The sequence below is a fragment of the Streptomyces flavalbus genome, from assembly GCF_042674625.1.
GTDB lineage: Bacteria > Actinomycetota > Actinomycetes > Streptomycetales > Streptomycetaceae > Streptomyces > Streptomyces flavalbus.
This window is the reverse complement of record NZ_JBHTEB010000001.1, coordinates 3,178,996-3,293,239: the sequence shown is the minus strand read 5'-3', so window position 1 is coordinate 3,293,239 and position 114,244 is coordinate 3,178,996. Positions and strand designations below refer to the sequence as shown.

Sequence of the window (114,244 nt, the reverse complement as noted above, 5' to 3'; positions counted from 1 at the left end):
AACCAGATGGCGGCGCACGGCTTCGCGTTCCTGCATGAGCAGATGCTGGATGGGGCTGTGGGCCCGGTCCTGGTCGTCCTCGACGACGGAGTGGTTGCTGGCGCCATCGGCCCGATGGAGACGATGGGCGACGCCGCCGGGCGGCTGCGGCTGCTGCCGCAGTACTTCGGGGTCCTGCCGCAGTACCGGGGCCGCGGGTACGGGCGCGCGCTGTGGCGGGCGGCCATGCACTGGGGGCATGACCACGGGGCCTCGTACCAGCTCCTACAGACCGAGGTGGGCGGGGCGTCCGACCGGCTGTGCGCGGCCGAAGGGCTGACGTCCCTCGGGTTCGTGAATCAGACGACAGTCTGAAGGGCCGCCGCAGATCGCCCCCACCCGGAGGTTCTGATTCAGGGCTGCCACGAAGCGTGGCCAGTCCCACTCTTTCTGCACCCGGACCCCGTAGGGATGCGCTCCGACGGCGCCTGACCTGCCTCGCGGCCGGTTGGCGCCGTCGCTCGTCCGGGGCCCGGCCTTCCCCGGGCCCGGGACTCACATGCGGTGGGCCATCGGCAGGGCGAAGAGGTAGGTGTTCAGCGCGCCGAAGAGGGCCACCAGGACGGCGTACGGCAGCAGGGTGGCCGTCTTCCGGGGAGCCGTCCCGCCGTCGGGTGCGCGGGCGATGCGCCAGGCCGTGTACGCCGAGCCCGCCACCCCGAGGGCGACCAGGGCGTACTGCAGGACCTGGATGGTGCCGGTGGAGACGAGCGCGGTGGACGTGCCGTGGGCGTCGTGGCCCACCGCCGTGAGGGCGGTGTAGAGCACCGACTTGCCCTCGGCCAGCAGGTGGAACAGGTTGTGCGCCAGGTGCCCGGCGACGTCCAGCGGGATCAGCGCGTACCCGAACCGGGCGAAGTCGCTCCAGAGCGTGCCGCCCGCCGTCCGTGACGCGACGAACGAGGCGGCGGCCAGCAGCGCGGCCGGGGCGCCGATGGCCACCGCGAAGGCGGCGGTGAAGATGACCGCGTAGCTGGTGACTCCGGAAACGTCGGAGATCCGGTCTAGGACGTCGTCCCACACCGAGAGCATGGTGACGTTCTGGAGGAAGACGATGCCCATGATCGCCACGGCGAGGAAGGACTCCTCGATCTTCGGCGGGCGGACGAACCACAGCTCCTTCGTGGGCGGGCGCAGCGTCAGCGTGAGGGCGTCGTTGGGACAGTTCTTGACGCAGTTGGCGCACAGGTTGCAGTTGGCGGAGGAGTCCATGGTGCGGGGGAACTCGAACAGCGGGCAGGCGGGGGCCGCCGTACCGCCGTTGAAGCACACCGCGCGGGCGGTGCAGGTGGCGCAGACGTCCGTGTCGGCGCGCAGGGCCACGGCGCCGGTGCGGGCGTAGTTGCCGGACAGGCCGCCGAGGAAGCACAGGTACCGGCAGAAGGTGCGGCGGGTGAAGAACGCGCCGGAGACGACCACGGCGGTGCTGAGCAGCAGGAGCAGCATCGCCGTGCCCCACGGCGACTCCACCACGCCGAAGACGTGGTCGGCCCAGGTGATGGCGATGAACTGGGCGTCGATGATCCAGATGCCGTACCGCTTGAGGAAACGGGGCACCGGACGGTCGACGCCGACCAGCCGCCGCACCAGGTCGGACAGCTTGCCGAACGGGCAGACGGTGCACCAGGCGCGGCCCACGGCGACGAACATCACCGGGATCAGCGGCCACCACAGCACCCACACCAGGGCGGTGCCGAGGTTGTCGTGTGCGGTCTGCGGGCCGACGAGGAGCTGGTGGACGACGACGGCGAAGACCGCCATGGCCGCCCACTGCAACGCCCCGGGGTACCAGCGGCTGCGGGCGACCGCGGCCACCGGCCGCAGCTCCAGGAGGTCGCGGCCACGGGGCGGGGTGGGGGTGAGGGTCATCGGGGCGCTCCCTTCCGCCGGGCGCGCGAGCGTCGGCGTACGACCGCCGCGGACCCGAGCACCCCGGCGTTGACCGTGCCGAAGACGGTCAGGACGGCGGCCCGGGGGCGCTCGACCTCGGGAGCGTCGTGGGTGTGGGTGTGCGCGCCGTCGGTGTGCGCGTCGTGGAGGCTCCTCCAGCCGTCCACGTCATGGAGGTCGTGGAGGTCATGGGCGGACGGGGACGGTACGGCGTCGGCCCGGGCCGTGGGCGTGCCGAGGAACGTGAGCGCCGGTACGGCCACGGCGGCCACGGCGATCCGTGCGAGGGCGGGTCTCATCGGGTCGTCCCCCCTCACGCCGACATCGGCAGACGCCGCTCGAACGTCCGGCCGCCGTCGCGGGATTCGTAGACCCCGCCCGCGGTGGCGGCCAGCAGCCGTTCCGGGCTGACGGCCGTCAGGGCCTGGGGCTGCCCGCCGGGTACGGTGCCGGTCCGCCGCCAGGTGCGGCCCGCGTCCGCGCTGCGGTGGAGGCCGCCGGACGGGTCGACGCCGTACAGGGCGTCGGCCGTGGGCCAGGACAGGTACGCCAGCAGGTGGCCGTTCCCGGCGCCGAAGGTCCGGCCGCCGTCGGCGCTGGTGGCGACGCCGTCCTCGGTGGTGGCCAGCACGCGGTCGGGCTCCTCGGGGCTGACCGCGAGGTCCAGGGCGGCGAGCCGGGCGCGGCTGTCCCAGGTGCGGAGGTCGGTGCTGACGCGGAGGGTGCCGGTGGTGCTGTCGTAGCCGTAGACCGTCTGGTGCGCGTAGGTGAGGGAGTGGAAGTCGGTGGTGCCGCCCAGGGAGAGCGTCTGCCAGGTCCGGCCGGAGTCGGTGGAGCGGATCAGGCCGCGGTTGCCGTGGTCGGCGCTGTCCGCGGCGGGGTGGCCGCTGCCGAGGAAGGTCTTCGGGCCGATGACGGTGAACCCCATGTAGTCGGCGGTGTCACCGACCCGCCGCGCCGAGCCGTCCGGCGCCACGGCGACGACGCCCTCGTGGGTGGCGACGTACAGGCGCCCGTCGGCCGGGTCGACGCCGAGGCCGTGCACGTGGCTGATGGTGGGCGAGGTGGCGGAACCGGGGTCGGCGCCGGAGCCGGTGGCTTCGGCCGAGCAGGCGGTCAGTACGGCGGCGAGAACGGCCGCGGCGACGGCGGCGGCCGGACGGGAGTGCTTCTTCATGACGGTCTCTCAGGTGTCTCACTGCGGAGGGCGCCGGGGAGGCGCGGGGCATGACCGTGCGCCGAGGACCCCCGTCGCGGTGGCGCGGCGGAGGTGCGGCGGGGTCCTGTCCTAGACCCGCAGGAGCTGGAGCTGGGCCAGTGAGGGCGGCGCGGGGCCGCTCTCCGGCGAGAGGACCGGTGCGAGGGGGCCGCCGACCCGGGCCTGCGCGTGCGCGTCGGGGCCGGGCAGCGGGACGGGCAGGAGCGGGCCGTCGCCGAGCGCGCCGGAGGCGCAGTTCACGTCGGCGTGCCGGGCGTGCCCGGCGTCGGTGCCGCCGCCGTGGCAGGTGGACGCCCCTTCGGCGTCCCCGGCGTCCCCGGCGTCCCCGGCGTCCCCGGCGTCCGGGGCGGCCACCGCGTGCGCGGCGGGGGCGTGGGCGGCGTGCTGGCCGGGGGGAGCGGTCATGCCGCCGGGGCCGAGGCCGTGCATCCCGAACAGCCCGACGAGCAGCCCGAACACCAGCAGCGCGGACCACCGCGACGGTGGCGCCGACGCGCGGTGGAACCGGGCACGGGCTGACATGGCGGTCATGCTACGCCCGTTGAAAGGGCCCGGATCACGGCGGAAACTCAGCGGAGCGAAGTGAAGGATAGTTCACTGAACGAACTACGCGAACAGGCGCTCATCCGCACGGAGAACTCGCCGAAGGGGACGCCCGATGCGCACCACCGTCGGCATCATCGGAGCCGGTCCGGCCGGACTGCCGCTCGCGCGGCTCCTGCGCAACGCGGGCGTCGACTGATCGGGGCCCTGGGGCATGGGAGCCGCCGGTGGCGGGAATCACTCGTGCGCGTAGCGTGTTCACCACCATGGCGAGGGAAAGATCCTTCCCAGGCACTAGGGTCAATCCTTTGCCTTTCCATTACGCTTGACGCCAAGGCCGCGCAGCGCGGCCATGGAGGAGTGAAATGAGGAGCAGCAACCCGGTCTTCTCGCGACGGGGGTTCAGCCGCGACAACGGCTACGCGGGCTTCAACACCGCGCCGCAGGCCGGGGGAGCAGCTGTCGGCACGCAGGGCAACCCCTACGCCCAGCCGCAGACCGGCAACCCGTACGCGCAGAACCCCTACGCACAGCAGGGCCTCCAGCCCGGCGTCCCGCCGCAGGCCCCGGCCACCACCGGCCGCATGACGATGGACGACGTCGTCATGCGCACCGCCACCACGCTCGGCCTCCTGGTCGTGACGGCCGCCCTCTCCTGGGCGCTGCTGCCGGTCGACGACGCCAACATCGGCCGCTCGTACGGCATCGCCATCGGCGCCGCCCTGCTCGGCATGGTGCTGGCGCTGGTGCAGTCCTTCAAGCGCACGGCGTCGCCCGCGCTGATCCTGTCGTACGCCGCCCTGGAGGGCGTCTTCCTCGGCGTCGTCTCCAGCGTCGTGGACAACCGCATCGCCGACGGCGCGGCCATGCAGGCCGTGATCGGCACGCTCGCCGTCTTCACCGCCGTACTGGTCGCCTACAAGGCGGGCTGGATCCGCGTCAACCGGCGCTTCTACGGCTTCGTGATGGCCGCGGCGCTCGGCTTCGTGCTGCTGATGGCGGTCAACCTGCTGTTCGCCGTGTTCGGCGGCGGTGACGGCCTCGGCTTCCGCAGCGGCGGCCTCGGCATCGCCTTCGGCATCATCGGCATCCTGCTCGGCGCCGCGTTCCTCGCCCTGGACTTCAAGCAGGTCGAGGACGGCATCACCTACGGCGCCCCGCGCGAGGAGGCGTGGCTCGCCGCGTTCGGCCTCACGATGACGTTGGTCTGGATCTACCTGGAGTTCCTGCGGCTCATCGCGATCCTCAACAGCAGCGACTGACCTCCGACGGTCGGGACCGGCCTCCGACGGTCGTGAACGAAGGGCCCCGGGCACTGTGCCCGGGGCCCTTCGGCGTGTCCCAGCAGACAGATGCGCGCTCAGAGCAGTTTGCGCGCGGCCCTCCTCAGGTCGTACTCATGGATGATCGCTTTGGCGTGGCCGTACGCGAGGTTGTGCTCGTGGCGCAGCCAGCTGACCTTCTCCTCGAAGCGGAAGAGACTGGGGCCTTCCTCGACGGTGCGCAACCAGTCGGAGACTTCACGGCCGGTGCAGTGAGGGATGCGGGCGAGCAGATTGCGATGGGTCTCCTCGGAGAAGACTTGGGACATCGGCGCCTCCGGACGCAGGGGATGTAAGCCGGTCCTTCAGGTCACCGTGCCTGAGCGTTCGCCCGTTGGCAACAGTCCGGGTGGGGTGCGTAGGCTCGCGCCGTGGTGGATACGACGTCTTTGATCCATGCGGTCGATCATTTCGCCGACCGGCTGCGGGCCGCGCCGCAGAGTCGGCTCCAGCGGGGTGCCGCGGCGGAGGCGCTGGCGCTGGCGCGGGAGTTGGCGCGCTGGTCGCAGGTCCTTGAGGCGCCCGGGGTGGAGCCCCGGGTGATGCCGGACGCGGGGATGTTCGCGGCGGCGGACCAGGTCACGGTCGCCGGGCGGGATCTGGCGGTGGTGCTGACCAGCGACGAGGAGGTCGCCGAGGCGGTGCGGGTGGTGGAGGAGGCGCAGAAGCGGGCGGGGGTGTGAGGCCGTAGGGCGGGGGGTGAGGCCGTAGGGCCGTCACAGGGACGCTATGACCCGGTCCGCCAGGATGTAGACCTTCTCCTCGCCGCACGCGAAGGTGAGCGTGTACGCGCCCGAGATGCCCGAGCCGCCCAGCAGCACCGGCGTCTGGCCCGCGCGCAGCGCGGCGGCGAGGCGTTCGGCGGTCTCGCGGTGGCCGGGGGTCATGCACAGGGTGGTGCCGTCGGCGAAGACGTAGACGTCGAGGGTGCCCAGCGGGCCGGGGCGGACGTCGGTCAGCTCGGTGTGGGAGGCGGCGAGTTCCTCCAGGGTGGCGACCGTGCGCTCGTGGTCGTTCACCACCGGTGACGGGTTCGGTACGAAGTCGGGGTGCGAGGGGTGGCGGCGGCGGGCCGCGGCCAGCTCGGGGGAGTCCCCGGCGAAGTCGTCGGGCTCGGGGCCGGGCTCCGTGACGGGCTCCAGCGACTCCAGGCCAGCGAAGTCGGCCTGCCGGGGCAGGAACAGCTCGCCGTCGGGCAGGCCGCCCAGCAGGGTCGGGCCGTCCGAGGCGTCGCGGGCCTCCTGGGCGGCCCAGAAGGCGCGGGCCTCGGCCAGTTCGCGCTCGCGTTCCTCGGCGAGGGCCTCGGCGACGGCGGCGCGTATCTCGTCGGTGTCGGCGGCCTGGCGGGCCGCGGGTACCACGGTGCGGGCGGCGCGGTTAGCGACCAGCTCGGTGTGCAGGGCCGTGAACTGCCGCCTGAGCTGCAACAGGGTGCGCAGGACGGCGACGCCCACGGCGCCCGTGGCGGCCGTGGTGACCAGCAAGGCGATCGGCATGGCGCTCACTGACGTACTCCCGGTTCAAGGTCGACCCCCGACTTCCTACATCAGCTTGATGGGTGAACTAACCCGCTGTCAGTGCGTAACGTCACGAATCGGACAGGGGGGTGGGTCGGCTGTTACCCCGTGGACTGCGCTGACCTGCGTGGTTACTGGGCTGAGGGAGATAGGTCACATCCTGGGGGAGATTGCATCACAAAGCGGCCCGGCGTCCAGGGGTGTCCCGGACTCCGGGCCGCTGCGTGACGCAACGTTTCAGCGCGGTTACCCAAGTGTTCCCGCGTTGTTGGCCGTACCGGACGGCTCAGGGGTGACGGCCGGGGAGCCGACCGCTCAGCTCAGGCGCTCGATGACCATCGCCATGCCCTGGCCGCCGCCGACGCACATGGTCTCCAGGCCGAACTGCTTGTCGTGCCACTGCAGGGAGTTGATCAGCGTGCCGGTGATCCGGGCGCCGGTCATGCCGAAGGGGTGGCCTACGGCGATGGCGCCGCCGTTGACGTTCAGCTTCTCCAGCGGGATGCCGAGGTCGCGGTAGGAGGGGATGACCTGCGCGGCGAACGCCTCGTTGATCTCGACCAGGTCGATGTCGCCGATGGTGAGACCGGCGCGGGCCAGCGCCTGCTGCGACGCCTCGACGGGGCCGTAGCCCATGATCTCCGGGGAGAGGCCGGAGACGCCGGTGGAGACGATCCGGGCCAGCGGGGTCAGGCCCAGCTCGCGCGCCTTGGTGTCGGACATGATCACCAGGGCGGCGGCGCCGTCGTTGAGGGGGCAGCAGTTGCCCGCGGTGACCAGGCCGTCGGGGCGGAAGACGGGCTTCAGGCCCGCGACGCCCTCCATGGTGACCCCGGCCCGGGGGCCGTCGTCCTTGCTGACCACGGTGCCGTCGGGCAGCGTGACCGGGGTGATCTCGCGCTCCCAGAAGCCGTTCTTGATGGCCTCCTCGGCGAGGTTCTGGGAGCGGACGCCGAACTCGTCCATGTCCTGGCGGGTGACGCCCTTGAGGCGGGCGAGGTTCTCGGCGGTCTGGCCCATCGCGATGTACGGGTCGGGCAGCAGGCCGTCCTCGCGCGGGTCGTGCCAGGAGGAGCCCTCGGACTGCGCGACCTCGGCGGTGCGGGCCTCGGCGTCGGCGAAGAGCGGGTTGTGGGTGTCGGGCATACCGTCGCTGGTGCCCTTGACGCTGCGCGAGACCATCTCCACACCGGCGGAGATGAACACGTCGCCCTCGCCCGCCTTGATGGCGTGCAGCGCCATCCGCGAGGTCTGCAGGGACGAGGAGCAGTACCGGGTGATGGTGCAGCCCGGCAGGTGGTCCATGCCCATCTGCACGGCGACGATCCGGCCGAGGTTGTGCCCCTGCTCACCACCGGGCAGACCGCAGCCCAGCATCAGGTCGTCGATGTCCTTCGGGTCCAGCCCGGGCACCTTGTCCAGCGCCGCCTGGATGATCGTGGCGGTCAGGTCGTCGGGACGCAGGTCCTTGAGGGAGCCCTTGAAGGCACGGCCGATGGGGGAACGGGCGGCAGAGACGATCACGGCTTCGGGCATCACGGCTCCAGACGACGACGGTAGGGCGTACGGGCGAAATTACCGGGAGGTAAGCGCTCGGTCACTGCCATTGTGATGTGACACGGACCTCTTTTCCAAGCGCTTGCTTAGACGCTCCGACTGGGCCCGCCCCGACGCGCTCACACTCCCGCCGGTCCGGAGTCCACCGCGTCCAGGTCCTCCTGTGGTACCCGGCGACGTCGGCGGCGTTTGAGGAGGGCCCAGGGGCCTCGGGGGCCCGTGGGGAGGGCCGCGGCGACCTCCGTGCCCGCCTCCGAGGCGGCCTCGGCGGCGGCGCGGGCGACGGGGAGGAAGCCCTCGCGGCGGGCGGCGTCGGGGCGTTCCTCCTCCGCGGGCCACAGGCCCAGCGCGGCGCACACCGTCGGCAGGACGGCCATCGCGGCGGTGGCGTAGCCCTCGGCGGAGGGGTGGTAGTTGTCGGGGCCGAACAGCTCGCGCGGGTTGGCCGCGAACTCCGGGCCCAGCAGGTCGCCCAGCGACACCGTGCGCCCGCCCTGCTCCACCACGCCGATCGTCTGCGCCGCCGCCAACTGCCGCGAGGCCCGGCGCGCCAGCCAGCGCAGCGGCTGCTGCACCGGCTCGATGGTGCCCAGGTCCGGACAGGTGCCGACGACCACCTCGGCACCGGCGGTGCGCAGCCGCCGTACCGCCGTGGCCAGGCAGCGCACCGAACGGGTCGGCGGCATCCGGTGGGTGACGTCGTTGGCGCCGATCATGATCACGCAGATGTCGGGCACCCGCGCCTGGTCCGCCAGCGCCAGCGACACCTGCCGTTCCAGGTCGTCGGACTGGGCGCCGGGCAGCGCCACGTTCCGCAGCCGCACCGGGCGTTCCGCGACCGCCGCGAGCCCCGACGCCAGCAGGGCGCCCGGCGTCTGTCCGGCCCGGTGCACGCCCTGGCCCGCGGCCGTGGAGTCGCCCAGCAGGGTCAGCAGCAGGGGAGGCTCACCGGAGGTGGTGTAGGGATGGCCGTACAGCCCGTCCGCGTTCGGTACGTGGACCTCGGTACCGTTGCCGTTGCCCACCTGCCGCTTCGCCAGCCGCACCTCGGCGAGTACCAGTCCGACGGCCGCCGCACCGGCCAGTCCGACACCGCCACCGCCGTAGGCCGCGCCGGCGGCGATGCGCCGGGCCACCCGCGCCCTCGACATCCTCGTCATGGGTCGGTGACACCTCCCTCCATAGCCGTACACCCACTGCTTGCCCCGTACCGACGGTGCGTCAATCTCAACAGGGAGTGAACGGGCCCTTCGGCCCGTAGGCTGGCGGAACCAATCACAACCACTTCTTATGCGGCGACCGGAGACAACGGTGCAGTTCCACGACTCGATGATCAGCCTCGTCGGCAACACCCCGCTGGTGCGGCTCAACCACGTCACCCAGGGCATCCGGGCGACCGTGCTGGCCAAGGTGGAGTACTTCAACCCGGGCGGGTCGGTGAAGGACCGCATCGCCCTGCGCATGATCGAGGCGGCCGAGCAGAGCGGCGAGCTGAAGCCGGGCGGCACGATCGTCGAGCCGACCAGCGGGAACACCGGCGTCGGGCTGGCCATCGTGGCCCAGCAGAAGGGGTACAAGTGCGTCTTCGTGTGCCCCGACAAGGTCTCCACGGACAAGATCAACGTGCTGCGCGCGTACGGCGCCGAAGTGGTCGTCTGCCCGACCGCCGTCGCCCCCGAGCACCCCGACTCCTACTACAACGTCTCCGACCGGCTGGTCCGCGAGACGCCCGGCGCCTGGAAGCCCGACCAGTACTCCAACCCGCACAACCCGCTCTCCCACTACCACTCCACCGGTCCCGAGCTGTGGGAGCAGACCGAGGGGAGGATCACCCACTTCGTGGCGGGCGTCGGCACCGGCGGCACCATCTCCGGCACCGGCCGCTACCTGAAGGAGGTCAGCGAGGGGCGCGTGCGGGTCGTCGGCGCCGACCCCGAGGGCTCCGTCTACTCCGGCGGCTCCGGGCGGCCGTACCTCGTCGAGGGCGTCGGTGAGGACTTCTGGCCCACCGCCTACGACCGCACCGTCGCGGACGAGATCGTCGCCGTCTCCGACAAGGACTCCTTCCAGATGACCCGCCGCCTCGCCAAGGAGGAGGGCCTCCTCGTCGGCGGCTCCTGCGGCATGGCCGTCGTCGCCGCGCTGGAGGTCGCCGAGCGGCTCGGCGAGGACGACGTGGTCGTCGTCCTCCTCCCGGACAGCGGGCGCGGCTACCTCAGCAAGATCTTCAACGACGAGTGGATGGCCGACTACGGCTTCCTGGAGGACGCCGGACCCAGCGCCCGCGTCGCGGACGTCCTCAACGACAAGGCGGGCGGCGCCATGCCCTCCCTCGTCCACATGCACCCCGAGGAGACCGTCGGCCAGGCCATCGAGGTGCTGCGCGAGTACGGCGTCTCCCAGATGCCCGTCGTCAAGCCGGGCGCCGGGCACCCCGACGTGATGGCCGCCGAGGTCGTCGGGTCGATCGTCGAACGCGAACTGCTCGACGCGCTGTTCACCAAGCGGGCCTCCCTCGACGACCCGCTGGAGAAGCACATGTCCGCCCCGCTGCCGCAGGTCGGCTCCGGTGAGCCGGTCGCGGACCTGATGTCGGTGCTCGGCACCGCCGACGCCGCGATCGTCCTCGTCGAGGGCAAGCCCACCGGCGTCATCAGCCGCCAGGACCTGCTGGCCTTCCTCGCGAAGACGGGTAAGTAGCGGCGAACGTGCGGTGAACGGGGCGCTCCGGCGGCGGACTTGCGGCGCCCGCGCCCCGTCTCGTCTTCGCGGAAGTGGTACGAGCGCGTCACGTCCGCGCAGCACCCGCTTAACACGCGTCCGGCAGATTGGTGGGTGTCGGCAGGGCGGGAGCGGCTCCCCGCCCCGGCCGACGCCGAACGGCGCCAAGGACCTCCGGAGCGGCTCCCGGACCTCCATGGACGCCTAGGACGCGAAGCCTGGCCTGACCCGGCCGCGTCCCTCGCGGGGACCGCCGTCGTCCCGCCCCCCGGCAACGGGGGTGCGGCGGTCCCCGCGCACACCCCCTTCGCGCCCTTTGCGGCTAAACCGCCGCCGCTTTCCAACTCCCCAGCATCGTCAGGCGTTCCGCCGTCTCCGTGTCCGGCTCGGGCACGTAGGTGACGATCGTCTGGTCCGGGGACGACGGGATCGTCAGGGTCTCGTAGGGGAGCGTCAGCAGGCCCGTGACCGGGTGGTGGAGGCGTTTGACTCCCGTGTCGCAGGGGCGGACCAGGTGGTCGTCCCACATGCGGCGGAACTCCGTACTGCGCGCCGAGACTTCGGTGACCAGGTCGGCCACCTCCGGGTCCCCGGGATGGTGGCCCGCCTTCAGGCGCAGGTGGGCGACCGTCTGCTCGGCGATCTCCGTCCAGTCCGGGTACAGCTCCCGCGCCCCGGGGTCGAGGAACGCGCGGCGCACCAGGTTGCGGTCGGCGGGCGCGGCGCCGGAGAAGCCGAGCAGGGCGTCCGCCAGCGGGTTCCAGGCGAGGGCGTTCATCCGGTGGTCCAGGACGTACGCCGGGACGCTCCCCATGCCGTCGAGGAGCCGCTGTACAGCGGGCCGTACCGGCGCGGGCTCCGGGGCCGGGTCGGCCGTACGGCGGGGCGGGCGGGCCACCGCGCGCAGGTACTCGTGCTCGGCCGCGTCCAGCCGCAGCACCCGCGCCACCGCGTCCAGCACGGCGTCGGAGACACCGTCCGGCGCGCGGCCCTGTTCGAGGCGGACGTAGTAGTCGACGCTGACCCCCGCGAGCTGGGCCACCTCCTCCCGGCGCAGCCCGGGGACGCGGCGGCGGCCGTACGAGGGCAGCCCCACCTCCTCCGGGCGGATGCGGGCGCGGCGCGAGCGCAGGAAGTCTCCGAGGTCCCCGTCCATGCCACCGAGCATAGGCGGGGCCGCCAGGCTGGTACTGGCAGACCCAGGAACAGCGCAGCCCTGGGTAGCGCGGCGCGCGGCGCCGAGGGTGGTGGACGTGACAGGGAGCGGCCGGGGAATCGCCCCGGCCCGTCACCACCGAGGGAGCACTTCATGTCGTACGAGAACCTGTCCGGCCGGATCGCCGTCGTGACCGGGGCCGCGAGCGGGATCGGTGAGGCCGTCGCCGTGGCGCTCGCCGGGAACGGGGCGCGGGTGGCGCTGCTCGCCCGGCGCGGCGAGCGGCTCGCGGCGATCGCCGGGAAGATCCGCGCCGACGGCGGCGAGGCCCTGCCGGTCGTCACCGACGTCACCGACGACGCGTCCGTGGCCGCCGCGGTGGCGGCGGTCCGCGCCGCGTACGGGGCCGCCGACCTGGTCGTCAACGCGGCGGGCGTGATGCTGCCGCACCCGGTGGCCGACCAGCGCGTGGACGAGTGGCAGCGGATGCTGGACACCAACGTCACCGGGCTGCTGCGGGTCACCGGCGCGTTCAGCGAGGACCTGGTGCGCGCCGCGGCGGACGGCCGGACCGCGGACATCGTCAACGTGTCGTCCATCGGCGCGCACATCGTCTTCCCCGACTACGCCGTCTACAGCGCCTCGAAGGCCGCCGTGACCCACCTCTCGCAGGTCCTGCGCACCGAGTACGGGCCGCGGGACGTGCGGGTCACCAACGTGGAGCCGGGGTTCGTCGAGAGCGAGCTGATCGACCGGATCGACGACGAGCGGCTGGCCGGGGAGGTCGGCGCCATGCGGGACGCCGTCGGCGCGCTGTCCGCCGAGGAACTCGCCGACGTCGTCGCGTACACGGTGAGCAGGCCGCGCCGGGTCAACCTGCGGCAGATCGTGGTCCTGCCGACCCGCCAGGTGTGAGACCCGCCCGGTGTGAGACCGGGGACGCGCGGGGGGACGACCCGGCGAGGTCAGTCCTCCCAGGCGTCGTCGTTCCGGCGGGCGGTGCGGTGGCGGCCGAACAGGCCCGGCGTCGTACGGGCCGCCTGTACGGCGTTGACGCCCACGATGCCCGCCCAGGCCACCAGCAGACCGGGCAGGCCCGCGACGCCGCCGCCGATGCCGGACAGCGGGATGGCCAGCACCAGCGAGACGATGCCGAAGCCGAACCGCTCGCCCCAACTGTCCGTCGACTTCGGTGACCGCGCGTCGCGGGCCACCACCATCTGCTGCTCGGCGAGCTGCCGCCGTACCCGGCGCTCCACCGCGGTGTCCATGCGCTGGTCGATCTTCTCCAGGAAGGACTCGACCAGCGCGGAGTCGTAGTCGTCGCCGAGGTCCCTGCGGGCCCGCAGGGTGGCGTCGAGTTCCTTCTTCAGCTCGGTGTCCCGCGCGTCTGTTCCGCTCATACCCCCACGGTAGGAACCGGCGCCGGGGGCCGCACTGGGGTTAGCCCCCGTGTTCGGCTGGGGTCACCTGCCGTAGCGGCGCTCCCGGGCGGCGTACGAGCGCAGCGCGCGCAGCAGGTCCACCTGGCGGAAGGCGGGCCACAGCACGTCCACGAAGTGCACCTCCGCGTACGCCGACTGCCAGAGCAGGAAGCCGGACAGCCGCTGCTCGCCGGAGGTGCGGATGATGAAGTCGGCGTCGTGGCGGGACGAGTACAGGTTGTCGGAGATGTGCTGGAGGTCGAAGACCTCGGCCAGTTCGCGCGGGTCGCCACCGGAGGCGATGTGCTTGTCGAAGGCGGCCCGGACCGCGTCGATGATCTCGCGCCGCCCGCCGTAGCCGACCGCCACGTCGACCTTGAGGCCGCCGCGGCCGGTGGTGCGGGACGCGGCGGACTTCAGGGCCCGCGCGGTGTCGTCGGGCAGCAGGTCGGCGGCGCCGATGATCTCCACCCGCCAGTCCTCGTCGGCGGCACAGACGCTCGCCACGGTCTCCTCGATGATGCCGAGCAGCGGTCCGAGCTGGTCCGGCGGCCGGTGCAGGTTGTCGTCGGAGAGCATCCACAGGGTGACGTGCTCGATGCCCGCCGCGTCGCACCAGCGCAGGAACTCACCGACCTTGGCGCCGCCGACCCGGTAGCCCTCCCGGACGTCGTCGTGCCCGGTGCCGCGCGCCCACCGGCGGTTGCCGTCCAGCATGATGGCGACGTGCCGGGGACGCGGCCTGCCCTCCAGCGCGCGGGTCAGGCGCCTGACGTACAGGGCCTCAAGTGCCGAGCGAAGCGCCGTCAGTGCCACTGCCAGCTCCCTTCCACCCCGTGCGACGGTGCGTCAGCGTCACGGTAACCTCCGCTGCCCGCCCCGGTGTTGGGGCGGTCACGGGCTCAAGCGGAGCTGCGGCGCTTCTCCAGCCGGACGCCAGGGGATGACGACGATCCGGGCGCGAGGAAGGGAACCCAGGGTGGACAGCGTCAAGGTCTCGATCATCTACTACAGCGCCACGGGGAACGTGCACGCCCTGGCGCGGGCCGCCGTGGAGGGCGCGGAGAAGGCGGGTGCCGAGGTACGGCTGCGCAAGGCCGCGGAGACGGCGCCGCAGGAGGCCGTCAACAGCCGCCCCGAGTGGGCCCAGCACCTGAAGGACACCGCCGACATCCCCCGGCCCAGCCTCGACGACCTGGAGTGGGCCGACGTGGTGCTGCTCGGCACGCCCACCCGCTTCGGCAACCCGGCCAGCCAGCTCCGGGCGTTCATGGAGACCACCGGGCCGCTGTGGTTCAGGGGCGAGCTCGCGGGCAAGGTGTACTCGGCGTTCACCGCCTCCAACACCGCCCACGGCGGCCAGGAGTCGACCATCCTGGCGCTGGCGAACACCTTCTACCACTGGGGCGGCATCATCGTGCCCCCCGGTTACACCGACCCCATCCAGTTCAAGTCGGGCAACCCCTACGGCACCTCGCACGTCGCGGGCGAGGGCGCGCCCGGCGACGTCGCCCTGGAGGCGGCCCGTCACCAGGCCCGCCGCGCGGTGGAGATCGCGGCGGCGCTGAAGGCGGGCCGCACGGCCTGACCCGGCCCCCGCGCGAGCACCCCCGGCGCGGAGTGTCCTCCTCCGCTTGCTCGGCTGCATGACTCCATGCAGAGTTCTGCTGGAGTGAATGGGGCGTGCGGGCGGAGAGGGGCTGCGGGCTGTGTCTCAGGTGGTGCGTGCGGTGGGCGGGGCCGGGGTGCCCGCGGCGCGGGTTCCGGGGGGCGTCGTCGTGCTCGACGGGGCCGGGCTCACCGCCGCCGACGTCGTACGGCTCGCCGACGGGACCGCGCGCCCGGTCCCCGCGCCGGACGGGATGCGCCGCGCCGAGGTCTCCTGGCACACCGCCCGGCGGCTCGCCGCCACCGGCCGGGTCTACGGCCGCTCCACCGGTGTCGGCGCCAACCGCTCCGTGCCCGTGCCCACCGAGGCCGCCGCAGGACACGGACTGCGGCTGCTGCGCAGCCACGCCGGGGCCATCGGGGAGGAACTGCCCGCCCGGCAGGTCCGCGCCATGCTCGCCATCCGCGCCAACCAGATCCTCGCGGGCGGCGCCGGACTGCGGCCCAGCGTCGTCACCGCCCTGTGCGAGGCGCTGGTGAACGGCGCCCACCCCGCCGTCAACGAGTACGGCTCCGTCGGCACCGGCGACATCGCCGCCCTCGCCCAGGCGGGCCTCGCCCTCGCCGGTGAACACCCCTGGCGCGGCACCGGCGCCCCGCCGCCCCAGCCCCTCGACAACAACGACGCCCTCGCCCTGATCAGCAGCAACGCCCTCACCCTCGGCCAGGCCGCGCTCGCCCTGCACGAACTGCGCGGCCTGCTCGCCGCCACCGAGGTCGTCGCCGCGCTGTCCCTGCTCGCCGTCGACGGCTCCCACGAGCCCTACGCCGCCCCCGTGCACACCGCCCGCCCGCACCGCGGCAGCACCGAGGCCGCCCGCCGGATGCGCGCCCTGATCGGCGCCCCCGACCGCCCGCAGCCGCCGCTCGGCCGCATCCAGGACCCCTACGGCTTCCGCTGCCTGCCCCAGATACACGGCCCCGCCCTCGACGCCGCCGACACCCTGGACGACGTCATCGCCGTCGAGATCAACGCCGCCGCCGAGAACCCCCTGATCTCCGCCGAGGACCAGGCCGCCTACCACCACGGCGGCTTCTACCAGGCACAACTCGCCCTCGCCCTGGACCACTTCCGGCTCGCCCTGATGCAGGTCGCCCGGCTGTCCACCGCCCGGCTCTCCACCCTCAACGAGCCCGCCTTCACCCGGCTGCGGCCCTTCCTCGCCGACCACGAGCCCGCCGCGTCCGGCGTGATGATCCTGGAGTACTCGGCCGCCGCCGCCCTCGGAGACCTGCGCGCCTGCTCCGCGCCCGCCTCCCTCGGCCACGCCGTGCTCTCCCGGGGCGTCGAGGAACAGGCCAGCTTCGCCTCCCTCGCCGCCCGCCAGACCCTGCGCGCCTGCGCCGCCTTCCGGCTCGTCGTCGGCTGCGAACTCGTCACCGCCGTACGGGCCGTGCGCCAGCGCGAGCTGCGGCCCGACCCGGAGCTGCCGGTAGGGCGGGCGCTGGCGCTCGCCGAGCAGGTCCTCGACGCGGACTGGGCCGACCGGCCGCTCACGGACGACGTGACGGCGGCGGCCCGGCTACTGGACCGGTTCACCGACATCCACGCGGACACCCACGACGGGCACCTTCCACGAGATACCCACAGGGGGAGCGGTACCTCATGACCGGCATCGACAACCGTGGTGACGGCGGTCCCGTGGACAGCCCGGCCGCGCGGCTCCAGACGCTCTTCGAAGGGCACCGGCTCACCCCCACCCAGCGGCGCATCGCCCACAGCATGGTGCGCCGGGCCGCCGACGTGCCCTTCCTGTCCAGCGTGGAGCTGGCCGAACTCGCCGGGGTCAGCCAGCCGTCCGTGACCCGCTTCGCCGTCGCCCTCGGCTTCGACGGCTACCCCGCGCTCCGCCGACACCTGCGCGAGGTCGCGCCCGCCGAGCAGACGGCACCGGCCGCGCCGTTCAACGAGTACCAGCAGGCCGTCGAGTCCGAGATCGAGAACCTGCGCCACCTCGCCGAACTCCTCGCCGACCCGCGCCCGGTGCGCCGCGCGGGCGCGCTGCTCGCCGCCTCCCGCCCGCTGCCGGTGCTCGGACTGCGCGCGGCGGCGGCCCAGGCGTACGGGTTCGCCTACTTCGCCGCAAAGGTCCACCCCGACGTCCGGCTGTTCAACGAGGGCGGCACGATGATCCACGACCGGATCGACGGCGCCGTCCGCGCGGGCGCCTCCGCGCTGCTCTGCTTCGCCCTGCCCCGGCACCCGCGCGAGGTCCTCGACACCCTCGGCTACGCCAAGGAGGCCGGGCTGACCGTGGTCACCGTCGCGGACTCGGCGTTCGCGCCGGTCGCCAAGGTCTCCGACCTGCTGCTGCCCGCCGCCGTCGGCACCGGCCTCGCCTTCGACACCGCCTGCGCCCCGATGCTGCTCGGCCGGGTCCTGCTGGAGGCGATGTGCGACGACCTGCCCGAGGCGCAGGCCCGCCTGGAGGAGTTCGACGCACGGGCGGCGGCGCGGGGGTTGTTCGTGGAGTAGCGGGTGGAGTAAATCGTGGGGTAGGCCGTGGGCTGGCGGGGCGTGCCGGGTGCGACGTCCGGGGCGCGCGTCTTTCTCAGACGGGTCTCACGTTCGCTCGTTAACCTGCCCGCCCGACAGGACTGCGCACATGACGGATGTACGGATGTGCCAAGGCGACGAGGAGGCGGAACGTGGCGCGCGGAGGTCAGGGACTGGCTCGGGTGGCGGTCGTCGTACGGGCCGGGGCGGCCCCGATGTGGTGGCTCGGCGTGGCCGCCGCCGGGATCGGCGTGGCGGTGCCGGGGATCACCGGGCGCCGGATCGGGGTGCTCGCCGGGGCGGCCCTCTTCATCCTGGTGATGGTCGCGGTCGCCCTGCCGCGCCGCAAGCGGTACGCCACCCTCGCCCGCGGCGCCGCCCGCGCGGGCCGCAACGACGTCCTCCAGGACCGGGCGGTCACCGCCCGCAACTGGCGCCGGGGGCACCGCTGGTGGCTGGCGCTCGCCTTCCTCGCCGCCCTCGGCAGCGCCCTCGCGGTGCCCGCGGCGGGCGGCATGGTGCTGGCGGGCGCCGGGGCCGGACTGTGGCTGAAGGCCGCCTGGCTCGGCCGCCGCGAGCGCGCCGTGGAGGAACTCCTCTGGGTCCGCGTCGACTGGCTCGACCGCCGCGGCGGCAACCCCGCGGGCAAGCCGGTCAGGGCCTACCGCAGCACCGGCATCGCGGCGGGCGACGCGACCCCGGGCGGCCGGAGGCGCAAGCCCGCGGCGGCGTTGGTCTGACGGAGACGCCGGGGGTGCGGTGAGGGCGTGCGGGGGCATCCCGGGGCGCGGCGGGGATGCGGTGGGGTGCCTTGGGGCTGGGGTGTCTTGGGGCGGGGTGCCTTGGTGACGCGGACGCCCGAAGGCTCCCTAGGGGCGCGGGGAACTGCGCGACCAGCCACGACGAACCCGCACCCGACAACCGCGCCCGCGCCCCGCCCCGCGCCCCGCTACCCCAACCCCGTGAGCGCGTCCCCGTGCGCCCCGCCCGCCTCCGCCACGATCTCCCGCACCGACTGCTCCTCCCGAACCACCGCGAACGCCACCCGCCCGCCGCCCGCGTCCGGCCCGAACCCGTAGATCCCCGGCCGCGCCAGCGAGTTGTACGCGTAGTGGTGCGCGAAGTAGTACGCCCCCGTGTCCAGCGCCGTCACATAGTCCCCCGGCTCCAGCAACGGCAGCGCACGCCCCTCCGCCAGCAGGTCCCCGGCGAAACAGGCGGGCCCCGCCACGTCCTGCACGACGTCCGGCCCCGCCTTCGGCCGCCCCTTGTCGTCGTACGCGCCGATCCGCAGCGGCCACGCCCCCGGCACGTACACCGTCCGCGTGGCGACCTGCACGCCCGCGTGCGTGACGGCGACCGGCCGCCCGCCCGCGCTCTTGGTGTACTCGACCCGCGCCACCACCGTGCCGTGCTTCGCCAGCAGCGACCGCCCGAACTCGGTCACCAGCCCGTACCGCCCGTCGAACAGCCCCGGCACCGTCTCCCGCAGCAGCCGCGCGTAGTCGGCGTACGTCGGTGCCGTCGCCTCCGAGGAGAAGTTCACCGGCAGCCCGCCGCCGATGTCGATGGTGTCGATCTGCGGCCGACCGAGCCGCTGGTTGATCTCCTCGGCGAGTTCGTACGTCCGCGCCACCCCCTGCGCCATCAGCGGCAGCGCGATGCCCTGCGACCCGGTGTGCGCGTGCAGCCGCCGCAGCCAGGGCCGCTCCTGGTACGCCCGTACGACCCACTCCCGCGCGCCCTCGTCCCGCAGCGCCACCCCGAACTTCGAGGTCGCCGTCGCCGTCGAAAGCGCCTCGATGGAACCGCCCCCGACCTGCGGGTTCACCCGCAGCCCGATCGGGGAGCGGCTCGGCGCGGACCCGCATCAGGGCGTCGATACGGTCCAGCTCCTGCGGGTTGTCCGCGTTGACCGCGATGCCCAGCGCCAGCGCCTCCCGCAGCTCGGCCGGGGTCTTCGCGGGCGAGTCCAGCACCGTCCGCTCCGGCGGCAGCCCCGCCGCGCGGGCCAGCGCCAGCTCCCCGGGGCTCGCCACCTCCGCGCCCAGGCCCGTGTCGCGCAGCAGCCGCAGCACCGGCACCAGCGGGGTCGCCTTCACCGCGAAGGCGTGCAGCACCGGCGTGCCCGGCGCGGTGACCTCGTCGAACGCCGCCCGCAGCGCCGCCGCCGAGGCGCGGATGCCGGTGACGTCGAGCAGTCCCACGATCGGATTGCCCGGCCCGACCAGCCCCTGTTCCACGGCGGCCCGCACCGCCTCGTCGCGCCGGGCCGCCCGCTCGGCTGCTTCCACGTCCGTGCCTGTTTCGTGCGTCATGCGTTCAGCCAAACATCCACGGTGAACCGGGCGCCGCACCACCCCTCGTATTGACTAGCTCTATTCATGCGACCAGGATGTGAATGGAATCCGCAACAAGCATCCCGGGAGGCAGTTCATGTCAGGACCCCGACCCGTCCGAGCCCCGCGCGGTACGGAACCGAGCGCCCTGGGATGGCAGCAGGAGGCCGCCCTGCGGATGCTCCAGAACAACCTGGACCCGGAGGTCGCCGAGCACCCCGACAAGCTCGTCGTCTACGGCGGCACCGGCAAGGCCGCCCGCGACTGGCGCTCCTTCGACGCGATGGTGCGCACCCTGCGGACCCTCAAGCAGGACGAGACCATGCTCGTCCAGTCCGGCCGCCCCGTCGGCGTCATGCAGACCCACGAGTGGGCCCCGCGCGTCCTCATCGCCAACTCCAACCTCGTCGGCGACTGGGCCAACTGGGAGGAGTTCCGCCGCCTGGAGGCCCTCGGCCTGACCATGTACGGGCAGATGACCGCCGGTTCCTGGATCTACATCGGCACCCAGGGCATCCTCCAGGGCACCTACGAGACGTTCGCCGCCGTCGCCGCCAAGAAGTTCGGCGGCACCCTCGCCGGGACGATCACCCTCACCGCCGGACTCGGCGGCATGGGCGGCGCCCAGCCGCTCGCCGTCACCATGAACGACGGCGTCGCGATCTGCGTCGACTGCGACCCCCGCGCCATCGAGCGCCGCATCGAGCACCGCTACCTCGACGTGAAGGCCGACTCCCTCGACGAGGCCCTGCGGCTGGCGGTGGAGGCCCGCGACGCCCGGCGCCCGCTCTCCATCGGCGTCCTCGGCAACGCCGCCGAACTGGTGCCCCAGCTCCTCGCCATGGACGCCCCCATCGACATCGTCACCGACCAGACCTCCGCCCACGACCCGCTGTCCTACCTGCCGCTCGGCACCGCCTTCGAGGACATGGCCGACGCCGCGACCAAGGACCCCGCCGGGTTCACCGTGCGCGCCCGGGAGTCCATGGCGCGGCACGTCGAGGCGATGGTCGGCTTCCAGGACGCCGGTGCCGAGGTCTTCGACTACGGCAACTCCCTCCGCGGTGAGGCCCAACTCGCCGGGTACGACCGCGCCTTCGCCTTCCCCGGCTTCGTCCCCGCCTACATCCGGCCCCTGTTCTGCGAGGGCAAGGGCCCCTTCCGGTGGGCCGCGCTCTCCGGCGACCCGGCCGACATCCACAAGACCGACCGGGCCGTCCTCGACCTCTTCCCGGAGAACGAGTCCCTGGCCCGCTGGATCAAGATGGCGGGCGAACGCGTCCACTTCCAGGGCCTGCCCGCGCGCATCTGCTGGCTCGGCTACGGGGAGCGGGACCGGGCCGGTGAACGCTTCAACGACATGGTCGCCTCCGGTGAGCTGGCCGCGCCGATCGTCATCGGCCGCGACCACCTCGACTGCGGCTCCGTCGCCTCCCCCTACCGGGAGACCGAGGCCATGCTCGACGGCTCCGACGCGATCGCCGACTGGCCGCTGCTGAACGCCATGGTCAACGTGGCGTCGGGGGCGTCGTGGGTGTCCATCCACCACGGCGGCGGTGTGGGGATGGGGCGGTCCATCCACGCCGGGCAGGTGACCGTGGCCGACGGGACGGCGCTGGCGGGCGAGAAGATCCGGCGCGTGCTGACCAACGACCCCGGAATGGGCGTCATCCGGCATGTCGACGCCGGGTACGACATCGCGGAGTCGGTGGCGGGGGAGCGGGGCGTGCGGGTGCCGATGCGGGAAGGCGACTCGGCGTGAGGGGGAGCGGCGACTCTCCGGTGGGGGCCGTTTCGCCGCCGGGCGCGGGTTCGGCTCCCTCCTTCCACCGCATGTGGCAGGAGCTGCTGCCGATCGGCCTGCACCCCGGCTCCGGTGGTTACCGGCGCTACGCCTGGACCGGCGCCGACGGCGAATGCCGGGCCTGGTTCCGGGAGCAGGCCGAGGCACGGGGGCTGGTCCACGAGGTGGACCGGAACGGCAACCAGTGGGCCTGGGCCGGGGACCCGGCCGCCGGGGGCGCCGTCGTCACCGGGTCGCACCTGGACTCCGTGCCGGACGGTGGGGCCTTCGACGGGCCGCTCGGCGTCGTGTCCGCGTTCGCCGCGCTGGACGAACTGCGCCGCAGGGGAGCGCGGTTCGGCAGGCCCTTCGGCATCGTCAACTTCGGGGACGAGGAAGGCGCCCGCTTCGGCCTCGCCTGCGTCGGCTCCCGCCTCGCCGCCGGACAGCTCACCGTCGAGCAGGCGCACCGGCTCACCGACGGCGACGGCGTGACCCTGCCGCGCGCCATGGAGGCCGCCGGGTACGACCCCGACGCCATCGGACCCGACCCGGAACGGCTGGCCCGCATCGGCGCGTTCGTCGAACTCCACGTCGAGCAGGGCCGCGCGCTGGACCTGTCCGGCGACCAGGTCGGCCTGGCCAGCGCCATCTGGCCGCACGGTCGGTGGCGGTTCGACTTCCGGGGCGAGGCCAACCACGCCGGGACGACCCGCCTCCAGGACCGCCGCGACCCGATGCCGCCGTACGCTGAGACCGTGCTCGCCGCGCGGCGCGAGGCGCGGCTCGCCGGTGCCGTCGCCACCTTCGGCAAGATCGCCGTCGAGCCGAACGGCGTCAACGCCATCCCCTCCCTGGTGCGCGGCTGGCTCGACTCCCGCGCCGCCGACCAGACCACCCTGGACACCGTGGTCACCGGCGTCGAGGAGGCCGCCCGCGACCACGCCGCGGCACACGGCGTCGACCTGGACGTGGTCCGCGAGTCCTTCACCCCCGTCGTCGAGTTCGACCACGCCCTGCGCGAGGAACTGGCCCGCATCCTCGGCCGGGACACCGACCTCAAGGTCCCCGTCCTCGGCACGGGCGCCGGACACGACGCCGGAATCCTCTCCGGCACCGTCCCGACCGCCATGCTGTTCGTACGCAACCCCACCGGCGTCTCCCACTCCCCGGCCGAGCACGCGACCGAGGACGACTGCGTCGCCGGGGTACTCGCCCTCGCCGACGCACTGGAAGGACTGCTCCGCACGTGACCACAGGGACGGCCCACGCGGCCAAGGGCACCTACTGGCTGGAGCACGCCTGGCTCGGCACCCACGTGGAGCCCGGGGTGGTGGTGGAGGTCGACGCCGGTCGCGTCACCGCCGTGCGCCGGGAGCGGCCCGCCCCGCCTCCCGGCGCCGAGGTCCTGCGCGGCCTCACCCTCCCCGGGCTCGCCAACGCCCACTCCCACGCCTTCCACCGCGCCCTGCGCGGCACCGTCCAGGTCGGCTCCGGCACCTTCTGGACCTGGCGCGAGGTCATGTACGCCACCGCCGACCGGCTCACCCCCGACAGCTACCGCGCGCTGGCCCGCGCGGTGTACGCCGAGATGGCCCTCGCCGGGATCACCGCCGTAGGCGAGTTCCACTACCTCCACCACGCCCCCGGCGGCACCCCCTACGCCGATCCCAACGCCATGGGCGAGGCACTCGTCGAGGCCGCCGCCGACGCCGGGATCCGGATCACCCTCCTCGACACCTGTTACCTGTCCTCCGGCTTCGGGCAGCCGCCCAGCACCCACCAGCTCCGCTTCTCCGACGGCACCGCCGACGCCTGGGCGCAACGCTGTTCAGTTCTCAAGGAACGGGATCACGCACGGATCGGGGCGGCGATCCACTCCGTGCGGGCCGTGCCCGCCGAGCAGCTCGCCACCGTCGCCCGCTGGGCGGAGGAACGCGGGGCCCCGCTGCACGTGCACCTGTCCGAGCAGACCGCCGAGAACGACGCCTGCCAGGCCGCCCACGGCCGCACCCCGGCCCAGCTCCTCGCCGACCACGGCGTCCTCGGACCGCGCACCACCGGCGTCCACAACACGCACCTCACCAGCGAGGACATCGCCCTGATCGGCGGCAGCGGCACCGGCACCTGCATGTGCCCGACGACCGAACGGGACCTCGCGGACGGCATCGGACCGGCCGCCGCCCTCCAGCGGGCGGGCTCACCGCTCTCCCTCGGCTCCGACAGCCACGCCGTCATCGACCTGCTCGAAGAGGCCCGCGCCATGGAGCTGAACGAGCGCCTGCGCACCCGCACCCGGGGTCACTGGACCGCGGCGGCCCTGCTGCGCGCCGCCTCCGCCGACGGCCACGCCGCCCTCGGCTGGCCGGACGCCGGGACCATCGAACCGGGCGCCCGGGCCGACCTGACGACCATCGCCCTCGACTCGGTCAGGACAGCGGGGCCAGCGCCACGGCTCGGCGCCGAGACCGCCGTATTCGCCGCGGCGGCAGCGGACGTACGGCACACGGTCGTGGGCGGGCGGCACGTCGTACGCGACGGGGTCCACACCCTCGTACCCGATGTGCCGCAGGCCCTCGCGCGGGCCGTCGAGGCCCTGCACCCCTGACGACGACCGACTCCGCCCCCCACGAGGACGCCATGAGCAGCAGCACCGTCATCAGCAACATCGCGACGCTGGTCACCAACGATCCCTCCCTCGGCGACGGTTCACCCCTCGGACTCGTCCAGGACGCGGCCGTCGTCATCGAGGGCGACCGCGTCGTGTGGACCGGTGAGACAAGCAAAGCACCCGCCACTGACAATCAGGTCGACGCGGGCGGCCGGGCCGTCCTCCCCGGCTTCGTCGACTCCCACTCCCACCTGCTGTTCGCGGGCGACCGCACCGCCGAGTTCAACGCCCGGATGTCCGGTCGCCCCTACAGCGCGGGCGGCATCCGCACCACCGTCGCCGCCACCCGCGCCGCCAGCGACGCGGAGCTGGAAGCCAACCTCACCCGCCACCTCACCGAGGCACTCCGGCAGGGCACCACGACCTTCGAGACCAAGTCCGGCTACGGCCTGACCGTCGCGGACGAGGCCCGCGCCCTGCGGATCGCCGCCGCGCACACCGACGAGGTCACCTACCTCGGCGCGCACATCGTCGCCCCCGACCTCGCCGACGACCCCGCCGCCTACGTCGCCCTGGTCACCGGCGAGATGCTCGACGCCTGCGCGCCGTACGCCCGTTGGATCGACGTGTTCTGCGAGAAGGGCGCCTTCGACGGCGAGCAGGCCCGCGCCGTCCTCACCGCGGGGAAGGCGAAGGGCCTCACCCCGCGCATCCACGCCAACCAGCTCTCCTACGGCCCCGGCGTGCGGCTCGCCGTCGAACTCGACGCCGCCAGCGCCGACCACTGCACCCACCTCACCGACGCCGACGTGGACGCCCTGGCCCACAGCCGTACCGTCGCCACCCTGCTGCCCGGCGCGGAGTTCTCCACCCGCGCCGAGTGGCCGGACGCCCGGCGCCTGCTTGACGCGGGCGTCACCGTCGCGCTGTCGACCGACTGCAACCCGGGGTCGTCGTACACCTCGTCGGTGCCGTTCTGCGTCGCGCTGGCCGTGCGGGACATGGGGATGACGCCCGACGAGGCCGTCTGGTCGGCCACCGCGGGCGGCGCCGCGGCGCTGCGGCGCGACGACGTCGGACGGCTGAGCCCCGGCGCCCGCGCCGACCTCGTCGTCCTCGACGCGCCGAGCCACGTCCACCTCGCCTACCGGCCGGGGGTGCCGCTGGTCACGCAGGTGTGGCGGGCGGGACGCCGCGCGGTCTGACGTCTGTGCCCTGGGGCACACCAGGGCACAGACGTCAGACCGTCAGCCCGGGAGGACCAGAGGACCGGGTCACCGGGTCAACGGGTCACCGGGTGACCGGGTGACCGGGTCAACGGGTCACTCCTCGACCGTCAACCCCTTGCGCAGCCGTACCAGCGTCCGCGACAGCAGCCGGGACACGTGCATCTGGGAGATGCCCAGTTCCTCGCCGATCTCCGACTGGGTCATGTTGGCGACGAAGCGCAGGGACAGGATCCTGCGGTCCCTGGAGGGCAGTTCGGCGATCAGCGGCTTCAACGACTCGACGTACTCGATGCCTTCGAGGCCGTGGTCCTCGTAGCCGATGCGGTCCGCGAGGGCGCCCTCGGAGTCGTCCTCCTCGGGCTGGGCGTCCAGCGAGCTGGCGGTGTACGCGTTGGACGCCGCCATGCCCTCCACGACCTCGTCCTCGGAGAGGCCGAGCCGCTCGGCCAGTTCACCGACCGTCGGGGCGCGGTCGAGCTTCTGGGCCAGTTCGTCACCGGCCTTGGCCAGGTCGAGCCGGAGTTCCTGGAGGCGCCGCGGGACGCGCACGGACCACGAGGTGTCGCGGAAGAAGCGCTTGATCTCGCCGATGATGGTTGGCATCGCGAAGGTCGGGAACTCGACGCCGCGACTGAGTTCGAAGCGGTCGATGGCCTTGATCAGACCGATCGTGCCGACCTGGATGATGTCCTCCATCGGCTCGCTGCGGGAGCGGAAGCGGGAGGCGGCGAACTTGACCAGGGCGAGGTTGAGTTCGACGAGCGTGTTACGGACGTACGAGTACTCGTGGGTGCCTTCCTCGAGGGACTCCAGCCGCTCGAAGAGGGTCTTGGAAAGGGCCCGCGCGTCGCCGGGAGCCACTTCGTCGTACGGGGGGATCTCCGGGAGACCGGCGAGTACGTCGTCGTCGGAGGGGACGAGGGCCGGATGGTCCGAAGAGGATGCCGACGTCGCCCTCTGGGTATGCGATGCGTCGAGCCGGGGTGACATGATGTCCTCCATCGTTCTCGGCATATGGCTGCCGAAGCCAATACGTGCACTGCGGTGTGCGGCGCCTCCAAAGCCGGCCGTGTTGGTTACGTGTCCTTACTAGCCCTACCCGTTTCACGGAGCCCACCGCAAGTGCGTTCTGTGTAGAAATGTCCGATTCTGGGCGGATGTTCGGTGGTCGGAGTCGGTGGAGAAGGCGTAGTGTTCGAGGGCATTGGACAAGCAGCCACGACCTCGGGAGAGAGACGGCATGGACCACGGGACGGTCGGCAGCGCACAGTCGGGCCGACTTCTGGTGGAGGTGCGGGAAGCAGGCTCTAGTGCCGTCGTGACCCCGGCGGGTGAGTTGGATCACCACACCGCCGACCTGTTGCGCGAGCCGCTCGACGACTGCCTCGCCAAAGGGCTCAGCCGCCTCGTCATCGACTGCTCGCGGCTGGAGTTCTGCGACTCCACGGGGCTCAACGTGTTGCTCGGCGCCCGGCTGAAGGCGGAGGCCGCCGGTGGCGGGGTCCATCTGGCGGGAATGCTGCCCGTGGTGGCCCGGGTGTTCGAGATCACCGGGGCGGACGCGGTCTTCACGGTGCACGACACCGTGGAGGACGCCCTCCCCGGCGACGCTGGCTGACCCCGTGCGCCGGGCCCGCCCCGCGCCGCCGCGACCGTGCCGTCCGCGCGGCCCGCACCGGCACCCGGCCGCGCTGACCGACCCTCGACGCCCGCGGTGGCCTGCGCTTTTCGGCCGTAGCGGGGTTCCGGGCGGAAGGGGGGTGTTCCCCCGGTCCGCTCGGGCAGGAGACAACCTGACACTGGGCGGTGACCGAACCCGGACCCCGGGCGCCGACACTGGGCAGTGGCGACGGAACAGTGGCTACGTCGTGGTGACGACCGTGACTGCCCCGTAGCGACCGAGTAGTGACTTTTGACACATGAACTGGTGAATCGGTGAGGTGAAGCGCTGATGAGCACCACCCGGCCCTTTCCGCCGGGCGACCGCGGCCCCGAGCCCAGCGGCGCTTCCGGGGCGTCCGCGGGGCGCCAGGTCCGCAGGCTGAGCCTCGACGGCGAGAGCGGTGTCGTCCCCATGGCCCGCGACTTCGCCCGGCAGGCGCTGCACGCGTGGGGCTGGCTGCCCGCCGCCTCCGCCGACCAGCGGGCCGTCGCCGAGGACGTGCTGCTCGTCGTCTCCGAGCTGGTCACCAACGCCTGTCTGCACGCGGAGGGGCCGGAAGGGCTCCAGATCACCTGCGACAACAAGGTGATCCGCATCGAGGTCTCCGACCGCGGCACGGGCCAGCCGTCACCGCGCACCCCGCACCGCGCGGGGCGGCCCGGCGGCCACGGCATGTTCATCGTGCAGCGGCTCTGCCTGGACTGGGGCGTCGTCCGCGCCCCCGGCGTCACGGGCAAGACGGTGTGGGCGGAACTGGCGGCACCGGCGTAGGTCTCCGAAGGCCCCGCCCTCTCATCCCCTAGGTGTTCTGTCCACGGAGGTTGGCGACAGCGATCACTGATGTGTGATCTTGAAATGGGTGAGGGCCTTCTGGCTCGGTGTGGATTGCGAGATCTGCACCGGCGACCAGAGAGGCCCTCGTGCCCCACCGTAATGCACCCCTGACCGAGACCGGACGACTGCGCCTGGCCCGCTGCGTCGTGGACGACCACTGGCCCCTGCGGCGGGCCGCGGAACGCTTCCAAGTCTCCGTGAGCACCGCCAAGCGATGGGCCGACCGCTACCGGCAGCACGGCGAGGCGGGCATGGCCGACCGGTCCAGCCGCCCGCACACCAGCCCACGGCGGACCCCGACCCGCACCGAGCGGCGGATCATCAAGGTCCGTGTGCTGCGCCGCTGGGGACCTGCGCGGATCGCGGCCTGCTGCGGCTGGTTCCTTCCACCGTCCACCGGGTGCTCACCCGCTTCGGCCTGGCCCGCCTCACGCACCTGGACCGGGCCACCGGCCACGTCATACGCCGCTACGAACGGGAACGTCCCGGCGAGCTGGTGCATGTGGACATCAAGAAGCTCGGCAACATCCCCGACGGCGGCGGCCACAAGGTCCTGGGGCGCCAGGCGGGCCGAAGGAGGCGTTGCGGGGCTGGCTACAGCTACCTGCACACCGCCGTCGACGACCACTCCCGCCTGGCCTACAGCGAAATCCTCACTGACGAGAGGAAGGAAACCGCCGTCGCCTTCTGGGGGCGGGCGCAGGCGTTCTTCGCCTCGTGCGGGGTCACCGTCGAGCGCGTGCTGACCGACAACGGTTCCTGCTACAAGTCCCGTCTGTGGCGCGATGCCCTGGCCGCAGCCGGCATCACGCACAAGCGCACGCGCGCCTACCGGCCCCAGACCAACGGCAAGGTCGAACGGTTCAACCGCACCCTGCTCGACGAATGGGCCTATGCCCGCCCCTACCGCTCGGAACAGGAACGACGCGACGCCTTCCCCAACTGGCTGCACACCTACAATCACCACCGCGGACACACCGCGCTGAGAGGTCAGCCACCCGCCAGCCGCGTTCCCAACCTCACGGGCCAATACACCTAGGGCGCCGCCCCGTCCTCACGCTTCCCCCGCGCCCCGTGTCTTCCTTCCTCTGGTGCCCGGGCGTACCTTGACGGCCGATCTGATGCGCCGTCAGGAAGTCAGGGGGCGGAGGGACGACCGTGTCCTACCGGACGAACCGCAACCACACCGCCGCGCTCGCATCCGTCGTGGCCCTGGCGGGAGCGGCGGTACTGACGGCGCGCCGAGGTCGTCGACGTCGACTACCAGTGCAAGACGCCCATCGGTGACAAGAGCGCCGTTCGCACGCCGTACGCGCTGAACGCACGGGACGCCGTACGCGCTGAACAAGCCGAAGGGCCGCCGCATCCCCCTCGGATGCGGCGGCCCCGTAGGCACACGCGTCAGCGCACGCTGCCCATCAGCCCCTTGACCTTCCCCCGGTACATCCAGACCGCGACACCGGCGACCACGGCGAGCGTGGCCTCCATGGCGACGATGCCGGTCTTGTTGAGGTCGACGCCCGCGATGGAGAGCAGACCGGTCGTGGCGTCACCGGCGGTGACGGCCAGGAACCAGACGCCCATCATCTGGGAGGCGTACTTGGCGGGCGCCATCTTCGTGGTGACGGACAGACCGACGGGGGAGAGCAGCAGCTCACCGACGGTCTGCGTGAAGTAGATCGCGACCAGCCACATCGCCGCCGCCTTCTGACCGCCCTCGGCGATCGACAGCGGGGCGAGGAAGAGGAAGAAGGACACGCCGACCAGCACCAGGCCGGAGGCGAACTTCACGATCGTGCTGGGCTCCTTGCCGCGGCGGTTCAGCGCCAGCCAGATCCAGGCGAAGACCGGGGCCAGCGCCATGATCAGGACCGGGTTGACCGACTGGTACCAGGAGACCGGGAACTCCCAGCCGAGGACGCTGTTGTCGGCGGAGGAGTCCGCGAAGATCGACAGGGTCGAGCCGCCCTGGTCGTAGATCATCCAGAAGACGGCCGCGGCGACGAAGAACCAGATGTACGCGGACATCTTCGACTGCTCGGCGCGGTCCAGCTCCTTGTCGCGCTTGATGTTGACCAGCACCATCACCGGGATGATCACACCGAGCAGGGTCAGCGGGACCAGGATCCAGTTCAGGGTGTAGACGCCGGAGAAGCCGACGATGGCGTAGAAGACGACCGCGACACCGGCCCAGATGGCCGCCTTGCGCAGGGTGCTGGACTTCTCGGCGTCCGACAGCGGCTTCGGGACGACGCTGGAGCGGTCGGCCAGGTGGCGGCTGCCGAGCAGGAACTGCACGAGGCCGAGCGCCATGCCGAGCGCGGCGAGCGCGAAGCCGAGGTGCCAGTTGACGTTCTCACCGATGGTGCCGATCACCAGCGGCGCGGCGAACGCGCCGAGGTTGATGCCCATGTAGAACACGGTGAAGCCACCGTCGCGGCGCGGGTCGTCCGGGCCGTCGTAGAGGTGGCCGACCATCGTGGAGATGTTGGCCTTCAGCAGACCGGAGCCGATGGCGACCAGGCCGAGACCGGCGTAGAAGGTGCCGGAGGCGGGCAGCGCCAGCGTGAGGTGGCCGAGCATGATGACCGCACCGGCCACGGCGACGGTCTTGCGCGGGCCCCAGACCCGGTCGCCGAACCAGCCGCCCGGCATCGCCAGCAGGTACACCAGCGACACGTAGACGGAGTAGATCGCGGTCGCGGTGGCCGCGTTGAGGTTCAGCCCGCCGTCCGCGACGAGGTACAGCGGGAGCAGGGCCCTCATGCCGTAGTAGGAGAAACGCTCCCACATCTCGGTCATGAAGAGGGTGGCCAGTCCGCGGGGGTGGCCGAAGAAGGTCTTGTCGGTGCCGGGGGTGCCCGGGGTGACCGAGTCCTTCGTCAGGCTGGACGCCATGGTCGTTCCTTGCTGTCAAGACGCGCGGAGTGGCGTGCGCGCTCGGTGGGGGGTCGTTTCCTTCCAGCACACAAAGAAGACCCTCAGCGCGGGTAGGGGTGCCTACAACGCTGAAGGTCCTTCACGATGCTACAGGCGTGCGATCACCATACGGCAGGACACGGGACGAAATGGAAGGACTTGAGAGATGGATCACAGGAATTGATGGAACCGTAGATCGCTTTCCAAGGGTCTCCCTGTGATCCACCTTATAGACGCAGGTTCGCGTCAGGGACACGCGAAGGGGGAGGGGGCGCGCGGGGCCGGTGCGGACCCGAGGTACGCGATCACTGCCCGGCCGCTGTCGGCGGCGGACTACCATCACCCCATGACCCGTGTACTGCTCGCCGAGGATGACGCGTCCATCTCGGAGCCGCTGGCCCGCGCCCTGCGCAGGGAGGGTTACGAGGTCGAGGTGCGCGAGGACGGACCCACCGCGCTGGACGCGGGGATGCAGGGCGGTGTCGACCTGGTCGTGCTCGACCTCGGACTGCCCGGCATGGACGGCCTGGAGGTGGCGCGCCGACTGCGGGCCGAGGGGCACACCGTGCCGATACTGATCCTCACCGCGCGCGCCGACGAGGTGGACACCGTCGTCGGCCTCGACGCGGGCGCCGACGACTACGTCACCAAGCCGTTCCGCCTCGCCGAGCTGCTCGCCCGGGTCCGGGCCCTGCTGCGGCGCGGCGCCGCCGAGCCCCAGCAGCCGCCCGCCACGCACGGCGTGCGCATCGACGTCGAGTCGCACCGCGCCTGGATGGGCGAGGAGGAGCTCCAGCTCACCGCGAAGGAGTTCGACCTGCTGCGGGTCCTGGTGCGGGACGCGGGCCGGGTCGTCACCCGCGACCAACTGATGCGGGAGGTCTGGGACACCACCTGGTGGTCGTCGACGAAGACCCTCGACATGCACATCTCCTGGCTGCGCAAGAAGCTGGGCGACGACGCGGCGAACCCCCGCTACATCGCCACCGTGCGCGGCGTGGGCTTCCGCTTCGAGAAGAGCTAGCACCGAGCCGGTAAGAGGACATGCGCCGCCGACTGATCCAGTCCACGCTCGCTGTGGTGCTCGTGGTGATCGCCGTGTTCGGCGTCTCCCTCGTCATCGTGGAGACCCGCACCATCACCGCCAGCGCCCAGGAGCGCGTGGAGTCGGAGGCGGTCCGGCTGGCCAGCATCGTCGACAGCCGCATCCTCGCCGCCGAGCGGATCACCGCCGACCTCCTCGGAGACCAGTTCGGCGGCGACCAGTACGCCGTCATCCGCATCCCCGGCCGCGCCCCCATCGAGGTCGGAGAGCGGCCGGACGGCGACGTCATCGAGGCCACCCGCACCGGCGAGGAGGGCGAGACGGTCACCGTCCAGGAGCCCCGCTCGGCGGTGACGAAGGAGGTCGCCCGCACCCTGCTGATCATCGGCGCGGTGGCGCTGCTCGCCGTGATCGCCGCCGTGCTGCTCGCCGTACGGCAGGCCAACCGGCTGGCGTCGCCGCTGACCGACCTCGCGGAGACCGCCGAACGTCTCGGCTCCGGCGACCCGCGCCCCCGCCACAAGCGGTACGCCGTCCCCGAGCTGGACCGGGTCGCGGACGTCCTGGACGCTTCCGCCGAGCGCATCGCCCGGATGCTCACCGCCGAGCGACGGCTCGCCGCCGACGCCTCCCACCAGCTCCGCACCCCGCTCACCGCGCTGTCGATGCGGCTTGAGGAGATCACCCTCACCGACGACCCGGACACCGTGAAGGAGGAGGCGACCATCGCGCTCGCGCAGGTGGAACGCCTCACGGACGTCGTGCAGCGGCTGCTGACCAACTCCCGCGACCCGCGCACCGGTTCCGCCGTCACCTTCGACATCGACGAGGTGATCCAGCAGCAGCTCGCCGAGTGGCGCCCCGCCTACCGCAGCGCGGGCCGCGCCATCGTCAGCTCCGGCAAACGGCACCTGCACGCGGTCGGCACCCCGGGCGCGGTCGCGCAGGTGCTGGCGGCGCTGATCGAGAACTCCCTGATGCACGGCGGCGGCACGGTCGCCCTGCGCACCCGGGTCACCGGCAACCAGGCCGTCATCGAGGTCACCGACGAGGGCCCCGGCGTCCCCGCCGACCTGGGCTCACGGATCTTCGAGCGGGCGATCAGCGGCCGCAACTCCACCGGCATCGGCCTCGCCGTCGCCCGCGACCTCGCGGAGGCGGACGGTGGACGCCTGGAGATGCTCCAGGCCGCACCGCCGGTCTTCGGACTGTTCCTGTCGCGTACGCCGGTCAGGAAGGAGTCACCGGAGGAGCGCCGCACCGTACGGTGACCGGGCGGGGGCCGGTCTCAGACCTGGGCGCGCTGCGAGGGCCGTACCCGCTCGGCGGCGCCGAGCTGCTCCGGCAGGGGCACGGGCACCGCTATCGGCCCCGCCTCCGCCTCCTCCGCGGGCGCGACCTGCGGCAGCGCCCGGAACACCCACGTCCGGTACGACCAGAACCGGAACAGCGTCGCGATCCCGATGCCGAGGAACTTGAAGACGTTGTTCTGCAGCGGGCTGTCCCAGCCGAACCCGTACGTCGCCAGGAACAGCACCCCGTTCTCGATCACCAGCCCCGCCCCGCTGAACAGCAGGAACAGGGTCATCTCCCGGGTCCGGCGGTTCTTGTCCCGGTCGCGGTAGGTGAAGTAGCGGAAGCCCAGGTAGTTGGAGACGATCGCGACGACGGTGGCGATGACGCTGGCCCGCACCACGGGCAGCTCGGTCACCGCGCGCACCAGGTTGAACACGAGGAGGTTGACGAGCAGGCCCGCACCGCCCACGGCGCCGAACTTCGCGACCTCGCGCCAGAGCCGTTCGAGGCGCGGTCGCAGTGCACGTCCCATGGTCGTGCGGCCCCCATCCGTCGGGTTCGTCAACTCGGCCATGCTAACCATCCCCCCTGAGTGATCGCTCGCGGATGCGGGATCGCTCGCGGACGGGGAGGGGAGGGGGGAGCGGCCGGGGAGTGGACGGGGGAGCGGCCGGGGAGTGGACGGGGGAGCGGCCGGGGGAGAGGTCCGCGATCCGGCCACGATGGCGCGCCGGATACCCTGGGGGCGTGACGTTCCCGGTAGTCGGCATGGTCGGCGGTGGCCAGCTCGCTCGTATGACACACGAGGCGGGCATCCCGCTCGGCATCAGGTTCAAGCTCCTCAGTGACACTCCCCAGGACTCGGCGGCGCAGGTCGTGAACGAGGTCGTCGTCGGCGACTATCGCGACCTGGACACGCTGCGCGCCTTCGCACGCGGCTGCGACGTGATCACCTTCGATCACGAGCACGTCCCGACCGAGCACCTGCGGGCCCTGGAGGCGGACGGCATCCCCGTCCGCCCCGGCCCCGACGCGCTGGTGCACGCCCAGGACAAGGGCGTGATGCGGGCGCGGCTCGACGCGATCGGTGTGCCCTGCCCACGGCACCGCATCGTCGCCGACCCCGCGGACGTGGCCGCGTTCGCCGCGGAGGGGGACGGCTTCCCGGTGGTCCTCAAGACCGTCCGCGGCGGCTACGACGGCAAGGGCGTGTGGGTCGTCGACTCCGTCGAGGAGGCCGAGGCCCCGTTCCGCGCCGGGGTGCCGGTGCTGGCCGAGGAGAAGGTCGACTTCGTACGGGAACTCGCGGCGAACGTCGTCCGCTCCCCGCACGGCCAGGCCGTCGCCTACCCGGTCGTCGAGTCCCAGCAGGTCGACGGCGTCTGCGACACGGTCATCGCCCCCGCCCCCGACCTGGACGAGTCCCTCGCCCTGCACGCCGAGGAGATGGCGCTGCGCATCGCCAAGGAACTCGACGTCGTCGGCCACCTCGCCGTGGAGCTGTTCCAGACCCGCGACGGCCGCGTCCTCGTCAACGAACTCGCGATGCGCCCGCACAACTCCGGCCACTGGACCATGGACGGCGCGGTCACCAGCCAGTTCGCCAACCACGTGCGCGCCGTCCTGGACCTGCCCCTCGGCGACCCGCGCCCGCGCGCCCCGTGGACGGTCATGGTCAACGTCCTCGGCGGCGACTACCCGGACATGTACTCCGCGTACCTGCACTGCATGGCCCGCGACCCCCAGTTGAAGATCCACATGTACGGCAAGGACGTGAAGCCCGGCCGCAAGGTCGGCCACGTCAACACCTACGGCGACCACCTGGACGACGTACTGGAACGCGCCCGCCACGCGGCTGGCTACCTGAGAGGGACGATCACCGAATGAGCACCGCCGCAGGCCCCGTCGTAGGCATCGTCATGGGGTCGGACTCCGACTGGCCCGTCATGGAAGGCGCCGCGAAGGCCCTCGACGAGTTCGAGGTCGGCTACGAGGTCGACGTCGTCTCCGCGCACCGGATGCCGCGCGAGATGATCGCCTACGGCGAGCGGGCCGCCGACCGCGGACTCAAGATGATCATCGCCGGTGCGGGCGGCGCCGCCCACCTGCCCGGCATGTTGGCCTCCGTCACCCCGCTGCCGGTGATCGGTGTGCCGGTGCCGCTGAAGTACCTCGACGGCATGGACTCCCTGCTCTCCATCGTGCAGATGCCCGCCGGTGTCCCGGTCGCCACGGTCTCCGTCGCCGGGGCCCGCAACGCCGGACTCCTCGCCGCCCGCATCCTCGCCGCGCACGACGAGGACCTCCTCGCCCGGATGCGGGAGTTCCAGCAGGAACTGAACGACCAGGCCACCGAGAAGGGCAAGCGGCTGCGCGCCAAGGTGGACGGCCCGGCGGGCTTCGGCTTCGGCGCCGCCAAGTGACGGCCGGGGACGCCCCGGACCAGGGCATGACCGCACTGGACCAGGCCCGGCACCTGCTGCGGGAGTTCCCCGTCGTCGACGGCCACAACGACCTGCCCTGGGCGCTGCGCGAACAGGTCCGCTACGACCTCGACGCCCGCGACATCGCCACCGACCAGCACGCTCACCTGCACACCGACATCCCCCGGCTGCGGGCGGGCGGCGTCGGCGCGCAGTACTGGTCGGTGTACGTCCGCGCGGACTCGCGCGACCCGGTGGCGGCGACGCTGGAGCAGATCGACTGCGTACGGCAACTGCTCGACCGCTACCCGCGTGACCTGCGCCCGGCGCTCACCGCCGCCGACCTGGAGGCCGCGCGCGCCGAGGGCCGGATCGCCTCCCTGATGGGCGCCGAGGGCGGCCACTCCATCGCGAACTCCCTCGCCACGCTCCGCGCGCTGTACGCCCTCGGCGTGCGCTACATGACCCTCACCCACAACGACAACGTGGCGTGGGCGGACTCCGCGACCGACGCCCCGGCGGTCGGCGGCCTGTCCGCGTTCGGCCGTACGGTCGTCCGCGAGATGAACCGCGAGGGGATGCTCGTGGACCTGTCGCACGTCGCGGCGACGACGATGCGGGACGCGCTGGACACCTCCACCGCGCCGGTGATCTTCTCGCACTCCTCCGCGCGGGCCGTCTGCGACCACCCCCGCAACATCCCGGACGACGTCCTGGAGCGGCTGCCCGCCAACGGCGGCGTCGCGATGGTCACCTTCGTCCCGAAGTTCGTCCTCCAGGCCGCCGTCGACTGGACCGCCGCGGCCGACGACAACATGCGCGCCCACGGCTTCCACCACCTCGACACCACCCCCGAGGCGATGAAGGTGCACCGCGCCTTCGAGGAACGGCACCCGCGCCCGGTCGCCACCGCCGCCACGGTCGCCGACCACCTGGACCACATGCGCGAGGTCGCGGGCGTCGACCACCTCGGCATCGGCGGCGACTACGACGGCACGGCGTTCACCCCGCACGGCCTGGACGACGTCTCCGGCTACCCGAACCTGATCGCGGAACTCCTCGACCGCGGCTGGTCCAAGGCCGACCTGGCCAAGCTGACCTGGCAGAACGCGGTCCGCGTCCTGGACGCGGCGGAGTCGGTCGCCCGGGACCTGAGGTCCAGCCGGGGCCCGTCCAACGCGACGCTGGAAGAGCTGGACGACTGACACGGGTGCGTTCGGGGGCCGTACCCCGAACGGCCCCGTACCTCCGGACGGCCCCGTACCCCCGAACGCCCCGTCCACCAGGAAGCCCTCCGTGCCGCGTGGGACGGTGGCCGTACAGCGATCACCGCGTACGCACGGAGGGCCGCCATGGCAGAACTCCAGGACGATCTGCACCCCACCACCGAGGCCACCGCACTCGATGAGCTGCCCCTGGACGACTCCCTCCCCACCACCGCCACCCCGGCCACGGACACGTCCCTGCTCGACCGCGCACACGCCCTGCTGACCGCCCACCCCGTCGCCGACGGCTACAGCGGACTGCCCTGGGCGCTGCGGCTGCTCCCCTGGTACGACCTGGAGGAGGGGGAGAGCGCCGTGCACACGGACGTACCCCGGCTGCGCCAGGGCCACGTCCGCGCGCTGTTCTGCTCGCTGCACCTGCCGGAGGGGCTGGTCGCCAACCGGGCGGTGGCCGCCACCCTGGAGCAACTGGACCTCGTCCGCACGGTGGTCGCGGCGCACCCCGAGGGCCTACGGCTCGCCCACAGCGCCGGGCAGGTCATCGACGCCGCGCACTGCGGACGCGTCGCCGTGCTCCTCGGCCCCGCCACGGCCGCCGCCGTGGACGACTCCCTGGGCATCCTGCGCGCCCTGCACAGCCTCGGCCTGCGCGTGCTCACCCTCACCGGCACGTCCTGGGCGAGCGAGGCGGGTCTGACCCGGTTCGGGGAGGAGGTGGTGCGGGAGATGAACCGGCTCGGTGTGCTGGCCGACCTCTCCGGCGCCTCGGAGCAGACGAGCGCCCGGGTCCTGGCCACCTCCAAGACGCCGGTCCTCTTCACCCGCTCGGCGGCCCGCGCCCTGCGCCCGCACCCCGCCAACCTGCCCGACGACCTGCTGGCCGAGCTGGGTGCCGTACAGGGCCTGTGCATGGTCCCGCTGACGGCCGAGCAGACCGGACCGACGGTCCGGGACGTGGCCGACCACCTGGACCACGTGCGCGCGGTGGCGGGCCCCGGCTGTGTGGGCCTGTCCGGCACCTACGACGCCGGGACGGCCCACCCGCAGGAGCTGGGCGACACCTCCTGCTACCCCAACCTGATCGCGGAACTCCTCCGCCGCGGCTGGAACGAGACCGACCTGGCCCTGCTCACCTGGGGCAACATGCAGCGGGTCCTGCGCACCGCCGACTTCACGGCACGCGCGGCGCAGGAGCGCCGGGAGCCGTCGACGGCCCGGATCGCGGACCTGGACGGATAGCCGCCGGGGGACTTCAGTGATCGATACGGCAGAGGCAGAAGGGGTGCCCGGCGGGGTCGGCGTACACCCGGAAGCCCTTCTCCTCGTAGTCCTCGGTGTCCAGCACCCGCGCGCCGAGCGCGAGCACCCGCTTCTCCGCGAGGTCGATCTCCTCCCAGGTCGCCCCGCCGTCGAGGTCGATGTGGAACTGCTGGCCGTTGCGGTCGGCGCGCGGCCACTCCGGCGGCACGTACCCCTCGGCCTCCTGGAAGGCGAGCCGGGGCCCGCCCGGCACCTGGAGGACGACCCAGTCGGCGTCCTCGCCCTCGGGCTCACCGCCGACGATCTCGGCGTAGAACCGCGCGAGGGCACGCGGGTCGGGGCAGTCGAGGACGACGGAACGGAAACGGGCGACGCGTGGCATGGGTGTGTCTCCTCCCGTACTCGTAGGGATGCGGTGCTCAGCTTGCGCAGAGGCAGAACGGGTGCCCCGCCGGATCGGCGTACACCCGCCAGGTCCGCGACCGGTCCTCGGCGTCCAGCACCTTCGCGCCCAGCTCCAGCACGCCCCGCTCGGCCTCGTCCAGGTCCGGGACGGTGAGGTCCAGGTGGAGCTGCTGGGAGTTGCGGTCGGCGCGCGGCCACTCCGGCGGGGTGTACCCGTCGACCTTCTGGAACGCCAGGTCCTGCCCGTCCGGCACCTTCAGTACGACCCACCCCTCGTCCTCGGTTTCCACCTCGCCGCCGAGGACACCCGCGTAGAACCCGGCCAGCGCGCGCGGGTCGGCACAGTCCAGGGCGACGACGTCCAGCTTGGCGAGAGCCATGACTTCCTCCGTTAACCAGATGGGGGACGGATACCGCGGTCGGTTACCGGATAAGCCCCGCCAACCGGTAACGCGGTTACTGCATGATCCCGTATAGCCGGTAACCTCGCAACCATGAATGACAGAGCGCCCGCACCGGGCGGTCTAGCCCTGATCGAGGCGCTGGTGAACACGGTGGACCTGGCCTCGGGCGCCGACACCCTGGACACGGCTGAGGGCCGCGCCCGCTTCGGCGTGGCGGAACGGGACCTGCCGGACGTGCGCCGCCTGCGGGAGTCCCTGCGCGCGGTCTGCCTGGCCCACGCGGGCCACCCCCCGCACGCCCCGGTCACCCCGCTGGGCGACCTGCTGGCGACGGCCCCGCTGTACGTGACGGTGGACGCAGCGGACGGCGCGGCGCGCCTGGAACCACCTGGTGACGATCTGCGCTCCCGCGTCGCGGCGGCCGTCGCCGAGGCCCTCACCGCGGGCACCTGGCTGCGCCTGAAGGCGTGCGAGCTGCCGGAGTGCCACTGGGCGTACTACGACCGCAGCCCCGCGGGGCGGGGCCGCTGGTGCTCCATGTCGGTCTGCGGCGCCCGCGCCAAGATGCGCCGCTACCGGGCGAAGGGGACGTGAGGCACAGCTTGGTGGTGCAGAATGCGTGCAGACGCCGGTTCGGCCGACTGAGCCTCGGCCGAACCGGCGTCGCCGGTCACGACTACGCGGTGGGCCGCCCCATGGCGCGGTACGTCCACCCGGCCCGCCGCCACAGCTCCGGGTCGAGGGCGTTGCGCCCGTCGAGGACGACCCGGGCGGCGGCGACCTCACCGAGCGCGGCCGGGTCCAGCTCGCGGAACTCCCGCCACTCGGTCAGGTGGAGTACGACATCGGCGCCGCGTACGGCGTCCAGGGCGGAGTCGGCGTAGCCGAGGGTGGGGAAGATCCGGCGGGCGTTCTCCATGCCCTTGGGGTCGTAGACGGTGACCTGGCCGCCCTGGAGGTGGATCTGACCGGCGACGTTCAGGGCGGGGGAGTCGCGGACGTCGTCGGAGTCGGGCTTGAAGGTGGCCCCGAGCACCGCGACCCGCTTCCCCAGGAACGGCCCGCCGCCGAGGGCCTGCCGGGCCAGCTCGACCATCTGCCCGCGCTGGCGCATGTTGATGGAGTCGATCTCCCGCAGGAAGGTCAGCGCCTGGTCGGCGCCCAGCTCACCGGCGCGCGCCATGAACGCCCGGATGTCCTTGGGCAGGCAGCCGCCCCCGAACCCGATCCCGGCGCGCAGGAACTTCCGCCCGATCCGGTCGTCGTACCCGATGGCCTCGGCCAGCTTGGCGACGTCACCGCCCGCGGCCTCGCACACCTCGGCCATGGCGTTGATGAAGGAGATCTTGGTGGCGAGGAAGGAGTTGGCGGAGGTCTTCACCAGCTCGGCGGTGGGGAAGTCGGTGACGACGAACGGCGACCCTTCCTCGACGGGCGTCGCGTAGACCTCCCGCAACAGCTTCTCGGCACGCTCACTGCGCACGCCCACGACGATCCGGTCGGGACGCAGGGTGTCCTCGACGGCGAACCCCTCCCGCAGGAACTCGGGGTTCCAGGCCAGCTCGACGGCGTCCCCCGCGGGCGCGTGCTCGGCGAGGTAGTCGGCGAGCCGCTCGGCGGACCCGACGGGCACGGTGGACTTCCCGACGACGAGGGCGGCCCCGTTCAGGTGCGGCGCGAGCGAGGCGAAGGCGGCCTCGACGTACGACATGTCACACGCGTACTCCCCGTGCCGCTGCGGAGTGTTCACACAGACGAAGTGGACGTCACCGAAAGCGGCGACTTCGGCGTAATCGGTGGTGAACCGCAGTCGCCCACTGGCCCCCTCGATCCCGGCCACGTGCTTGCGGAGCAGCTCCTCGAGGCCCGGCTCGTACATCGGGACCTCGCCGCGCTGGAGCATCTTGATCTTCTCCGGCACCACGTCCAGCCCCAGCACCTCGAACCCCAGCTCGGCCATGGCCGCCGCGTGGGTCGCGCCGAGGTAGCCGGTACCGATCACGGTGATCTTGAGGGCCATGGTTGCTCCTGGGAAAACGGCGTGGATGCGCTGGTCGAGCATAGCCCTCGGACACCTTGGGCAGCTTTCCCGCTGTCGCCTAACTCACGTATCCCTGGGCACGGGGCGACCTCTAAAATTCGTGTTACTTAACGGTAGTTAGCAACGCTAGTAAGTGAGCGCCACCACCGCATCGTTCTGGAGCGTGAGAGACCTTGGCCGGATCGGCTGACTTCGACCTGTACCGCCCGTCCGAGGAGCACGACATGCTCCGCGACGCCGTCCGCGCGCTGGCCGAGGCGAAGATCGCGCCGTTCGCCGCCGCGGTGGACGAGGAGGCGCGCTTCCCGCAGGAGGCGCACGACGCCCTGGTGGCGAACGACCTGCACGCCGTGCACGTCCCCGAGTCCTACGGCGGCGCGGGCGCCGACGCGCTGGCCACGGTGATCGTGATCGAGGAGGTGGCCCGCGTCTGCGCCTCCTCCTCCCTCATCCCCGCGGTGAACAAGCTGGGCTCCCTCCCGGTGATCCTCTCCGGCTCGGAGGAGCTGAAGAAGAGGTACATGACCCCGCTGGCCAAGGGCGAGGGCATGTTCTCGTACTGCCTGTCGGAGCCGGACGCGGGCTCGGACGCGGCGGGCATGAAGACGAAGGCGGTCCGAGACGGCGACCACTGGATTCTGAACGGCGTGAAGCGCTGGATCACGAACGCGGGCGTCTCGGAGTTCTACACGGTCATGGCGGTCACGGACCCCACGAAGCGCTCGAAGGGCATCTCGGCGTTCGTCGTCGAGAAGTCCGACGAGGGCGTCTCCTTCGGCGCCCCCGAGAAGAAGCTGGGCATCAAGGGCTCGCCCACCCGCGAGGTCTACCTGGACAACGTCCGCATCCCCGCGGACCGCATGATCGGCGCCGAGGGCACCGGCTTCGCCACGGCCATGAAGACCCTGGACCACACCCGCATCACCATCGCCGCCCAGGCCCTCGGCATCGCCCAGGGCGCCCTCGACTACGCCAAGGGCTACGTCCAGGAGCGCAAGCAGTTCGGCAAGCCGATCGCCGACTTCCAGGGCATCCAGTTCATGCTCGCCGACATGGCCATGAAGATCTCCGCCGCCCGGGCCCTGACCTACCAGGCCGCCGCCGCCTCGGAACGCGGCGACGCGGACCTCACCTACCTGGGCGCGGCAGCCAAGTGCTTCGCCTCGGACACCGCCATGGAGGTCACCACGGACGCCGTCCAACTCCTCGGCGGCTACGGCTACACCCGCGACTACCCGGTCGAGCGCATGATGCGCGACGCCAAGATCACCCAGATCTACGAGGGCACGAACCAGGTCCAGCGCATCGTGATGGCCCGCAACCTGCCGTAACCACTGGCGCACGTGGAGCCCTCCGCCTTCCTGGCCGGGGGCTCCTTCACTTTCTTGGCTACACGCGGAAGGTCCATCCCCGTGGGTGGGGGGAGCGGCGCAGTAACTGGGTCAGGGCCTGAAACAGCGTCGTGCGGGCTTGCGACGACGATGCACCGCAGCCGCTGGCGTCCCCTGGGCAGTCTGATTGGCCCCTTCGACTCACAGGTCTCCCGGTCGGGAGCGGCGAGACGGTACGTCCGGCAGGAGAGCCACGGAGGGCGCTGAGTCAAAGGCGCCAATTAGGTGGGCGGCGTGCCGCGACGCGCCCGGGGGGAGTTGAGAGTGCGTACGAACTCCGACCAAGCGGCGGGCGGGACGGCGAGGTGGGGGCCGGTCGGGTGCTTGGAGTCGCGGATGCGGATGGTGGTGGGGGTGGGGGATATCTCGACGCAGGCCGAGCCCTCTTCGCTGTGGGTCGACTTCTGCCAGGTCGGTTCTGCCACGGTTCGTTCCTCAAGTGGACTGGGCGATGTGGTGGATGAGGTCGAGGGACGCGGCTGGCTCCAGGGACACGGACTCCATGCGGTCCAGGACGAGCCGGTACTTCTCGAGTTGCCCTGCCGCGTCGACGAGTGTGCCGCCATGCGCGGTGTCCACCTCCACGGTGTCGAGGGTGGGTACCGGGCCGTGGAAGTAGTCCACGGCGTGACCCGTGGTGGGGAACGAGGTGCCGCCGAAGGGGATGACGCGGAGGGTGACGGCGGGGTGCTCGCTCATCTCGGTGAGGTGGCGCAACTGTGCCTTGGCCACCTCGCGGCCACCGAACTGCATCCGTAGAGCGGCCTCGTGGACGATCGCCGTGTACGGCGGTGGCTGCTCGCGGTGCAGGATGGCCTGGCGCTTGATGCGGTGGGAGATGCGGTACTCGACCTCATGGGGACGCAGGGCGGGGACCGCCTGGCGGAACAGCGCACGGGCGTGTTCCGGAGTCTGGAGCAGGCCGGGGATGTTGATGACCTGAGTGACGCGCAGGGCCTTGGCGTGGTGTTCCAACTCGGCCAGGTCGAGAAGACGGGTCGGCAGGGTGTCGCGGTACTCCTCCCACCAGCCCCGTGTGCGGTCGGCGGCCATGGCGGCGAGGGCGTCGACCAGGGCCTGGTCCGTGCAGCCGTAGATGTGGGCGAGCGCGTGCACGCGGTCCGCGTTGACGCCGAAGCGGTTGGCCTCGATGTTGCTGAGCTGGCCCGGAGTCGTGCCCAGAGCCTGGGCGGCCTCGGCGGCGGTCATGCCCGCCCGCTCCCGGAGCCGACGCAGTTCTACGCCGATACGGAGACGGCGCGCCGTGGGGATGGGCCTTGCGGGCATGTCCTCATTCCGTTCGTACACCTGGCGTAGCAGTCCCTCACAAGAAGGGAGTTACTGAAGGTTTTGCCCGACTATGCAAAACCTTCAGCGCGCGGAGTCTACGGTGAGATCCGAGCCGCTCAACCCCGCCCGACAAGCCGGAAGCGCACCGCACGCCCATGCCCGCGCGCGGCACTGCCACCGCACGGACGGATCGCTCGGCACGCCAAGTCCTCTCACCGCAGGAGCCCTTCATGGACACCGTATCCCCGCCCGACACCTGGACGTACGCCCTTCGCCTCCCCCATGACCCCCGCGCCGCACGGGTCGCACGGATGACCGTGCGGGGCGCGCTCACCGGGCACGGGAGAGGGGAACTCCTCGACACCGTGGAGCTGTTGGCCACCGAACTCGTCACCAACACGTACCTGCACACCGACGGGCCCGCCTCCCTCCGGCTCACCGCGCTCCCGGACGGGCGGTTGCGCGTGGGGGTCTGGGACAGTCACCCGCACGTTCCCGAACCGCTTCGCGGCCCCGCGCCGCTCGGCGCCGAGGGTGGGCGTGGGCTGCGGCTCGTGCAGGAGTACGCCGACTGCTGGGGCGGTCTGTCGTTGGGGGAGGGCGGGCGGTCGGCGGGGAAGCTGGTCTGGTTCGAGGTGAGGGGGCGTGGGTGACGAAACGGCGGTCTGCCTACGCACCCAGGAGTGGGGCCAGCGCCCGCCTCAAGTCCTCCGGCGTACGGAAGTGCACCCCCCGCATCCCCAACCCCACCGCCGCCTCCACGTTCTCCCGCGTGTCGTCCACGAACAGGCACCGCTCCGGCCGCGCGCCCGCCCGCTCCGCCGCCAGTGCGAAGATCCGGGCGTCGGGCTTGGCCAGGCCCACGCGGGCGCTGCTCACGACCGCGTCGGCGAGGTCGGTGAGGCCCAGGGACGCGAGGTCCTCCTCCAACTGGAGGGTGGCGTTGGTGAGCAGGACCAGCGGGACGTGTGCGCGGGCCGCGCGGAGCAGGGCGACCACCGTCTCGTCGGCGTGGAAGGGCAGGTGGGCCAGGGTGCGGGCCAGGTCGAGGGCCTGGTCGGCGGGGGTCAGGCCGGTCAGGGCCTGCGCCACCGACTCCGCCCACTCCTCCTGCGTGATCCGGCCGAGGAGCAGGGGGAGGTCGTTCTCGGGAGCGAAGGCGACCTTCATCGTCGTGCCCTCGGTGAGGCCGAGGGCACGTTCGCGGGCGAGCAGCTCCGTGGGGTCGTAGAAGCGGATGACGTTGTCGACGTCGCAGAGCACGGCGTCGAACGGGACGTCGTCAGTCACTCGACACCGTGACCTTCTCGTCGTTCTTCAACTGCTCCACCAGCGTCTTCACCTTGGCCTTGTCCCAGACCAGGTTGCCGCCGGTCGAGCCGGAGATCGGCATGTTCATGGAGGTGCCGTCGCCGCCGCTGACGCCCTTCATCGCCCAGAACATGGACGCCAGGTCGAACAGGCCCATGTCCTTGTCGACGATGAGGGAGTCCAGGCCCGCGCCCATCGTCGGGTAGAGCTTGAAGGGGTTCAGGACCGTGCCCGGCGTGGCGACCTGGTTGGCCAGGGCGGAGAGGAACTTCTGCTGGTTCTTGGTGCGGTCCAGGTCGGACCCGGCCAGCGCGTACCGGGTGCGGACGAAGGCGAGCGCCTCCTCGCCGTTCAGGGTCTGCTTGCCCTTCTTCAGGTCCGCGCCGGACTTGGTGTCCTTGATGTCCTGCGGGATGTCGATCTCGACGCCGCCGACCGCGTCCACGATGTTCGCGAAGCCCGCGAAGCCGATCTCCACGTAGTGGTCGATCCGCAGGCCGGTGTTGAACTCGACGGTGCGGACGAGGAGTTCGGGGCCGTCCTCCGCGTACGCCGCGTTCAGCTTCGTGTGCCGCCCGGTGCCCTGGTACGTCTTGCCGGACTCCGAGCCCTTGAAGGTCGGGATCTCCACGTCCGAGTCGCGGGGGAGGGAGATGAGGGTCGAGCCGTTGTCGCCGGTGTGCAGGATCATCATCGAGTCCGTGCGCTTGCCCTCGGCGGACCCGGTGTGCAGTTCCTTCTTGTCCTCCGCGGACATGCCCTCACGGCTGTCGGAGCCGACGATCAGGTAGTTGGTGCCCTCGCCCGCCTCCGGACGGTCGATCACCTTGGACAGGTCGACCTCGCGGTTGAGCTTGGAGTCGGCCCAGAAGTAGGTGCCGATGGTGGTGGCCAGGAGCACCGTCACCACCGTGATCGCCGTGATCTTGATCCGGCGGCGCCAGTTCGGCGCGGGACGCGGTTCCCCCATGGCGCCCCCGCCCCCGTCGCCCGGACCCCGGCCGCCCGGGGTGCCGTACACCTGACCGGTGTTGTACCCGCTGTCATAGCCGTCGTACCCACCGTGCCCGCCGTAGCCGGCGTCCCCCTGGCCGCCGTCCACGTACGACGGCTGCTGCGGGACGCCGCCCGGAGGGCCCCCGGGGGGTGCCGAGGGACCACGCCGCACCTGACGCATCACGCGGGCGCTCTCCGGCTGTGCGCCGGAGCTGCCGCGTCCGTAACGGGTGCCGCGGTTGTCGTCGGACCACCCCTGGGGCCAATCGTTCATGCGGACCAGTGTGCCGGTCGCGGCTGTGGTCCTTACAAGGGATGACGAGAAATAGGGGCGCCGCTGTTGCGAAGCTGACACAAATCGCCCCGCTGTCGCTTCCGCATAAGGTGGAGGCCATGACAGACCAGGCCAGCGCCCCGGAGCCGGGCACCCCGGGTACTCCGGACATAGCCGCCGCGGAACTCCCCGGGAAGCCCACCTCCGCCTCCCGCACCACCCTCAGCCACATCATGACCCACAGCGACACCAACCTGCTGGGCACCGTCCACGGCGGTGTGATCATGAAGCTCGTCGACGACGCCGCCGGAGCCGTCGCCGGGCGGCACAGCGGCGGTCCCGCCGTCACCGCGTCCATGGACGAGATGGCGTTCCTCGAACCGGTCCGCGTCGGTGACCTCGTCCATGTGAAGGCCCAGGTCAACTGGACCGGGCGGACCTCCATGGAGGTCGGCGTACGGGTCCTGGCCGAGCGGTGGAACGAGTCCGCGCCGCCCACCCAGGTCGGCTCCGCCTACCTCGTCTTCGCCGCCGTCGACGCCGACGGCAAGCCCCGCCGCGTCCCGCCCGTGCTGCCGGAGACGGAGCGCGACAAGCGCCGCTTCCAGGAGGCGCAGATCCGCCGCACGCACCGGCTCGCCCGCCGCCGCGCGATCATGGAACTCCGGGCCCAGCGGGCCGCCGAGGGCATCGAGGACTGAGCCTTCCCACGCGCAGCGGGTCCTCAGGGGCACTTCACCTCGTCCCCCCGCACCACCCTCGCCTCACCCTCCCCCGGCCGCTCCCGCGCCCGTACCTTCCGTACCTCGCGGAAGTCCCGGCCCACGATCACCCTCAGGGTCGCCCCCTGTCCCCGTACCGCGCGCAGCTCGCTGCCCGGCAGGGCCGCCGCCAGTGACTTGGCGGAACGGTCCCAGCGGGGGTCGTAGGCGACGACCGTGCGCGTGACGGAGGTGTCGTCGGCGTTCACCGGGAGGCCGGTGGTGTGGAAACCGGCCGCCGCCAGCGCGGTGTCGACGCGCTTGCCGAGACCGGCCGTCACGGTGCCGTTCTCCACCTGCACGCGGATGTCCCGCGGCGGCACCTCCACCTTCGGCACCGACGCCTTCCTCGGCCGCTCGGGGGCCAGCGGCCGGTCCTCGCGCAGGGCGCGGAAGAGGCGGCCCGACTTGGCCGGGTCCCACTTCAACGTCGAGCCGATGCCCTTCACGGCGTACCCCATCTGTCCGATGGGGACGGTGGTGAACTCGGAGGAGGAGGGGGAGAAGTTGCGCATCGCGCGGCCGAGGGCCAGCAGCTCGTCCGTGCCGAAGCCCTTGTCCGCGCGGACCGAGCCCAGCACCGCGCGGGTCACGTCCCGGTACTTCATCGGGTTGAGCAGCACCCCGGAGGACGTCGCCCGGTCCACCAGCGCGGCGAGGAACCGCTGCTGGCGTTCCATCCTCCCCAGGTCGGAGGCGCCGTCGACATGGCGGGCGCGGACGTACTGGAGGGCCTGCCCGCCGTTCATGTCATGGGTCCCGGCGGGCAGGTCGAGGCCGGTGTAGGAGTCCTTCAGGGGCTTGGCGGTGCACAGCTTCACGCCGCCGAGGACGTCGACCGTCTTCATGAAGCTGATGAAGTCGACCTCCAGGTAGTGGTCGATCTTCACGCGGGTCATCCGCTCCACCGTCCGCACGGTCAGCCGTGGCCCGCCCTCCGCGTACGCCGCGTTCAGCTTCACCGGGTGCGGGCGGTGCCGTTCGCCGGTGGTGGCGTCGGTGTGCGCGGGAAGTTCGGCGTAGGAGTCGCGGGGCAGGCTGACGACGCTGGCCCGCTCCCGGTCCGCCGAGATGTGCACGATCATGATGGTGTCGGTGCAGTGGCAGGGCGCCCCGCCCAGCCGGTAGCGGCGCCGCTCCCGCTCGGAGATCCTGTCCCGGCCGTCGGTGCCGACCAGCAGCACGTTCATGCCGTGCCCGGCGCGCGGCCGGTTCTTCATGTCGCGGAAGGCGTCCACGCGCGCGATGTCGGACTCCAGACCCGTCAGCACCGCGTGCCCGATGCCCGCCGCCGCGAGGACCAGCACCGACAGCGTCGTCACCGCCCGCATGGCCCAGCGCGGGCGCCTCCGCCGTACGGGGGGCCGTCCCGCGCGGCGCGGCTGCGGGCGGCGCGGCGGCCGGGCGGGGGACCGGGGCGGGGTGGTGCGGGGCATGGGGACACCTCCGGGGCGGGCGCCGGGGCCGGGGGCCGGGTGGCGCTCGGGCCGTGCGTGGCGATCCCGGGCACAGGGGCGCGCGGGATCCGTGAGCACCGTAGGCCCATACGATCGGCTGACCGGCGTACCGCCCCCGCGGCGCGCATCGGTGTCCCCCGTTCGCGGTAACGTGAGGGCCCTATGAACGCCAAGTCCGACGTGCAGCTTCCGCCCGTGTCCGTCATCATGCCCGTCCTCAACGAGGAGCGGCATCTGCGCGGCGCCGTCCAGGCGATCCTCGCGCAGGAGTACGACGGTGAGATGGAGGTCGTGATCGCCCTCGGTCCGTCCACGGACCGCACGGACGAGATCGCGGCCGAGCTGGTCCGGGAGGACCCGCGCGTCCACACCGTCCCCAACCCGACCGGCCGCACGCCCGCCGCGCTGAACGCCGCGATCAAGGCGTCCCGGCACCCGGTGGTCGTCCGCGTCGACGGGCACGGGATGCTCTCGCCCCACTACATCGCCACCGCCGTACGCCTCCTGGAGGAGACCGGCGCGCAGAACGTCGGCGGCATCATGCACGCCGAGGGCGAGAACGACTGGGAGCACGCCGTCGCCGCCGCGATGACGTCGAAGATCGGCGTCGGCAACGCCGCCTTCCACACCGGCGGCCAGGCGGGCCCGGCGGAGACGGTGTACCTCGGTGTCTTCCGCCGCGCGGCGCTGGAGCGACAGGGCGGGTACAACGAGGAGTTCATCCGCGCCCAGGACTGGGAGCTGAACTTCCGGATCCGGGAGGCGGGCGGGCTGATCTGGTTCTCGCCCGAGCTGCGGGTGTCGTACCGGCCGCGGCCGAGCGTGCGGGCGCTGGCCAAGCAGTACAAGGACTACGGCCGCTGGCGGCACGTCGTCGCCCGCTACCACTCCGGCTCCATCAACCTGCGCTACCTCGCGCCGCCCACCGCGGTGTGCGCGATAGCGGCGGGGATCGTCGTCGGCGCCGTGCTCACGCCCTGGGGGTTCCTGGTGCCCGGCGGCTACCTCGCGGCGATCGCCGCCGGGTCCCTGCCCGCGGGGAAGGGGCTGCCGCTCAGGGCGCGCCTCCAGATCCCCGTCGCGCTGGCCACCATGCACATGTCGTGGGGGTGGGGCTTCCTGACCAGTCCCAGGTCGCTGGCCAGGAAGGTGATCGCCAGCCGCCGTCCGGCGGTGCGCGGCGCGGACCCCGCCGAGCTGAGCTGAGCTGGTTCGCGGGGCCCCGTCGCCGTACGGCAGCGGGGCCCCGCGGTCTCACCAGGTGAACGCCGGGTTCACGTGCATACACGCCTCGTCGTCGGCGCCGTTCAGGATGTCGGCGGTGTCGGGCGTCTTGTCGTCCCGCTCGGGCGCCTCGTAGGCCGTGTCCTCACGCCAGTCGGCGCCGACGACGAGGGTGACCCCGGAGACCTCCGTCGACCGCTTCACCGCGCTCAGCGGGATGCCCAGCGACTGGGCGACCGCCTGCGCGTCGCCCTCCAGGTCCGCGCTCGGGTAGCGGACGACGGTGGTCTCCTCGCTCAGTACGGTGGACCCGTCGGCCACGGCGCTGCTGAAGCCCAGCTCGTTGAGCTGCCCGGTCACGGTCGTCGCCCGCCCGCTGGCGGGGCCGAGGACGTCGGTGCGGGTGCCGTTCCGCACCTGTACGGCGATCTCGGCGTCCGGCGCGGCGGGGTCGTCGGAGAGCTTCTCCCCGTCCGTCTTCTTCTTGGCGTCCTTGCCGTCCAGGGCGATGTCGTCGCGGACCAGCCGGAACAACTGCTCGGCGTCCTCGGTCGGCTCCACCCGGCTGCCGACGTAGCGGTTCGGCATCGTCGTCATGGTGATCCGCTCCGGCTCCACCTTCCGCAGCTCGTTGCTGAGGTCGTAGAGCTTCTTCACGGTGTCCAGGCCCGGGTCGACGGTGAGCGACCTGGTGGCCTCCTCGGCGAGCCTGCGCAGCTTGTTGGGGCTGCTCAGGGTGGCGTTCTCGCGCAGCACCCGCACCATCGACGACATGTACATGTGCTGGGCCTTGGCGCGGGCGAGGTCGCTGCCGTCCTCGAAGCCGTACCGGGTGCGCAGCCACTGGAGGGCCTGCTCGCCCTTGACCGGGTGCGTGCCCTTCTCCAGCTTCAGCCCCGAGCCGTGGCCCTGGCTGTCGCGTGAGTGGATGTTGGCGTCCACGCAGACCGGCACCCCGCCGACCGCGTCGGCCATCGACACCACCCCCGCGAAGTCGACCATGATGAAGTGGTCGATGTGGATGCCGGTCAGCTCCTGCCACGTGGCGACGGTGCAGCCGGGACCGCCGTGGCCGAGGCTCTCGTTGGTCATCGCCCGTCCGTCGCTGGCCGGGTACACCTGGCCGTCGTCCGGGTCGGTGCACTTCGGTATCTGGAGCAGGGTGTCGCGCGGCATACTCACCACCGACATGTTGGACCGGTCCGCCGACAGGTGCAGCAGCATCTGGACGTCCGCGAGCGGCGTCGAGCCGAACGTCTCCCGGGCGCCGCCCAGCTTCTGGTTCGCCTCGGTGTCCCGGGCGTCGGAGCCGATGAGCAGGATGTTCAGCGGGGTCTGCCCGGCGGCGTTCGGCGTCGGCTCGGCCACCTTGCTGTCGCCGAGGTTGAGGTCGTCCTGCTTGATGTTGCCGTTCAGGTGCCGGTAGTACAGGTACCCGGCGCCCGCGGCGCCCAGCACCGCCACCGCGACCACGACCGCCGTCCAGCGCAGCACCCGCCGCCAGCCGCGCGATCCGCTCCGGCCACCGCCCTGACGCCGCCCGCGGCCTCCCCCGTCGCCGCCTCGGCGGTCCGCGGCGGGCTCGGCCGTCTCCGTCGTCCCCTTCGCCGCGAGAGGCGTCGTGTCCTCCGCCAACGGCGCCGAAGCCACCGAAGCCACATCCCCCCGCACACCGCTGCGCGCCAACGCCCGCCCCTCCCCGCCCTGTACCCGACACGGGTCCGTCCCGCGTCAAGTCAGACGCACGACGGACCCGTTGGGTTACCCCTCAATTTGCGATCACCCGGTCACCGTCCGTCAGACCGGGAGGTCACCGCGCGACAGGCCCTAGCTGGCGCACTGCACCTTGTCGGCCGTCGACTTGTCCACGTCCGGCGCCTTCGTCGACGGGATCAGGGACACGCCCGCACCCTTGAAGTCCTCGCCCAGGGTGAGGGTCATCGTCGGCAGGCCCTGGGAGTTCTCCACACTCTCGCCCGGCTTCATCGCCGCGCCGGACAGCCCCATGATGGCGGCGAGACGGCGGGCCTGGTCGGCCTGGTCGGGCGCGTACTCCAGGGTGGTCTTCTTCAGCTCCTCGTCGGCGTTGCCCGCGTTCTCGGACTTCGTCACACCCTCTTCGAGCTGGAGCCAGTTCAGCGTCTCCTGCGCCGACCCGGAGGGCGCGCCGCCGTTGAGGATGCGCACCCGGACCTCGGACGCCGCCGACTTGGTGCCCTTCAGACGGGCGGCGACCGCGGCCTTCTCCTGCTTCTTCCTCTGCTTCACCTCGGTGAAGGAGACGTCGTTCTTGATGGCGTCGAAGACCTCGGGGGCCTTGGCCTCGTTGAGGACGACCGTCGCCTTCACCGTCTCCGCCGGGTTGTCGACCACCGGGATCGTGGTGAAGGTCAGGTTCTTGGTGTTGAGCTTGCCCAGCTCCAGACCGAGGTCCTTCAGCTTGCCGATGCTGTCGAGCTGCGAGTCCACCGTGAGCGCCTTGGTGCCCGCCTCGGCCAGCTTCAGCATCTTCGACGGGTTGGTCAGGGTGTCGTTCGACTTCAGCTTGCGCATCAGCGCGCTCAGGAACTGCTGCTGGAGCGCGATCCGGCTCAGGTCGCCGCCGGTGCCCACCGAGTAGCGGGTGCGGACGAACGCCAGCGCCTCGTCGCCCTCGATGGTGTGCGTGCCCTCGGACAGCTTGAGGTGGGACTTCGGGTCGTCGATGTCCTTGGCGAGGCACACCTCGACGCCGCCGACCGCCGACGTCAGCGTCTTGACCGCGTTGAAGTCGGCGACCATGAAGTTGTCCGGCGTGATCCCGGTCAGCTCGGTCACCGTGCGCATGGTGCAGCTCGGCGTACGGCCGCTCTGCCCGAGGCTCGTGTTGAAGCGCACGGCCTGCGAGCCCGGGATCACCTCGGTGGAGCCGTCCTCCTGCTCGGTGGGGCAGTCCGGGACGTCCACGATCAGGTCGCGCGGGATGCTCAGCGCCGTCGCGTTGGAACGGTCCTTCGAAACGTGCAGCAGGATCGTGGTGTCGGCGTGCCCGGGGCTGCCGGAGTCGCCGTAGGACTCGTTGCCCTCGCCGGTGCGCTTGTCGGTGCCGATCAGCAGGATGTTGATGGCCTCGTCCTTCTTGAAGCCACCGGTGCTCGCGCCGTCGTCGGAGACGGAGGTGATGTTGTCGTTCAGGTGCTGGATGTAGAGGTACCCGGCGCCCGCCGCGGCGACCACCACGAACGCCATGGTGCCGCCGGTCCACATCAGGATCTTCTTCGCCCGCGACTTCCTCACCGGCCGACGGCCGCGCCGCCCCGGCACCGGCTCCTCGGGCGCGCCGCGGCGTCTGCGCGGCGGCGGGACGTCACGGCCCGGGGTGCGGACCGGGGCGTCGGTGTCGAGCCCGTCGGCCGGGTCCGCGGCGGGGGTGCGGGGGGACGCCGTGCGCGGGCTCGGCGTGCCTCCCGCCCGGCCCGGCGTGGGGGAGGGCGCTCTGCGGGGTCCGGGCACCGGTGACTGCGGTGCGGAAGGAGACAGTCGCAATTCGTATTCGCCGGTGTTCGGATTGAGCACCCACTGGTCGGCGGGATCGATGTCGTCCGCCCGCCCACGGCCTTGCGCGTCCACGGTTGTCTGAATCCTCCGTCGGGGCCACGCGGCGCCTTCCCCCTCAAAGACGCTCGGGTCTCGTACAAGCGGTGCGCGACCCCTGGACGGACCTTCCTTGGCCGGGAGCCGGGTGCACCGGGTCGCTCACACTATCCGCCCAGCTCAGCGTCGAGCGACGGCGGTGACACATCCCACGTCCCTACAACTGGGCAAAAACGCCCAATTCCTTGAACGGGAGTTCGTCGCCTTGGCTGGACCTTGGCGAGGCTTTTACTCGCAGACGTCCTCAGCGGCCGTGTTCCCGCGGAAGGTCGGTGCGGGGGAGACGTCGTTTCGGGTGCTGCGTCCTGTTCCTGCGTGCTGGCCGACATCGTACGACGACGAATCCGAATCCCCGTGCGAGAAGCCGCTTTCGGGGGAATTCCGAGCATTGTCCCCCGCCACGGCCACCGGGGCGTCCCTGCGCAGCCGCGAGAAGAGCCGCTCCGCCTCCGGTTCGACGAGCTGGTCCCGGTTGCTGTCCCGGACGTAGGACTCCCTCGGCACGGTCAGGAACTGCACGCGTTCGGTGGGGATGTCGCGCACACCCCGTACGAGTTCGTACAGACCGCGCAGACTGGCCAGCCCCGGGTCGGTGGTGAGCGACGACGTCGCCGCGTCCAGCACCGGGTACAGCTTCACCGGGTTCAGCAGGACGTCGTTGCCGCGCACCTTGCTCACCAGCGCGCCGAGGAACCGCTGCTGGCGCTCCATGCGGTCGGTGTCGCTGCCGTTGCCGAGGGTCTTGCGGACCCGGACGTAGCCGAGCGCCTGCTCGCCGTCGAGCCGCACCCGGCCCGCGGGCAGCCGCAGCTTCGCCGCCTTGTCGCGGATGGGCCGCTCCACACAGACCTCGACGCCGCCGACCGCGTCGACGATCCGCTTGAACCCCTGGAAGTCGACGACCACGTGGTGGTCGACCCGGACGTCCGTGAGCTTCTCCACCGTGCGGATGGCGCAGGCCGAACCGCCCACCTGGAAGGCGTAGTTGAGCATCGCGAACATGGGCCGGGTGCGGGAGCCGTCCGGCCTGCGGCAGTCCGGTACGTCGACCATCAGGTCCCGGGGGAAGTGCACGGCGGTGGCGCTGCGCCGCCCGGCCGACAGGTGCAGCAGGATCGTGGTGTCGGAGCGCTCGGTGCCCGGGTCCCGCCCGTAGCGCGCGTTCCCGGCGCCCTTCCGGGAGTCCGACCCGATGACGAGGATGTTCTGCGCGTCCTTCACCAGCGCGGTGGGCCGCTCCTTCTCGAACCGCGCCAGCTCCGCCGCGGCGGCCTCGTCGGGCGTGATGTTCCCGTCCAGCCTGGCGTAGACGCCCCAACCGACCCCGCCCGCGACGACGACCGCCAACGCCGCCCCACCCGCCACCCACCGCCCCCAGCGCCGCCGCCCCCCGCCCCCTATGGCCGACGCCCCGACCCCCGGCCCGAGCGGCACCCCGCCACGATCCCTCACAACGAGTCCACCCCTCACACCGACGAGCCCACGGGTTGACGTCTCGTACGCACGCACACCTCCGCGTACGTCCACCTATGACGATGGGGGGTGGGGGAGGGGGGTGCGGGGTGGGGGTGGGCCGAACGGGTGACGGGGGGGGCGCCGCTCACCGCGCCGTCGCCGTGACCCGCTCACTCTCCACACGCTTGGCCAACGCCTCGTCCCCCAGCAGCTCCAGGTTCCGGCAGAGCACCACGGACCCGCCGCTGGCCAGCGGAGCGTAGAGCCCCGCGCTCAGCCCCTCCCAGGTCGCGTACGGCAGCCCGGACAGCAGCCGCGACCCGGGCCCCGTGAGCCCCAGCCCCCCGGCGTCCCCCCGGGCCCGCTCCACGACCTCCGCCCCCGTCAGCTCCGCCCCCGCCACGACCAGCGCCGCGGCCTCGGGGTCGACAGCCGCGTACGGTACGAAGCGGTCCCCGAACGTCGGTACGTCCACGGCGTAGTCCGCGTAACCGGCCGGTACCTCGCGGAACCGCCGCCCCAACGGCTCCAGCGACAGCGCGTACCGCTCGCCCCCGCAGGCCAGCCCCGCCTCGAACTCCCCGGGCCCCGCGACCACATGGTCCGCCCGCCCGGGGTCGCCCCCCACGTCGGCGACGGCCCCCACCGACGAACACGCCAGCAGCCACACCGCCGTCTGCCAGTGCGCGGGCAGCAGCAGCGCGACCCGTTCGCCGGGCTCCACGGACATCCCGTCCTGGAGCAGGTTCGCGGTCTTGGCCACCCAATTGGCGAAGGTGGCGACGGACAGTTCGACCCGTTCCCCGGTGGCGTCGTCGTAGAAGGTCACCAGCGGGCGCGAAGGGTCCGCGGCGAGCGCGGAACGCAGCAGGTCGGCAGGGGTGCGATCGGTGGCATTCACCCGCGCAAGCGTACGCGGACCCGCCCGTGCGCACCCAGCGCGCGGGACACCGGTTCGGCGGACCCGCGCCACCTTTTCGGAGGAATCATCCGACAACACCACGTCAATTACCGGATGGACAGACTTATTCCGCTATGTCCACGATCGGGAGTATGCGTGGATACCTTGCTTCCCCCATCGGCGTCACCTGCGCGGCCGTCATCGCCCTCCCCCTCACCCTCCCGGAGGCCACCGCCGTCGCAGGATCGCCCGCCCCCGCGGCCAGCGTCGCCGCCCGCACCCTCGCGGGCAGCACCCAGACGCTGCCGCTCGCCCCCCTCACCGGCGACCGCGCCCACGGCTCCGCCGCCGTCCAGGGCGTACCCCGCCGGGACGTACGGCGCTTCTCCCTCGTCGGCGTCGTCTGGGACGACCCGGACGCCGAACTGCGCGGCCGGGTCCAGGTCCGCACCCGCGCCGCCGCCACCGGCGCCTGGTCGCAGTGGCAGGACCTGGAGACGCACAACGCCGACCACGCGGCCGACCCCGGCACGGCCGAACGCACCTCCGGCCGGGTACGCGGCGCCACGGCACCCCTGTGGGTCGGCGAGTCGAACGGCGTGGAACTACGCGCCCAACCGGAACAGCCGGAGGCCCCGCGGGCGCGCACCGCCGCGGCCCTCCCCTCCGGCCTCCGCCTCGAACTGATCGACCCGGGCGACGACCCGACCGGCACGACGACGACCGCGACCACCACGACGCAGACCAACGCCCAGCCCGCCCTGGACGACCCCCGCACCGACACGACGACCGCCGGTAACGCCGACACCGCCGCCCTGAACGCCGACACGATCGCCGCCTCCACCGCCAACGCGGACCTCGCCCCCCTCGGCGCCGCCGAGATCCCGGCGCTGGACAAGGCGCGCACCGAGCAGGAGATGCTCACGCTGCGCGGCTCGGAACTGACGGAGGAACAGCGCGTGAAGCCGTACATCGGCCCGCGCCCGCGCATCGTGACGCGCCGCGGCTGGGGCGCGGACGAGTCCCTGCGGGAGAAGAACTTCCTCTACACGAAGTACGTCAAGGCGGCGTTCGTCCACCACACCGCGACCGGCAACAACTACACCTGCGCCCAGGTGCCGTCGCTCATCCGCGGCATCTACCGCTACCACGTCGCGAGCATGGGCTGGCGGGACATCGGCTACAACTTCCTCGTCGACAAGTGCGGGAACATCTACGAGGGGCGCGCGGGCGGCGTGGCCAGAGCGGTCATGGGCGCCCACACCCTCGGCTTCAACCACGACAGCACCGGGATCGCCGTCGTGGGCTCCTACGGCAGCTCCAAGCCGTCCGGCGCGGCGGTACAGGCGGTCGCCCAACTGACCGCGTGGAAGCTGGGCCTGTTCGGCGCCAACCCCAACGGCAAGACGTACCTCCGGTCGGGCGGCGGCAACCTCTACGGCAAGGGCAAGAACGTACGCCTGAACGTCATCTCAGGCCACCGCGACGGCTTCGCCACGGAGTGCCCCGGAGGCAAGCTCTACGACAACCTCACCACAGCCCGCACAGAGGCAGCCCGCTACCAGGGCCGCTAGGGGGCGTTGAGCTGCGCGCCGCCGTGCCGCCGTAGTCTGCCTTAGCTGCGGGCAGTCGTGCCGCTGGGGCGATGGGGGTCCCCCTGCTCGAGCGAAGCCGAGAGCTTGGGGGAGGGTGGGCGCAGCGGCACCCCGTTAGCGCCGGGCTGCGCGACCCACCCGCCGCGCCAGCACACACCGACGGCACCTCACCAGCGCCGGGCCGCACGACCGCCCGCCCCCCACGCCGGGCGGCCCGTCACCACCGCCCAATATCCACCCGCGGCATCTTCGGCGCCCGCCGCCCCGGCACCCTCCCGCTCAACAGAATCAACCGCGCGGCCCGGTGCCGCTGCCCCGCATACGGCTCCAACAGCGACAACATCACCCCGTCATCAGCGTCCCGGTCCCCCGCCAACGCCCACCCCACGATCCCCGGCAGATGCAGATCCCCCGTCGTCACCTCGTCCGCCGCCCCATGACTACGCTGCACGGTCTCCGCCGACGTCCACGGCCCCACCCCCGGCACGACCTCCAACCGCTCCCGCGCCACCGTCGGAGACATCCGCGCCGCCTCCTCCAGCCGCGCCGCGACCCGCACGGCCCGCAGGATCGTCGACGCCCGCTTGTTGTCGACCCCGGCGCGATGCCACTCCCAGGAGGGGATCAGCGCCCAGGTCCGGGCGGACGGCATCACATGCATCCGCACCGGCACCGGCCCGGGCGCGGGCTCCCCGAACTTCCGCACCAGCAGCCGCCACGCCCGGTACGCCTCGTCGGTCGTGACCTTCTGTTCGAGGATCGACGGAATCAGGGACTCCAGCACCAGCCCGGTCCGCGTCAGCCGCAGCCCCGGCCGCCGGTGCCGCGCGAGCGCCACGACCTGGTGCCGGGGAGTGAAGAGGGACGGATCGTCCGCGGCGCCGAGCAGCTCCGGCAACCGCTCCAGCAGCCAGTCACCCCCGGGCCCCCACGCCTCACCGCGCACCTCACCGCCGTAGCCGCTGATCCGCAGTGTCCCCGGCCCGGCGGGCGTCAGGCTGGCCCGCCAGAAGGACCCGTCGGGCAGCGCCCGGAACGTCGGGTCCGCGGGCCCGCGCCGCAACGGCCCCAGCACCAGCCCGAGGTCGAGCGGCCCGTCCGGCACGTACGTCCGCACCCGCCCCGTACCCGTGGGCACACCGGCGTCCCCACCGCGCACGGTCGTACGCGTGGGCCGCGGAGCGAAACGTCCTGCCACGACTGAGTTCCCAAGGACCGAAGAGGATGAAGCGGAAGAAAAGGAATGAGAGGAAGAAACGAGGAAGAAACGAGGAAGAAGAGGAAGAAGAGGAAGAAGAGGAGCCCTACGAGAGTACGAGAGCGTACGAGAACACGCGGCCCCCTGCCCGCTGCCCACCCGTCCGCCCCACCACCGGCGCGCCCGCCCCCCTCACCGCACCTCGATGAACGCCCCCGCGTCCCGCTCCCCCCGAGCCCGCGGCTCCTCCGCCGGATGCCCGACCGCCACCGCCCCCATGGGGTCCCAGTCACCCGGCAGCCCGAGCACCTCCCGCACCACGTCCCGGCAGAACATCGTCGACGACACCCACGCCGACCCCAGCCCCTCCCCGGCCAGCGCCACCAGCAGGTTCTGTACGCCCGCCCCGGTGGCGACGACGAACATCTCCCGCTCGGCCGCGTCCCGCCGCGGGTCCCCGTAGGTGTGCGAACCGTCCATGACGAGGCACGGGACGACGAGGTAGGGCGCGTTGCGCAGCACGTCACCACGGCGGACGCGCTTGGCGATGGACTCCTCCGACTTGCCGTCCCGCCGCAGGTCCGCGATCCAGGCGTCCCGCATCGCGTCGAGCAGCCGGACCCGCGACTCGGCGGACTCCAGCAGCACGAAGCGCCACGGCGTCGTGTGGTGCGGCGCCGGTGCCGTGACCGCCGCGGCCACCGCCCGCCGTACGGCGTCGGGGTCGACGGGCGCGTCCGTGAACGCGCGGACCGTACGGCGCTGGGTCACCGCCTGCCGGATCGCCTCGGACGTGCCGAGCCGGAACATGTCGTCCCGCGCGCCCCGCACCAGCGCCCGCGCGCCGTCCCCGTCGTCCCCGGCGACCACGTGCGGCAGCCCGCGCACCACGGCCACCGGCCGCCCCACGGCCTTGCCCTTGACCAGGTCGCCCGCCGCGGCGAGTTCGTCGGCGGTGGCGACGACGGTCGCGACGAGCGGATTGCCGTACGCGTCCGTGCCGCCCCGCAGGTCGTCCAGGACGCGCACGCCCGCCGCGCCGATCGCGATGTCGGTGAGCCCCGAGCGCCAGGGCCGCCCGGACGTGTCGGTGATCACGACGCCGACGGTGACGCCGAGGGCGCTCCGCAGACCGTCGCGGACCGCGCGCGCGGAGGCGTCGGGGTCCTCCGGGAGGAGGAGGACCGTCCCCGGAGCGGTGTTGGACGCGTCGACCCCGGCGGCGGCCATGACCAGGCCCTGCCGGTTCTCCACGATCCGCAGCGTGCCGCGCCGGGCGACGACCCGCACGGTCTCGGCGTCGATCGCGGCCTCCCGGTCGGCCGCCTCGACGATCCGGCCCTCCGCCTTGGAGACGACCTTCGAGGTGACGAGCAGCACGTCCCCGTCGGCCAGCCCGGGTTCGGCGGCGGCGATCAGCTTGGCCAGGTCGTCACCGGGCCGTACCTCGGGAAGCCCGGGCACGGCCCACACGCGGTAGCCGTCCGTCACAGACGCGCTCATGCGGTGCGGACCTCCTCCGCCAGCGTCAGGGCCTCGCCCGCCATCCGCGCCGCCGCGTCGAGGTCGGTCATCAGCAGCGGTACGGCCCGGCAGCGGATCCCGGCCGCCTCGACCCGGGCGACGGAGTCCGCGTCGACCTCGTCGACGAGCCAGCCGTCGAGCAGTCCGGAGCCGTAGTGCTCGGCGACCGCCGCCGCGCTGGACTCCACGCCGACCGCGGCGAGCACCTTGTCGGCCATCCCGCGCACGGGCGCGTCCCCGACGATGGGGGAGAGGCCGACCACCGGCACCCCGGCGTCGGCGATGGCCTCCCTGATGCCGGGCACGGCGAGGATCGTGCCGATGGAGACCACCGGGTTGGACGGCGGGAAGAGGATGACGTCCGCCTCGGCGAGCGCCTCCAGGACGCCGGGCGCGGGCTTGGACTGCTCGGCGCCGACGGGGACGACAGCGTGGGCGGGCACGGAGGCGCGCAGCCGTACCCAGTACTCCTGGAAGTGGATCGCCCGGCGCTCGCCCTCCCACTCGACCGCGACATGGGTCTCCACGCGGTCGTCGGACATCGGCAGCAGCCGCACCCCCGGCTTCCAGCGGTCGCACAGCGCCTCGGTGACCGCGCTCAGCGGGTAGCCCGCGCCCAGCATCTGGGTGCGCACGATGTGGGTGGCGAAGTCCCGGTCACCGAGCCCGAACCACTGCGGCTCGACGCCGTACTCCGCCAGCTCCTGCTTGAGGTGGAAGGTCTCGTCGGACCGCCCCCAGCCCTGCTCCTCGTTGATGCCGCCGCCGAGCGTGTACATCACCGTGTCGAGGTCCGGGCAGACCTTCAGCCCGAAGAGGTGGATGTCGTCCCCGGTGTTGCCGATGACCGTGATGTCCGCGTCCGGCGCGGCCCTCTTCAGACCACGCAGGAAACGGGCACCACCGATGCCGCCTGCCAGAACCACAATGCGCATGAGAGCAGTCTTGCAGGCGGGTACGACAACGCGCCGGGAGGTTACGCGACCGGGGTGGCCGCCGTGCAGCGGGCGGTCGCGTGCATCGTCTGGTGCATCGGCATCTCGGTCAGGCCCGGGTAGTAGACGTGCAGGCTCACCGCCGGTTCGAGCGAGTCGTTGACCACCTCGTGGACGTACCCCGGGGCGAAGACGTGCTGGGCGCCCGGTGTGAGCGTGCGGGCGCCGCGGCGGGTGTGCTCGGTCAGGGCGCCGTCCAGGACGGTGAGGATTCCGGAGGACGGCCCGTGGTCGTGCCGTCCGCTGCCCTGTCCGGGCAGCCAGGACAGCAGCCACACCTCGTAGCCGGGTCCGGTGCGCAGCCGGTGGTACCAGCGGGTGGTGGCGTCGTACCGGACCAGGTGCTCCCACTGGGAGCGGTCGGCGGCGAGGGTGCGGGCCAGCCCGGCGAACTCGGCGACGGTGGCCGGGTGCTCGCGCGGGGGCTGGAGCAGGTGGGGGACTTCCAGGATGTCGCCCGCGATCTGGAGATCGCTGTCGCTGTTCATGAGAGTGCTCGGTCCTCGGTGCAGGGACGAAGAAGACGAAGGAGAGGAAGACGAAGGAGGAGAGAAGGAGAAGTCAGCCGGAGCGCGCGGGGCTCAACAGCAAGAACAGCGACAACAGCTACAGCGAGCGTGGGCAGCACCGGGGGACCCGGCGGAGCGGGTCGAGGTGGGCGCCAAGTTCGCGAACATGCCCACAAGGACAGCGGTTCACACCTGCACTGTCAACTCGACGCCCGGTATGTGGGACATGGTTCACCTCATCCGGTTCATCTGTCAGGTGAAAGGTTTGCTCAGCCGCTCACCGGGACACATGGCGCACAACCGGGCGCGCAAGCCGCGTTGCGATCCCGTGATCCGAATGTGATCAGGTTCGCTTTGGCTCGCGCGTCGGAACGAGATCGAACCCTCGGGCGTCCTTCTCCGTAGAGAGGGCGGAAGCCCGCGCGGCCCTCATCGGTGTGTCAAGGTTTATGCCGATTTGAACACTTTCCGCATGGCCTTGGTTCCGCAGAGTGAATAAGGGGCCCAATAGCAGATCTCGGCTTGACTCGCCCGGAGCAGCACACTTGTAATTTCACTCGTGTCGTTCAGCCGGAATCGGTAACGGCTACATCACGGGGACGCGAAAGACAGACGAGGGGCGCACATGACCGAGCTGGTGCAGCAACTGCTGGTCGACGACGCGGACGAGGAACTCGGCTGGCAGGAGCGCGCGCTGTGCGCCCAGACCGACCCCGAGTCCTTCTTCCCCGAGAAGGGCGGCTCGACCCGCGAGGCCAAGAAGGTCTGTCTCGCGTGCGAGGTCCGCTCCGAGTGCCTTGAGTACGCCCTCGCCAACGACGAGCGCTTCGGCATCTGGGGCGGCCTGTCCGAGCGCGAACGCCGCCGCCTGAAGAAGGCGGCCGTCTGAGACCGGGGCTCGGGAACGGCACGGCACAAACGGTGTGAACGGCCCGTCGCGGGTGGGTTATCCACAGGCGGCGGGCCGTCGTCATGGGCAGCCGATAGTGTGGGCGCTCGTCCGAGACGTCCCGCCGCCCCCTCGGGGCACAGGCGTCCACCGCAGTCCACCGAACCCGGGGCCCGTACCTCGATGTCCGTGCACAGCCACATGGCAGCCCAGCAAGACACCGCTGCCACCCCAGAGTTCCCGCGTCACGTAGTGACGGCGGTGCTGGTCTCCCACGACGGCGCCCGCTGGCTGCCCGACGCGCTCGCCGGGCTGCTCGGCCAGGAGCGCCCGGTCCAGTACGCCGTCGCGGCCGACACCGGCAGTGCCGACGACTCCGCGCGGCTCCTCACCGACGCCCTCGGCCCCGACCGGGTGCTGCACCTGGCCCGGCGCACCGGCTTCGGCCAGGCCGTCGAGGAGGCCGACCGCACGGCGCCCGTCCTCACCCCGGACGACCTGCCGTACCTGAAGCGGCCCAGCGGCTGGGACCCCGTCACCCGTAGCTGGCGCGACGACGCCTACGACATGCCCGAACTGCCGCACGGCGAACCCGTGCAGTGGCTCTGGCTGCTGCACGACGACTGCGCCCCCGCCCCCGACGCCCTCGCCCAGTTGCTGCGCGTCATCGAGGACGAGCACGAACTCGGCCGCGACGACATCGCCGTCGTCGGTCCCAAACTGCGCGGCTGGTACGACCGCCGCCAGCTCCTGGAAGTCGGCGTCTCCATCGCGAGCTCCGGCCGCCGCTGGACCGGCCTGGACCGCCGCGAGCAGGACCAGGGCCAGCACGACCACGTCCGGCCCGTGCTGTCGGTGTCCACCGCGGGGATGCTCATCCGCCGCGACGTCTTCGAACAGCTCGGCGGGTTCGACCGCCGCCTGCCCCTGATGCGCGACGACGTCGACCTGTGCTGGCGCGCCCACCAGGCGGGCCACCGCGTCCTCGTCGCCCCCGAGGCCGTCGTACGCCACGCGGAGGCGGCCTCGCGCGAGCGCCGCACCGTCGACTGCGCGGGCCGCACCACCGCCTCCCCGCACAAGGTCGACAAGGCGGGCGCCGTCTACACCCTGCTCGTCAACACCCGCACCGCCGCCCTGCCCTGGGTGCTGCTGCGGCTCGTCCTCGGCACCTTCCTGCGGACCCTCGCCTACCTCGTCGGCAAGGTCCCCGGCCAGGCCGTCGACGAGATCCGCGGCCTTCTCGGCGTCCTGCTGCGGCCCGAGCGGATCATCGCCGGACGGCGCCAGCGCGGCCGACCCGCCGTCGACAAGGGCGAACTGCGTCCGCTGTTCCCGCCGCCCGGCGCGACCGTCCGCGTCACCGCCGAACAGGCCGCGGGCAGCCTCTTCGGCAGCTCCGACCCCGAGGCCACCACCGGCGCCGGACGGCACGGCGGCGCGGTGGAGTCCGGACCCGGCGGCGACGACGCCGACTTCCTGGAGGTCGAGCAGTTCGCCCGCCTCAAGCGCATCGCCCGCAAGCCGGGGCCGGTGCTCTTCCTGGTGCTGCTGCTCGTCTCGCTCGCCGCCTGCCGCCAGCTCCTCGGCGGCGGCGCGCTCGCGGGCGGCGCCCTGCTGCCCGCCCCCGCCGACTCGGGCGAGCTGTGGTCGCGCTACCTCGACGCCTGGCACCCCATCGGCACCGGAGGCACCGCCTCCGCACCGCCGTACCTCGCCCTCGTGGCCATGCTCGCGACCGTGCTGTTCGGCTCCACCGGACTCGCCGTCACCGTCCTGCTGGTCTGCTCGGTGCCGCTGGCCGGACTCAGCGCCTACTTCGCCTCCCGCCCGCTCGTGGAGTCCCGGCTGCTGCGCGCGTGGGCGGCCGTCGTCTACGCCTTCCTGCCCGCCGCCACCGGCGCCCTCGCGGGCGGGCGCCTCGGCACCGCCGTCCTCGCCGTCCTGCTGCCGCTCATCGCCCGCGCGGGCATCGCGGCCAGCGGCCTCGCCGCCCCCTCCGGGGCGCGCGGTAGCTGGCGCGCCACCTGGGCGTACGCCCTGCTGCTGACGGTCACCACCGCGTTCACGCCGATCGTGTGGCCCATCGCCGCGCTCCTCGGCGTCGGCCTGCTCGCCGTCCGCCGCACCGACCTCGCCGCCTACGGCCTGCGCTTCCTGGCCCAGCTCGGCACCCCGCTGCTGGTCCTCGCCCCGTGGTCGCTGACGCTGCTGCCCACCGGCTTCTTCACCGAGGCGGGCCTCGACTACGGCGCCTCCTCCGCCACCGCCCTCGACCTGCTCGGCGCCAGCCCCGGCGGCCCCGGCACCGTCGACGGGCTGATGCTCATCGGCGTCGTGCTCGCCGCGCTCGCCGCCCTGCTGCGCTCCGAGCGCCAGCCCGGCATCTGGACCGCCTGGACCGTCGCCCTCGTCGGCCTCGTCTTCGCGGCGCTCTCCAACGCCTCCGCCTGGTCCGGCCCCGCCACCCTCGTCTACGGCATCGCCCTGCTCGCCGCCGCCGTCCTCGGCGCCGACGGGGCACGCGCGCGTGTGGCCGAGCAGAGCTTCGGCTGGCGCCAGCCCGTCGCCGCCCTGATCGCCTTCGCCTCCGCCGCGGGCCCGCTGCTGGTCGCCGCGGGCTGGATGATCGGCGGCGCCGACGGCCCGCTGGAGCGCCGCGACCCCGTGCAGGTGCCCGCGTTCGTCGCCGAGGAGAGCAACACGCGCGACCAGGCCCGCACCCTCGTCCTCGACAGCGACTCCGCCGCGCACGTCGGCTACACCCTCGTCCGGGGTTCCGGCGCCCGCCTCGGTGACGCCGAACTCGCCGCCGCCGACGGGGAGAACGCCCAGCTCGACAAGGTCGTCGCCAACCTCGTCGCCGGGTCCGGCGCCGACCAGGCCGACCAGCTCGGTGACTTCGCCGTGCGCTACGTCCTCGTCCACAAGGGCGCGCCCCGCGAGGTCGCCCGCGTCCTGGACGCCACGCCCGGCCTGAGCCGCCTCAGCGAGCAGAACGGCAGCGCGCTGTGGCGGGTCAACCAGGAGGTCTCGCGCGCGACGATCGTCAGCGGCTCCGGCTCCGGTGCGGGTGCGGGTGCGGGGAAGCCGGTGGCCGTCGCCGCCGGACCCGTCGAGATCCACACCGACGTCCCGGACGGCGCCGACGGCCGGGTGCTGCGCCTCGCCGACACCGCCGCCGAGGGCTGGACCGCCACCCTGGACGGCACCCCGCTCACCCCCACCACCGTCGACGGCTGGGCCCAGGGCTTCGAGCTCCCCGCCTCCGGCGGACGCCTCGACGTCACCTACGACGACCCCATCGGCCACACCGCGTGGCTGTGGGCGCAGGGCTTCCTCGCCGTCGTCCTCGTCGTGCTCGCGCTGCCCGGCCGTCGCCGTGACATCGACGACGACCTGCCCGAGGAGCCCGCCGTCCCGGCCCAGGCCGTCGCGGGCGAGGGCCGCCGGGCCCGCCGACTGCGCGCCCAGGCCGAGGCCGAGGAGACCGCCACCCAGGGCGAGCCGCCGCAGCCCACCTCCCCCGCGGAGGAGGAGACCCCGGTGCCCGTGCCCCAGCAGCAGTCCTACGACGAGTGGGACGCCACGACCTACGCGGGCTACGGCACCGACCAGCAGTACGCGGGCGCCGCCTACGACCAGCGGCAGTACCCGGCCGAGGGCTACCAGGACGGCCAGTACGACCCGTACGCCTACGGCGGCCAGCCCCAGGACGGCGGCACGTACGACCCCACGGCCTACGACACCTCGTACGACACCGCCTCCTACGACCAGACGGGGACCTACGACCCGACGCAGCCGTACGGCCAGTCCCCCCGGGGCTACGACGCCGGGTACGACCCGGCGCAGCCGCGGCATCCGCACGAAGGCGGCCCCGAGCGTCCCGACGGGAGTCAGCAGTGAACCGCACCACCCTGTCCCTGATCGTCGGCGTGACCGCGCTGGCCGCCGTCACCGGGTTCGCCTCGGTCACGACGCCGGAGGGCTCCGGCACGGACACCGCCAAGGCGGCCGAGCAGTTGCCCGTGGAGCGCAGCGGCCTGCTCTGCCCGGCGCCGAGCACCTCCGACCTCGCGGAGACGACGTACACCTCGTTCACACCGGTCACCGAGGGCGCGCAGGGCAAGGGCCAGGCCGAGCTGCTGGACGCCGGGGACGCGCGCGAGGGCAAGTCCGCCAAGCCCGTGCTCAAGCCGGGGAAGCCCGGCACGCCGGTCGCGGGGGAGCGGTCCGGCGACGACTCGCCCGCGCTGATCGGGACGGCCGAGGGCGCGTTCGCGTCCGGCTGGACCGTGCAGGAGACCACGGAGGTCACCGCGGGCGCCGGGCGCGGCCTCGCGGGCGTCAACTGCACCGCCGCGGACACCGAGTTCTGGTTCCCCGGCGCCAGCACCGCCAAGGGCCGCACCGACTACGTCCACCTGACGAACCCCGACGACTCCGCCGCCGTGGTCGACGTCGAGCTGTACGGCAAGGAGGGGCTGCTGAAGTCCACGGCCGGGGAGGACCTCACCGTCCGGCCGCACTCCAGCGAGCCGATCCTGCTGTCCACGCTCGTCCCGGAGGAGGAGACCGACCTCACCGTGCACGTCACCGTGCGCGGCGGCCGGGTCGGCGCGGCCGTGCAGGCCCTCGACGACGAACTCGGCGGCGACTGGCTGGCCGCGGCGGCCGAACCCGCGGGGAACCTGGTCATCCCGGGCATCCCCAAGGACGCCACCGAGGTGCGCCTCGTGGCGTTCACGCCGGGCGGCACGGACGCGGACCTGAAGGTGCGGCTGGCCACGCCCACGGGCCTGATCACCCCGGCGGGCAACGAGACGCTGCGGGTGAAGTCCGGGATGACGACCGCGCTCGACCTCGGCGACATCACGCGCGGGGAGGCGGGTTCGCTGGTGCTGACGCCGACGAGCCAGGCCGTGCCGGTGGTGGCGGGGGTGCGCGTGGTGCGTGGCAAGGGCGACGCCCAGGAGACGGCGTTCATCCCGGCCGCGAACCCGGTCGGCACCCGCGCGACCGCCGTCGGCAACACCGCCAAGGGCACCACCCTCTCCCTGACCGCGCCCGAGGGCACCGCGAAGGTCAAGGTCACCGCGTCGGCGGGCAGCGAGGGCGGCGAGGCGGCGTCGGAGACGTTCACGATCAAGTCGGGCACGACCCAGGACGTGGAACTCCCGGTCCCGGACGGCCTGAAGGGCACCTACGCCCTGACCGTGGAACCGGCCTCGGCGGCGACCCCGGTCTACGCCGCCCGGACCCTGACGGCCAGGACCAACGGCGTGTCCGCCTTCACCGTCCAGGTACTCCCCGACGACCGGGGCACGGTCTCGGTCCCCGACGCGGACCAGGACCTGACGATCCTCCAGAAGTGACGGGGCGTACCGTTCAGTCCTCGCCGTACCGGGGGTCCACCGTCTCCGGCGTCAGGCCCAGCAGCTCCGCCACCTGCTCCACCACGACCTCGTGCACCAGCGCCGCCCGCTCGTCCCGCCCCTTGGTACGGATCTCCACCGGCCGCCGGTAGACCACCACCCGCGCGGGACGGCCCTCGCGGGCGGCCACCGTGCCCCCGAGCGGCACCGCCTCGTCGTTCCACCCCTGCCCGCCGCCGTCGAGGGCGGGCACCTCAAGGACCAGGAAGTCGATGTCGGCGAGCTGCGGCCACCGCCGCTCCAGCCGCTCCACGGAGTCCTGCACCAGGTCCGCGAACGCCTCGGCCCGGCTCGCGGCCAGCGGCACCTGCGGGGGCGCGATCGGGCCGCGCATCCCCCGGCCGTGACGGTCACGGCGACGGGGCCCGGGGCCAGTGGCGCGGGGCGGTACTCGGTTGTCCATCACTGATGCAGGGTATGTCGAACGGGCCGCCGCCCGACGCCCCGCCGGGCATGTCGTGGGATGACCATTCCAGCCAAGGTGGGGCGGTCCCCGAGAGGTTTCTGAAAAGCCTCCGGGAGGTCGGCCGCGAGGCTATTGATGCGGTTTGTGGCGACTGATGACCGGTCCCGGTCAGGTTCGGGGTCTCGGACATGCATGTCCGCGCAGGTCAGTGGGGTATGACGGGAGGGACGTGTGGGGCGTTTCACAACACGACACGGTGGGGTGACCTGGTGGAGAGTCGTCGCGGCCCGCTCAAGAGTGCGGTACCGTCCAACGTCGTGAGCCCTGTACGTCGCTGTTCGCGAACCGCCTGCGGCCGACCCGCCGTCGCGACGCTGACGTACGTCTACGCCGACTCGACCGCGGTCCTCGGCCCGCTCGCCACCTACGCCGAACCCCACTGCTACGACCTGTGCGCCGAGCACTCCGAGCGCCTCACCGCCCCGCGCGGCTGGGAGGTCGTCCGGCTCCTCGACGGCTCCGCCCCGGCCCGCCCCAGCGGGGACGACCTGGAAGCGCTCGCCAACGCGGTGCGCGAGGCGGCCCGCCCCCAGGAGCGCGCCGCGCAGGCGGGCGGCGGCGGTCGCACGGCCGACCCGATGGAGGTCGCGCGCCGCGGCCACCTGCGGGTGCTGCGCTCCCCGGACAACTGACCCCGGGTTCCCCATTCCGCTCTTCTGCGGCTGTGTGCTGCACGACCATTGACGTGCCCTTGTCGCGGACACGACCATTCCGTCACCCGTGAGAAATCGCTTTCCGCATCGCGGAATCCGGGGAGGCGCTCGTGTACGTCCAGGAACTCGAACCCGTCGCTGACTCGCTCGGCCTCTCCGCCCTCGTGGCGGCGCTGCCCCTGGTGATCGTCCTCATCCTCCTCGGCGGCGTCCGCGTGAAGGCCCATCTGGCGGGCCTCACCGGCCTCCTCGTGGCCGTCGCCGTCGCCTGGCTCGCCTACGGGATGCCGCTGGGGCAGACGGCCTCCAGCGCCGCCCAGGGCGCCGCCTTCGGCCTCTTCCCCATCCTGTGGATCGTCGTCAACGCCCTGTGGGTGTACCGGATGACCGTCCGCACCCGGCACTTCGACATCCTCCGCCGCTCCTTCGGCCGCCTCTCCGACGACCCCCGCATCCAGGCCCTCGTCATCGCCTTCTGCTTCGGCGCCCTCCTGGAAGCCCTCGCCGGGTTCGGCGCGCCCGTCGCGATCTGCTCCGTCATGCTCGTCGCGCTCGGCTTCGACCCGGTGCGCGCCGCGGTCGTCGCCCTCGTCGCCAACACCGCCCCCGTCGCCTTCGGCGCCATGGGCACCCCCGTCGTCACCCTCGCCCAGGTCACCGACCTGCCGCTGGACACCGTCGCCTCCGTGGTGGGCCGTCAGACCCCGCTGCTCGCCCTGGTGGTGCCGCTGGTGCTGGTCGGCCTCGTCGACGGCTCGCGCGGCTTGCGCGAGACCTGGGTGCCCGCCCTGGCCTGCGGAGTCGCCTTCGCCGTCGCCCAGTTCGCCGCCTCCAACTACGTCTCCGCGCAACTCGCCGACATCGGCGCCGCCCTGGCGGGCGCGGGCGCCCTGGTCGCCGTACCGCAGGCCCGCGAGCCCGCCGCCGAGCCGGTACGCGCCGCCGTACTGACCGGCGTACGCAGCGAGGAACTGGACGAGGACGACCCGCGCGGGGAGGTCGTACGGGCCTACGCCCCCTACGCGCTGATCGTCGCCATCTTCTCCGTCGCCCAGATCCCGGCCATCAAGGACTGGCTGGCCGGGGCCACCCAGAGCTACGACTGGCCCTTCCTCGACGTCGTCGACCCGCACGGCGAGCCGGTCGGCGGCAACGTGTTCACCTGGCCGGTCGTCTCCACCGGGGGAACGCTGGTCCTGCTCGCGGGGATCGCCACCGCGGCCGTACTGGGGGTCCACGCGCGCGTGGCGGTCCGAGAGTGGGCCGCGACCGTGCGTGAACTGCGGTTCGCGATCCTCACCGTGACGTCCGTCCTCGCCCTCGCCTACGTCATGAACCTCTCCGGGCAGGCCGCCACCATCGGCCACTTCGTCGCCGCGGCGGGCGCCGGGCTCGCCTTCCTCTCACCCGTCCTCGGCTGGTTCGGCGTCGCCGTCTCCGGCTCCGACACCTCCGCCAACGCCCTCTTCGGCGCCCTCCAGGTGACCGCGGCCCGCAAGTCGGGACTCTCCCCCGAACTCCTCGCCGCCGCCAACAGCTCGGGTGGCGTCCTCGGCAAGATGATCTCCCCGCAGAACCTCACCATCGCCTGCGCCGCCGTCGGCCTCGCGGGCCGCGAAGGGGACGTACTGCGCAAGGTGCTGCCCTGGAGCCTCGGCCTGCTGCTCGTGATGTGCCTGATCGTCGTTGGCCAGAGTTCGCCGGTCCTGGAGTGGATGCTGCCCTGAACCGGTGTCACCGCCGGGGGCGCGCGGCCCGGTGTCACCTGGTGCGGGTAGCTTTGGGGGGACCGACAGGACTTCCAGGAGGGTTGGCCGTGGCTGCTGATCTGTCACAGATCGTGAAAGCGTACGACGTGCGCGGGGTGGTCCCCGACCAGTGGGACGAGTCCCTCGCGGAGCTGTTCGGTGCCGCCTTCGTCCAGGTGACCGGCGCGAGCGCGATCGTGACCGGGCACGACATGCGGCCCTCGTCCCCCGGACTGGCCCGCGCCTTCGCGCGCGGCGCGGCGGCCCGCGGCGCCGACGTCACCGAGATCGGCCTGTGCTCCACCGACCAGTTGTACTACGCGTCGGGCGCGCTGGACCTGCCGGGCGCCATGTTCACCGCCTCGCACAACCCCGCCCGGTACAACGGCATCAAGATGTGCCGCGCGGGTGCCGCCCCGGTCGGCCAGGACACCGGCCTCGCCGACATCCGCGAACTGGTCGAGCGGTGGAGCGAGACGGGCGCCCCGGACCCCGCCGCGACGCCGGGAACGATCACGCAGCGGGACACGTTGAAGGACTACGCGGCCCACCTCCGCTCCCTCGTCGACCTGACGTCCATCCGCCCCCTGAAGGTCGTCGTCGACGCGGGCAACGGCATGGGCGGCCACACCGTCCCCACGGTCTTCGAGGGCCTGCCCCTGACCCTCGTACCGATGTACTTCGAGCTGGACGGCACCTTCCCCAACCACGAGGCCAACCCCCTCGACCCGGCCAACATCGTCGACCTCCAGAAGCGGGTCCGCGAGGAGGGCGCCGACCTCGGCATCGCCTTCGACGGCGACGCCGACCGCTGCTTCGTCGTCGACGAGAACGGCGGCCCGGTCTCCCCGTCGGCGATCACCGCCCTGGTCGCGTCCCGCGAACTCGCCCGGCACGGCGGCAAGGGCACCGTCATCCACAACCTGATCACCTCCTGGTCCGTCCCGGAGGTCGTCAAGGAGAACGGCGGCACCCCCGTCCGCACCCGCGTCGGCCACTCCTTCATCAAGGCCGAGATGGCCCGCACCGGCGCGATCTTCGGCGGCGAGCACTCCGCCCACTACTACTTCAAGGACTTCTGGAACGCCGACACCGGCATGTTGGCCGCCCTCCACGTCCTCGCCGCCCTCGGCGGCCAGGACGGCCCCCTGTCCGCCCTCGTCTCCGCCTACGACCGCTACGTCGGCTCCGGCGAGATCAACTCCACCGTCGACGACCAGCAGGCCCGCCTCGCCGCCCTCAAGTCCGCCTACGAGGGCCGCGAAGGCGTCACCCTCGACGAACTCGACGGCCTCACCGTCACCGCCGCCGACTGGTGGTTCAACGTCCGCCCCTCCAACACGGAACCCCTCCTCCGCCTCAACGCGGAGGCCCGCGACGAGCCGACGATGACCCGAATCCGCGACGAGGCCCTGACCCTGATCCGCTCCTGACCCACCCGGCCCCTTCGCCACCCGGTGCGATTCCCCGGGTGGCGAAGAGCCCGGGGGCCACAGCACGACACCGACGCTGCCGTCACCGCCTTAACTGCGGGCACCCACCGCTACCCGCCGTAGCGGTAGCCGGTCGGGCCGCACTTGCCGTAGCTGCGGGCAGCCAGGCCGCATGTGCCGTAGCTGTAGCCGGTCGGGCCGCACTTGCCGTAGCTGTAGCCGGTCGGGCCGCACGTGCCGTAGCTGCGGGCAGTCGTGCCGCCGTAGTCCGCCGTAGCTGCGGGCAGTCGTGCCGCTGGGGCGGCACGGGTGGGCGCAGCGGCACCCCGCAGCGCCGGGCCGCGCGACCCACCCCACGCCAGCGCACACCGACGGCATCCCCCACCGCCGGGCCACACGCCCACCCGCCCCCCTCACCGGGCACCCCACCGCACACCCCACACCACACACCCCACCGGCGGTACCCTGACCAGGCACATCCACGAAGGAACCCCGCCCCGAAGGGACCCACCATGCCGCTCGAGTCCGGCCTCCTGGAGATCCTCGCCTGCCCGGCCTGCCACGCCCCCCTCAAGGAGCAGGACACCGAGCTGATCTGCACCGGCCAGGACTGCGGCCTGGCGTACCCCATCCGCGACGGCATCCCCGTCCTCCTCATCGACGAGGCCCGCCGCCCCGCCTGACCCCGACCCGACGCGCACCCCCACGCACGAGCCCGCACCACGCACCGCCCCGCCCCGCCCCGCGCAACCCCCCCGCATCACCCCCGGCGACCGGAGGATGCCGCCCATGCTCGACGAAGCACTCCTCGACACCCCCGAGGCCCTCGCGGACGCCGACCACCGCGGCCTCCTACGCGGCGCGGCCGAAGCGGGCGCCCGCGTCCGCACCGCCGCCCGCTACGCCGCCGAGGCAGGCATCGCCGACCTCAAACCCGACGGCCGCCCCCGCGCCATCCTCATCGCGGGCCCCGGCGCCGCCGCCACCTGCGCCGCCGACCTCCTCGGCACCCTCGCGGGCGCGGGCAGCCCCGTCACCCGCCTCGCCCCCACCGGCGTCGCTCCCGCCGCGGGCGCCCTGCGCTGGGAACTCCCCGGCTGGACCGGCTCCGTGGACCTCCTCCTCATCGCCACCCCCGACGGCACCGAACCCGGCCTCAGCCTCCTCGCCGACCAGGCGTACCGCCGCGGCTGCACCGTCGTCGCCGTCGCCCCCACCGGCACCCCGCTCAGCGAAGCCGTAGCAGGCGCCCACGGCCTGTTCGTCCCCCTCGCCACCGCCCCCTACGACGAGCGCGAGGAACCCCTCGCCGCGTCCGCCCCCGGCGTGCTCTGGGCGCTGCTCACCCCCCTGCTCGCCCTGCTGGACCGCATCGGCCTGATCGCCGCCCCCACCGACGCCCTCCAGAAGGTCGCCGACCGCCTCGACCAGGTCGCCGAACGCTGCGGCCCCGCCATCGCGACGTACAGCAACCCCGCCAAGACCCTCGCCGCCGAACTGGCCGACGCCCTCCCGGTGATCTGGACCGAGGGCACCTCCGCGGGCCCCGCGGGCCGCCGTTTCGCCGCCGCCCTCGCCGAACTCTCCGGCACCCCCGCCGCCGTGGCCGAACTGCCCGAGGCGCTCGCCGCGCACAGCACCCTGCTGGCCGGTCCCCTCGCCGCCAGCGCCGACCCCGACGACTTCTTCCGGGACCGCGTCGAGGAACCACCCGCCCTGCACGCGCGCGTGGTGCTGCTCCGCGACCGCCCCATCGGCGGCCTCACCGCCGCCCCCTCCGCCCGCGAACTCGCCCTCAGCCACGACACCCCGATCAGCGAGATCGAACCGGAACCCGGCGCCGAACTGGAAACCCTCGCGGAACTGATCGCCATCACCGATTTCGCCGCCGTTTACCTGGCGCTCGCCTCCAGGGCCTGATCTGACCGAAGGACGCGAGCAGCGGCACGCTGGGCGCCCTGACCCCGTACACGGCGCCGACCCGCGCCGCACGCACCACGAACCGGCAGAAAGAACCGATGGACCTCCTCGACAACACCATCCGCCCCTACGCCTGGGGTTCCCCCACCGCCATCCCCGCCCTCCTCGGCACCGAACCGACCGGCGAACCACAGGCGGAGATGTGGATGGGCGCCCACCCCGGCGCACCCTCCCGCACCCCCCGCGGCACCCTCGCCGACCTCATCACCGCCGCCCCCGAACAGGAACTCGGCACCGCGGCCGTCGCCAGGTTCGGCCCCCGCCTGCCCTTCCTCCTCAAGATCCTCGCCGCCGGAGCCCCCCTCTCCCTCCAGGTGCACCCCGACCTGACCCAGGCCCAACAGGGCTACGACGACGAAGAGCGCCGCGGCATCCCCCTGGACGCCCCGCACCGCAACTACAAGGACGCCAACCACAAGCCCGAACTGATCTGCGCCCTCACCGAGTTCGACGGCCTCTGCGGCTTCCGCGATCCGGAACACTCCGCCGACCTCCTCGAAGGACTCGGCGTCGACTCCCTCAAGCCGTACGTCGACCTGCTGCGCGCCCACCCCGAGGACGCCGCCCTGCGCGAGGTCCTCACCGCCGTACTCAGCGCCGACCGCGACGACATGGCCCACACCGTCACCGAGGCCACCACCGCCGCCACCCGCCTCGGCGGCCCCTACGCCCCCTACGCCGACCTCGCCCACCACTACCCCGGCGACCCCGGCGTCATCGCCGCGATGCTCCTCAACCACGTCCGCCTCCAGCCCGGCGAGGCCCTCTACCTCGGCGCGGGCATCCCGCACGCCTACCTCAGCGGACTCGGCGTCGAGATCATGGCCAACTCCGACAACGTCCTGCGCTGCGGCCTCACCCCCAAGCACGTCGACGTCCCCGAACTCCTGCGCGTCGTCCGATTCGAACCCAGCGACCCCGGCGTCCTCCGCCCCGAGGCGTCCCCCGACGGCGAAGAGGTCTACGAGACCCCCATCGACGAGTTCCGGCTCTCCCGGTACGTCCTCCCGCCCGGCGGCGCCACCCACGACCTGACCCGCCCGACCCCGCAGATCCTGCTCTGCACGGCCGGTTCCGTACGCACCGGCGGACACGAACTGACCCCCGGCCGGTCGGTCTTCGTCCCGGCGGGGGAGCCCACCGAGGCATCCGGCACCGGCACGCTCTTCCGGGCCACCGTCGTCGCCTGACACCGCGCGACCGCCCGGACCTGGCACACCGCCGCCTGACGGGGCTGCAACAATGGCGCACCGACAGGGCCCGGTGACCGGGCAACCACCCCGGACGGCGTACGGACGAAGGGACACCACGCACACATGAGCGCGTCAGGCGGCACCAAGGCGATCGTGGCGGCACTCGCCGCCAACCTCGCCATCGCGGTATCGAAGTTCGTGGCGTTCCTGTTCAGCGGCTCGTCGTCGATGCTCGCCGAGTCGGTGCACTCCCTAGCCGACTCCGGCAACCAGGCCCTGCTGCTCGTCGGCGGCAAGCGCGCCGAACGCGAGGCCACCCCCCAACACCCCTTCGGCTACGGCCGCGAGCGCTACATCTACGCCTTCCTCGTCTCCATCGTCCTCTTCTCCGTCGGCGGCATGTTCGCCCTCTACGAGGGCTACGAGAAGATCAAGGACCCGCACGAGCTGGAGCACTGGTACTGGCCGGTCGGCGTCCTGGTCTTCGCGATCATCGCCGAGACCTTCTCCTTCCGCACCGCCATCAAGGAGTCCAACCAGCTCCGCGGCAAGCAGTCCTGGACGGCCTTCGTCCGCCACGCCAAGGCACCCGAACTGCCCGTCGTCCTGCTGGAGGACCTCGGCGCCCTCGTCGGCCTGATCCTCGCCCTCGGCGGCGTCGGCCTCGCCCTCGCCACCGGCGACGGCGTCTGGGACGGCATCGGCACCCTCTGCATCGGCGTCCTGCTCATCCTCATCGCGCTCGTCCTCGCCGTCGAGACCAAGTCCCTGCTGCTGGGCGAGGCCGCGGGCGCCGAACAGGTCAGGAAGATCGAGGCCGCCGCGGTCGACGGCGACACCGTCACCCGCGTCATCCACATGCGCACCCTCCACCTCGGCCCCGACGAACTCCTGGTCGCCGCCAAGGTCGCCGTCCAGCACGACGACACCGCCACCGAGGTCGCCACCGCCATCGACGCCGCCGAGTCCCGCATCCGCGAGGCCGTCCCCATCGCCCGCGTCATCTACCTCGAACCCGACATCTACAGCGAGGCCGAGGCCGCCAAGGGCCCCGACCCCGAGGCCACCCCCGGCGGCCCCGCCCACCACTGACCCACCCCACGGCTCACAGATGCGTGGGCCACAACTCCGTCACCTGGGCGGGCCGCCGCCGCACGGCCCGCCCGGCAAGCGCCACCACCAGCCCCACCACGGCCACCACCAGTCCCACCAGCGCCCCCACCCCCAGCAGGACCACCACCCCGCGCCCTCCGGTCACCCGCCCCCGCACGGCCTCCGCCGCCAAGGTCCCCCGGTGATCGTCGAGAAAGGCCCGCGAGTCCCGCGCCAGCGCCCGGTGATCCCCCAGCAGAAACAGCCGCCCCTCAGGCACCACCACGTCATACGGCCGCCCCATCCCGTCCCCGACCCCATCACGCACATACGGCTCGACCACCGGCTCACCGTTGACGACGATCCGCTCCCCTTCACCCCCTCCCTCACAGCACACGACCCGGTCGCCCCCCACCGCGACCACCCGCCGCACGACGCTCCCCCCGTACCCGTACCGATCCGGCGCTGAGACCAGCACCACATCCCCCCGCCGCACCTCACCCGCGCCGACACGCTCGTACACGATCTGATCCCCGGCCTCATACGTCGGCGCCATGCTGTCGCCCGCCACGCTGGCCATCCCGTACCCCACCCGCAGGTACACCAACGACCCCACCAGCAACACCAGCCCCACCAACACGGCCCCCCACCCCACGACGATCACCCCACGCACCCCGCGCACCACGCCGTCCCCTCCCACTCAAAGATCAACTCAGCGACCAGAGGCTAGCGGCCACCAGACCTCGTGTTCGGCTCGATTCGCTCGATCCGTCCCGAGGAGGACTGGGGACCGCCGGGCCGACCGGTGTAGCTTGGAGCAGAGCCAGACGTCGCTGCTGATGGCGGTCGGGCGGTCCCACCGCGGACCGACCGAGGGAGAGAGGGCCTCCGACGGACTGTGCTGCGCGCACGCGGGCATTCCTGTGTCCTCTTCGGGCACCCGTGCCCGCCGCCGCGCAGACCGGCCGTACCCACCTCGCCCCAACCCCGAGGAGCAGCTCGTCATGACGACTGTCGACAACCGACAGGACTTCAAGGTCGCCGACCTTTCCCTGGCCGACTTCGGCCGCAAGGAGATCACCCTCGCCGAGCACGAGATGCCCGGCCTGATGGCGATCCGCAAGGAGTACGCCGAGGCGCAGCCCCTCGCCGGCGCCCGCGTCACCGGCTCCCTGCACATGACCGTGCAGACCGCCGTCCTCATCGAGACCCTCGTCGCCCTCGGCGCCCAGGTCCGCTGGGCCTCCTGCAACATCTTCTCCACCCAGGACCACGCCGCCGCCGCGATCGCCGTCGGCCCCAACGGCACCCCCGACAACCCCCAGGGCATCCCCGTCTTCGCCTGGAAGGGCGAGACGCTGGAGGAGTACTGGTGGTGCACGGAGCAGGCCCTCACCTGGCCCGACGCCCCCACCGGCGGCCCGAACATGATCCTCGACGACGGCGGCGACGCCACCCTCCTCGTCCACAAGGGCGTCGAGTACGAGAAGGACGGCCAGGTCCCGCCCCTCGACACCGCCGAGTCCGACGAGCACCGCGTCATCCTCCAGCTCCTCCACCGCACCCTGGGCGAGAACCCCCAGAAGTGGACCCAGTTGGCCTCCGAGATCCGCGGGGTCACCGAGGAGACCACCACCGGCGTCCACCGCCTGTACGAGATGCAGCGCGACGGCACCCTCCTGTTCCCGGCGATCAACGTCAACGACGCCGTCACCAAGTCGAAGTTCGACAACAAGTACGGCTGCCGCCACTCCCTCATCGACGGCATCAACCGCGCCACCGACACCCTCATCGGCGGCAAGACCGCCGTCGTCTGCGGCTACGGCGACGTCGGCAAGGGCTGCGCGGAGTCCCTGCGCGGCCAGGGCGCCCGAGTGATCATCACCGAGATCGACCCCATCTGCGCCCTCCAGGCCGCGATGGACGGCTACCAGGTCACCACCCTCGACGACGTCGTCGAGACGGCCGACATCTTCATCACCACCACCGGCAACAAGGACATCATCATGGCCAGCGACATGGCCAAGATGAAGCACCAGGCGATCGTCGGCAACATCGGCCACTTCGACAACGAGATCGACATGGCGGGCCTGGCCAAGGTCCCCGGCATCGTCAAGGACGAGGTCAAGCCCCAGGTCCACACCTGGACCTTCCCGGACGGCAAGAAGATCATCGTGCTGTCCGAGGGCCGCCTGCTCAACCTGGGCAACGCCACCGGCCACCCGTCGTTCGTGATGTCCAACTCCTTCGCGGACCAGACCCTGGCCCAGATCGAGCTGTTCACCAAGCCCGACGCCTACCCGACCGGCGTCTACGTGCTGCCCAAGCACCTCGACGAGAAGGTGGCCCGCCTCCACCTCGACGCCCTCGGCGTCAAGCTGACCACCCTCCGCCCGGAGCAGGCCGAGTACATCGGCGTGAAGGTCGAGGGCCCGTACAAGTCGGACCACTACCGCTACTGATCCGACGGACCACCCAAGGCAGGCCCCCCGCACCCCGTGCCGGGGGCCTGCCCCTTTGGACCGACCGCCGGACCCGCCACCGGGACCCACCGCACCAGCACCTCAGAAGCCAGGACCCCCATGCCCCGCGGCCGTTATTCGCTCCACGATCCGCACGATCACACCCCCCTCGCAGAAGAACACTTCCAGTGCGCCCCCGGCCCCTCCGGCTGGCGCTACGTCTCCCAACTCACCACCCCCACAGGCGACCACCACGGCTCCGTCGACCTCGCCCTCGACGAACTCGGCCGCCCCATCCGCCTCGAACTCCACGCCGCTAGCTGGCAGGTACGCGGCGCCGCCCTCGACGGCGTCACCTGGGTCCGCACCGACCCCACCGGCACGCACGCCACGGAAGGCAACACCCCCGCCCACGCCTTCACCGGCACATCCCCCGCCTTCCTCATCGCCACCACCCGACTCCTACGCCTCACCCCCTCCCACACCGCCACCCGCGTCCGCCTCGTCGCCTTCACGGACCCCGTCCTGGCCCCCCGCACCGTCGACCAGTCCTGGGCCCTGCTGAAAAGAGAAGCACACGCCACTGACAACGGCCCCCTGACCGTGGACGAATACCAGGTCACAGCCCTGGACACCGGCGAACAGCACACCGTCCACATCGCGGGCGACGTCGTCCTCGCGGCCCCGGGCATCGAACTGGAACACCTGGAAACCCCACCGTCGACGTTCCCCGACACCCCCTGAAAGGGCCCTACGCGGGCGGAGCGAACCCGGTCCCGGACCGCCGCGTACCCGACTCCCCCTCCTCCTGCACCGCGGACACGGAGGACGGGGATACAGGAGGCACACCGGACCCTGCCCCCGCCCCCGCAGGAGGTACCGGCACCGATGGAGACACCGCAGACGGCACGGACGGCACAGAAGGCACAAGCGGCACAGGCGGCACAGGCGGCACAGAGGACATCGACGACACTCCCGGCCGCCCCTCGACGCCTCCACCCCCGTGCCCCGCCCCCGCCCCGAAAGCCCGCCGCGCCTCCCGCGCCTGCCGCTCCTGCACCACCGCCGCCAGATACGCGGCAGGCGGCACCCCCGGCGGCACCGGAGCCCCCGTACGCCCCGCGAGATCCCCCGCCAACCGCTCCGCCATGGCCCAGCCCACCTGCGGGTCCAACTGCTGCATCCGCGTCAGGTACTGACGCACGGCGAGCCACAACCCATCCGGCACCGCCGACAGATCAAGCCCCGAGAACCGCCCCGCCAACCACGGCGGCGGCGGAGGCACGAACCCGGTCCGCGACTGCGGCACCCGCTCCCGTACGACGAGAGTCCCCGCGAACACATCCCCGAGCCGCCGCCCCCGCGCCGACACCAACGAGGCGATACAGGCGATCACCCCGAACGTCAGCAGGATCTCCACCACCCCGATCGCCCCACGTACCAACGCGTGCCGGAACCGGATCGGCCCCCCGTCATCCCGCACCACCCGCAGCCCGCACGCCATCTTCCCCAGCGACCGCCCATGACTGAGCGTCTCCACCGCGATCGGCCCGCCCACCAGCACCAGCAGAAACGTCGCGATCGACAGCGCGAACTGCGCGGCCTCGTCCAACGAGGCGGTGGACATGACCAACACCACCGTCACGGCTATGTACGCCGCCATGGCCACCACGAGATCGAGCAGAACGGCCAGCGCCCTGCTGGGCAGCCTCGCGGGCCGCAGCTCAAGCGCCACCGCCTCACCCGTCACCAGCTCATTCACGCCCGTCGTCCTTCCCCTGGCCTGCCCCGAGAACCGCCAGTCTGCCAAGCTGAGGACCTACCGCGCCGCAGTACGACAAGCTGAGGAGCAGCGACACCGATGGACCTCGACGTCTTCGTCTCCGCCCACCGGGCGGAGTGGGACCGCCTCGACGCCCTGCTCCGGCGCCAGCGCCACCTCAACGGCCCCGAGGTCGACGAACTCGTCGCGCTCTACCAGCGCACCGCCACCCACCTCTCCCTCATCCAGTCCAGCGCCCCCGACCCCCAGCTCACCGGCCGCCTCAGCCAACTGGTGGCACGCGCGCGTAGTGCCGTGACAGGCACCCGCCGCGCCTCCTGGCGGGACGTGACCCGCTTCCTCATCCACGGCTTCCCCGCGGCGGTCTACCGCTCCCGTCACTGGTGGGTTCCCACGGCACTGCTGTCCACGCTCGTCGCGGCCCTGCTCGGCTGGTGGATCGGCACCACCCCCGAGGTCCAGTCCTCCATCGCGGCCCCCAGCGAGCTACACCAGCTCACCCGCCCCGGCGGCGAGTACGAGACGTACTACTCCAGCAATCCCGCCGCTTCCTTCGCCGCCCAGGTCTGGACGAACAACGCCCAGGCCGCCGCCCTCTGCCTGGTCCTGGGCATCTTCCTCGGCCTCCCCGTCCTCTGGATCCTCCTCCAGAACATGCTCAACCTCGGCGTCGGCTTCGGCCTGATGTCCTCCGCTGGCCGCCTCGACACCTTCCTCGGCCTGGTCCTCCCACACGGCCTGCTGGAACTCACCGCCGTCTTCGTGGCCGCGGGCACGGGACTGCGCCTCGGCTGGACCGTGATCGCCCCAGGCCCCCGCACCCGCCGCACGGCCCTGGCAGAGGAGGGCCGAGCCGCCGTCGGCATGGCGATCGGCCTGGCCCTGGTCCTCTTCATCTCCGGCGCCATCGAAGGCTTCGTCACCCCGTCCGGCCTCCCCACCTGGGCCCGCATCACCATCGGAGTCGCCGCGGAGCTGGCCTTCCTGGCCTACGTCTTCGTCCTCGGCGGCCGGGCCGCCCGGACCGGCCAGACGGGCGACGTGGAGGCAGCAGAACGCAGCGGCACCGTGCCAGTAGCGGCTTGATGTGCGTTGGCGGCCAGTGACCTGCTAATCTCCTCTTCGCCCCAAGGGAGCTGTTGACACGGCCCCTGCGGGGAGGTAGATTCGAACAGTTGCCTGGAAGTGGATGTAGTCCCACTGGGCAACCAAGCAGAATCTATCGGCTTCCGAGAACATTGATTCCAGCGAAGCCCCCTCCCGATGAATCGGAACGAATGGCCGGTCTGACCGGCGCAAAACGTCTGATAAAGTCGGAACCGCCGGAAAGGGAAACGCGAAAGCGAACACCTGGAAAGCGCCGAGGAAATCGGGTCGAGAAAAGATCTGATAGAGTCGGAAACGCAAGACCGAAGGGAAGCGCCCGGAGGAAAGCCCGAGAGGGTGAGTACAAAGGAAGCGACCGTTCCTTGAGAACTCAACAGCGTGCCAAAAGTCAACGCCAGATATGTTGATACCCCGTCTCCGACTCGTATGAGTTGGGGCGAGGTTCCTTTGAAGAACAAACACAGCGAGGACGCTGTGTGCGAGAGGATTATTCCTCCTCTTGCACCGCTCTTGTGGTGTTGCACCCGATTACGGGTAAACATTCACGGAGAGTTTGATCCTGGCTCAGGACGAACGCTGGCGGCGTGCTTAACACATGCAAGTCGAACGATGAAGCCCTTCGGGGTGGATTAGTGGCGAACGGGTGAGTAACACGTGGGCAATCTGCCCTTCACTCTGGGACAAGCCCTGGAAACGGGGTCTAATACCGGATACGACCATCTTGGGCATCTTTGATGGTGGAAAGCTCCGGCGGTGAAGGATGAGCCCGCGGCCTATCAGCTTGTTGGTGAGGTAACGGCTCACCAAGGCGACGACGGGTAGCCGGCCCGAGAGGGCGACCGGCCACACTGGGACTGAGACACGGCCCAGACTCCTACGGGAGGCAGCAGTGGGGAATATTGCACAATGGGCGAAAGCCTGATGCAGCGACGCCGCGTGAGGGATGACGGCCTTCGGGTTGTAAACCTCTTTCAGCAGGGAAGAAGCGAAAGTGACGGTACCTGCAGAAGAAGCGCCGGCTAACTACGTGCCAGCAGCCGCGGTAATACGTAGGGCGCAAGCGTTGTCCGGAATTATTGGGCGTAAAGAGCTCGTAGGCGGCTTGTCACGTCGATTGTGAAAGCTCGGGGCTTAACTCCGAGTCTGCAGTCGATACGGGCTGGCTAGAGTGTGGTAGGGGAGATCGGAATTCCTGGTGTAGCGGTGAAATGCGCAGATATCAGGAGGAACACCGGTGGCGAAGGCGGATCTCTGGGCCATTACTGACGCTGAGGAGCGAAAGCGTGGGGAGCGAACAGGATTAGATACCCTGGTAGTCCACGCCGTAAACGGTGGGAACTAGGTGTTGGCGACATTCCACGTCGTCGGTGCCGCAGCTAACGCATTAAGTTCCCCGCCTGGGGAGTACGGCCGCAAGGCTAAAACTCAAAGGAATTGACGGGGGCCCGCACAAGCGGCGGAGCATGTGGCTTAATTCGACGCAACGCGAAGAACCTTACCAAGGCTTGACATACACCGGAAAACCCTGGAGACAGGGTCCCCCTTGTGGTCGGTGTACAGGTGGTGCATGGCTGTCGTCAGCTCGTGTCGTGAGATGTTGGGTTAAGTCCCGCAACGAGCGCAACCCTTGTTCTGTGTTGCCAGCATGTCCTTCGGGATGATGGGGACTCACAGGAGACCGCCGGGGTCAACTCGGAGGAAGGTGGGGACGACGTCAAGTCATCATGCCCCTTATGTCTTGGGCTGCACACGTGCTACAATGGCCGGTACAATGAGCTGCGATACCGTGAGGTGGAGCGAATCTCAAAAAGCCGGTCTCAGTTCGGATTGGGGTCTGCAACTCGACCCCATGAAGTCGGAGTCGCTAGTAATCGCAGATCAGCATTGCTGCGGTGAATACGTTCCCGGGCCTTGTACACACCGCCCGTCACGTCACGAAAGTCGGTAACACCCGAAGCCGGTGGCCCAACCCCCTTGCGGGGAGGGAGCTGTCGAAGGTGGGACTGGCGATTGGGACGAAGTCGTAACAAGGTAGCCGTACCGGAAGGTGCGGCTGGATCACCTCCTTTCTAAGGAGCACATAGCCGACTGCAAGCGCATGTCTTGCACGGTTGCTCATGGGTGGAACGTTGACTACTCGGCACGGTCTTGAAGGCTTCTTCTGTTAGTACTGCTTCGGCGTGGAACACAGGGAGGGCTGAGAGGACGTGTCGGGCACGCTGTTGGGTGTCTGAGGGAATGAACTTCTCTCAGTGCCGGTCCCAGTGAACTCGCCTGAGTGGCGGGGTGACGGGTGGCTGGTCGTTGTTTGAGAACTGCACAGTGGACGCGAGCATCTGTGGCCAAGTTTTTAAGGGCGCACGGTGGATGCCTTGGCACCAGGAACCGATGAAGGACGTGGGAGGCCGCGATAGTCCCCGGGGAGTCGTCAACCAGGCTTTGATCCGGGGGTTTCCGAATGGGGAAACCCGGCAGTCGTCATGGGCTGTCACCCGCTGCTGAACACATAGGCAGTGTGGAGGGAACGCGGGGAAGTGAAACATCTCAGTACCCGCAGGAAGAGAAAACAACCGTGATTCCGGGAGTAGTGGCGAGCGAAACTGGATGAGGCTAAACCGTATGTGTGTGAGACCCGGCAGGGGTTGCGCATACGGGGTTGTGGGATCGCACTTGATCAGTCTGCCGGCTGGTCGGTGAGTCAGAAACCGTTGATGTAGGCGAAGGACATGCGAAAGGTCCGGCGTAGAGGGTAAGACCCCCGTAGTCGAAACATTAGCGGCTTGCTTGTGCGACACCCAAGTAGCACGGGGCCCGAGAAATCCCGTGTGAATCTGGCGGGACCACCCGCTAAGCCTAAATATTCCCTGGTGACCGATAGCGGATAGTACCGTGAGGGAATGGTGAAAAGTACCCCGGGAGGGGAGTGAAATAGTACCTGAAACCGTGTGCCTACAAGCCGTGGGAGCGTCGGAGTGGAGCTTGCTTCACTCTCGTGACTGCGTGCCTTTTGAAGAATGAGCCTGCGAGTTTGCGGTGTGTTGCGAGGTTAACCCGTGTGGGGAAGCCGTAGCGAAAGCGAGTCCGAATAGGGCGATTCAGTAGCGCGCTCAAGACCCGAAGCGGAGTGATCTAGCCATGGGCAGGTTGAAGCGGAGGTAAGACTTCGTGGAGGACCGAACCCACCAGGGTTGAAAACCTGGGGGATGACCTGTGGTTAGGGGTGAAAGGCCAATCAAACTCCGTGATAGCTGGTTCTCCCCGAAATGCATTTAGGTGCAGCGTCGTGTGTTTCTTGCCGGAGGTAGAGCACTGGATAGGCGATGGGCCCTACCGGGTTACTGACCTTAGCCAAACTCCGAATGCCGGTAAGTGAGAGCGCGGCAGTGAGACTGTGGGGGATAAGCTCCATGGTCGAGAGGGAAACAGCCCAGAGCATCGACTAAGGCCCCTAAGCGTACGCTAAGTGGGAAAGGATGTGGAGTCGCAGAGACAACCAGGAGGTTGGCTTAGAAGCAGCCACCCTTGAAAGAGTGCGTAATAGCTCACTGGTCTAGTGATTCCGCGCCGACAATGTAGCGGGGCTCAAGCGTACCGCCGAAGTCGTGTCATTGCAGCATGAGGGCTAACGCCCGCTGTGATGGGTAGGGGAGCGTCGTCTGCCGGGTGAAGCAGCCGTGGAAGCGAGTTGTGGACGGTTGACGAGTGAGAATGCAGGCATGAGTAGCGATTCACACGTGAGAAACGTGTGCGCCGATTGACTAAGGGTTCCTGGGTCAAGCTGATCTGCCCAGGGTAAGTCGGGACCTAAGGCGAGGCCGACAGGCGTAGTCGATGGATAACCGGTTGATATTCCGGTACCCGCTGTGAAGCGTCAAACATCGAGCATCGTGATGCTAAGGCCGTGAAGCCGCCCGGTTTCAGCTTTGCTGTTTCTGGGAGTGGTGGAGCCGCTGAACCAAGCGGTTAGTAGGTGAGTGATGGGGTGACGCAGGAAGGTAGTCCATCCCGGGCGGTGGTTGTCCCGGGGTAAGGGTGTAGGCCGTGCGATAGGTAAATCCGTCGCACATGTGGTTGAGACCTGATGCCGAGCCGATTGTGGCGAAGTGGATGATCCTATGCTGTCGAGAAAAGCCTCTAGCGAGTTTCATGGCGGCCCGTACCCTAAACCGACTCAGGTGGTCAGGTAGAGAATACCGAGGCGTTCGGGTGAACTATGGTTAAGGAACTCGGCAAAATGCCCCCGTAACTTCGGGAGAAGGGGGGCCATTTCCGGTGAGGGAACTTGCTTCCTGAGCTGGGGGTGGCCGCAGAGACCAGCGAGAAGCGACTGTTTACTAAAAACACAGGTCCGTGCGAAGCCGTAAGGCGATGTATACGGACTGACGCCTGCCCGGTGCTGGAACGTTAAGGGGACCGGTTAGCTTGGATTCGTCCAGGCGAAGCTGAGAACTTAAGCGCCAGTAAACGGCGGTGGTAACTATAACCATCCTAAGGTAGCGAAATTCCTTGTCGGGTAAGTTCCGACCTGCACGAATGGCGTAACGACTTCTCGACTGTCTCAACCATAGGCCCGGTGAAATTGCACTACGAGTAAAGATGCTCGTTTCGCGCAGCAGGACGGAAAGACCCCGGGACCTTTACTACAGTTTGATATTGGTGTTCGGTTCGGCTTGTGTAGGATAGCTGGGAGACTTTGAAACGCGGACGCCAGTTCGCGGTGAGTCGTCGTTGAAATACCAGTCTGGTCGTGCTGGATGTCTAACCTGGGTCCGTGATCCGGATCAGGGACAGTGTCTGATGGGTAGTTTAACTGGGGCGGTTGCCTCCTAAAGGGTAACGGAGGCGCCCAAAGGTTCCCTCAGCCTGGTTGGTAATCAGGTGTTGAGTGTAAGTGCACAAGGGAGCTTGACTGTGAGACCGACGGGTCGAGCAGGGACGAAAGTCGGGACTAGTGATCCGGCGGTGGCTTGTGGAAGCGCCGTCGCTCAACGGATAAAAGGTACCCCGGGGATAACAGGCTGATCTTCCCCAAGAGTCCATATCGACGGGATGGTTTGGCACCTCGATGTCGGCTCGTCGCATCCTGGGGCTGGAGTCGGTCCCAAGGGTTGGGCTGTTCGCCCATTAAAGCGGTACGCGAGCTGGGTTTAGAACGTCGTGAGACAGTTCGGTCCCTATCCGCTGTGCGCGTAGGAGTCTTGAGAAGGGCTGTCCCTAGTACGAGAGGACCGGGACGGACGAACCTCTGGTGTGCCAGTTGTTCTGCCAAGGGCATGGCTGGTTGGCTACGTTCGGGAGGGATAACCGCTGAAAGCATCTAAGCGGGAAGCCTGCTTCGAGATGAGGACTCCCACCCACTTGATGGGGTAAGGCTCCCAGTAGACGACTGGGTTGATAGGCCGGATCTGGAAGCACGGTAACGTGTGGAGGTGACCGGTACTAATAGGCCGAGGGCTTGTCCTCAGTTGCTCGCGTCCACTGTGTTGGTTCTGAAACCACGAACGGCCCCACGTTTGTTACAGGCGTGGTGTGGCTGACAGTTTCATAGTGTTTCGGTGGTTATAGCGTGAGGGAAACGCCCGGTTACATTCCGAACCCGGAAGCTAAGCCTTACAGCGCCGATGGTACTGCAGGGGGGACCCTGTGGGAGAGTAGGACGCCGCCGAACAATTATTCAGGGAAAGCCCCGCATCTTCGGATGCGGGGCTTTCTGCGTTTCAGGGGGATTCATTTGGGGGCGGACCTCGCCTGCCTTACAGGCGTCCCGTTGTTTTTAGGGCCAGGTAGGCGTCTGCCAGTGCTGGGGCCAGGTCGTCCGGGGTCGCGTCGACGACTGTGACGCCGTGGCGGCGGAGTTGGTCGGCGGTGCGGTGGCGTTCGGATTGGGCCTGGGCGGCGGCTGCGGCCTCGTAGACGGCTTCCGTTGTTCCTCGGGACTTGGCCATGCGGGCGATGTGGGGGTCGGCTACCGAGGCCAGGAGGACCGTGTGGCGTTGGGTGAGCTGGGTCAGGACGGGGAGGAGGCCCTCTTCGACGGGGGCCGCGTCGAGGGTCGTGAGGAGGACGATCAGGGAGCGGCGGGGGGCCGTACGGAGGGCTGTGGCGGTGAGGCCGCGGGCGTCCGTTTCGATGAGCGCGGGTTCGAGGGTTGCCATGGCGTTGACCAGGGCGGGCAGGACATCGCCTGCGGTGCGGCCCTGGACGAGGGCGCGGGCCTGGCGGTCGTAGGCGAGGAGGTCGACGCGGTCGCCCGCGCGGGAGGCCAGGGCGGCCAGGAGGAGTGCGGCGTCCATGGAGGCGTCGAGGCGGGGGACGTCGCCCACGCGGCCCGCGGAGGTGCGGCCGGTGTCGAGGACCAGGAGGATGTGGCGATCGCGTTCGGGGCGCCAGGTGCGTACGGCGACGGTGGTTTGGCGGGCGGTGGCGCGCCAGTCGATGGAGCGGGTGTCGTCGCCGGGGACGTATTCGCGAAGGCTGTCGAATTCGGTGCCCTCGCCGCGTTGGAGGACGCTGGTGCGGCCGTCGAGTTCGCGGAGGCGGGCGAGTTTGGAGGGGAGGTGCTTGCGGCTGGTGAAGGGCGGCAGCACGCGGACCGTCCAGGGGACGCGGTGGGTGCCCTGGCGGGTGAGGAGGCCGAGGGGGCCGTAGGAGCGGATGGTGACGCGGTCGGCCTGGCGGTCGCCGCGGCGGGTGGGGCGTAGGCGGGTGGTGACGCGGCGGCGTTCGCCTGGGGGGATGGAGACGCGGTGGCGGGAGGCCGGGACTTCTGTGCCGGGTTGCCAACTGCTGGGGGGCCAGGCGTCGCGGAGCTGGGCGCGCAGGGGGCGGCGGGACGGGTTGGTGAGGGTGAGGGTGACGTCCGCGGGGTCGCCGAGGCGTACCGAGGTGTCGCCGGAGCGGGTCAGACGCAGGTGTCGTACGGGGGCGGCGAGGGCGAAGTCGCAGGCGCAGGCGAGAGCCAGGGGGGCGTTGACGGTGAGGATGCCCGTCCAACTGGGGTCCCAGAGGCCGACGGGGAGGGAGCCTAGGGCCGCGAGGAGTGCGGCGCGTCCGGTGAGGGCCATCAGCGGGGAACTGGGACGTGGGCGAGGACGGCGTTGATGACGGAGTCGGCTGTGACGCCTTCCATTTCGGCCTCGGGGCGGAGTTGGACGCGGTGGCGGAGGGTGGGCAGGGCGAGGGCTTTGACGTCGTCGGGGGTGACGTAGTCGCGGCCGGTGAGCCAGGCCCACGCGCGGGAGGTCGCCAGGAGGGCGGTGGCCCCGCGCGGGGAGACGCCGAGGGTGAGGGACGGTGACTCGCGGGTGGCGCGGCAGATGTCGACGACGTAGGCCGTGATCTCGGGGGAGACGGTCGTCTTGGCGACTGCCGTGCGGGCGGCTTCGAGGATCGCGGGGCCCGCCACGGGGCGTACGCCCGCGGCGTGCAGGTCGCGCGGGTTGAAGCCTTCGGCGTGGCGGGTGAGGACGTTGATCTCGTCCTGGCGGGAGGGGAGGGGGATGGTGAGTTTGAGGAGGAAGCGGTCGAGCTGGGCTTCGGGGAGGGGGTAGGTGCCTTCGTACTCGACCGGGTTCTGGGTGGCGGCGACCAGGAAGGGCTCCGGGAGGGAGCGGGGAGTGCCGTCCACTGTGACCTGGCGTTCCTCCATGGCTTCCAGGAGGGATGACTGGGTCTTCGGAGGGGTGCGGTTGATCTCATCCGCGAGGAGGAGGTTGGTGAAGACCGGGCCGGGCTGGAAGGAGAACTCGGCGGTGCGGGTGTCGTAGACGAGGGAGCCGGTGACGTCGCTCGGCATCAGGTCGGGGGTGAACTGGACGCGCTTGGTGTCGATGTCGAGGGCGGCGGCGAGGGCGCGGACGAGGAGGGTCTTGGCGACGCCGGGGACGCCTTCGAGGAGGACGTGGCCGCGGCACAGGAGGGCGACGACGAGGCCGGTGACGGCGGGGTCCTGGCCGACCACGGCCTTGGCGATCTCGGCGCGCAGGGCTTCCAGGGCGGCTCGGGCGTCGCCCGGGTCGCCGGGCTGCCCGGCGTTGTCAGTGGTCGGGTCCATCATGGACGGCGTACCTCTCTTTCGAGGGCGTCGAGTTGGTCGGTGAGGGCGATCAGGGCCGTGTCGTCGCTGGGCGGCGGGCCGAAGAGGAGGGTGTGCAGGGACTGTCCGTCGCCGTTTGCGCGGAGGCGGGCGGAGAGTGCGGGGAGCAGGGCCTCGGGTGTGTGGGCCTGGGGCAGGGGGACGCCTACGAGGGGGGCGAGGCGGGTGCGGGTGGTGGAGCGGAGAGCGGCGGCGGCGCGGTCGCGGGCGTTCGCCTTGTGGTAGAGGCGGGCGCGGCCTTCGACGGTCTCGGAGGCGCGGATCGCGACGGGGAGTTTCTCGGGCACCAGGGGGCCGAGTCGGCGTGCCCGCCAGAGGGCGGCGAGGGCCGCGGCGATGAGGAGTTGCAGGGTGCCCCAGAGCCAGCCGGAGGGGAGCAGGTCGAAGAAGTCGCTTTGGCCGTCGTCGGGGGTGGCGGAGGCGTCGGAGAGTGAGGGGAGGTACCAGACCAGATGGGGGCGGGAGCCGAGGAGTTGGAGGGCGAGGGAGGCGTTGCCCTGCTCGTCGAGGTGGTCGTTGTAGAGGATGTCGGGCGCGCCGAGGACGATGGTGTCGCCGTCGCCGGACTGGTCGGGGAGCTGTACGAGGGTGGCGAGGCGTTCGCTGGGGTAGCAGCGGACGGCGTCGGGGTGGGTGGTGATGTAGCGCAGTCCGCCGGTGTCGGCGGTGCCCGCGCGTTGGGCGGCGGGCAGGGGGCAGTCGGGGTCGAGGGCCGATTCGAGGCTGGTGGCGGGGTCGGCCGTGGTGCCGGGGGCGAGGCGTTCGACGGAGGGGCTGCCGGGGGCGATGACGACGGTGCGGGTGCCGGTGTCGGCGACGGAGGAGCGCAGCAGGTCCTGTTGACGGTGCGTCAGCAGGTCGGGGACGGCGACCAGGAGGGTGGTGTCCGGGGCCGCGGCGGCGCGGGCCTCGGCCAGGGTGGTGACCACGCGGGTGGACACGCCGCGGTCGGCGAGGAGTTCGGCTACGGCGCGGCTGCCCTGGGGGTCGGCGGAGCGTGGGTCGAGGGTGCCGTGCCGGGCGTCGGAGCGGATCACGGCGATGACGGCGGCGCCGACGAGGAGGAGTACGGCGGCGAGGGCGATGCCTCGCGCGCGGGTCCACACCTGGCGGGGGGTGGGGGAGGCCGAGGTGGGCGGGAGCGTGGCCTCGGTGGTCATCCGGCGGCTCCCCGGCGGGTGGGGGGCGCGCTGTCCGTGCTGGCTGGGGTCTGGGCGCTGGTGCTGTTGGCGGTGAGCTGTGGTTTGGCGCGGTCCAGGTCGCGGTCGAGGGCGGTGGCGCGCTGGTACGTCTGTTCGGTGGAGGGCCGGCCGCCGTATGTGACGTCGTCGAAGTCGCGGGCGGCGGCGCGCAGTCGGTCGGCGTGGTCGGGCAGGGCGCGGCCCGCTTCGGCGGCTGCCTCGTCGGCGGTGCGGCCGGGGCGGGGGTCGAGGAGGGCGCGTTCCTCAAGGGCGCGGACGACGGCGCGGATGCGTTCCTGGAGGGCCTGGTTCCAGTGGCGTTGGGCGGCGTGTGCCTCGGCGGCGGCGCGGTGGTCGGCGGCGCTGCGGGGGCGGTCGTCGAAGAGGGTGGCGGAGGTGGCGGGTTGGCGTTGCGGGGTGCCCAGGCGCCACCACAGGGCGGCGAGCACCGCGACGACGGCCAGGACGATGACGACGAGGCCGACGGTGCCGCCGGGTGTCACGGAGGCGGCGCTGCTGAGGAGGTCGTCGAGCCAGTCCCAGAAGGCGTCGAGGGCGCGCTGGAACAGGCCGGGGTCGTCCTCGTGGTACAGCCGTTTGGACAGCTCGCGGCGGGCCGCCTCCCGCGCGGGGTCGCGGGGGATCGTCAGCGGTGGTTCGTCGTCGGCGGTCGGCAGGGCCGCCGGTAGTGCTGTGAGGACTCCTCCGGCGAGGAACACCGCATCAGCTCCCGGGGGTGGTGCCGGGGGCGGGGTGCTGGACGCCTGCGGCGCGGGACAGTTCGAGGTCGAGGGCCTCGCGGCGGATGCGCTGGTCGATGTAGAGCAGCACGGTGACCCCGGCCGTGATCGGGAGGGTGATCATGGAGCCGATCACCGAACCGATGCCGCTGATGATGAGGAACGTCCAGCCGAAGTCGCCGGTGCCGTCGAGGAAGCTGCCGACGCCGTCGCCGCTGAGGGCGGCGGCGAGGAACGTGAAGGGGATGACGACGATCGCCGCGACGATGTTCGCGATGATCGCGGCGAGCAGTTGGATACCGAAGACCCGCCACCAGGAGCCGCGCACCAGCTTCGCGGAGCGGGCCAGCGCCTTCCTGATGCCCTGCTTCTCCAGCATGAGCGCGGGCGAGGCGAGGGAGAAGCGGATCATCAGCCACAGGGCGACGATGGCGGCGCTGAGGCCGCCCAGGACGGCGAGCGCGGCGCCCGCGGTGCTGCCGCCCGCGAGGGCGATCAGCAGGCCGGGCAGGATGCCCACGAGGGTCACGCCGACGGCGATGAGCATCAGCAGGATGATCAGGCCGAAGAGTTTCAGCACCTGCGGGCGGGCGTCGCGCCAGGCCTCGCCGGTGGTCACCGGGCGGCCGAGGACGGCGCGGCTGGTGACGGTGGTGAGCAGGGCGGTGGCGATGACGGTGCCGACGAGGGAGATCACGAAGACGACGCCGGAGCCGAGCAGGGCGCTGCCCATGGCGCTGGCGAGTTCGCTGAAGGTGGCGCTGGGGTCTTCGAGGGCGGAGGTGTCGGCGTAGTCGTTCAGGAACAGGCCCTGGACGAGGATGACGATGATCTCGGTGAGGACGGCGACGGTCAGCGAGATGCCGAGCACCGTGCGCCAGTAGGTGCGCATGGTGGAGACGGCGCCGTCGAGGATCTCGCCGACGCCGAGGGGGCGCAGCGGGATCACGCCGGGCTTTGCCGCGGGCGGGGGGCCGCCCCAGCCGGTGCCCCAGGCGCCGCCGTAGCCGCCGCCGGGGCCGCCTGTGCCGCCGTATCCGCCGCCGGGACCGCCCGGGGTGCCCCAGCCGCCCTGGCCGCCGCTGGGGCCGCCGGGGGGCTGGTTGCCCCAGCCTGGGCCGGGGGGCGGTGGCGGGGGCGTCTGGGCGGGGTCCTGCGGGCCGGTGGGGGCGGACCACTGCGCGGGGGGCGGCTGCTCCTTGGACCACTTCGAACCGGGGCCCTGTGGGTCCGTGCCCGGCTGCTCCGTGGGCGCCGCGGGCCGCGGCGCGTCGTCGGGGCGGTCGTCGGGGGCGCTGGCGCCGGGGGTGCCCGGCTGCTGGCCGTCCGACGGGGCGGATCCGGGCGAGGCCCAGCCCGGAGTGTCGTTCATCGTCGCTCCTTCACGGTGCCCGTCCGCGGGTGCGGCGGCAGGTTGGCCAACATCGTGCCATGGGGCGGTCGGGGAGGGACCGGCCGCGGTAGGGGCTGTGCACCTTCAATTGTCCGCCGGTTAGCGGGCAGACTGACCGCATGGCTGATCAGCACGCGCAATCCGGCGAGGACAAGCGGCCGACCGGGATTCCGGTACTCCGTTGGGAAGAACCACCTGAAGGCCCCGTTCTGGTGCTGTTGGACCAGACGCGGCTGCCAGCCGAGGAGGTCGAGCTGGTCTGTACGGACGCGCCCGCGCTGGTGGAGGCGATTCGTTCGCTCGCCGTGCGTGGGGCGCCGGTGCTCGGCATCGCGGGCGCCTACGGTGTCGCGCTCGCCGCCGTCCGCGGCTTCGACGTGGATGACGCGGCGGCGGCGCTGGCGGGTGCCCGGCCCACCGCGGTGAACCTCGCCGTGGGGGTGCGCAGGGCGCAGGCCGCCTACCGGGCCGCGCTCGCGCGGGGTGACGACGCCGAGCGGGCGGCCGGGGCGGCGCTGGCCGCGGCGCGGCAGCTGCACCGGGAGGACGCCGAGGCCAGCGCCAGGATGGCGGAGCACGGGCTGGCCCTGCTGGAGGAGCTGCTGCCCGGCGGCGGGTACCGGATCCTCACGCACTGCAACACCGGGGCGCTGGTGTCGGGCGGGGAGGGCACGGCGTTCGGGGTGGCGCTCGCGGCGCACCGGCGCGGGGAGCTGCGGCGGCTGTGGGTGGACGAAACGCGTCCTTTGCTGCAAGGTGCTCGCCTGACGGCGTACGAGGCGGCGCGCAACGACATGGCGTACACCTTGCTCACCGACAACGCGGCGGGTTCGCTGTTCGCGGCCGGGGAGGTGGACGCGGTGCTGGTCGGTGCCGACCGGATCGCGGCCGACGGCTCGGTGGCGAACAAGGTCGGGAGCTATCCGCTCGCGGTGCTCGCCCGCTACCACCACGTGCCGTTCATCGTGGTGGCGCCGGTGACGACGGTGGACGCGGACACGCCGGACGGGGCGTCGATCGAGGTGGAACAGCGCCCCGGATTCGAAGTGACCGAGATCACAGCACCTCAGGTGCCGGTGGCCGGAGCGGGAGGCGGGATACCGGTGGCACCCCTGGGGACCCAGGCGTACAACCCGGCGTTCGACGTGACACCGCCCGAGCTGGTGACGGCGATCGTCACCGAGGAGGGCGTCGTCTCACCCGTGACGGGCGAGGCACTCGCCGAGCTGTGTGCCAGGTCACGCCAGGTAACGATTAGCTAATGGGATGATGTCGTTTATGAAGGGACGAGTCCTTGTCGTCGACGACGACACCGCACTGGCCGAGATGCTCGGCATTGTGCTGCGTGGTGAGGGTTTTGAGCCGTCTTTCGTAGCCGACGGCGACAAGGCGCTGGCCGCTTTTCGCGAGGCCAAACCGGACCTTGTGCTGCTGGACCTGATGCTGCCGGGGCGGGACGGGATCGAGGTGTGCCGCCTGATCAGGGCGGAGTCCGGGGTTCCGATCGTGATGCTCACGGCCAAGAGCGACACCGTCGACGTGGTGGTGGGCCTGGAGTCCGGGGCCGACGACTACATCGTGAAGCCGTTCAAGCCGAAGGAACTGGTGGCCCGCATCCGCGCCAGGCTGCGCAGGTCCGAGGAGCCCGCACCCGAGCAGCTCGCCATCGGTGACCTCGTCATCGACGTGGCCGGGCACTCCGTGAAGCGGGACGGGCAGTCCATCGCGCTGACGCCGCTGGAGTTCGACCTGCTGGTGGCGCTCGCGCGCAAGCCGTGGCAGGTGTTCACGCGCGAGGTGCTCCTGGAGCAGGTCTGGGGCTACCGGCACGCGGCGGACACCCGGCTGGTCAACGTGCACGTGCAACGGCTGCGCTCCAAGGTCGAGAAGGACCCCGAGCGGCCGGAGATCGTCGTGACCGTCCGTGGTGTCGGGTACAAGGCGGGGCCGAGCTGACATGTCCGGTGACAGTGCCGCTTCGGCGCCCGGCCGGTCCGGGGCCCGCGCGGGGCGGCCTGTCGGCCCGGACCCGGCGGGCTCGCGCTGGCGCGGCCTCCTGGAGGGCGGGCTCCTGAACGGCGGAGTACAGGGCAGCCCCGTCCTGCGGCTGCTGCTGCGCTGGGTGCGCCGCCCGCTGCTGCCCGTGATGCGGCTGTGGCGCCGCAACATCCAGCTCAAGGTCGTCGTCACCACCCTGCTGATGTCGCTCGGCGTCGTCCTGCTGCTCGGCTTCGTCGTCATCGGGCAGGTGCGCAACGGACTGCTCGACGCCAAGGTCAAGGCATCGCAGAGCCAGGCCACCGGCGGCTTCGCCGCGGCCAAGCAGCGCGCCGAACAGGCGGGCGGCGGAACCAGTGAGAAACAGGTCCCGGTGGACGGCCAGTCCTCCCAGAACGTCATCCAGTGGATGAGCGACCTCGTCTCCTCGCTCTCCAGCGGCGGCCAGGGCGCCTTCGACGTGGTCACCCTGCCCCCCGGCGACGACAGCGGCGGCGGACGCGGACCGCGCGCCTCCGGCGGCGTCGACCACAAGAGCGTGCCCGCCGACCTGCGCGCACGCGTCAACAGCGGATCCGTCGCCGCGCAGAGCTACACCCGCATCGTCTACCTCGACGGCGACAAGCCCTCCCAGCCCGCCCTCGTCATCGGCAAACAGGTCGAGGACCCCAACGGCGACCCCTACGAGCTGTACTACCTCTTCCCGCTCACCCAGGAGGAGAAGTCGCTGAGCCTGGTCAAGGGCACCCTGGCGACCGCCGGACTGTTCGTCGTCGTCCTGCTCGGGGCGATCGCCTGGCTGGTGGTACGGCAGGTCGTCACGCCGGTGCGGATGGCCGCGGGCATCGCCGAACGGCTGTCCGCGGGGCGCCTCCAGGAACGCATGAAGGTCACCGGCGAGGACGACATCGCGCGCCTCGGTGAAGCGTTCAACAAGATGGCGCAGAACCTCCAGCTCAAGATCCAGCAACTGGAGGACCTGTCGCGGATGCAGCGCCGGTTCGTGTCGGACGTCTCGCACGAGCTGCGCACACCGCTGACGACCGTACGCATGGCCGCGGACGTCATCCACGAGGCCCGCGAGGACTTCGACCCCGTCACCGCGCGCTCCGCCGAACTGCTCGCCGACCAGCTCGACCGGTTCGAGTCCCTGCTGTCGGACCTGCTGGAGATCAGCCGCTTCGACGCGGGCGCGGCGGCACTGGAGGCCGAGCCGATAGACCTCAGGGAGGTCGTACGGCGGGTCGTCAGCGGCGCCGAACCGCTCGCCGAACGCAAGGGAACCCGGATACGGGTGCTCGGCGACCAGCAGCCCGTCGTCGCCGAGGCCGACGCCCGGCGCGTCGAACGCGTTCTGCGCAACCTCGTCGTCAACGCCGTCGAGCACGGCGAGGGCCGGGACGTCATCGTCAAGCTCGCCGCCGCGGGCGGCGCCGTCGCCGTCGCCGTACGCGACTACGGCGTCGGGCTCAAACCCGGCGAGGCGACCCGCGTCTTCAGCCGCTTCTGGCGGGCCGACCCGGCACGCGCGCGTACCACCGGCGGAACCGGCCTCGGCCTGTCCATCGCCCTGGAGGACGCACGGCTGCACGGCGGCTGGCTCCAGGCGTGGGGCGAGCCGGGCGGCGGCTCACAGTTCCGGCTCACCCTGCCGCGGACCGCGGACGAGCCGCTGCGCGGCTCACCCATACCGCTCGAACCCAAGGACTCCCGCGGCAACCGGGGAGCCCACCGAGGCCCGCACGACGGCGCCACGGCGCGCGACGGGCAGAAGACCGCGACCGTCCCCGCCCAGGCCACCGGCGGCGGACAGGCCCCGCCCCGCGACCCGATAGCCGCCGCGCGCCTCGCGGCCGTCAACGCGGCGGCCGACCCGACCGCGCTGCCCGGCAGCGGCGCGCGCGTGGTGGCCCGCCCAGGCGCCGCACAGCCCCCGCACGGGGCCGCACAGCCCCCGCCCGCCGGGACCGCTCAGGACCGCACGGCCGAGGCCGACACCGCAGCCGACACCGGGGCGGAGCAGCCCCGGGAACCAGGGGAGGCATTTCGTGGGCGCTGACCGCGGAGGAGAGACTGTTCGTGGGCACTGAGCGCGCGGGAGGCGCCCCCCGGGCACGAGCGCGAGCGCTGGCGTACGCCGCCTGTGGCGCCGTACTGCTGGCCGGGTGCGCCTCGATGCCGGACCACGGGGACCTGCGGGACGTGGAGTCCACCCCACGGCAGGACACCCAGGTGCGCGTCTTCGCGATGCCGCCCCGGGAGGACGCCGAGCCCTCCGAGATCATGCAGGGCTTCCTGGAGGCCCTGACCAGCGACGACCCGCAGTACGAGACGGCACGCCAGTACCTGACCGAGAACGCCGCCCGCAAGTGGCGGCCCGAACTCTCCACCACCGTCCTCGCCAACGGCCCCGACACCGCCACCGACCTCACCGGCGACACCGAGGACGACGACCACTACTCCTTCACCCTCACCGGCACCAAGATCGCCCTGGTGGACGCGGAGCAGTCGTACGCGCCCGCCGAGGGGCAGTACAGCCGACAGGTGCACCTCGTCCGGGACAAGAAGAGCGAACAGTGGCGCATCGACGGACTGCCGCAGGGCATCGTCATCGGTGAGTCGGACTTCCAGCGCAACTACATGTCCGTCGACAAGTACTACTTCGCCTCCAACACCGCCGACGCCGAGGCCGGGGCCGCCGCACAGCCCGCCGCCGTCGCCGACCCCGTGTACGTACGCCGCCGCGTGGACCCCATGACACAGGTCGTGCGCTCCCTGCTCCACGGGCCCACCAACTGGCTCGGACCCGTCGCAAGGTCGAGCTTCCCGCTTGGCACGGCACTGCGGAAGGGGGCCACCCTGACCCCCGACGAGCAGAACCGGCTGACCGTGCCGCTCAACGACAAGGCCGCGCGGGTCGGCACCGCCAAGTGCAACGAGATGGCCGCCCAGCTCCTCTTCACCCTGCAGAACCTCACCCCCGCGGTGGACGAGGTCGAACTCCGCGCGGGCGACCGGAAACTGTGCGAGCTGCGAGAGGACCGCGCGCCCGCCGTCGCGGCCGTCGGCTCGGCGCGGCACGCCGACTACCTGTACTTCCTCGACGGCAAGCACCGGCTCGTCCGCATCTCCGCCGACAGCGGCACCACCAGCACCGAGGTCGTACCGGGCGCGCTCGGCGAGGGAGCCACCCCACTGCGGTCGGCCGCGGTCGCCCGGGACGAACACACCGCCGCCGGGGTCGGACTCGACGGCAAGGCCCTCTACGTCGGCTCACTCGCCTCCGGCGGCTCCCTCGGAGACCCCGTGCTGGTCAGCGCGGGCAAGACCGAGACCGACCGGCTCACGGCGCCTAGCTGGGACGCGTACGGCAACCTGTGGGTCGCCGACCGCGATCCCGGCAACCCGCGGCTGCTGATGCTGCGCGACGGCAAGGGCGAGCCGCTCGAAGTGCGCACTCCCGGCCTCGACGGCCGCATCAAGTCCCTGCGGGTGGCCGCCGACGGGGTGCGGATCGCCCTCGTCGTCGAGAAGGACGACGAACAGTCACTCCTCGTCGGACGGATCGAGTGGGAGCGGGTCGGGGAGCAGTCCGCGGTGCGGATCCGGGAACTGCGCTCGGCGACCCCCGAACTGGCCGAGGTCACCGCCATGTCGTGGGCCGGGGACAGCCGCCTCGTGGTCGTCGGCCGCGAGGAGGACGGCGTGCAGCAGATGCGCTACGTCCAGATCGACGGCTCCGTCCCGGAGGGGCCCGCCCCTGACGCGCTGACCGGCGTGCAGGAGATCGCCGCGTCCGAGGACGGGCGGCTGCCGCTGGTGGCGTTCTCGTCGGAGGACGGGATCGTGCGGATGGAGTCCGGGACGCAGTGGCAGAAGGTGGTCAAGGAAGGGGCGGCGCCGGTTTATCCCGGGTGACGTTCTCGGGGTTCGTCTTTTCGTTCCGGGCCTGGTCTCTTCCTTCGGCTCTGGTCGCTTGGCTTGCCCGGCCGCGGGGCCGTTCGTGGTTTTCCGCAGGCATTACACGGGTGTTCTTACTGGTCATCGAGTTATCCACAGAGGTTTTCCACAGGGGTGGCCGGGCGGGACGGATGTTGGCAGAGTGGTCGCCATGCGGGGGTGGTGGCAGGACCTCACCGAACTTGTGCTGCCGGACGACTGCGGAGGCTGTGGACGGCCACGCACGGTGCTCTGCCCGGAGTGCCGTGCGGCCCTGAGCGGTGCCGAGCCGCGCCGGGTGCGGCCGGAGCCGGAGCCACGCGGGTTGCCGGTGGTGTACGCGGCGGCGGGGTACTCGGACGAGGTGCGTGCGGTGTTGCTGGCTCACAAGGAGCGGGGCGCGCTGACACTCGCCCGGCCGCTCGGAGCGGCCCTGGCGGGCGCTGTGCGGGCGGGGCTGGCGGATGCGTGGGGCGGCGAGAAGGGAGCGACACGGGGGCGGCGAGGACAGTGGGGGCGACCGGGTGAGCCGGGTGGTGTGGCTTACGGCGGTGAGGGCGCCGTTGGCGGTGAGGTGCTGCTCGTGCCCGTGCCGTCGGCGCGGGCGGCCGTTCGGGCGCGGGGGCATGACCCCGTACGGCGGGTCGCGCTGGCCGCGGCGGGGGAGCTGCGGCGGACCGGGACACCGGCGCGGGTGCTGGCGGCGCTGCGGCAGCGGCGGGCCGTGGCCGACCAGGCCGGGCTGGACTCGCGGCAGCGGCTGGACAACCTCGCCGGGGCGCTGACCGTGGTGCCGGGCGGGGAGCGGCTGCTGCGGGGGAGGGCGGTCGTGCTGGTGGACGACCTGATGACGACCGGGGCGTCGCTGGCGGAGGGGGCTCGGGCTGTGCGGGTGGGGTGGGGAGCGGGGGTGGGTGGGGAGGGGGAGGGAGGGGGACCCCCCAAGGAAGAAGGCGCGCGAGTGAATCCGGTCGTGTACGCACCCGCCTCCCGGGAAAGGACTGAGGCACGGATCGCACGGATCGCGCGGATCGCGCGGGCCGCACGGACCACGACTGAAGCACGGCTCGCGCAAGCGGCGGAAGGGAGTGCCGGAGCGGCTGAGGGAAGCGCGGACCGGTCGCCTGCCGGGGCGCGCACGGCGGGGTCGGACGGCCTGGCCCATGTGGTGTGCGCCGCGGTGGTCGCGGCGACGCCCGCCGCTTTCCCATAAACCGGAACTGACCGCGGACCTGCGTCGTTGCAGGCAATAAGAGGGTCAATTCACCGGAACGGAGGTACGTGGCAGTAGAGGGTGACGACATCCGGCCGAGCGAGATATGTTCGGTTGTGAGGGAAAGGCCCAGGCCACACCTCACATATCCGAATGCCGTGCCGCGGGTTTCCGTAATCACCCGGGCCGGTGGGGTGGAGATCTCGCCCGTGGGGGAGGAGGAGGTGGACGTCACCAAGTCCGAGGTCCCGGGGCCCACCGGGACCTGGTGCACAAGGGAGATGCTCCGCCACTGGAGCGGAGCGATCCGGGAACGGAGTTCTGCGTGGACATCGTCGTCAAGGGCCGCAAGACCGAGGTGCCCGAGCGGTTCCGCAAGCACGTGGCCGAGAAGCTGAAGCTGGACAAGATCCAGAAGCTCGATGGCAAGGTGATCAGCCTCGACGTCGAGGTGTCCAAGGAGCCCAACCCCCGACAGGCGGACCGTTCCGACCGAGTGGAGATCACGCTCCGCTCCCGTGGACCGGTCATCCGGGCGGAGGCATCGGCCAGCGATCCGTACGCGGCGCTCGACCTGGCGGCGGACAAACTGGAGGCCCGGCTGCGCAAGCAGCACGACAAGCGGTACACGCGTCGAGGCGCGGGTCGGCTGACGGCAGCCGAGGTCGCGGACCACGTCCCGGGCGTGGCCACGCTGAACGGCAACGGCGCCGCCGTCCCCGAGGAGGAGCCGGACGCGGTGCCGACCAAGAAGATCGGCTCGCTGGAGATCAAGGGCGAAGGCCCCCTCGTCGTCCGCGAGAAGACCCACGTCGCCGCCCCCATGACCCTGGACCAGGCTCTCTACGAGATGGAGCTGGTGGGGCACGACTTCTATCTGTTCGTCGACTCCGAGACCAAGGAACCCAGTGTCGTCTACCGGCGGCACGCATACGACTACGGCGTCATCCACCTCAACACCGACCCGATGGTGGCCCAGGGCCAGCCGCCGTCCACGGGCGGTGCGCTCGGCGGCTGACCTCGCCGGGTGACGGCTGATCCGGTGCCCCTGGAGTGCGTGTGCGACCCCAGGGGCACCGGTGTGCGACGAGTTCGCGCACCGCTGGCACCGAGGTGTCGTCCGGGCATGAAATCATGGCGGCAACGGCCCAACGGGTGGGCCGTTGCCTTGGGTTGGCGATGGCACAGGACCAGGCCGCAGCCTTCAGGGGGAGGAACGATGGCGGACACCTTCGGACCGATGCATGACGGGGACGCCGACGACGGCGCCGCGGGCATGGGCCCGGAAGCGGGCTCTTCTCGCACGGAGCCCATCCGTGTCCTGGTCGTGGACGACCACGCCCTCTTCCGTCGTGGCCTGGAGATCGTGCTCGCGGCCGAGGAGGACATCCAGGTCGTCGGCGAGGCGGGCGACGGGGCCGAGGCCGTGGAGAAGGCGGCGGACCTGCTTCCCGACATCGTCCTGATGGACGTACGAATGCCCAAGCGGGGCGGGATCGAGGCGTGCACCTCCATCAAGGAGGTGGCGCCCAGCGCGAAGATCATCATGCTGACGATCAGCGATGAGGAAGCCGACCTCTACGACGCGATCAAGGCGGGCGCGACCGGTTATCTGCTCAAGGAGATCTCGACGGACGAGGTGGCCACGGCCATCCGCGCGGTGGCCGATGGGCAGTCGCAGATCAGCCCGTCGATGGCGTCGAAACTGCTCACCGAGTTCAAGTCGATGATCCAGCGCACCGACGAGCGCAGGCTCGTGCCGGCGCCGCGGCTCACCGATCGTGAGCTGGAGGTGCTGAAGCTCGTCGCCACGGGGATGAACAACCGGGATATCGCCAAGGAGTTGTTCATTTCCGAGAACACCGTGAAGAACCATGTGCGCAACATCCTGGAGAAGCTGCAGTTGCACTCCAGGATGGAGGCCGTGGTGTACGCGATGCGGGAGAAGATCCTCGAGATCCGGTGATGTCAGGTGAGTGCCTGGGACAGCTCCCTGATGAGGGGTTCGCGTAGTTCCGGGGCGCTGACCCGCTCGACGCGTACGTCCGTGCAGTCCACCCAGGTCGCCGCCTCGACCAGGGCCTGGGCGACCGCCGGGGCGGCCTTCACACCGTCCAGGCTGACCTGCTTGGCCACCAGGGTGCGGCCCTCGCGGGCCGGGTCCACGCGGCCCACGAGCTGGCCGCCCGACAGGACGGGCATCGCGAAGTAGCCGTGCACCCGCTTCGGCTTGGGGACGTACGCCTCAAGGCGGTGGGTGAAGCCGAAGATCCGCTCGGTGCGGGCGCGTTCCCAGATCAGGGAGTCGAAAGGGGACAGCAGCGTCGTACGGTGCCGTCCGCGCGGGGGTGTCGCCAGGGCCGCCGGGTCCGCCCAGGCGGGCTTGCCCCAGCCCTCGACGGTGACGGGGACCAGGCCGGAGTCCGCGATCACCGCGTCGACCTGTTCCGCCTTCAGGCGGTGGTAGTCGGCGATGTCCGCGCGGGTGCCGACGCCCAGCGCCTCGCCCGCGAGGCGGACGAGGCGGCGGAGGCACTCGGCGTCGTCCAGGTCGTCGTGGAGGAGGTGCGCCGGGATGGCGCGCTCCGCGAGGTCGTAGACGCGCTTCCAGCCGCGGCGCTCGACGCAGACCACCTCGCCGTACATCAGGGCGCGTTCCACGGCGACCTTCGAGCCGGACCAGTCCCACCACTCGCTGGTGCGCTTGGCGCCGCCGAGTTCGGTCGCGGTGAGGGGGCCTTCGGCGCGGAGCTGCTTGATGACCTGGTCGTAGGCGCCGTCGGGGAGTTCGTGGTGCCAGTGGGGGCGGTCGCGGTAGGCGCGGCGGCGGAAGGCGAAGTGGGGCCACTCCTCGATGGGGAGGATGCAGGCGGCGTGCGACCAGTACTCGAAGGCGTGGGTGTCCTTCCAGTAGGCGTGCTCGACGGTTTGGCGGCCTATGGCGCCGAGGCGGGCGTAGGGGACGAGTTCGTGGGAGCGGGCGAGGACGGAGATCGTGTCCAACTGGACCGCGCCCAGGTGGCGCAGGACGCCGCGGGCGCCTGCGCGGCGGTTGGGGGCGCCGAGGAAGCCCTGGGCGCGTAGGGCGATGCGGCGGGCGTCCGATGCGGTGAGGGTGGTGGCGGGGCGCGGGGTGGTCATGGTCGGCACGATAGACGGCGGCACTGACAGTGGGGGGTGGGTTTGTGTGCGGGGGCGGCGGCGCGGCTGCCCGCAGCCGGGTGCGGGGGCTACGTGGTGGGGGCTGGGAGGTACGGGGACGTTGAGGGGAGGTTCAGGTCCGAGGGGAGGAGGGAGGCCAGCCAGGAGTCTCGGCGGGTGCCCCTGCTGTTGAGGGCCGAGCGGAGGGTGCCCTCCAGGGTGAATCCGGCGTTCCGGGCGACCGCGCGGGAGGCGTGGTTGCCGACCTCGGCGCGCCATTCCATGCGGTCGACGGCGAGGTGGGTGAAGGCCCAGCGGGCGGCGGCGACGGTGGCCTCGGTGGTGTAGCCGTGGCCGCGGTGTTCCTTGGTGGCCCAGAAGCCGATCTCGGCGACGCCGAGGGAGCGCATGGTGACGCCGATCATGCCCGTCAGGGGGCCGTGCGGGAGGAAGACGCCGAAGGTGAACATGGTGTCGTTGGCCCAGCCCTCGGGGACGAGTTGGCGGGTGAAGCTCTCGGCGTGCTCGTGGAGGTAGGGCGAGGGGACGGTCGTCCAGCGCTGGATGTCGGGGTCCTGGGCGGCGGCGTACACGGCGTCGGTGTCGTCGGAGTCCACCGTGCGGAGGATGAGGCGTGGGGTGGTGAGCCTGACGGGGTCCATCGGCTGATTCTGGCGGGGCGTGGGGTGGGGACGCCATGTGTGTGGCGGTGTGTGAGCGGGTGGTCGCCGTCGGTGAATTCGTTCGGGTGGTGCGGCACTATCCGGGTGGCCCGGACGTTGTCCCCTGTGAAACAGCGCATTGTCGTCGTCACGGCAGACCTCCCGGCGTGGCCGGGTCCTCGCATACGATGGCCGTTGCTCAGTAAGTCAAAACGGAAACCGACCGTGCCAGGCCCGACCGGCAAGGAGACCAACCCCCGTGTCCGTCCTCTCGAAGATCATGCGTGCAGGCGAAGGCAAGATCCTGCGCAAGCTGCACCGCATCGCGGACCAGGTCAACTCCATCGAAGAGGACTTCGTCGACCTCTCCGACGCTGAGCTGCGGGCCCTCACTGACGAGTACAAGCAGCGCTACGCCGACGGTGAGAGCCTCGACGACCTGCTGCCCGAGGCGTTCGCCACCGTGCGTGAGGCGGCGAAGCGCGTCCTGGGCCAGCGGCACTACGACGTGCAGCTCATGGGTGGCGCGGCCCTGCACCTGGGTTATGTGGCGGAGATGAAGACCGGTGAGGGCAAGACCCTGGTCGGCACCCTGCCCGCGTATCTGAACGCCCTGTCCGGTGACGGCGTCCACATCATCACGGTCAACGACTACCTGGCCGAGCGTGACTCCGAGATGATGGGCCGGGTCCACAAGTTCCTGGGCCTCGAGGTCGGCTGCATCCTCGCCAACATGACGCCCGCGCAGCGCCGTGAGCAGTACGCGTGTGACATCACCTACGGCACGAACAACGAGTTCGGCTTCGACTACCTGCGCGACAACATGGCCTGGTCGAAGGACGAACTCGTCCAGCGCGGCCACAACTTCGCCATCGTCGACGAGGTCGACTCCATCCTCATCGACGAGGCCCGTACGCCGCTGATCATCTCGGGCCCCGCCGACCAGGCCACGAAGTGGTACGGCGACTTCGCGAAGCTGGTCAAGCGCCTCAAGCGCGGTGAGGCCGGGCAGCCGCTGAAGGGCATCGAGGAGACCGGCGACTACGACGTCGACGAGAAGAAGCGCACGGTCGCCATCCACGAGTCCGGTGTCAGCAAGGTCGAGGACTGGCTGGGTATCGACAACCTCTACGAGTCGGTGAACACGCCGCTCGTGGGTTACCTGAACAACGCCATCAAGGCGAAGGAACTGTTCAAGAAGGACAAGGACTACGTCGTCATCGACGACGAGGTCATGATCGTCGACGAGCACACCGGTCGTATCCTCGCGGGCCGCCGCTACAACGAGGGGATGCACCAGGCGATCGAGGCGAAGGAAGCGGTGCCGATCAAGGACGAGAACCAGACGCTCGCCACGATCACCCTCCAGAACTTCTTCCGCCTCTACAAGAAGCTGTCCGGCATGACCGGTACGGCGATGACCGAGGCCGCCGAGTTCCAGCAGATCTACAAGCTCGGCGTGGTGCCCATCCCGACCAACCGGCCGATGATCCGCAAGGACCAGTCGGACCTGATCTACCGCACCGAGGTCGCCAAGTTCGACGCGGTCGTCGACGACATCGCCGAGAAGCACGAGAAGGGCCAGCCGATCCTCGTCGGCACCACCTCGGTGGAGAAGTCGGAGTACCTCTCGCAGCAGCTCAGCAAGCGCGGTGTCCAGCACGAGGTGCTCAACGCCAAGCAGCACGACCGGGAGGCGACGATCGTCGCCCAGGCCGGGCGCAAGGGCGCCGTCACGGTCGCCACGAACATGGCCGGTCGTGGTACGGACATCAAGCTGGGCGGCAACCCGGAGGACCTCGCCGAGGCGGAGCTGCGGCAGCGCGGCCTCGACCCGGAGGAGCACATCGAGGAGTGGGCCGCGGCGCTGCCCGCCGCCCTGGAGCGCGCCGAGCAGGCGGTCAAGGCCGAGAAGGAGGAGGTCGAGGAACTCGGCGGCCTCTACGTCCTCGGCACCGAGCGGCACGAGTCGCGTCGTATCGACAACCAGCTCCGCGGTCGTTCCGGCCGTCAGGGCGACCCGGGTGAGTCCCGGTTCTACCTGTCCCTGGGCGATGACCTGATGCGGCTGTTCAAGGCGCAGATGGTCGAGCGCGTGATGTCGATGGCGAACGTCCCCGACGACGTGCCGATCGAGAACAAGATGGTCACCCGCGCGATCGCGTCCGCGCAGTCGCAGGTCGAGCAGCAGAACTTCGAGACCCGTAAGAACGTCCTGAAGTACGACGAGGTCCTCAACCGCCAGCGTGAGGTCATCTACGGCGAGCGGCGCCGGGTCCTGGAGGGTGAGGACCTGCACGAGCAGGTGCAGCACTTCATGGACGACACGATCGACGCCTATGTCGCCGCGGAGACCGCCGAGGGGTTCGCGGAGGAGTGGGACCTGGACCGGCTGTGGGGCGCGTTCAAGCAGCTCTACCCGGTGAAGATCACCATCGAGGAGCTGGAGGAGGCGGCCGGGGACCGCGCCGGTCTCACCGCCGAGTACATCGCCGAGTCCATCAAGGACGACATCCACGAGCAGTACGAGGCGCGTGAGGCGCAGCTCGGCTCCGAGATCATGCGTGAGCTGGAGCGCCGGGTCGTGCTGTCGGTGCTGGACCGCAAGTGGCGTGAGCACCTCTACGAGATGGACTACCTCCAGGAGGGCATCGGCCTGCGCGCGATGGCGCAGAAGGACCCGCTGGTCGAGTACCAGCGCGAGGGCTTCGACATGTTCACCGCGATGATGGAGGGCATCAAGGAGGAGTCCGTCGGCTATCTGTTCAACCTGGAGGTCCAGGTCGAGCAGCAGGTCGAGGAGGTCCCGGTCGAGGATGCCGCGCCGTCGCTGGAGAAGCAGGACGCGGTGCCCGCGCAGTCGGGTGGGCGTCCGGAGATCCGCGCCAAGGGCCTGGAGGCCCCGCAGCGGCGGGAGCGGCTGCACTTCTCCGCGCCGACCGTGGACGGTGAGGGCGGGGTCGTCGAGGGTGACCTGCCCAGTGACGAGGAGCCGGAGCCGGTCCGTTCGTCCGCCGACGGTCTGACGCGGGCCGAGCGGCGCAAGCAGTCCCGTGGTGGGCGGCGTCGTAAGAAGTGAACGTGACGCGCGACGGCGCGGTGCGCTCCGCGCGGGGCGCTGAGCGCGGGAGCGCTGAAGCTGGCCGGTGGGGCCGGGCATCCTGAGGGTGCCCGGCCCCACCGGCTTTTTGGGCGCAAGGGGTCTGGGGGTCAGCCGTCGTGGCCGCGGTGGGGTGGGCGGGGGCCGTCGAGTTCCACGGCGGTGCAGCGCCAGCGCAGGTCGTCGCCCAGTTCCAGCCGGAAGGCCATGGCGCGCAGGCGGTCGCCGGTGAGGACGCGGGCGAAGGCTTCCAGGGCGCCGGGGCGGGGTTCGAAGTAGCCGATGTCCCGGATGACCGGGTGGGCGGTGCGGGCGCCCGTGAGGGGGCGCAGGGGGCCGTGCTCCGCGAGGTGGGTCAGTTCGTCGTAGGCGCGGCCCGCGGTCTGGCCGAGCATCCAGTGGACGGGGCGCCTGCCGCTGAGGACGGCGAGGAGACGGTCCGCGAAGACGTCGGTGGGGCGGGGACGTGGGGTGCTGGGGCGCGGGGCGGTGGTGCGGGACGTGGGGTGGCGCGGGGTCGTGGGTGGGCGGCCGTCGGTGGGGCCGGTGCGGGAGGGGCCGGTGGGGCGGCGGGAGTCCCGGCGGCTGGGTGGGCGGCTGGTCGTGGTGGTGGGTGTGGTGGTCCTCGTCGTCGGTGCGGTGGTCCTCGTGGTGGGTGCGGTGGTCCTCGTGGTGAGTTTGTACATGGGTCCCCGTTTCGACGGCCCGGTGGATACCGGGCGGTAACTTGCTGTGGGTGATCTTGTACGGGGAGAAGGGGGGTGGCGGCAAGGAAGCGGTGCGGGGGTACGGGCGGTGCTCGGTTTCATCCGTCTGGGTGGTCGCGTGGCGGAAGTACGAGGTGGTGGGGGTGCCGGGGGTGAATTCCCGTGGCCGGAATGGACGCCTCCGAGGCCGGGGACGGGAACCCGAAAGGGGACATCCGCACGTATCCTGAAGGCTCTTCGCCCCGACCACGAAAGCGGCCAGACATGCGCGTCTACGTCCCCCTGACCCTCCCCGGGCTCGCCGAGGCGTCCAAGACGGGTGAGCTGGGGGCCGGGCCGTTCACCGCCTACGCCGTTACGCCCGCGTTGCGTGAGTGGTACCTCTCGGACGACATCGAGGAGCTGGAGTACGCGGCACTGAGCCGGGCCGCGCTGGCCTCGCTGCGGCTGCTCGCGGCGGACCCGGGGGCGCCGCGGCGGCGGGTCGTCGTCGCCGTGGACGTGGCGGACGGGGCCGCGGCGGCCGATCCCGGCCGGGGGCTCGATCCGGAGGCGCTCGGCGAGGTGCGGGTCGCGGGCGCCGTGCCGCTGGCCAAGGCGGCGGCGGTGCACGTCGACGCGGACGACGCGGAGGCGGACGTGGCCGCGGCGGCGGACGCCCTGGAGGCCGCGGACCGCGGGGACGACGACGCCCAGTTCACCGTGGACGGGGCCGAGGACCACGAGCTGCTCTGGTACGCCACGCAGGAGATCGCGAACCTGGTCGGGCCCGGGGAGTGAGCCGCTGAGCTGCCCGTTCCGGTGGGCGGTTCTTGATTGTCAGTGGTGGCGGGTACTTTCTCCGTCATGGGGATGCAGAACGCCGCGCACATTGTGTGGGACTGGAACGGCACGCTGTTCCACGACAATGACGCGATCATCGGGGCGACGAACGCGGCCTTCGCCGAGCTGGGGCTGGCACCGATCACCATGGAGCAGTACCGGGCGCTGTACTGCGTGCCGGTGCCGAAGTTCTACGAGCGGCTGATGGGGCGGCTGCCGACCGATGCCGAGTGGGAGGTCATGGACGCGACCTTCCACCGCTACTACGCCGCGGAGCGGGCGCGGTGCGGGCTCACCGAGGGTGTGGTGGAGCTGCTGGCGGAGTGGCGGTCGGCGGGGCGCAGCCAGTCGCTGCTGAGCATGTACGGGCATGAGGAACTGGTGCCGCTGGTGCGGGGGTTCGGGATCGAGACCCACTTCATACGGGTGGACGGGCGGACGGGGCCGTCCGGGGGGAGCAAGGCCGAGCACATGGTGCGGCACCTTGAGGCGCTGGCCGGGGTGGTGTCGCCGGGGCGGACCGTGGTGATCGGGGACGCCGCGGACGACGCGGTGGCGGCGTCGCACGTGGGGGCGCGGGCGGTGCTGTACACCGGGGGGTCGCACAGTCGGGCCAGTCTGGAGGCGGTGGGGGTGCCGGTGGTGGACACGTTGGAGGAGGCCGTGGTGGAGGCGGCGCGGTTGGCGGCGTGAGGGTGTCCGGGCGGGGGTGCCACGTGGCGCCCCTGACTCGGAGGGTCGTGGGGCGCCGAGAGGCTCTCAGGTCACCGGTGCCTTCGCCCTGAGGATCGTGAGGAACTCCCGCATCCAGGTCGGGTGGTCCGGCCAGGCGCGGGCCGAGACCAAGGTGCCGTCCACGACCGTCTCGGAGTCCTGGAAGGTGGCGCCCGCGGACTGCATGTCGAGTTCCAGGGCCGGGTACGCGGTGACGCGGCGGCCTCGGAGGGTGTCGATCGCGGCGGTGAGGAGGGGGCCGTGGCAGATCTGGGCGACGGGCTTGTCCGCGTCGAAGAACGACTTGAGGATCTTGCGGAGTTCGGGGTCGTTGCGGAGGTACTCGGGGGCTCGGCCGCCGGGGATCACCACGGCGGCGTACTCGCCGGGGTCGACCTCGGCGAAGGACAGGTCGGCGGGCCAGGTGTAGCCGGGCTTCTCGGTGTAGGTGTCGAAGCCGGGTTCGAAGTCGTGGACGACGAACTGGAGCTTCTTGCGGGTGGGGGCGGCGATGTGGACCTCGTAGCCCTCTTCTCGTAGGCGTTGGTAGGGGTAGAGGACCTCCAGGGATTCCGCTGCGTCGCCGGTGAGGATGAGGATCTTGGCGGTCATGGCGCCTCCGGGTGCCGGTGCGTGGGTGCCTCGGTCCGGGGTGGTGCTTCTGGCAACGTGCCTCGGGGGCGGGGGGTTGCCAAGGGGACGCGCCGGGGTGGGTCGCGCTCGCCCGAAGGCACTCAATGGCTGGTTTCGCTCTGTGCAGAACGTCAAAGTTCCGGGGCTGGTTTTGTACACATACGGCTCATGACGAGGGGGAGGTAGGGAGCGATAGCCTTGGTGGCGTGATCAGCGCGATAGTTCGCGGGGGCGATGACGCCTCTGCCCCGCGCCCGGAGTGCACGGATGGTGTCCGTGACCGGGCGGCGGTCGCTGGTCTTCGCGGGCGGGCTGGGGCGCGGGTGACGTCGTATACGAAGCCGTGTACGAGGACGTCGCCGGTGGCGCGGTGGCCGAGGATGGCCGATTTTCCCCCGCTCTTCTCCCCTTGCGGCATAGCGTCGGTACGGACCGGAGACCCCGCGTCACGGCGTCGCGTCGTCGGAAGGGCAGAGACCGTACTTCCTTCTACGTCACGCAACGGCGCGCGACAGGAGCCAGAGGACAATGCAGACCAAGCTGGACGAAGCCAAGGCCGAGCTGCTCGATCGGGCCGCCCGGGTAGCTGAGAACAGCCCGGTCGGGGGGTACCTACCGACTGGGACGACGGAGGGCGGCGATCCGGACCCGGATGCCGTACTCGCGTTCCTCCAGCGCTACTACCTGCACACCGCACCCGAGGACCTCACCGACCGCGACCCGGTCGACGTCTTCGGTGCCGCCTACTCCCACTACCGACTGGCCGAGAACCGCCCCCAGGGCACGGCCAGCGTGCGCGTGCACACCCCGACCGTGGAGGAGAACGGCTGGACGTGCAGCCACTCCGTCGTCGAGGTGGTCACGGACGACATGCCCTTCCTCGTCGACTCGGTCACCAACGAGCTGACCCGGCAGGGCCGCGGCATCCACGTCGTCATCCACCCGCAGGTCGTCGTCCGGCGCGATGTCACCGGGCGGCTGATCGAACTCCTCACCACCGCACCCCACGAGACCGAGCTGCCGCACGACGCGCACATCGAGTCGTGGATCCACGTCGAGATCGACCGCGAGACCGACCGCGCCGACCTGAAGCAGATCACCGCCGACCTGCTGCGCGTCCTGTCGGACGTGCGGGAGGCCGTCGAGGACTGGGGCAAGATGCGGGACGCCGCCGTGCGCCTCGCGGACGGGCTGCCGCAGGAGCCCGCGCCCGCCGACCTCGGGGAGCCCGAGGTGGCGGAGGCCCGGGAGCTGCTGCGCTGGCTCGCCGACGACCACTTCACGTTCCTCGGCTACCGCGAGTACCAGCTCCGCGAGGACGACTCGCTGGCCGCCGTCGCCGGGACCGGGCTCGGCATCCTGCGCTCCGACCCGCACCACGCCGGTGACGACAGCCACCCCGTCAGCCACTCCTTCGAACGGCTGCCCGCCGACGCCCGCGCCAAGGCGCGCGAGCACAAGCTGCTGGTGCTGACCAAGGCCAACAGCCGCGCCACCGTGCACCGGCCGTCGTACCTGGACTACGTCGGTGTGAAGAAGTTCGACGAGCAGGGCAACGTCGTCGGCGAGCGGCGCTTCCTCGGGCTGTTCTCGTCCGCCGCGTACACCGAGTCGGTGCGCCGGGTGCCCGTGATCCGGCGGAAGGTGGAGCAGGTGCTCAGCCGCGCCGGGTTCTCGCCGCACAGTCACGACGGGCGCGACCTGCTGCAGATCCTGGAGACCTACCCGCGCGACGAGCTGTTCCAGACGCCCGTCGACGAGCTGCAGTCGATCGTCACGTCCGTGCTGTACCTCCAGGAGCGGCGCAGGCTGCGGCTGTACCTGCGGCAGGACGAGTACGGGCGCTACTACTCCGCCCTCGTCTACCTCCCGCGCGACCGCTACACCACCGGCGTGCGCCTGCGGATCATCGACATCCTGAAGGAGGAGCTCGACGGCACCAGCGTCGACTTCACCGCCTGGAACACCGAATCGATTCTCTCCCGGCTGCACTTCGTGGTGCGGGTGCCGCAGGGCACCGAGCTGCCCGAGCTGTCCGACGCCGACAAGGAGCGCATCGAGGCCCGCCTCGTCGAGGCCGCCCGCTCCTGGGCGGACGGGTTCGCGGAGGCGCTGAACGCCGAGTTCGGCGAGGAGCGCGCGGCGGAGCTGCTGCGCCGGTACGCGGGCGCGTTCGCGGAGGGCTACAAGGCCGACCACAGCCCGCGCTCCGCCGTGGCCGACCTCGGCCAGCTCGAACAGCTCGGGGACGGCAAGGACTTCGCGCTCAGCCTGTACGAGCCCGTGGGCGCCGCCCCCGAGGAGCGCCGCTTCAAGATCTACCGCAAGGGCGAGGCCATCTCCCTCTCCGCGGTCCTGCCCGTCCTCAACCGGCTCGGCGTCGAGGTCGTCGACGAGCGGCCGTACGAACTGCGCTGCGCCGACCGCAGCAACGCCTGGATCTACGACTTCGGGCTGCGCCTGCCGAAGACGAAGAGCGGCGCCGTCACCGACTACCTCGCGGACGACGCCCGCGAGCGGTTCCAGGACGCCTTCGCCGCCACCTGGACCGGCAAGGCGGAGAACGACGGCTTCAACGCCCTCGTCCTGAGCGCCGGGCTGACCTGGCGGCAGGCGATGGTGCTGCGGGCGTACGCGAAGTACCTGCGGCAGGCCAACTCGACGTTCAGCCAGGACTACATGGAGGACACCCTCCGCAACAACGTCCACACCACCCGGCTGCTCGTCTCCCTGTTCGAGGCGCGGATGTCGCCGGACCGGCAGCGCGCCGGGCACGAGATCGTCGACGCGCTGCTTGAGGAACTCGACGCCGCCCTTGACCAGGTCGCCTCCCTCGACGAGGACCGCATCCTGCGCTCGTTCCTCACCGTCATCAAGGCGACCCTGCGCACCAACTTCTTCCAGGAGGCCAGCGGCGGCAGGCCGCACGACTACGTCTCCATGAAGTTCGACCCGCAGGCCATCCCCGACCTGCCCGCGCCGCGACCGGCGTTCGAGATCTGGGTGTACTCGCCGCGCGTCGAGGGCGTGCACCTGCGCTTCGGCAAGGTCGCGCGCGGTGGGCTGCGCTGGTCGGACCGCCGGGAGGACTTCCGTACCGAGATCCTCGGCCTGGTCAAGGCGCAGATGGTGAAGAACACCGTCATCGTGCCGGTCGGCGCCAAGGGCGGCTTCGTCGCCAAGCACCTGCCGGACCCGGCCGTCGACCGGGACGCCTGGCTCGCGGAGGGCGTGGCGGCGTACAAGACGTTCATCTCTGCGCTGCTCGACATCACCGACAACATGGTCGCGGGCCAGGTCGTGCCGCCCGCGGACGTCGTCCGGCACGACGAGGACGACACCTACCTCGTCGTCGCCGCCGACAAGGGCACGGCGACGTTCTCGGACATCGCCAACGAGGTCGCGCAGGCGTACAACTTCTGGCTCGGGGACGCCTTCGCCTCCGGTGGCTCGGCGGGCTACGACCACAAGGGCATGGGCATCACCGCGCGCGGCGCCTGGGAGTCCGTCAAGCGGCACTTCCGCGAGCTGGACCTGGACACGCAGAGCGAGGACTTCACGGTCGTCGGCATCGGTGACATGTCCGGTGACGTGTTCGGCAACGGGATGCTGCTCAGCGAGCACATCCGGCTGGTCGCCGCCTTCGACCACCGGCACATCTTCATCGACCCCAACCCGGACGCGGCCACCTCCTACGCCGAGCGGCGCCGCCTGTTCGACCTGCCGCGCAGCTCCTGGGCCGACTACGACACCAGCCTGATCTCCGCGGGCGGCGGCGTCTTCCCACGCTCCGCCAAGGCCATCCCGGTCAACGCGCACATCCGCGAAGCCCTCGGCATCGAGCACGGCGTCACCAAGCTGACCCCGGCCGACCTGATGCGGGCGATCCTCACGGCGCCGGTGGACCTGCTGTGGAACGGCGGCATCGGTACGTACGTCAAGGCGTCCAGCGAGTCCCACGCCGACGTCGGGGACAAGGCCAACGACGCCATCCGCGTCGACGGCTGCGACCTGCGCGTCAAGGTCGTCGGGGAGGGCGGCAACCTCGGGCTGACCCAGCTCGGCCGGATCGAGTTCGCGCAGGCGGGCGGCAAGGTCAACACCGACGCCATCGACAACA

93 protein-coding genes, 3 rRNA genes and 4 pseudogenes (2 of these 100 running past the window's edge) are annotated in these 114,244 nt (G+C 71.4%); 57 read left to right on the top strand and 43 right to left on the bottom strand.

Annotated elements, in window-relative coordinates; genetic code table 11:
- Window positions 1–354, top strand: the final stretch of a protein-coding gene (locus tag ACFQZ6_RS14640) for a GNAT family N-acetyltransferase (protein WP_381608525.1). Its footprint begins 519 nt before the window's first position; the window shows 354 of its 873 coding nt (coding positions 520–873); its start codon lies beyond the left edge, outside the window; the stop codon is at window positions 352–354.
- Between the two features lie 180 nt (window positions 355–534).
- On the opposite strand, the gene ACFQZ6_RS14635 is transcribed toward ACFQZ6_RS14640, so the two are convergent.
- The 4 genes from ACFQZ6_RS14635 to ACFQZ6_RS14620 all read right to left on the bottom strand — a co-directional run bounded on the left by ACFQZ6_RS14635 (window position 535) and on the right by ACFQZ6_RS14620 (window position 3,670).
- Window positions 535–1,908, bottom strand: a complete 1,374-nt coding sequence (locus ACFQZ6_RS14635) for a 4Fe-4S binding protein (RefSeq protein ID WP_381608522.1) — start codon at window positions 1,906–1,908, stop codon at window positions 535–537.
- Window positions 1,905–2,228, bottom strand: coding sequence for a hypothetical protein (locus ACFQZ6_RS14630; protein ID WP_381608520.1), 324 nt, complete (start codon window positions 2,226–2,228; stop codon window positions 1,905–1,907). The genes ACFQZ6_RS14635 and ACFQZ6_RS14630 overlap by 4 nt, the downstream gene beginning before the upstream one ends.
- A gap of 14 nt (window positions 2,229–2,242) precedes the next feature.
- Complete coding sequence (locus ACFQZ6_RS14625) at window positions 2,243–3,106, bottom strand: F510_1955 family glycosylhydrolase (protein WP_381608517.1); 864 nt, start codon at window positions 3,104–3,106, stop codon at window positions 2,243–2,245.
- A gap of 111 nt (window positions 3,107–3,217) precedes the next feature.
- Window positions 3,218–3,670, bottom strand: a complete 453-nt coding sequence (locus ACFQZ6_RS14620) for a DUF6153 family protein (RefSeq protein WP_381608513.1) — start codon at window positions 3,668–3,670, stop codon at window positions 3,218–3,220.
- Window positions 3,671–3,806: 136 nt separating this feature from the next.
- Between ACFQZ6_RS14620 and ACFQZ6_RS14615 the strand changes: the two genes are divergently transcribed.
- Entirely contained in the window at window positions 3,807–3,890 is an 84-nt protein-coding gene (locus ACFQZ6_RS14615) for an FAD-dependent monooxygenase (protein ID WP_381618312.1), read from the top strand.
- Between the two features lie 166 nt (window positions 3,891–4,056).
- Window positions 4,057–4,953, top strand: coding sequence for a Bax inhibitor-1/YccA family protein (locus ACFQZ6_RS14610; protein WP_381608510.1), 897 nt, complete (start codon window positions 4,057–4,059; stop codon window positions 4,951–4,953).
- Window positions 4,954–5,051: 98 nt separating this feature from the next.
- Here ACFQZ6_RS14610 and ACFQZ6_RS14605 read toward each other — a convergent pair whose 3' ends face one another.
- Window positions 5,052–5,282, bottom strand: coding sequence for a DUF4287 domain-containing protein (locus ACFQZ6_RS14605; RefSeq protein ID WP_381608507.1), 231 nt, complete (start codon window positions 5,280–5,282; stop codon window positions 5,052–5,054).
- 102 nt (window positions 5,283–5,384) lie between these two features.
- Here ACFQZ6_RS14605 and ACFQZ6_RS14600 point away from each other — a divergent pair, with 102 nt between their 5' ends.
- Window positions 5,385–5,696: a hypothetical protein gene (locus ACFQZ6_RS14600; protein WP_381608504.1), complete on the top strand. Its 312-nt coding sequence runs from the start codon at window positions 5,385–5,387 to the stop codon at window positions 5,694–5,696.
- 33 nt (window positions 5,697–5,729) lie between these two features.
- Here ACFQZ6_RS14600 and ACFQZ6_RS14595 read toward each other — a convergent pair whose 3' ends face one another.
- The 3 genes from ACFQZ6_RS14595 to ACFQZ6_RS14585 all read right to left on the bottom strand — a co-directional run bounded on the left by ACFQZ6_RS14595 (window position 5,730) and on the right by ACFQZ6_RS14585 (window position 9,247).
- Complete coding sequence (locus ACFQZ6_RS14595; protein ID WP_381608501.1) at window positions 5,730–6,518, bottom strand: hypothetical protein; 789 nt, start codon at window positions 6,516–6,518, stop codon at window positions 5,730–5,732.
- 327 nt (window positions 6,519–6,845) lie between these two features.
- Window positions 6,846–8,066 (bottom strand): acetyl-CoA C-acetyltransferase, encoded by a 1,221-nt coding sequence (locus ACFQZ6_RS14590; protein ID WP_381608499.1) that lies wholly within the window; start codon window positions 8,064–8,066, stop codon window positions 6,846–6,848.
- Window positions 8,067–8,206: 140 nt separating this feature from the next.
- A complete protein-coding gene (locus tag ACFQZ6_RS14585; protein ID WP_381608496.1) occupies window positions 8,207–9,247 on the bottom strand; it encodes an SGNH/GDSL hydrolase family protein in 1,041 nt (346 codons plus the stop codon).
- A 151-nt stretch (window positions 9,248–9,398) separates the two neighbouring features.
- Between ACFQZ6_RS14585 and ACFQZ6_RS14580 the strand changes: the two genes are divergently transcribed.
- Complete coding sequence (locus tag ACFQZ6_RS14580) at window positions 9,399–10,787, top strand: cystathionine beta-synthase (RefSeq protein WP_381608493.1); 1,389 nt, start codon at window positions 9,399–9,401, stop codon at window positions 10,785–10,787.
- A gap of 343 nt (window positions 10,788–11,130) precedes the next feature.
- Here the strand turns inward: ACFQZ6_RS14580 and ACFQZ6_RS14575 are convergent, their stop codons facing one another.
- On the bottom strand, window positions 11,131–11,964 hold the full coding sequence (locus tag ACFQZ6_RS14575; protein ID WP_381608490.1) for a helix-turn-helix transcriptional regulator: 834 nt from the start codon (window positions 11,962–11,964) through the stop codon (window positions 11,131–11,133).
- Window positions 11,965–12,117: 153 nt separating this feature from the next.
- Between ACFQZ6_RS14575 and ACFQZ6_RS14570 the strand changes: the two genes are divergently transcribed.
- Window positions 12,118–12,879, top strand: a complete 762-nt coding sequence (locus tag ACFQZ6_RS14570) for an SDR family oxidoreductase (protein WP_381608487.1) — start codon at window positions 12,118–12,120, stop codon at window positions 12,877–12,879.
- Window positions 12,880–12,929: 50 nt separating this feature from the next.
- On the opposite strand, the gene ACFQZ6_RS14565 is transcribed toward ACFQZ6_RS14570, so the two are convergent.
- The gene (locus ACFQZ6_RS14565; RefSeq protein ID WP_381608484.1) at window positions 12,930–13,367 is read right to left on the bottom strand and encodes a hypothetical protein; all 438 of its coding nucleotides are present in this window, start codon (window positions 13,365–13,367) and stop codon (window positions 12,930–12,932) included.
- A gap of 63 nt (window positions 13,368–13,430) precedes the next feature.
- The gene (locus ACFQZ6_RS14560) at window positions 13,431–14,204 is read right to left on the bottom strand and encodes an isoprenyl transferase (protein WP_381608481.1); all 774 of its coding nucleotides are present in this window, start codon (window positions 14,202–14,204) and stop codon (window positions 13,431–13,433) included.
- Between the two features lie 163 nt (window positions 14,205–14,367).
- Between ACFQZ6_RS14560 and wrbA the strand changes: the two genes are divergently transcribed.
- From wrbA to ACFQZ6_RS14540, 4 genes are all read left to right on the top strand, one after another.
- The gene (wrbA, locus tag ACFQZ6_RS14555; RefSeq protein ID WP_381608478.1) at window positions 14,368–14,976 is read left to right on the top strand and encodes an NAD(P)H:quinone oxidoreductase; all 609 of its coding nucleotides are present in this window, start codon (window positions 14,368–14,370) and stop codon (window positions 14,974–14,976) included.
- Window positions 14,977–15,064: 88 nt separating this feature from the next.
- On the top strand, window positions 15,065–16,666 hold the full coding sequence (locus ACFQZ6_RS14550; protein ID WP_381608476.1) for an aromatic amino acid ammonia-lyase: 1,602 nt from the start codon (window positions 15,065–15,067) through the stop codon (window positions 16,664–16,666).
- Window positions 16,663–17,532: a MurR/RpiR family transcriptional regulator gene (locus ACFQZ6_RS14545; protein WP_381608474.1), complete on the top strand. Its 870-nt coding sequence runs from the start codon at window positions 16,663–16,665 to the stop codon at window positions 17,530–17,532. The genes ACFQZ6_RS14550 and ACFQZ6_RS14545 overlap by 4 nt, the downstream gene beginning before the upstream one ends.
- Before the next feature lie 173 nt (window positions 17,533–17,705).
- Window positions 17,706–18,293 (top strand): hypothetical protein, encoded by a 588-nt coding sequence (locus ACFQZ6_RS14540; RefSeq protein ID WP_381608472.1) that lies wholly within the window; start codon window positions 17,706–17,708, stop codon window positions 18,291–18,293.
- Between the two features lie 209 nt (window positions 18,294–18,502).
- Here the strand turns inward: ACFQZ6_RS14540 and ACFQZ6_RS14535 are convergent.
- Window positions 18,503–19,871: pseudogene (locus ACFQZ6_RS14535) on the bottom strand (diaminopimelate decarboxylase).
- A gap of 118 nt (window positions 19,872–19,989) precedes the next feature.
- On the opposite strand from ACFQZ6_RS14535, the gene hutU reads away from it, so the two are divergent.
- The 4 genes from hutU (at window position 19,990) to hutI (ending at window position 25,491) form a co-directional block, all read left to right on the top strand.
- The gene (hutU, locus tag ACFQZ6_RS14530; protein WP_381608471.1) at window positions 19,990–21,654 is read left to right on the top strand and encodes a urocanate hydratase; all 1,665 of its coding nucleotides are present in this window, start codon (window positions 19,990–19,992) and stop codon (window positions 21,652–21,654) included.
- A 71-nt stretch (window positions 21,655–21,725) separates the two neighbouring features.
- Window positions 21,726–22,928, top strand: coding sequence for an allantoate amidohydrolase (locus ACFQZ6_RS14525; RefSeq protein ID WP_381608468.1), 1,203 nt, complete (start codon window positions 21,726–21,728; stop codon window positions 22,926–22,928).
- Complete coding sequence (locus tag ACFQZ6_RS14520; protein ID WP_381608465.1) at window positions 22,925–24,283, top strand: formimidoylglutamate deiminase; 1,359 nt, start codon at window positions 22,925–22,927, stop codon at window positions 24,281–24,283. Before ACFQZ6_RS14525 ends, ACFQZ6_RS14520 begins: the two co-directional genes overlap by 4 nt.
- A 32-nt stretch (window positions 24,284–24,315) precedes the next feature.
- Complete coding sequence (hutI, locus tag ACFQZ6_RS14515) at window positions 24,316–25,491, top strand: imidazolonepropionase (protein WP_381608462.1); 1,176 nt, start codon at window positions 24,316–24,318, stop codon at window positions 25,489–25,491.
- Window positions 25,492–25,608: 117 nt separating this feature from the next.
- On the opposite strand, the gene ACFQZ6_RS14510 is transcribed toward hutI, so the two are convergent.
- The gene (locus tag ACFQZ6_RS14510; RefSeq protein ID WP_381608459.1) at window positions 25,609–26,517 is read right to left on the bottom strand and encodes an RNA polymerase sigma factor SigF; all 909 of its coding nucleotides are present in this window, start codon (window positions 26,515–26,517) and stop codon (window positions 25,609–25,611) included.
- A gap of 238 nt (window positions 26,518–26,755) precedes the next feature.
- Between ACFQZ6_RS14510 and ACFQZ6_RS14505 the strand changes: the two genes are divergently transcribed.
- The 4 genes and pseudogenes from ACFQZ6_RS14505 to ACFQZ6_RS14490 all read left to right on the top strand — a co-directional run.
- Window positions 26,756–27,133: an STAS domain-containing protein gene (locus tag ACFQZ6_RS14505; RefSeq protein WP_381608456.1), complete on the top strand. Its 378-nt coding sequence runs from the start codon at window positions 26,756–26,758 to the stop codon at window positions 27,131–27,133.
- A 333-nt stretch (window positions 27,134–27,466) separates the two neighbouring features.
- The gene (locus ACFQZ6_RS14500) at window positions 27,467–27,949 is read left to right on the top strand and encodes an ATP-binding protein (protein WP_381608453.1); all 483 of its coding nucleotides are present in this window, start codon (window positions 27,467–27,469) and stop codon (window positions 27,947–27,949) included.
- A 149-nt stretch (window positions 27,950–28,098) separates the two neighbouring features.
- Window positions 28,099–29,051 (top strand): annotated as a pseudogene (locus ACFQZ6_RS14495) (IS481 family transposase).
- A 119-nt stretch (window positions 29,052–29,170) separates the two neighbouring features.
- Window positions 29,171–29,312: pseudogene (locus ACFQZ6_RS14490) on the top strand (peptidase); the annotation flags it as partial.
- Window positions 29,313–29,413: 101 nt separating this feature from the next.
- Here the strand turns inward: ACFQZ6_RS14490 and ACFQZ6_RS14485 are convergent.
- Entirely contained in the window at window positions 29,414–30,910 is a 1,497-nt protein-coding gene (locus ACFQZ6_RS14485) for an oligopeptide:H+ symporter (protein ID WP_381608448.1), read from the bottom strand.
- Between the two features lie 367 nt (window positions 30,911–31,277).
- Between ACFQZ6_RS14485 and ACFQZ6_RS14480 the strand changes: the two genes are divergently transcribed.
- Complete coding sequence (locus tag ACFQZ6_RS14480; RefSeq protein WP_235457590.1) at window positions 31,278–31,955, top strand: response regulator transcription factor; 678 nt, start codon at window positions 31,278–31,280, stop codon at window positions 31,953–31,955.
- A 20-nt stretch (window positions 31,956–31,975) separates the two neighbouring features.
- On the top strand, window positions 31,976–33,247 hold the full coding sequence (locus ACFQZ6_RS14475) for an ATP-binding protein (RefSeq protein WP_381608444.1): 1,272 nt from the start codon (window positions 31,976–31,978) through the stop codon (window positions 33,245–33,247).
- A 17-nt stretch (window positions 33,248–33,264) separates the two neighbouring features.
- On the opposite strand, the gene ACFQZ6_RS14470 is transcribed toward ACFQZ6_RS14475, so the two are convergent.
- Entirely contained in the window at window positions 33,265–33,804 is a 540-nt protein-coding gene (locus ACFQZ6_RS14470) for a GtrA family protein (RefSeq protein WP_381608442.1), read from the bottom strand.
- A 215-nt stretch (window positions 33,805–34,019) separates the two neighbouring features.
- Between ACFQZ6_RS14470 and ACFQZ6_RS14465 the strand changes: the two genes are divergently transcribed.
- The 4 genes from ACFQZ6_RS14465 (at window position 34,020) to ACFQZ6_RS14450 (ending at window position 38,160) form a co-directional block, all read left to right on the top strand.
- On the top strand, window positions 34,020–35,159 hold the full coding sequence (locus ACFQZ6_RS14465) for a 5-(carboxyamino)imidazole ribonucleotide synthase (protein ID WP_381608440.1): 1,140 nt from the start codon (window positions 34,020–34,022) through the stop codon (window positions 35,157–35,159).
- A complete protein-coding gene (gene purE, locus ACFQZ6_RS14460) occupies window positions 35,156–35,695 on the top strand; it encodes a 5-(carboxyamino)imidazole ribonucleotide mutase (RefSeq protein WP_381608437.1) in 540 nt (179 codons plus the stop codon). The genes ACFQZ6_RS14465 and purE overlap by 4 nt, the downstream gene beginning before the upstream one ends.
- A gap of 26 nt (window positions 35,696–35,721) precedes the next feature.
- Entirely contained in the window at window positions 35,722–36,900 is a 1,179-nt protein-coding gene (locus ACFQZ6_RS14455; protein ID WP_381608434.1) for a dipeptidase, read from the top strand.
- Window positions 36,901–37,047: 147 nt separating this feature from the next.
- Window positions 37,048–38,160: a dipeptidase gene (locus ACFQZ6_RS14450; protein ID WP_381608430.1), complete on the top strand. Its 1,113-nt coding sequence runs from the start codon at window positions 37,048–37,050 to the stop codon at window positions 38,158–38,160.
- Window positions 38,161–38,173: 13 nt separating this feature from the next.
- Here ACFQZ6_RS14450 and ACFQZ6_RS14445 read toward each other — a convergent pair whose 3' ends face one another.
- Both ACFQZ6_RS14445 and ACFQZ6_RS14440 read right to left on the bottom strand, forming a co-directional pair.
- A complete protein-coding gene (locus ACFQZ6_RS14445; RefSeq protein ID WP_381608428.1) occupies window positions 38,174–38,563 on the bottom strand; it encodes a VOC family protein in 390 nt (129 codons plus the stop codon).
- A 37-nt stretch (window positions 38,564–38,600) separates the two neighbouring features.
- Window positions 38,601–38,966: a VOC family protein gene (locus ACFQZ6_RS14440; protein ID WP_381608425.1), complete on the bottom strand. Its 366-nt coding sequence runs from the start codon at window positions 38,964–38,966 to the stop codon at window positions 38,601–38,603.
- Window positions 38,967–39,080: 114 nt separating this feature from the next.
- Between ACFQZ6_RS14440 and ACFQZ6_RS14435 the strand changes: the two genes are divergently transcribed.
- The gene (locus tag ACFQZ6_RS14435) at window positions 39,081–39,584 is read left to right on the top strand and encodes a CGNR zinc finger domain-containing protein (RefSeq protein WP_381608422.1); all 504 of its coding nucleotides are present in this window, start codon (window positions 39,081–39,083) and stop codon (window positions 39,582–39,584) included.
- Window positions 39,585–39,666: 82 nt separating this feature from the next.
- Here the strand turns inward: ACFQZ6_RS14435 and ACFQZ6_RS14430 are convergent, their stop codons facing one another.
- On the bottom strand, window positions 39,667–41,010 hold the full coding sequence (locus ACFQZ6_RS14430) for a UDP-glucose dehydrogenase family protein (RefSeq protein ID WP_381608419.1): 1,344 nt from the start codon (window positions 41,008–41,010) through the stop codon (window positions 39,667–39,669).
- A 194-nt stretch (window positions 41,011–41,204) separates the two neighbouring features.
- On the opposite strand from ACFQZ6_RS14430, the gene ACFQZ6_RS14425 reads away from it, so the two are divergent.
- The gene (locus ACFQZ6_RS14425) at window positions 41,205–42,362 is read left to right on the top strand and encodes an acyl-CoA dehydrogenase family protein (RefSeq protein WP_381608415.1); all 1,158 of its coding nucleotides are present in this window, start codon (window positions 41,205–41,207) and stop codon (window positions 42,360–42,362) included.
- A gap of 281 nt (window positions 42,363–42,643) precedes the next feature.
- Here ACFQZ6_RS14425 and ACFQZ6_RS14420 read toward each other — a convergent pair whose 3' ends face one another.
- Window positions 42,644–42,847: a DUF397 domain-containing protein gene (locus ACFQZ6_RS14420; RefSeq protein ID WP_381608412.1), complete on the bottom strand. Its 204-nt coding sequence runs from the start codon at window positions 42,845–42,847 to the stop codon at window positions 42,644–42,646.
- Between the two features lie 10 nt (window positions 42,848–42,857).
- A complete protein-coding gene (locus ACFQZ6_RS14415) occupies window positions 42,858–43,709 on the bottom strand; it encodes a helix-turn-helix domain-containing protein (protein ID WP_381608409.1) in 852 nt (283 codons plus the stop codon).
- Window positions 43,710–43,942: 233 nt separating this feature from the next.
- Between ACFQZ6_RS14415 and ACFQZ6_RS14410 the strand changes: the two genes are divergently transcribed.
- Window positions 43,943–44,365 carry an ATP-binding protein gene (locus ACFQZ6_RS14410; RefSeq protein ID WP_381608406.1) on the top strand — a complete coding sequence of 141 codons (423 nt, stop codon included), beginning with the start codon at window positions 43,943–43,945 and terminating at the stop codon, window positions 44,363–44,365.
- A gap of 16 nt (window positions 44,366–44,381) precedes the next feature.
- Here ACFQZ6_RS14410 and ACFQZ6_RS14405 read toward each other — a convergent pair whose 3' ends face one another.
- The gene (locus ACFQZ6_RS14405) at window positions 44,382–45,002 is read right to left on the bottom strand and encodes an HAD family hydrolase (protein ID WP_381608403.1); all 621 of its coding nucleotides are present in this window, start codon (window positions 45,000–45,002) and stop codon (window positions 44,382–44,384) included.
- On the bottom strand, window positions 44,995–46,293 hold the full coding sequence (locus tag ACFQZ6_RS14400; protein WP_381608400.1) for an LCP family protein: 1,299 nt from the start codon (window positions 46,291–46,293) through the stop codon (window positions 44,995–44,997). The genes ACFQZ6_RS14405 and ACFQZ6_RS14400 overlap by 8 nt, the downstream gene beginning before the upstream one ends.
- A gap of 119 nt (window positions 46,294–46,412) precedes the next feature.
- Between ACFQZ6_RS14400 and ACFQZ6_RS14395 the strand changes: the two genes are divergently transcribed.
- On the top strand, window positions 46,413–46,994 hold the full coding sequence (locus tag ACFQZ6_RS14395; RefSeq protein ID WP_381608397.1) for an acyl-CoA thioesterase: 582 nt from the start codon (window positions 46,413–46,415) through the stop codon (window positions 46,992–46,994).
- Window positions 46,995–47,017: 23 nt separating this feature from the next.
- On the opposite strand, the gene ACFQZ6_RS14390 is transcribed toward ACFQZ6_RS14395, so the two are convergent.
- A complete protein-coding gene (locus ACFQZ6_RS14390) occupies window positions 47,018–48,490 on the bottom strand; it encodes an LCP family protein (protein ID WP_381608394.1) in 1,473 nt (490 codons plus the stop codon).
- 183 nt (window positions 48,491–48,673) lie between these two features.
- Between ACFQZ6_RS14390 and ACFQZ6_RS14385 the strand changes: the two genes are divergently transcribed.
- Window positions 48,674–49,717, top strand: a complete 1,044-nt coding sequence (locus ACFQZ6_RS14385) for a glycosyltransferase family 2 protein (RefSeq protein WP_381608391.1) — start codon at window positions 48,674–48,676, stop codon at window positions 49,715–49,717.
- Window positions 49,718–49,765: 48 nt separating this feature from the next.
- Here ACFQZ6_RS14385 and ACFQZ6_RS14380 read toward each other — a convergent pair whose 3' ends face one another.
- The 4 genes from ACFQZ6_RS14380 to ACFQZ6_RS14365 all read right to left on the bottom strand — a co-directional run bounded on the left by ACFQZ6_RS14380 (window position 49,766) and on the right by ACFQZ6_RS14365 (window position 55,724).
- Window positions 49,766–51,385, bottom strand: coding sequence for an LCP family protein (locus tag ACFQZ6_RS14380; protein ID WP_381608387.1), 1,620 nt, complete (start codon window positions 51,383–51,385; stop codon window positions 49,766–49,768).
- A 177-nt stretch (window positions 51,386–51,562) separates the two neighbouring features.
- A complete protein-coding gene (locus ACFQZ6_RS14375; protein WP_381608383.1) occupies window positions 51,563–53,344 on the bottom strand; it encodes an LCP family protein in 1,782 nt (593 codons plus the stop codon).
- Window positions 53,345–53,596: 252 nt separating this feature from the next.
- Window positions 53,597–54,820, bottom strand: coding sequence for an LCP family protein (locus ACFQZ6_RS14370; RefSeq protein ID WP_381608379.1), 1,224 nt, complete (start codon window positions 54,818–54,820; stop codon window positions 53,597–53,599).
- Between the two features lie 148 nt (window positions 54,821–54,968).
- A complete protein-coding gene (locus ACFQZ6_RS14365) occupies window positions 54,969–55,724 on the bottom strand; it encodes a TIGR03089 family protein (RefSeq protein ID WP_381608376.1) in 756 nt (251 codons plus the stop codon).
- Window positions 55,725–55,876: 152 nt separating this feature from the next.
- Here ACFQZ6_RS14365 and ACFQZ6_RS14360 point away from each other — a divergent pair, with 152 nt between their 5' ends.
- Complete coding sequence (locus ACFQZ6_RS14360) at window positions 55,877–57,298, top strand: peptidoglycan recognition protein family protein (RefSeq protein ID WP_381608373.1); 1,422 nt, start codon at window positions 55,877–55,879, stop codon at window positions 57,296–57,298.
- A 238-nt stretch (window positions 57,299–57,536) separates the two neighbouring features.
- Here ACFQZ6_RS14360 and ACFQZ6_RS14355 read toward each other — a convergent pair whose 3' ends face one another.
- The 4 genes from ACFQZ6_RS14355 to ACFQZ6_RS14340 all read right to left on the bottom strand — a co-directional run bounded on the left by ACFQZ6_RS14355 (window position 57,537) and on the right by ACFQZ6_RS14340 (window position 61,524).
- Entirely contained in the window at window positions 57,537–58,517 is a 981-nt protein-coding gene (locus ACFQZ6_RS14355; RefSeq protein WP_381608369.1) for a DNA-3-methyladenine glycosylase family protein, read from the bottom strand.
- A 192-nt stretch (window positions 58,518–58,709) separates the two neighbouring features.
- Window positions 58,710–60,020, bottom strand: a complete 1,311-nt coding sequence (locus ACFQZ6_RS14350; protein WP_381608366.1) for a coenzyme F420-0:L-glutamate ligase — start codon at window positions 60,018–60,020, stop codon at window positions 58,710–58,712.
- A complete protein-coding gene (gene cofD, locus ACFQZ6_RS14345) occupies window positions 60,017–60,976 on the bottom strand; it encodes a 2-phospho-L-lactate transferase (protein ID WP_381608363.1) in 960 nt (319 codons plus the stop codon). Before cofD ends, ACFQZ6_RS14350 begins: the two co-directional genes overlap by 4 nt.
- Before the next feature lie 41 nt (window positions 60,977–61,017).
- Window positions 61,018–61,524, bottom strand: coding sequence for a cysteine dioxygenase (locus ACFQZ6_RS14340; RefSeq protein WP_381608360.1), 507 nt, complete (start codon window positions 61,522–61,524; stop codon window positions 61,018–61,020).
- A gap of 646 nt (window positions 61,525–62,170) precedes the next feature.
- On the opposite strand from ACFQZ6_RS14340, the gene ACFQZ6_RS14335 reads away from it, so the two are divergent.
- The 3 genes from ACFQZ6_RS14335 to ACFQZ6_RS14325 all read left to right on the top strand — a co-directional run bounded on the left by ACFQZ6_RS14335 (window position 62,171) and on the right by ACFQZ6_RS14325 (window position 67,809).
- A complete protein-coding gene (locus tag ACFQZ6_RS14335) occupies window positions 62,171–62,434 on the top strand; it encodes a WhiB family transcriptional regulator (RefSeq protein WP_003975777.1) in 264 nt (87 codons plus the stop codon).
- Between the two features lie 183 nt (window positions 62,435–62,617).
- Window positions 62,618–66,340, top strand: coding sequence for a glycosyltransferase family 2 protein (locus ACFQZ6_RS14330; RefSeq protein ID WP_381608357.1), 3,723 nt, complete (start codon window positions 62,618–62,620; stop codon window positions 66,338–66,340).
- Window positions 66,337–67,809 (top strand): DUF5719 family protein, encoded by a 1,473-nt coding sequence (locus ACFQZ6_RS14325; protein ID WP_381608354.1) that lies wholly within the window; start codon window positions 66,337–66,339, stop codon window positions 67,807–67,809. Before ACFQZ6_RS14330 ends, ACFQZ6_RS14325 begins: the two co-directional genes overlap by 4 nt.
- Before the next feature lie 13 nt (window positions 67,810–67,822).
- On the opposite strand, the gene ACFQZ6_RS14320 is transcribed toward ACFQZ6_RS14325, so the two are convergent.
- Window positions 67,823–68,272 (bottom strand): metallopeptidase family protein, encoded by a 450-nt coding sequence (locus tag ACFQZ6_RS14320; RefSeq protein ID WP_381618309.1) that lies wholly within the window; start codon window positions 68,270–68,272, stop codon window positions 67,823–67,825.
- Between the two features lie 272 nt (window positions 68,273–68,544).
- On the opposite strand from ACFQZ6_RS14320, the gene ACFQZ6_RS14315 reads away from it, so the two are divergent.
- From ACFQZ6_RS14315 to ACFQZ6_RS14285, 7 genes are all read left to right on the top strand, one after another.
- The gene (locus ACFQZ6_RS14315; RefSeq protein WP_351812215.1) at window positions 68,545–68,967 is read left to right on the top strand and encodes a DUF3499 domain-containing protein; all 423 of its coding nucleotides are present in this window, start codon (window positions 68,545–68,547) and stop codon (window positions 68,965–68,967) included.
- A gap of 131 nt (window positions 68,968–69,098) precedes the next feature.
- Window positions 69,099–70,715 (top strand): L-lactate permease, encoded by a 1,617-nt coding sequence (locus ACFQZ6_RS14310; RefSeq protein WP_381608350.1) that lies wholly within the window; start codon window positions 69,099–69,101, stop codon window positions 70,713–70,715.
- 89 nt (window positions 70,716–70,804) lie between these two features.
- On the top strand, window positions 70,805–72,169 hold the full coding sequence (locus ACFQZ6_RS14305) for a phosphomannomutase/phosphoglucomutase (RefSeq protein ID WP_381608348.1): 1,365 nt from the start codon (window positions 70,805–70,807) through the stop codon (window positions 72,167–72,169).
- Between the two features lie 512 nt (window positions 72,170–72,681).
- Window positions 72,682–72,852: a Trm112 family protein gene (locus ACFQZ6_RS14300; RefSeq protein WP_381608345.1), complete on the top strand. Its 171-nt coding sequence runs from the start codon at window positions 72,682–72,684 to the stop codon at window positions 72,850–72,852.
- 106 nt (window positions 72,853–72,958) lie between these two features.
- Complete coding sequence (locus ACFQZ6_RS14295; RefSeq protein WP_381608342.1) at window positions 72,959–74,089, top strand: SIS domain-containing protein; 1,131 nt, start codon at window positions 72,959–72,961, stop codon at window positions 74,087–74,089.
- 98 nt (window positions 74,090–74,187) lie between these two features.
- The gene (gene manA, locus ACFQZ6_RS14290; protein WP_381608339.1) at window positions 74,188–75,339 is read left to right on the top strand and encodes a mannose-6-phosphate isomerase, class I; all 1,152 of its coding nucleotides are present in this window, start codon (window positions 74,188–74,190) and stop codon (window positions 75,337–75,339) included.
- Window positions 75,340–75,465: 126 nt separating this feature from the next.
- The gene (locus ACFQZ6_RS14285; RefSeq protein ID WP_381608336.1) at window positions 75,466–76,434 is read left to right on the top strand and encodes a cation diffusion facilitator family transporter; all 969 of its coding nucleotides are present in this window, start codon (window positions 75,466–75,468) and stop codon (window positions 76,432–76,434) included.
- 13 nt (window positions 76,435–76,447) lie between these two features.
- Here the strand turns inward: ACFQZ6_RS14285 and lepB are convergent, their stop codons facing one another.
- On the bottom strand, window positions 76,448–77,098 hold the full coding sequence (gene lepB / locus ACFQZ6_RS14280; protein ID WP_381608332.1) for a signal peptidase I: 651 nt from the start codon (window positions 77,096–77,098) through the stop codon (window positions 76,448–76,450).
- Between the two features lie 340 nt (window positions 77,099–77,438).
- Here lepB and ahcY point away from each other — a divergent pair, with 340 nt between their 5' ends.
- Both ahcY and ACFQZ6_RS14270 read left to right on the top strand, forming a co-directional pair.
- Window positions 77,439–78,896: an adenosylhomocysteinase gene (gene ahcY, locus ACFQZ6_RS14275; protein WP_381608329.1), complete on the top strand. Its 1,458-nt coding sequence runs from the start codon at window positions 77,439–77,441 to the stop codon at window positions 78,894–78,896.
- A 120-nt stretch (window positions 78,897–79,016) separates the two neighbouring features.
- Entirely contained in the window at window positions 79,017–79,640 is a 624-nt protein-coding gene (locus ACFQZ6_RS14270) for a hypothetical protein (RefSeq protein WP_381608326.1), read from the top strand.
- A gap of 7 nt (window positions 79,641–79,647) precedes the next feature.
- On the opposite strand, the gene ACFQZ6_RS14265 is transcribed toward ACFQZ6_RS14270, so the two are convergent.
- Entirely contained in the window at window positions 79,648–80,658 is a 1,011-nt protein-coding gene (locus ACFQZ6_RS14265; protein WP_381608323.1) for an RDD family protein, read from the bottom strand.
- 99 nt (window positions 80,659–80,757) lie between these two features.
- On the opposite strand from ACFQZ6_RS14265, the gene ACFQZ6_RS14260 reads away from it, so the two are divergent.
- From ACFQZ6_RS14260 to rrf, 4 genes are all read left to right on the top strand, one after another.
- On the top strand, window positions 80,758–81,765 hold the full coding sequence (locus ACFQZ6_RS14260) for a stage II sporulation protein M (RefSeq protein WP_381608320.1): 1,008 nt from the start codon (window positions 80,758–80,760) through the stop codon (window positions 81,763–81,765).
- A 562-nt stretch (window positions 81,766–82,327) separates the two neighbouring features.
- Window positions 82,328–83,855: ribosomal RNA gene (locus tag ACFQZ6_RS14255) — 16S ribosomal RNA — on the top strand.
- Window positions 83,856–84,126: 271 nt separating this feature from the next.
- Window positions 84,127–87,249, top strand: a 23S ribosomal RNA gene (locus tag ACFQZ6_RS14250).
- 88 nt (window positions 87,250–87,337) lie between these two features.
- Window positions 87,338–87,454, top strand: a 5S ribosomal RNA gene (gene rrf, locus ACFQZ6_RS14245).
- The 16S, 23S and 5S rRNA genes sit together here, the layout of an rRNA operon.
- Before the next feature lie 85 nt (window positions 87,455–87,539).
- On the opposite strand, the gene ACFQZ6_RS14240 is transcribed toward rrf, so the two are convergent.
- Genes ACFQZ6_RS14240 through ACFQZ6_RS14220 form a run of 5 tightly spaced genes read right to left on the bottom strand, consistent with a single transcriptional unit; the run spans window position 87,540 to window position 93,174 of the window.
- A complete protein-coding gene (locus ACFQZ6_RS14240; RefSeq protein ID WP_381608317.1) occupies window positions 87,540–88,850 on the bottom strand; it encodes a DUF58 domain-containing protein in 1,311 nt (436 codons plus the stop codon).
- The gene (locus tag ACFQZ6_RS14235) at window positions 88,850–89,839 is read right to left on the bottom strand and encodes an AAA family ATPase (RefSeq protein ID WP_381608314.1); all 990 of its coding nucleotides are present in this window, start codon (window positions 89,837–89,839) and stop codon (window positions 88,850–88,852) included. Before ACFQZ6_RS14235 ends, ACFQZ6_RS14240 begins: the two co-directional genes overlap by 1 nt.
- The gene (locus ACFQZ6_RS14230) at window positions 89,839–91,041 is read right to left on the bottom strand and encodes a DUF4350 domain-containing protein (RefSeq protein ID WP_381608310.1); all 1,203 of its coding nucleotides are present in this window, start codon (window positions 91,039–91,041) and stop codon (window positions 89,839–89,841) included. Before ACFQZ6_RS14230 ends, ACFQZ6_RS14235 begins: the two co-directional genes overlap by 1 nt.
- Window positions 91,038–91,781 (bottom strand): DUF4129 domain-containing protein, encoded by a 744-nt coding sequence (locus ACFQZ6_RS14225; protein ID WP_381608307.1) that lies wholly within the window; start codon window positions 91,779–91,781, stop codon window positions 91,038–91,040. Before ACFQZ6_RS14225 ends, ACFQZ6_RS14230 begins: the two co-directional genes overlap by 4 nt.
- A 4-nt stretch (window positions 91,782–91,785) precedes the next feature.
- Entirely contained in the window at window positions 91,786–93,174 is a 1,389-nt protein-coding gene (locus ACFQZ6_RS14220; protein ID WP_381608304.1) for a glycerophosphoryl diester phosphodiesterase membrane domain-containing protein, read from the bottom strand.
- A 140-nt stretch (window positions 93,175–93,314) separates the two neighbouring features.
- On the opposite strand from ACFQZ6_RS14220, the gene mtnA reads away from it, so the two are divergent.
- The 7 genes and pseudogenes from mtnA (at window position 93,315) to ACFQZ6_RS14185 (ending at window position 102,311) form a co-directional block, all read left to right on the top strand.
- Complete coding sequence (mtnA, locus tag ACFQZ6_RS14215) at window positions 93,315–94,457, top strand: S-methyl-5-thioribose-1-phosphate isomerase (protein WP_381608300.1); 1,143 nt, start codon at window positions 93,315–93,317, stop codon at window positions 94,455–94,457.
- 4 nt (window positions 94,458–94,461) lie between these two features.
- A complete protein-coding gene (mtrA, locus tag ACFQZ6_RS14210) occupies window positions 94,462–95,151 on the top strand; it encodes a two-component system response regulator MtrA (RefSeq protein WP_187283109.1) in 690 nt (229 codons plus the stop codon).
- A 1-nt stretch (window position 95,152) separates the two neighbouring features.
- On the top strand, window positions 95,153–97,252 hold the full coding sequence (gene mtrB, locus ACFQZ6_RS14205; protein ID WP_381608297.1) for an MtrAB system histidine kinase MtrB: 2,100 nt from the start codon (window positions 95,153–95,155) through the stop codon (window positions 97,250–97,252).
- Between the two features lie 20 nt (window positions 97,253–97,272).
- Complete coding sequence (locus ACFQZ6_RS14200) at window positions 97,273–99,111, top strand: LpqB family beta-propeller domain-containing protein (RefSeq protein ID WP_381608295.1); 1,839 nt, start codon at window positions 97,273–97,275, stop codon at window positions 99,109–99,111.
- Window positions 99,112–99,304: 193 nt separating this feature from the next.
- Window positions 99,305–100,356, top strand: a pseudogene (locus tag ACFQZ6_RS14195) (ComF family protein).
- A gap of 314 nt (window positions 100,357–100,670) precedes the next feature.
- On the top strand, window positions 100,671–101,363 hold the full coding sequence (hpf, locus tag ACFQZ6_RS14190) for a ribosome hibernation-promoting factor, HPF/YfiA family (RefSeq protein ID WP_381608292.1): 693 nt from the start codon (window positions 100,671–100,673) through the stop codon (window positions 101,361–101,363).
- 201 nt (window positions 101,364–101,564) lie between these two features.
- Window positions 101,565–102,311 carry a response regulator gene (locus ACFQZ6_RS14185; protein WP_381608289.1) on the top strand — a complete coding sequence of 249 codons (747 nt, stop codon included), beginning with the start codon at window positions 101,565–101,567 and terminating at the stop codon, window positions 102,309–102,311.
- Between the two features lie 2 nt (window positions 102,312–102,313).
- Here the strand turns inward: ACFQZ6_RS14185 and ACFQZ6_RS14180 are convergent, their stop codons facing one another.
- Together ACFQZ6_RS14180 and ACFQZ6_RS14175 are read right to left on the bottom strand one after the other, a co-directional pair.
- Complete coding sequence (locus ACFQZ6_RS14180; RefSeq protein ID WP_381608286.1) at window positions 102,314–103,486, bottom strand: winged helix-turn-helix domain-containing protein; 1,173 nt, start codon at window positions 103,484–103,486, stop codon at window positions 102,314–102,316.
- An 89-nt stretch (window positions 103,487–103,575) separates the two neighbouring features.
- Window positions 103,576–104,148, bottom strand: a complete 573-nt coding sequence (locus ACFQZ6_RS14175) for a GNAT family N-acetyltransferase (protein WP_381608283.1) — start codon at window positions 104,146–104,148, stop codon at window positions 103,576–103,578.
- Window positions 104,149–104,407: 259 nt separating this feature from the next.
- Between ACFQZ6_RS14175 and secA the strand changes: the two genes are divergently transcribed.
- Window positions 104,408–107,227, top strand: a complete 2,820-nt coding sequence (secA, locus tag ACFQZ6_RS14170; protein WP_381608280.1) for a preprotein translocase subunit SecA — start codon at window positions 104,408–104,410, stop codon at window positions 107,225–107,227.
- 131 nt (window positions 107,228–107,358) lie between these two features.
- Here the strand turns inward: secA and ACFQZ6_RS14165 are convergent, their stop codons facing one another.
- Entirely contained in the window at window positions 107,359–107,934 is a 576-nt protein-coding gene (locus ACFQZ6_RS14165) for an Rv3235 family protein (protein ID WP_381608277.1), read from the bottom strand.
- 285 nt (window positions 107,935–108,219) lie between these two features.
- Between ACFQZ6_RS14165 and ACFQZ6_RS14160 the strand changes: the two genes are divergently transcribed.
- Complete coding sequence (locus ACFQZ6_RS14160) at window positions 108,220–108,735, top strand: DUF6912 family protein (RefSeq protein ID WP_381608274.1); 516 nt, start codon at window positions 108,220–108,222, stop codon at window positions 108,733–108,735.
- Between the two features lie 66 nt (window positions 108,736–108,801).
- Window positions 108,802–109,470: an HAD family hydrolase gene (locus ACFQZ6_RS14155; RefSeq protein WP_381608271.1), complete on the top strand. Its 669-nt coding sequence runs from the start codon at window positions 108,802–108,804 to the stop codon at window positions 109,468–109,470.
- A 66-nt stretch (window positions 109,471–109,536) separates the two neighbouring features.
- Here ACFQZ6_RS14155 and ACFQZ6_RS14150 read toward each other — a convergent pair whose 3' ends face one another.
- Window positions 109,537–110,103 carry a DJ-1/PfpI family protein gene (locus ACFQZ6_RS14150; protein WP_381608268.1) on the bottom strand — a complete coding sequence of 189 codons (567 nt, stop codon included), beginning with the start codon at window positions 110,101–110,103 and terminating at the stop codon, window positions 109,537–109,539.
- A 549-nt stretch (window positions 110,104–110,652) separates the two neighbouring features.
- On the opposite strand from ACFQZ6_RS14150, the gene ACFQZ6_RS14145 reads away from it, so the two are divergent.
- On the top strand, window positions 110,653–114,244 hold the 5' portion of the coding sequence (locus tag ACFQZ6_RS14145; RefSeq protein ID WP_381608265.1) for an NAD-glutamate dehydrogenase. It continues 1,346 nt past the right edge of the window; only the first 3,592 of its 4,938 coding nucleotides appear in the window; the start codon lies at window positions 110,653–110,655; its stop codon lies off the right edge, out of view.

What these genes read in the sequence shown, in the direction of transcription:
- ACFQZ6_RS14585 (WP_381608496.1), bottom strand. Translation starts at nt 9,247, where the DNA reads ATGACGAGGATGTCGAGGGCGCGGGTGGCCCGGCGCATCGCCGCCGGC.
- ACFQZ6_RS14485 (WP_381608448.1), bottom strand. Translation starts at nt 30,910, where the DNA reads ATGGCGTCCAGCCTGACGAAGGACTCGGTCACCCCGGGCACCCCCGGC.
- ACFQZ6_RS14240 (WP_381608317.1), bottom strand. Translation starts at nt 88,850, where the DNA reads ATGGCCCTCACCGGACGCGCCGCACTCCTCGCGGCCCTAGGCTCCCTC.
- ACFQZ6_RS14160 (WP_381608274.1), top strand. Translation starts at nt 108,220, where the DNA reads ATGCGCGTCTACGTCCCCCTGACCCTCCCCGGGCTCGCCGAGGCGTCC.
- ahcY (WP_381608329.1), top strand. Translation starts at nt 77,439, where the DNA reads ATGACGACTGTCGACAACCGACAGGACTTCAAGGTCGCCGACCTTTCC.
- ACFQZ6_RS14300 (WP_381608345.1), top strand. Translation starts at nt 72,682, where the DNA reads ATGCCGCTCGAGTCCGGCCTCCTGGAGATCCTCGCCTGCCCGGCCTGC.
- ACFQZ6_RS14605 (WP_381608507.1), bottom strand. Translation starts at nt 5,282, where the DNA reads ATGTCCCAAGTCTTCTCCGAGGAGACCCATCGCAATCTGCTCGCCCGC.
- ACFQZ6_RS14285 (WP_381608336.1), top strand. Translation starts at nt 75,466, where the DNA reads ATGAGCGCGTCAGGCGGCACCAAGGCGATCGTGGCGGCACTCGCCGCC.
- ACFQZ6_RS14525 (WP_381608468.1), top strand. Translation starts at nt 21,726, where the DNA reads ATGTGGCAGGAGCTGCTGCCGATCGGCCTGCACCCCGGCTCCGGTGGT.
- mtrA (WP_187283109.1), top strand. Translation starts at nt 94,462, where the DNA reads ATGATGTCGTTTATGAAGGGACGAGTCCTTGTCGTCGACGACGACACC.
- ACFQZ6_RS14570 (WP_381608487.1), top strand. Translation starts at nt 12,118, where the DNA reads ATGTCGTACGAGAACCTGTCCGGCCGGATCGCCGTCGTGACCGGGGCC.
- ACFQZ6_RS14455 (WP_381608434.1), top strand. Translation starts at nt 35,722, where the DNA reads ATGACCGCACTGGACCAGGCCCGGCACCTGCTGCGGGAGTTCCCCGTC.
- ACFQZ6_RS14295 (WP_381608342.1), top strand. Translation starts at nt 72,959, where the DNA reads ATGCTCGACGAAGCACTCCTCGACACCCCCGAGGCCCTCGCGGACGCC.
- ACFQZ6_RS14155 (WP_381608271.1), top strand. Translation starts at nt 108,802, where the DNA reads ATGGGGATGCAGAACGCCGCGCACATTGTGTGGGACTGGAACGGCACG.
- ACFQZ6_RS14565 (WP_381608484.1), bottom strand. Translation starts at nt 13,367, where the DNA reads ATGAGCGGAACAGACGCGCGGGACACCGAGCTGAAGAAGGAACTCGAC.
- ACFQZ6_RS14390 (WP_381608394.1), bottom strand. Translation starts at nt 48,490, where the DNA reads ATGCCCCGCACCACCCCGCCCCGGTCCCCCGCCCGGCCGCCGCGCCGC.
- ACFQZ6_RS14510 (WP_381608459.1), bottom strand. Translation starts at nt 26,517, where the DNA reads ATGGAGGACATCATGTCACCCCGGCTCGACGCATCGCATACCCAGAGG.
- ACFQZ6_RS14395 (WP_381608397.1), top strand. Translation starts at nt 46,413, where the DNA reads ATGACAGACCAGGCCAGCGCCCCGGAGCCGGGCACCCCGGGTACTCCG.
- ACFQZ6_RS14500 (WP_381608453.1), top strand. Translation starts at nt 27,467, where the DNA reads ATGAGCACCACCCGGCCCTTTCCGCCGGGCGACCGCGGCCCCGAGCCC.
- ACFQZ6_RS14480 (WP_235457590.1), top strand. Translation starts at nt 31,278, where the DNA reads ATGACCCGTGTACTGCTCGCCGAGGATGACGCGTCCATCTCGGAGCCG.
- ACFQZ6_RS14475 (WP_381608444.1), top strand. Translation starts at nt 31,976, where the DNA reads ATGCGCCGCCGACTGATCCAGTCCACGCTCGCTGTGGTGCTCGTGGTG.
- ACFQZ6_RS14590 (WP_381608499.1), bottom strand. Translation starts at nt 8,066, where the DNA reads ATGCCCGAAGCCGTGATCGTCTCTGCCGCCCGTTCCCCCATCGGCCGT.
- ACFQZ6_RS14230 (WP_381608310.1), bottom strand. Translation starts at nt 91,041, where the DNA reads ATGACCACCGAGGCCACGCTCCCGCCCACCTCGGCCTCCCCCACCCCC.
- ACFQZ6_RS14470 (WP_381608442.1), bottom strand. Translation starts at nt 33,804, where the DNA reads ATGGGACGTGCACTGCGACCGCGCCTCGAACGGCTCTGGCGCGAGGTC.
- ACFQZ6_RS14410 (WP_381608406.1), top strand. Translation starts at nt 43,943, where the DNA reads ATGGACACCGTATCCCCGCCCGACACCTGGACGTACGCCCTTCGCCTC.
- manA (WP_381608339.1), top strand. Translation starts at nt 74,188, where the DNA reads ATGGACCTCCTCGACAACACCATCCGCCCCTACGCCTGGGGTTCCCCC.
- ACFQZ6_RS14615 (WP_381618312.1), top strand. Translation starts at nt 3,807, where the DNA reads ATGCGCACCACCGTCGGCATCATCGGAGCCGGTCCGGCCGGACTGCCG.
- ACFQZ6_RS14340 (WP_381608360.1), bottom strand. Translation starts at nt 61,524, where the DNA reads ATGAACAGCGACAGCGATCTCCAGATCGCGGGCGACATCCTGGAAGTC.
- hutU (WP_381608471.1), top strand. Translation starts at nt 19,990, where the DNA reads ATGTCAGGACCCCGACCCGTCCGAGCCCCGCGCGGTACGGAACCGAGC.
- ACFQZ6_RS14440 (WP_381608425.1), bottom strand. Translation starts at nt 38,966, where the DNA reads ATGGCTCTCGCCAAGCTGGACGTCGTCGCCCTGGACTGTGCCGACCCG.
- ACFQZ6_RS14150 (WP_381608268.1), bottom strand. Translation starts at nt 110,103, where the DNA reads ATGACCGCCAAGATCCTCATCCTCACCGGCGACGCAGCGGAATCCCTG.
- ACFQZ6_RS14180 (WP_381608286.1), bottom strand. Translation starts at nt 103,486, where the DNA reads ATGACCACCCCGCGCCCCGCCACCACCCTCACCGCATCGGACGCCCGC.
- hutI (WP_381608462.1), top strand. Translation starts at nt 24,316, where the DNA reads ATGAGCAGCAGCACCGTCATCAGCAACATCGCGACGCTGGTCACCAAC.
- ACFQZ6_RS14635 (WP_381608522.1), bottom strand. Translation starts at nt 1,908, where the DNA reads ATGACCCTCACCCCCACCCCGCCCCGTGGCCGCGACCTCCTGGAGCTG.
- ACFQZ6_RS14450 (WP_381608430.1), top strand. Translation starts at nt 37,048, where the DNA reads ATGGCAGAACTCCAGGACGATCTGCACCCCACCACCGAGGCCACCGCA.
- ACFQZ6_RS14435 (WP_381608422.1), top strand. Translation starts at nt 39,081, where the DNA reads ATGAATGACAGAGCGCCCGCACCGGGCGGTCTAGCCCTGATCGAGGCG.
- ACFQZ6_RS14320 (WP_381618309.1), bottom strand. Translation starts at nt 68,272, where the DNA reads ATGGACAACCGAGTACCGCCCCGCGCCACTGGCCCCGGGCCCCGTCGC.
- ACFQZ6_RS14550 (WP_381608476.1), top strand. Translation starts at nt 15,065, where the DNA reads ATGGGGCGTGCGGGCGGAGAGGGGCTGCGGGCTGTGTCTCAGGTGGTG.
- ACFQZ6_RS14630 (WP_381608520.1), bottom strand. Translation starts at nt 2,228, where the DNA reads ATGAGACCCGCCCTCGCACGGATCGCCGTGGCCGCCGTGGCCGTACCG.
- mtnA (WP_381608300.1), top strand. Translation starts at nt 93,315, where the DNA reads ATGGCTGATCAGCACGCGCAATCCGGCGAGGACAAGCGGCCGACCGGG.
- ACFQZ6_RS14270 (WP_381608326.1), top strand. Translation starts at nt 79,017, where the DNA reads ATGCCCCGCGGCCGTTATTCGCTCCACGATCCGCACGATCACACCCCC.
- ACFQZ6_RS14505 (WP_381608456.1), top strand. Translation starts at nt 26,756, where the DNA reads ATGGACCACGGGACGGTCGGCAGCGCACAGTCGGGCCGACTTCTGGTG.
- ACFQZ6_RS14235 (WP_381608314.1), bottom strand. Translation starts at nt 89,839, where the DNA reads ATGGACCCGACCACTGACAACGCCGGGCAGCCCGGCGACCCGGGCGAC.
- purE (WP_381608437.1), top strand. Translation starts at nt 35,156, where the DNA reads ATGAGCACCGCCGCAGGCCCCGTCGTAGGCATCGTCATGGGGTCGGAC.
- ACFQZ6_RS14175 (WP_381608283.1), bottom strand. Translation starts at nt 104,148, where the DNA reads ATGGACCCCGTCAGGCTCACCACCCCACGCCTCATCCTCCGCACGGTG.
- ACFQZ6_RS14445 (WP_381608428.1), bottom strand. Translation starts at nt 38,563, where the DNA reads ATGCCACGCGTCGCCCGTTTCCGTTCCGTCGTCCTCGACTGCCCCGAC.
- cofD (WP_381608363.1), bottom strand. Translation starts at nt 60,976, where the DNA reads ATGCGCATTGTGGTTCTGGCAGGCGGCATCGGTGGTGCCCGTTTCCTG.
- ACFQZ6_RS14430 (WP_381608419.1), bottom strand. Translation starts at nt 41,010, where the DNA reads ATGGCCCTCAAGATCACCGTGATCGGTACCGGCTACCTCGGCGCGACC.
- ACFQZ6_RS14415 (WP_381608409.1), bottom strand. Translation starts at nt 43,709, where the DNA reads ATGCCCGCAAGGCCCATCCCCACGGCGCGCCGTCTCCGTATCGGCGTA.
- ACFQZ6_RS14625 (WP_381608517.1), bottom strand. Translation starts at nt 3,106, where the DNA reads ATGAAGAAGCACTCCCGTCCGGCCGCCGCCGTCGCCGCGGCCGTTCTC.
- mtrB (WP_381608297.1), top strand. Translation starts at nt 95,153, where the DNA reads ATGTCCGGTGACAGTGCCGCTTCGGCGCCCGGCCGGTCCGGGGCCCGC.
- ACFQZ6_RS14545 (WP_381608474.1), top strand. Translation starts at nt 16,663, where the DNA reads ATGACCGGCATCGACAACCGTGGTGACGGCGGTCCCGTGGACAGCCCG.
- ACFQZ6_RS14165 (WP_381608277.1), bottom strand. Translation starts at nt 107,934, where the DNA reads ATGTACAAACTCACCACGAGGACCACCGCACCCACCACGAGGACCACC.
- ACFQZ6_RS14610 (WP_381608510.1), top strand. Translation starts at nt 4,057, where the DNA reads ATGAGGAGCAGCAACCCGGTCTTCTCGCGACGGGGGTTCAGCCGCGAC.
- ACFQZ6_RS14335 (WP_003975777.1), top strand. Translation starts at nt 62,171, where the DNA reads ATGACCGAGCTGGTGCAGCAACTGCTGGTCGACGACGCGGACGAGGAA.
- ACFQZ6_RS14575 (WP_381608490.1), bottom strand. Translation starts at nt 11,964, where the DNA reads ATGGACGGGGACCTCGGAGACTTCCTGCGCTCGCGCCGCGCCCGCATC.
- ACFQZ6_RS14400 (WP_381608400.1), bottom strand. Translation starts at nt 46,293, where the DNA reads ATGAACGATTGGCCCCAGGGGTGGTCCGACGACAACCGCGGCACCCGT.
- ACFQZ6_RS14620 (WP_381608513.1), bottom strand. Translation starts at nt 3,670, where the DNA reads ATGTCAGCCCGTGCCCGGTTCCACCGCGCGTCGGCGCCACCGTCGCGG.
- ACFQZ6_RS14185 (WP_381608289.1), top strand. Translation starts at nt 101,565, where the DNA reads ATGGCGGACACCTTCGGACCGATGCATGACGGGGACGCCGACGACGGC.
- ACFQZ6_RS14360 (WP_381608373.1), top strand. Translation starts at nt 55,877, where the DNA reads ATGCGTGGATACCTTGCTTCCCCCATCGGCGTCACCTGCGCGGCCGTC.
- ACFQZ6_RS14260 (WP_381608320.1), top strand. Translation starts at nt 80,758, where the DNA reads ATGGACCTCGACGTCTTCGTCTCCGCCCACCGGGCGGAGTGGGACCGC.
- ACFQZ6_RS14350 (WP_381608366.1), bottom strand. Translation starts at nt 60,020, where the DNA reads ATGAGCGCGTCTGTGACGGACGGCTACCGCGTGTGGGCCGTGCCCGGG.
- ACFQZ6_RS14385 (WP_381608391.1), top strand. Translation starts at nt 48,674, where the DNA reads ATGAACGCCAAGTCCGACGTGCAGCTTCCGCCCGTGTCCGTCATCATG.
- ACFQZ6_RS14220 (WP_381608304.1), bottom strand. Translation starts at nt 93,174, where the DNA reads ATGAACGACACTCCGGGCTGGGCCTCGCCCGGATCCGCCCCGTCGGAC.
- ACFQZ6_RS14330 (WP_381608357.1), top strand. Translation starts at nt 62,618, where the DNA reads ATGTCCGTGCACAGCCACATGGCAGCCCAGCAAGACACCGCTGCCACC.